Genomic DNA, 82,923 nt, shown 5'->3' with positions numbered 1-82,923 from the left:
GAGGCCGTGCCGAGTGACCTCGATCGCCTTCTCGAGTTTGTGCTGGAGCGACGGATAGTCGCCCGGGTCCTCGCCCTCGCCGTCCGCGTAGTCGACCGCTACCGAGTTCGGGAAGTCTGCTGGCATGTATATCGGGGACTCTCGACGGCAACGAAAGTTAGTCCCTCGTTATCGGTTTCGAGCGCACGACAGCCCGGCAGATGCCCGTCACGAGCCGTCCGCGACGCTGGCGACGAGGGTTCATATACGATACCGGAACCAGAATCCCCACGACACGTCGACGGCTCACGGCAGGCCTGAGCGGACGTGCGGTCGACCGCCGTGAGGAGGAGAGGACCGCCTGTTCGCCACTCGACTTCCGCTCCGGTCTCGGCTCCTCTCGTTCGATCCGCTCCGAACTACTCGCGGAGTTCGGTCATGTGTTCGATCCGCTCCTCGAGCAGTTCCGGCTTCCCGATGTCGTGACGGATCCGGACGCGGTCGCCGGCCGCCGACAGCGCCGCGTCCGCCTCGGCCTCCGCGGCCGCGATGGAGTCGCCGAGACCGACGACCGCGAACGCCCGCGACGTGGTCGTGTAGAGTCCGTCCTCGCGCTCGTCGACGCTCGCGTAATAGAGCAGCGCGTCGCCGACGCTCCCCTCGTCGACCGCGATCCGTGCCCCGCTGTCCGGCTCGACCGGGTAGCCGTCGGGCACGGCGTACTTACACACCGTCGCCTCGCCCGAGAACTCGAGTTCGGGAAGCGACGTGTCGTCTCGAGCGGCGGTCAGCACGTCGATAAAGGGCGTATCGAGCACCGGAAGCGTGTTCATCGCCTCGGGGTCGCCGAAGCGCGCGTTGAACTCGACGACCTTCGGTCCGTCCGCGGTCAGCATGAACTGCCCGTAGAGGACGCCCTTGTAGTCCGGGAGCGCGTCGACGACGGCGTCGAGCACGTCGAGGGCGGCCTCGTAGTCGCCCGACCGCATGAACGGGAGCGAGGGCCCGGTGTCCGAGTACGATCCCATCCCGCCCGTGTTCGGCCCCTCGTCGCCCTCGTAGGCCCGTTTGTGGTCCTGAACGGCGGGCGTCGCGCGGAACTCCCCGTCGGCGACGAACGCCTGGACCGTGAACTCCTCGCCGACTAGCCGCTCCTCGAGGACGACCCGGTCGTAGTCGGCGTCGCGGAGGTACGCCTTCGCCTCCTCGGCGGTGACCTGATCGCCGATCACCTTCACGCCCTTGCCGCCGGTGAGACCGGCGGGCTTCACGGCGAGGTCGCCGTCGTACTCGTCGATGTACGTACAGGCGGCGTCCATGTCGTCGAACACCTCGAAGTCCGGACAGCCGGGTACGTCGGCCTCGCGCATGAACCGTCGCTGGTACGCCTTGTCCGTCTCCAGGCGTGCCTCCGCCTCCCGCGGACCGAACGCGTACACGCCGGCGTCGTCGAGCGCGTCCGCGACGCCGGCCGCCAACGCCGACTCGGGGCCGATGACCGCGAGGTCCGCGCCGATCTCGGTCGCGAACGCGACGATCGCGTCGGCGTCGGTCTCCTCGATCGTCTCGAACCCGTCGGCGAGTCGGCGGATGCCGGGGTTTCGGTTGCTGGCGCAGGCGTACAGCGAACAGTCGTCGGCGAGCGCGCGGGCGATGGCGTGCTCGCGACCGCCGCCGCCGACGAGGAGTACGGTCTCGGTCATGCGCGACGGATATCCGCATAGTAGTGTAAGCCTTACCCTCTCTGTTCGTCGTTCGATCCACACCGATGGATCGACTCGAAACAAACCGGGTACCACGCCGTTCGATCGGGTTCCGTGTAGCGGGGTTTTTCCGACACGCGGGCCAATCCGGCCCATGTCACAGCCGACCGACCGAAACCGGCTCGCCGACGAGGCGAGCCCGTACCTCCAGCAGCACGCCGACAACCCGGTCAACTGGCAGCCGTGGGGCGAGGAGGCGTTCGAGCGCGCCCGCGAGCACGACGTGCCGGTGTTCGTCTCCATCGGTTATTCCGCGTGTCACTGGTGTCACGTCATGGAGGAGGAGAGCTTCGCCGACGAGGAGACCGCGGCGCTGCTCAACGAGTCGTTCGTCCCGATCAAGGTCGACCGTGAGGAGCGTCCCGACGTCGACAGCACGTTCATGACGGTCTCACAGCTCGTCACGGGCGGCGGGGGCTGGCCGCTCTCGGCGTGGTGTACGCCGGACGGAAAGCCCTTCTACGTCGGGACGTACTTCCCGCCGGAGCCGCGCGGGAACCATCCCTCCTTCCCGGGGTTGTGTCGACGGATCGCCGACTCCTGGAGCGATCCCGAACAGCGCACGGAGATGGAACGTCGCGCCGAGCAGTGGACCGCGAGCGCACGGGACGAGCTCGAGTCCGTCCCGGAACCCGACGAGACGTCCAGGAACTCCGAGCCGCCCGGTTCGGGACTCCTCGACGATGCGGCCGCGACCGCGATGCGGAGCGTCGACGAGGAACACGGCGGGTTCGGCGCGAGCGGCCCGAAGTTCCCGATGCCGGGGCGGGTGGACCTCCTGTTGCGGGCGGCCGCCCGGAGCGGTCGCGAGGAGCTCCTGCGGGCGGCCACGCGGACCCTCGACGGGATGTCCACGGGCGGGATGTACGACCAGATCGGCGGCGGATTTCACCGCTACGCGGTCGACCGCGAGTGGACGATCCCCCACTTCGAGAAGATGCTGTACGACAACGCCGAGCTGCCGATGGTCTACATGGACGCCTCCCGGCTCACCGGCGACGCCGGATACGACCGGGTGGCCGCCGAGTCGTTGACGTTTCTCGAACGCGAACTGCGCCATCCCGACGGCGGGTTCTTCAGCACCCTCGACGCGCGGAGCCCCCCGCCCGCGACCCGGGGCGGAGACGACCCCGAGGGTTCCTCCGAACGGATCGAGGGGGCGTTCTACGCGTGGACGCCCGAGGAGGTCGACGCCGTCCTCGAGGAGCCCGCTGCGTCGATCGCTCGGTCCCGATACGGGATCGAACCCGGCGGGAACTTCGAGCGCGGGACGACGGTCCCGACGCTCGCGACCTCGGTGGCGGAACTCGCCGACGAGTACGATCGGTCCGAGGCGGGGATCGAGGAGGTCCTCCTCGAGTCCCGGACCGCCCTCTTCGAGGCCCGCGAGGAGCGCCCCCGGCCCGCCCGAGACGAGAAGGTGTTGGCCTCGTGGAACGGACGGGCGATATCGGCGTTCGCGGCCGCGGGAACCGTACTCGGCGAGTCGTACGCCGATCTGGCAGCTGACGCGCTCGAGTTCTGTCGGGAGCGTCTGTACGACGCCGAGGAGGACCGACTGGATCGGCGGTGGCTCGACGGCGACGTGGCCGGGTCTGGATACCTCGACGACTACGCGTTCCTCGCGCGCGGCGCGTTCGACGTGTACTCCGCCACGGGAGACGTCGACGCGCTCGCGTTCGCGCTGGAGCTGTCGGAGGCGCTCTTAGCGGAGTTCTACGATCCGGACGCGGGGACGATCTACTTCACCCGCGATCCCGACACGAACGCTGACGGGACGGCGGGCGACGGAACGCTCTTCGCCCGACCACAGGAGTTCACGGACCGCTCGACCCCGTCGAGTCTGGGGATCGCCGCGGAGACGCTCGCGGTCCTCGACGGGTTCCGAACCGACGACCGGTTCCGGTCGGTCGCCGAGGCGGTCGTGGGGACCCACGCCGACCGGATCCGCGCGAGCCCGCTCGAGCACGTGTCCCTGGTCCGCGCGGCCGAGCGTGTCGCGAGCGGCGGGATCGAGGTGACGATCGCGGCGGACGAGACGCCCGCCGAGTGGCGGCAAACGCTCGGTGATCGATACCTTCCGGGCGCGATCGTCACGCGTCGGCCGACGACGGAATCCGGACTCGACGAGTGGCTCGACCGACTGGGTCTCGAGGACGCGCCGCCGGTCTGGAAGGGACGCGACGCCGAGGGCGACGAACCGACCGTCTACGTCTGTGAGGGGTTCGTCTGCTCGCCGCCCGAGACCGACCTCGACGCGGCGCTCGAGTGGCTCGCGAACCGCGAGTGACCGATGTCGGTAACCTCGGTCGATCGTCGCCAACGTCGATCGAGCGCCGGCGACGTCGGCCACCGATCGAACGCCCTTAGCGGGTCGAGCGCCTTGAGGGGAACATGAAGCGGTACGACCTCCTCTATCGGCTGTACGACGAGTTCGACGCCGCGGCGCTCCGGGAGCAACAGTCGTTCGTCGACCTGTTCCCGCCGGTCGATTCCCGCGTCGCGCTCGACCACTGGGAGGACGCGAGCGAGGAGTTGACGCGGCGACGGACGGCTATCGCCGACGCGATGCCGCACGGGGAGGCGTTCGCGGAGGTGGCGTCGTACGCCGACCGCGAGACCGCGTTCACGGCGCTCGACCTCCTGAACCGGTACGGTCGCGCAGTCAACGCGCTCGTGCTCGACGTCGACGAGACGCTGCGATCCGCGGGCGGGACGGACAACGATATCCCCCGCGAGACGCTCCACATGCTGGGAAAGCTCCATGAGTCCGGCGTCCCGATCGTCGTCTGTACCGGACAAACTCTCGAGAACGTCAAGGGGTTCACGATCCAGGGGCTCGGAAACGAGCTCGTTCACTCCGGGACGCTGTCCATCGTCTACGAGTCCGGAAACGGCGTGTTCACGCCCGGTCACGGCTCGCGCACGAAGCAGTTGCTCTACGAGGACCTCGACGAGGACGTTCGGACGGCCTTCGACGAGGTGCGGTCGCGCGTGTTGCCGGCGGCTCCGCGAAACGTGCGTCGGGGGTGTCACCTCCAGGGAAACGAGTTCAACGTCACCCTGAAGCCGAACTTCGAGACCGGCAGCGACGCCGCCGAGCGCGTGATCGACGACGCGGTCGTCCACCTGATCGACCTCCTCGGGACGGTCGTGGTCGAGACGAGCGACCGCGGACGGGACAGCGACTGCGGACGGGATGACGACCGTGGGCAAGGTAGCGAGTCCGTCGGAGACGGATACACGTGGGCGCGCGCCCACTACGCGGCGGCCGACCCGGAGATACGCGAGGTGTTGACGGCGAAAGACGCCGATCCGAGCGTCGACGTCGAGTCGATCCCCGAGGCGGTCCGGTCGCTTTTCGACGGGATCGACGTCGGGTATTACGAGGGTGACGCGGCCGAGATCGGCTCGCTGGAGTTGAACAAGGCCGCCGGCGTGGAGGCGGCGCTCGACGTGCTCGGCGTCGAGGACCCGTTCGTGTTCGTGATGGGCGACAGCAAGTCGGACCTGCGGGTCATGGAGTGGGCCGCCGAGAAGCGGGCGGGGATCGCGGCCGCGCCCGAACACGCCTCCGCGGACGTCCTCGCTCACGTCCGCGGAGGCGACGAACTCGTCTACGGACGCGGACGGGCGGCCGAGATGCTTCGAACCGTCCACGCGCTGAATCGGCTCGCGTTTCTCGGCGGCGATCGGTCGGTCGGGAGCGCACGGGACGAGGGAGTGCCGACCGCGACGCGCGATCGGTGACCGCCTAATTAAATACGCGGGCGACGTGCCCACGGACATGTACGACTTCGTCGTCGTCGGTGCGGGCCCGCCGGGGTCGCGGTTCGCCCGCCGGGCGGCCGAGAACGGGTACGACGTGGTCGCCTTCGAGAAGGGCGAGGTCGGCGCGCCGCTGGCCTGCTCCGGGCACGTCTCGACCGACATCTGGGAGTACGTCCCCGAGGACGCGCGAAACGACCTGTTCCAGAACCGGGTCTTCGGCGCGCGCTTCCACGTCGGCGGCCCGGGATCGCGGCCGTATCGGTTCTACAAGCGCGAGGCTGTCTCGAACGTCATCGATCGCGTCGGGCTCGACCGCGCGCTCGCCGAGTGCGCCCGCGACGCGGGCGCGGACGTCCGGGAGGACCACACCGTCACCGGAATCGAGGAGCGCGCGGACCGCGTCGTCGTCGAGGTCAGCGTCGCCGGCGGCGGAACCGAGACGGTCGAGGCGCGGATGGTCGCGGGCTGTGACGGGCCCACCTCGCGCGTCCGCCGCGAGGTCGGGATCGACGAGCCCGACGAGATCCTCCACGGCGTGCTCGCGTTCGATCCCGAGCCGGACGACCGCGACTACGTCGACGTCCACCTCACCGCACCGCGCTTCTTCGCGTGGCGGATCCCGCGCGGCGACGCCGGCGTCGAGTACGGGCTCGCCGCGCCGCCCGGCGACGACGTGTCGGCACGGTTCGACCGGTTGACCGACGCCTACGAGGTCGACACCGAGGACTTCTGTTCGGGGGCGATCCCGATCGGGCCGCCCGACTCCGTGACGACCGATCGGGTCTTCCTGATCGGCGACGCCGCGGCCCAGACGAAGCCGTTCACCGGGGGCGGGATCCTCTACGGGATGACCGCGGCGGACGTCGCCGTCCGGCGGATCGACCCGACCGACCCGTCGACGCTCGCCGACTACGAGGCGGGCTGGCGCGAGGAGCTGGCGACCGAGATCCGGCTCGGGAAGCTCGTCCGGGCGTGTTACTCGCTTCCCGAGCCGGTCCAACACCTCGGTCTGCGGGCGCTCTCTGGCGAGATCGGCGTCCACATGGACCGGCCGTCGTCGTTCTTCTCCCGCGATCACCTCCGCCAGCTGTTGTCCTAGCGTGTCGTCACCCCTTAGCGTGTCGTCATTCCCGACGTCGAGGAGACGTTACTCCGCGAGGACGGACGCGAACGAGACGTTCTCGCGGACGCTCGTGATCTCCACGGTGACCTCGTCGCCGAGCTCGGCGTCGGGGACGATGACGACGTAGCCACGCTCGATCTTGGCGATGCCGTCGCCCTTGTCGCCGAGCGTCTCGATGGTCACCTCGCGGACCTCCCCCTCCTCGACGGGTGGGCCGGAGGCGGCGTGGTTCGTTCCGGATCCGGCGTTTCCGTCGGCGGATCGAGCGGGACCGCTCGATCCCTTCGAAGTCCGCGTTCGAGTCCCATCGTCGGCTTCCCGCCCGTCGCGATCGATCATCGCGATCCGGTACGTCCCGCCGACGGCCACGGACTCGTGTTCGACCTCGCGTTTCGGCACCGAGATCACGTATCGGTCCTCGTCGTCGGTCTCCAGTTCGGCGGTGAACAGACAGGTGAGCGAATCGGTTACTTCGACCATGCCACCCCGTTCGAGGGGGGTCAAGGAAAACGCTCGCATCGGATCCGAGCATAAACGCTTACTGTGATCCGAATTAACGTCTCGGTATGAGCAGGAACTACGAGTCGCTTCACGACCCGAACGCGGAGTACACGATGCGTGAGCTCTCCGCCGAGACGATGGACGCAACCCGGTCACGCGGCGGCGGCCGCGACCTCGAGATCACGGACGTCCAGACGACGATGGTCGACGGCAACTTCCCGTGGACGCTCGTGCGCGTCTACACCGACGCGGGCGTGGTCGGCACCGGCGAGGCGTACTGGGGCGCGGGCGTTCCCGAGCTGATCGAGCGGATGAAGCCGTTCGTCGTCGGCGAGAACCCGCTCGACATCGACCGGCTGTACGAACACCTGATCCAGAAGATGTCCGGCGAGGGCTCCGTCGAGGGCGTCACCGTCACCGCCATCTCGGGGATCGAAGTCGCGCTCCACGACCTCGCGGGCAAGGTCCTCGAGGTGCCCGCCTACCAGCTGCTCGGCGGGAAGTACCGCGACCGGATGCGCGTCTACTGCGACTGTCACACCGAGGAGGAGGCCGACCCCGAGGCGTGTGCCGACGAGGCCGAACGCGTCGTCGACGAACTGGGCTACGACGCGCTCAAGTTCGACCTCGACGTTCCGTCGGGTCTCGAGAAGGACCGCGCGAACCGCCACCTCCGTCCCGGCGAGATCCGCCACAAGGCGGAGATCGTCGAGCGAGTCACGGAACGCGTGAAGGACGAGGCGGACGTCTCCTTCGACTGTCACTGGACGTTCTCGGGCGGCTCCGCGAAGCGACTGGCGGACGCCATCGAGGAGTACGACGTCTGGTGGCTCGAGGATCCCGTGCCGCCGGAGAACCTGGAGGTTCAAGAGGAGGTCACGAAGAACACGACCACGCCGATCGCGGTGGGCGAGAACCGGTACCGCGTCACCGAACTTCGCCGGCTGATCGAGAACCAGGCGGTCGACATCGTCGCGCCCGACCTGCCGAAGGTCGGCGGGATGCGCGAGACGCGGAAGATCGCGGACGTGGCGAACCAGTACTACGTGCCGGTCGCGATGCACAACGTCGCCTCCCCGGTCGCGACGATGGCGGCCGCCCACGTCGGGGCGTCCATCCCGAACTCGCTGGCCGTCGAGTACCACTCCTACGAGCTCGGCTGGTGGAGCGACCTCGTCGAGGAGGAGGTCATCGAGGACGGCTACATCGAGGTGCCCGAGGAGCCCGGCCTCGGCGTCACCCTCGACATGGACGCCGTCGAGGAACACATGGTCGAAGGCGAGGAGTTGTTCGACGAGGCTTAGCCTCGTCGAGCTCGGAAATCTCTGATTTCCGGCGTTCGACTGAGCGGTAGCGAAGTCGGGCTAGCGAATCTCCGATTCGCGCTGTTCGACTGAGCGGTAGCGAAGTCGGGCTAGCGAATCTCCGATTCGCGCTGTTCGACTGAGCGGTAGCGAAGTCAGTCCGGCCGCGTCCCCGGCGTCGGGACATCGATCTCGACCGACTCGAGCCCGCGCTCCGCGAGTTCCTCGCGGATCCCGGCCGCCCGCGGCTCGATCTCCGCCGGGTCGTGGCTGTCCGTTCCGACGGTCACTTCCACGCCGTGATCGACGAGCGCGTCGAGGAACGTCGGCGCGGGGTGGAACTCGCCGTAGTCGTCGAGCAGCCGACCGGCGTTGATCTCCGGGACCGTCCGAGACCGCTCGAACGCCGCCGCGGTCCGTTCGTAGTGCTCGCTCGTCGCGAACCCGCGGAGGTGCGGGTTCCGCTCGACCAGGTCCGGATGCGCGGCGATCGCGAACAGCTCGGAGTCGATCAGCGCGACCAACTTCTCGAAGTAGCGGTCGACGAGGTCGCGACGTTCCCCCTCCGAGCGCTCCGAGAAGTACGACCGCGCGTGGACGTTGACTCCTTCGAGGTCGTGGACGCTGCCGACCGCGTAGTCGAAGCTGGCCTCGGAGAGGAACGCCTCGATCGTCGCCTCGTGGTCGGGATGGTAATCCATCTCGATCGCGTCGAAGACGGAGATGTCGGCGCGCTCGCGGGCGACCCCGATCGCCTCCCGGCGTCGCTCGTAGGTCGCATCGAGGTTGAACCCGAGGAGTCGCTTCCGCCGTTCCGCGCTCTCGTCCGGGATCACGGAGCAGTGGTCGGCGATACCGACCCCGTCGAGGCCGGCGGTCTCCGCCGCCCCGACCATCGCTTCGAGGAACGACCCGTCCGAGTACGTCGAGTGGACGTGGTAGTCGTACACGTCGGGGATGGGCGCGCCGGGAACACGTACCTTGCGGTGACTCCGTCGTCGGACGGAGAACCGCGCGAGGAGTGCGGAGTCGGTCGATTTTAAGTCGGTCGGCGACTACCCGGTAGTGTATGACACGCACGGACGGTGGCGACGACGGGAGTGACGAACTACGGACCGACGGCGGAAGCGGCAAACGCGAGTACACGGTCGATCATCACCTCTCGGACGCGGAGCGGAACGTCCACCGCGCCTGGGACAACTCGCTCGACCCGATCCTGACGGTTGACGACGGCGACGTGGTCAGGTTCGAGTGCCGGGACGCGGTCGACCGCCAGCTCGACGCGGAGTCGACCGCCGAGGACTTCGCGAACGTGAGCTTCGACCCGGTTCACCCCCTCACCGGCCCCGTCGCCGTCGAGGGCGCGGAGCCGGGCGACACCATCCAGGTCGACCTCCTCGACTTCCAGCACAAGGGGTGGGGATACACCGGGTTCATGCCGGGCGAGATGGGGCTCGGTCTGCTGCCGGAGGACTTCCCCGAGGCCGACGTCCACGTCTGGGACCTCCAGGGCGACGTGGGCCGCTTCGTGAACGGGATCGAGGTGCCGCTCGACCCCTTCCCGGGCGTGATCGGGCTCGCACCGGGCGAGGACGGCGAACACGACACGCTCCCGCCGCGGTCAGTGGGCGGGAACATGGACGTGAAACACATGACCGCGGGGTCGACGGTGTACCTCCCCGTCGAGGTCGCCGGCGGGCTCTTCTCGACGGCGGACTGTCACGCCGCGCAGGGGGACGGCGAGGTGTGCGTCACCGGGATCGAGGCGCCGATGTTCGTCACCGCCCGCCTCTCCCTCCGGACGGACATGTCGATCGAACAGCCGCAGTTCGAGACGACCGGCCCGTTCACTCCGACCGGCCGCGACGAGCCGATGTACGGCACGACCGGGATCAGCGACGACCTGATGGAGGCGACGAAGAAGGCGACCCGACACATGATCGACCACCTGGCGGAGAACCGCGGGCTCACCCGCGGGGAGGCGTACATTCTCTGTTCGGCCGCGATGGACCTGAAGGTGAGCGAGGTGGTGGACGCGCCGAACTGGACCGTCTCGGCGTACATCCCGGAGAGCATCTTCCCGGAGGAGTAGTCGGGACGCCGCGCGGACAGAACCTCAGTAGCCGGTGCCGAGCGCCGCGTTGCCGGCGAGGACGAGGAACGCGACGCCGAAGAGGCCGGCGAGGACGGCGAAGGAGACGCCCCAGCCGAACAGGTCGGCGATGAGGCCGGCTCCGACCGATCCGGCCGAGCCGATGACGGTGTAGACGGTCCGGACGAGCCCGAAGCCGGCGCCGCGCTCGGACTCGCTCATCGCGTCCATGAACCGCGGATCGATGGCCGAAAAGAAGCTGGATCCGACGCCGGCGAGGAGCACCGCGACCGCGAGTCCGGCGAGACCGGGGAGGACGACGACGCCGGCGAGCCCGAGCGCCCCCGAGAGCATCGCTCCCCCGATCACGGCGTCGCGGCCGATCCGATCGGAGAGCCGGCCGATCCCGATCTGTGCGCCCGCGCGGACGACGAAGAACGCGGAGAAGACGCCGCCCGCGAACGACGGCGAGTAGCCACGGAAGTCGACGAGGAACGTCGGGAGAAACGAGATGACGCCCTGTGCGACGTAGGTTCCTATCGTCGCGATCGCGAGCGGGAGGAGGACGCTCGGACGCGAGAGGAGCTCGACGAGCGGCCCGAGCCGCAGCCGATCGCGCATCGGCTGGTCGGGGCGACGCGGCTCGGTGGGACGGATCCGCCACGCGAACAGCGCGAATATCGGGATCCCGACGACCGCGGCGAGCGCCACGCCCGGCCGCCAGCCGTACCGGACGCCGACCCACGCGGCGGCGACCGGGGCGACGAGCCCCGCCAGCGGGCCGCCGATCGAGTGGAGTCCGACGGCGGTCCCGAGGTCGTCGAACGTCCGCGAGAGCAGCGTCGTCGCCACCGCGTAGTGGAGCCCGGCGACGAGTCCGAGGAGGAACGCGATCAGGACGAACGCGGGGAACACCGGCGCGAACGCGAGCAGAAGGCTCGCCGCCGACGTGCCGCCGACCGCGACGAGGATCACCCGTCGTTCGCCGTATCGGTCGGCCAGGATCCCGCTCGGGAACTGCGAGACGCCGTACGCGAGCCACATTCCCGAGAGCGCCACCCCGACCGCGGTGTTCGAGACGGCGAAGTCCGCGGTGATGAACGGGACGACCGGACTGATCGCCAGCCGGGCGAAGTACGTCACGAAGAAGGCGAGCATACACAGCGTCAGGACCGTGTAACGGTACCGCCAGTTCACGTCGACCACCGCCCCCGGTGCGCTCCGTTCCGTCGGTCCGTGCGGCTCCGCCCGTTCGGTCGTCGTCGCCGATCCATCGGTCGATCGCGGTCGGGGAGGCGTCGGTTCGACGGTTCGAGTGTACGGTTCACGCTCTACGTTGGTCGTACCGAGACCCGGTAATAAACCGTCGTCTACCGGCCGAACCGACCGTCGCCTACTGGACAAACCGGCCGTCGCCTATCGGATCGTTTCGGGGTCGACACGGCTTCCGACCCACAACAGCGTGACGAGGAGGCCCGCCACCGCCAGCGGGAGGAACCACTGAAGGACCGCGAGCAGCCCCGCCGACGCCTGGACCCCGATCACGAGCAGTATCGTCGGTCCGCAGCAGACGAACCCCGAGACGAGACCGGGGATCCCGGCGGCCGCGCCCGCACCGGCGCCGATCCGGCACGCCGACGGACCGCGCCAGGCGACGACCGAGACCGCGAGGGTCACGCCGACGAGCGCCGCGAGACCGAGACCGATCGCGGCGTTGACGGGAGCGAACAGGTACTCGACCGGGCCGAGCGTGAGCAGCGCGACCGGTTCGTACTGGAACGGCGCGACCCGACGGATCGCGGTCGCGAACGGGTCGCTCACGACGAACAGGTCCACGGCCGGTTCGGCATCGCCCGCCCCGCTCCGGCCGGCCCCACCGCCGACCCGTCCGAGGTGTCCGAGGCCGACGACGTAGAGGACGAAGTAGGTCGCCGAGACGACCGAGAGGGTCGCCTGCCCGTCCCGACGCGAGACCGAGACGCGGGCGGCGAAGGCGGTCCGCCGGACGAGTCCGGACAGCCACGTCACCGGGTTCACGGTCGGCGGAGCGGTCTCAGCGGCCATACCCGGCCTCGGTGTGCGCGCCGACGAAGCCGGTCCCGGGGTAGAACCCCGCCCACGCGAACCACATCGCGTCGAACGCGAGCACCCGCTCGAGCGGCAGGTCGTCGGCGGGGAGTTCGTCCTCGGAACCGGCTTCGCCTCCCTCCACTCGGTAGCCGCTCCCGTCCGGTTCCACGGTCGCGTCCCGGGGGTTCCGGTACACGTATCCCGTCGAGAGGGCGGAGTCCGCGACGGCGACCACCCCGTCGCCGGACGGCTCGACGCTCCCTTCGAGGACCCGTTCCGCGAGCAGCGTCTCCTTGTCGAACGCGACCGCGCCGTCGGCGGTTCGCGCCCCGATCACCACGGACTTCGCGTGGCCCTCATCGGGAGTCGAGAGCGCGGGGAACATCGTCTCGTCGGTGGCGTAGTAGCCGCCGAGCGGCGCGTAGAGTCCGTACGGGTCGTTCTCGTATCGGCGCGCGTATCCCGTGTCGTCGGTCAGCAGTCCGGAGTTCGGATGTGCCGTACGCCACTCGCCGAGGGTCGTCCAGACGACGCGGAACTCCCGGAGGGGTTCGCCGCGCATCCGCCCGTCGATCCCCGTCGCGAGCATCTGCGGCCACCGGCTCTCCGTCTCCCGGTCGTACATGATCAGGTTCGAGTTGACCAGCTGCCCGGAGACGCCGAACGTCGTGTCACCGCGCTCGAACCCCTGTGCCGTGCCGGTCAGCGGACAGTACGTCACCGCGACCGGGTCGCCCCCGATCGTGTCGTTGACGATCTCGTGGTGGACGAGCACGTGTTGGGGGTACGCTTTCGCCTCGCCGCCGCGGACGACGCCGAAGACGGGTGCGTCGTCGACGAGCCCCGACTCGCCGATCGGGGCGAACGTCGGGTCGTCGATCGAGGGGATCCCGTCGACCCCGACGCCGCCGCTCAACGACTCCTCCCGGAGGCGTTCGAGTCCGTACGCCAGATACGGTGAACCGTCCGCGGTCGGCGGGGCGTTGTCGGCGATCGAGTCGTCGTCCCCGTCGGTCGAGGTGTCTTCCCCGTCGGTCGACGCCTCGGCGTTCTTGGTCTTCTCGCTCTCCCGGACGGAGCCGACGACCCCTCCGTCGAGACAGCCGCCGAGTCCGGCGATCCCGAGGACTGTGAGGGATCCGACGGTCGATCGTCGCGTGCGTTTCATGGCCTCCACTCGGGCCCCGACCGGGTAAAGGGCGAAGCGGCTATGCGAGGACTTCACACACCCGAGTCGGTCGAGCGGTCCCGCAGCCGCTCCGCGATCGCTTCCCCCGCCCGTCTCGGATCCGCGCGTTCGATCGTGACCGCGTCGCCGACGGCGACCGCTCCCGGTTCGAGCACGTCACAGCAGAGTCCGCCGCGGTTCCGCAGCGCGGTCGCGAGTCCCGCCTCGCCGGCGACGGCCTCGACGTGCGCACACGGCGGCCGCCGTCGGGTCGGCCGGAGGAGCGCGTCGCCGACGCGGACGCTCGCGTCGAGGAGGCCGTCCATGCCCGTCCCGAAGCCGCGGACGACGACGTTCCGCCGGTGGCGACCGTCCGAGACGTCGATCCCGGTCTCCCCGCGGACCGCGTCGATCGCCTCGTCGGCGACGAGCGTGACAGCGCAGGCGTCGAGTTGGAAGTGGCCCGACCCACGTCGGTAGCGGTCGCCTTCGATCCCGCCGTCGACGACCTCGACCGTCTCCCGCTCGATCGGCGGCGCGCCGCTCTCGGGGGCGGTGAACAGTGCCGCTACGACCCCCTCGCGGGTATCGTTCTCCGATCGGGCGTCCATACCGGCGAATCGTCGGAAGCGAGGTTAAAACCGACCCGACCGAATGGCCCGTAGCGATCGCCCCGGTCGACGCCTTCGAGCCCGTCGATCAATCGAACGTTCCGGCCGTGAGGTACCGCTCGCCGCTGTCCCAGAACACGGTGACGACGAGCGGCTCCTCGCCGACGTACTCCCCGGCGTCGCGGAGTTCGGCCGCGACCGCCTTCGCGGCGAGGTTCGACCCGCCGGAGGACTGCCCGACGAGGATCCCCTCCTCGCGCGCCAGCCGGCGACACTCCGCCTCGGCCTCGTCGAGGTCGACCACGTGGACGTCGTCGATCAGCTCGCGGTCGAGGTTCTCCGCGACGAATCCGGGGCCCATTCCCTGGAACTCGTCGCCGGTGACGTCCTCGCCCGAGAGGACGGCGCTGCCGGCGGGCTCGACCGCGTCGATCCGCACGTCGGGGAACGCCTCGCGGAGTCGGCGGCCGGTGCCGGAGAGCGTCCCGCCCGTGCCGACGCCGGCGACGAGCGCGTCGACGGTCCGGTCGCCGACCTGGTCGAGCACCTCCGGTCCGGTCGTCTCGTAGTGGGCCCGCGGGTTCGACGGATTCTCGAACTGGCGGAGCTGGACCATCCCCGCCTCGTGTTCGAGTTCGTCCGCACGCGCCTTCGCGTCGGAGATGTCGCCGTCTACCAGTTCGACGGTCGCGCCGTACGCCCTCGCGAGCCGACGGCGCTCGACGGACTTCCCCTCGGGGATCACGAGCGTCACGTCGTACCCCTTCACCGCGCCGACCATCGCCATGCCGATTCCCGTGTTTCCCGACGTGGGCTCGACGATTCCGTCCCCCGGGTCGAGTTCGCCGTCGCGCTCCGCGGCCTCGATCATGTACAGCGCCGGACGGTCCTTCGCGGACCCGCCCGGGTTGCGCGACTCGACCTTCGCGGCGACCGTCGTCCCCGGCGGCGAATCGACTCGGACCAACGGCGATCCGAGTCCCTCCAGGATGTCGTCTTCCATCGGTTCACAGGTGGCACCGGCGATTCAAATGCTCGGCGGACTCCGGCAAGGCCCGCGGGTCGTCGGGGACGGCCGTCCTCGCCGCCGCCGCGCCGTTCATTACCCTTGCCGCCCAAGACGCGGGCATGACGCTCGAAACGCTCTCGCCCGACCCGTCGTTCGACCCGGACTCGCTCGACCAGGCCGTCCTCGACGCGCTCGCCGGAGACTACCGATACAAGGTGTGGGGCGGCGACTGGTGTGTCGACTGCCAGCGACAGCTCCCGGCGTTCGGGGCCGCACTCGCCGCCGCGGGGGTCCCCGACGACCGGATCGAGTCGTTCCCCGTGACGAAGGGCCCGGACGGAAAGGAGGGTCCCGGCGTCGAGGCGTACGGGATCGAACTGATCCCCACGGTCGTCGTCGAGGACGCCGACGGCGAGGAGGTCGCCCGGTTCGTCGAGGACGCGGACGTCTCCCTCGCCGAGGCGCTCGCACGCCAGCTCGCGGACGTCGAAGCGACCGCGTAGGGAAGGGGTTCACCCGTCCGTGAGGCGGGACGAAACCTCTCTCACCGTGTCGGGGTCGTTGGTCCAGAACCCTTGATATCCGTCGGATCGCTCCCGCGCGACGAGCGCGCAGTTCTGGCTCCCGTCGTCGCCGTCCTCGAACGCGAGCACCCAGTACCGGTCGTCGGTCCGCCGATGGGAGGTGATCCCTTCGAGTTCCGGATCGATCCGTCCTCCGACGCCGTAGAGGTGGATACTGAGGTCGGTTTCGGCGGCCAACCGCCGGTAGCCGTCCGCCTGCGGGTCGAACGTCGAGGGGGTCTGGAACGCCACGCGGAGCGTCCCCCTCCCGACGCGGTGCGCCCGGTCCTCTATCTCCCGGGTGACGGCGAGGAGTCGACGGCGATCCATCGAGACGAACATCGTGTCGTCGAGCACCTCGAGGAGCACGCGGTATCCCCGGGAGACGTCCGCCCGCTCCACCGGCGGAAACGCCGGGGGATCGAGGAGTTCCTCGACGGCCTCGAGCCCGAGCACTCCGGCGAACTCTTCGTTCTCCCGGATCACCACGAACGGCTCCGGGCCCCCGGCCGGGATCGTCCGGCGGTCGAAGGTGACGTTGCGGGTCGTGAACACTCCCTCGGAACCGTCATCGTCCTCGGTTCGATACACTATCAGGCGGCGCCCACGGCCCGCGATCCGGGCGAACAGGTCGTCGAACACGGCTACGGGGACGGCTCTGACGCGGTCACGGTCGCGCCGACGGCTCGGATCCGACGCTCCGCCGGATCAGCTCCTCGACCGGCGGGTCGAGGGTCTCGAGTTCGACGATACCGTCCGTCCGGTCGTAGGAGACGATCCCCGAGTCCTCGAGGATCGGGAGGTGGACGTGGACGAGTTCGATGACGAGTCGTCGGCGATCGTCCGGGGTCCTCATCGTGTCGGCCTCGGCCGCGGCCCACCCGAGGAGGACGTTCACGGACTCCTCGACCGTACATCGTCCCTCCTCGAGCAGGAACCACGACAGCCGTCGCCGCCGCGTCGAGGCGAGCGCGCGGTAGAGACGGTCGTCGGACAGCCGCACCGCTCCCGCGGGCTTCGAACCGACGTCGAATTCCCTCGAGACGTCCCGCCCGTCGTTCATTCGAGCCCATTCGTACGTGTTGGATATTAAATCATTTTGTCAGCGATCGACTCTTTCTCACGTCACGGAACGTCACGACGATCGATACGAGCGGCGTTCGCGGTCGGGGTCGATCACCCGTCCAACTCGGCCACGATCCGCTCGCGGATCGGAGCGGCGTCGACCGAGGCCCACGCCTCGACGTCGTAGGTCACGTCCGCGAGGACCTCCAGCCGCTCCGCGTCGCTCTCGGTGATCGCGTCGACGGCGTCCGCGGAGAGCCGTTCGAGGACCGCTCCGGAGAGGACCTCCCGGTCGACGTCGCGGTCCGGCACGTCGAGGATGTGCGGGAGGTCCGCCGCGCCCTCCGGAAGGGAGGGGAACGCCGCCGGACCGACGGCGAGGAAGTCGTCGTCCTCTCCGAGTTCGTCACCCGCCCCCCCGGTCGAGACCGCCTCCACGGGGGCCGGGACCAGCGCGTACTCCGCGACCGCGACGTCGATGGCGTCGTCGATCGCGGCGGCATCCGCCTCGGCCCGCCGCTTGAACGCGAGTTCGGAGACCGCCCGCGAGAGTTCCTCACGGGTGAGCCAGCCGAAGAGGTCGACCACGCCCGCGAGGTCGTCGCGGGCGGCGACGCTCGGTCCGGCCCCCTCGGTCATCGGTCGCCACCGCCGGTTCGCGAGCCGTCGCGTCGCGGAGGAGTCGTGCCCAGCGTCGCGTCGGGGGGCGAATCCGTGACCCCCTCCGGATCCGTGCCTCCCTCGGAGTCCGCGACCGCCTCGAGGTCCGCACCGGCCGCCGTCGCCACCGCCGCGGGCGAGAGCGGGGCGTCGTCCCACGCCGGGAGACGGTCGTCCGGCCCGGGCTCCGAGACGGCGTCGGCGTAGGTTTCCACCTGGTCGCGCTCGTCGGCACGGTCGTACTCGAGTCCGTTGAACGCGGCGTCGGTCGCGTACCGGCGGATCAGCTCCTCCGCGGCCTCGCGGTAGCGCCCGACGAGCGCGTCGTACTCGACGTCGACGCCGGCGTCGTCGACGACGCGAAGCGTCGCCGCGCCGACCGCGCGGCTCATGTCGGCGAGCCCGGTCGGGCCGTCCACGGAGCGGTGGTCGTGTTCGTATCGACCGAGGTCGACCTGTGCGCTTCCCGCGAAGCCGGCGTGGTCGAACGCCTCGCCGAGCGTCCCGATCTCGAGGCCCCAGCCCCGCTGGATCCGGAGCCTCGAGACGAGGTCCGTCGTCGCCGCGAACTCGCCGGCGAGCGCGTAGCGGAAGGCTTCCAGGAACTGGACGACTGGCGCGTCGTGGGCGTCCGCGAGCGCGCGGACGAGCGGCCGGAAGAAGAGCCGGAACAGTCGACCGTACAGCGCGCCGTCCTCGACGCGGGCGTAGTACCCCTTCGCGAACTCGTGGCCGTGGGCGATCGGGAACAGGAGGCGGTTCACGAACGCGGGCGAGTACGTCGCCGTGTCGGCGTCGTGGACGACGACGAACTCCTCGCCGAGCGCCCTCCCGAGACCGAGCCACACGTCCCGGCCCTTGCCGCGGTCGCCGTCGAGGTCGTGTGCGGCGAGGAGGTCGGCGAGCCGCGGACCGTCACACCACAGCGTCTCCACGTCGAGGTCGAACCCGTCGAGCCAGGACGCGAACGACCCCGCCCGGTCCGGCGTGGCACGCAGGGGGACGATCACTCTCGCGGGATCGACGCTCTCGAGGGTGGAGAGGACCCGCTCGGCCGCGAGCGTCCCGTACTCGCGTTCCGTCATCGGCACCACGACGGCCGCACGCCCGGTCGGCGCGTCCGGGCGGTGGTCCGTCAGCGCGTGGAGCGTGGTCACGCGCTCTTGTACGTACTCCATTAGCCGATCAAAAGGGAACGAGCCCCTAAAGACGTACGATACCCGGGATCCGCGGCGACGACGTTCGGACCCGTTCGACGACCGCGTTCGGGCCCTCGAGCGTCAGGCGTGTGCGGTCCCGCCGGGAACCCTTCCGAACGCGTTCAGGACGGCGTAGACGACCACGAGGACGGCGACCCCGGCCGTCGAGACGAGGAAGACGGCGTCGTAGCTCGCGCCGGCCTCGATCGCCTCGCCGACGACCCACGACCCCGCCGCCTGCGTCGTCATCATGCCGGCGGAGTAGACGGCGTACGCCGACGCCCGCGACTCGTCCGGGAGCGACGCGAGCAGGTACGTGTCGCTGGCCGGAAACAGCATGTGAACCGAGAACCCCACGAGCAGGCTGGCGAGGACGATCGCGACGGTTCCCGACGCGAGGACCGCGAGGACGACGCTGACGAGGAAGGCGGTCACGATCCCGAGGAGGTACGGGACGTTCGGGAGCCGGTCCGCGATCTCGCCGGAGACGAGGAAGGCGGGAACGCCGGCCGCGAAGATCACGGTTAGCAGGTTGCGGGCGGTCGTCGGCGGGAGACCCTTGTCGATCATGTACAGCTCGTAGAAGTTGAACAGTCCCTGCCAAACGAAGGCCGTCGCCCCGACGAGCACGACGCCGGAGAGGATGATCTTCCACTCCGAGCGCGCGCCGCCGAAGAAGTCGGTGTCGCCGCGTCCGGCCTCGGGGAGGTCGGTCCGGCGGGCCAGAACGACGATCAGGACCGTCGTGAGCGCGGCCGCGACCGCGAGGCCGTAGAACGCGTAGCGCCAGTCGTACCACAGGGTGACGGTGACCACCGGCGCGGCGATGACGGCCGACAGCTGGCTCGCCATCCCGTGGATCCCCATGACGCGGCCGACTCGCTCGGGGAACAGCTCCGAGACGAACGGGTTGGCGGCGACGAAGTAGACGCCCGAGGCGCTCCCGACGACGAACGCGGCGAGCATCAGCGTCGGAACGCCGGGCGCGAGCGCGACGCCGAGCGCGCCGACGACGAGGGTCACGCCCGAGACGAGCACGACGCCCACGCGGGAGGTACGGGTGAGAACCCAGCCGGTCGGGATCCGTGGGGAGGCAGACCCGAGCCACGCGAGCGTGACGACGAGTCCGGCGGTCCCCTCGCGGATCGTGAACTCGTCGATGAACTCGCCGACGAGCGGCGCGAACACCACCCGCGCGAAGTTCGCGAGGAAGACCATCGCACACAGCGATCCGAACAGCCGGTTCCGAGACACGGTGACCGTTTCCGGGGGGCGAGTACAAACGTTGCGGAAGCGGCCGCTTGCTCCCGGTTCGGTCGCTATCCTCCCGACACGGTCCCTCACGGTGCGCCCGCCAGGGCGGAACCTCTCGAACGTCTGACGCCCGTCGGCCGCCGTGCGGGGTTTTTATACCCTCCGGCGACGAACGCCACCACATGAAATCCACGCGCAAGGCGCTACGCGACGGTGACCTGTTCAAGGACACCTACGAGCGGCTCAACTGCGCGACCTGTGAGAAGGTGTTGAAGAAGAAGAACGACCCCGACGAGGTGTTCTCGGTCCGGACCTGTCCGGAGTGCGGCGCCGAGTTCAAGGAACTGCGATAAACGCCGGTCGGGGACCGCCCTCCCGCCGTCTCTCGACCTTCTCCCGACCTCGCTCACTCGAAGACGGCGTCGAACGCCGACGCGCCGAGCGGGTCGAACGTCCCCGCGGCGACGTTCTCCCGCAGGTGGTCGGGATCCGTCGTGCCGACGAGCGAGCAGGTCACGGCCGGCGCGCTTCTGGCGAAGTTGAGCGCGCGCTGGGCCGGCGTGTCGCCGGAGAGCTTCGCGTCGATGCCCGCCGGGATCGACCCCGCCGCCGCCAGTTCGCCCTGTCCGATGCTCGCGCTCGTGACCACCGACAGGCCGGCCTCGTGGGCGAACGCCAGCGTCGAGACCGGCTCGCCGTCCGGATCATCGGGTGGACGCTGGTTCGCCCGGGTGAACGCGTCGGCCATGTGGACGTTGAAGGGGAGCTGGATCGCCGCGAAGCCGTGATCGTCGTCCGGACCGACCGCCTCGCCGGCCGCCTCCGCGCGTGAGAGGACCTCGCGGAGCGAGAGGAACGCGTCCGCGTCCTCGGCGACGCGAAACGCGTCCCACGTCGCGACCCCGTACGCCCCGAGGTCGCCCGCGGCCCGCCGGCGCTCGAGCGTCTCGAAGGCGGCCTCCAGGGCGTCGTAGACCGCCCCGTGCGACCGCTCCATGAGCTGCGTCTCCGGGTTGTGGACGTGGTAGCAGTCGATCGAACCGACGTCGAGCCGGTCGAGCGAGCGGTCGAGCGACCACTCGAGGAACGCCGGCGCGAGACAGTGTGCGCCGACGAGGTCGGCCGGGTCGACGATCCCCGGCTCGACGAACCGTTCACGGAGGTAGGCGGCCGGGTCGTCGGGGCGTTCCCCGTCGAACGGGAGGAACCCCCCCTTCGTCGACACCACGACCGCCTCGCGGTCGACGCTCGCGTCCCGGATCGCCTCGCCGACGACCCGCTCCGACCGCCCGCATCGATAGTTGGCGGCGGTGTCGATCTGGTTCGTTCCCGACTCGATCCCGAGCCGGACGGCCCTCCGGAGGGCGTCGTCGACGGCGTCGGTCGGCTCCCCGAGGTACGTCCCCAGCCCGACGCTGGAGGCGACACCCGGCCCGAACCGCCTGAAGTAGGTCCGCCCGAAGGCGTCGCCGAACGCGTCGCGGTAGCCCCAGAGGGCGTCGCGGGTGGCCATGGTCGTCCGGATCGACGACCGTGGCACCTAAAACGTGTGCGACCGCCGGCGGTGGCACCGACCCCGAGGAGTTCGTCGGCGCTTCGAGCGTCAGACGCCCGTACGACGCCGTCAAAACGATTTTACGTCCTCCCGGAGTCGTGACAGGACGATGGCGTCACTCACCGACCACCTGTCCGAACTCGTCGAGGACGCCGACGCGGTGCTCCTGTTCTCGCCGACCGCCTCGTTTCACGACCGCTTCACCGGAGACGAGGCGGGCGGTCGGAGCGACGAACGGACCGATATCGTCGTCGTCGCGCCCGACAACGACGTCGACGCGGACCCGTTCGTCGAGCTGCCGATCCCCTTCCGTGACGTTCGCGACCGGATCCGGTTCGGGGTCGAGGGGTCGATGGAGGCCGACCTCGTGGCCGAGGGCGACGAGGTCGTCTGCGTCGTCTCCGTCTTCGAGGGCGAGTCCGACGCGGTGATCCGCGTCACCGTCGACGAGACCGTCCACACCGGCATCTACGACCTCTTCGTCGAGTCCCGGGCCGACCCGGGCGTCATCCGCGACGTCCTCGAGGTCGCCATCGAGCTCGGCAAGAAGGGCCAGAAGGGCAAGCCGGTCGGCGCGCTGTTCGTCGTCGGCGACGCGGGCAAGGTGATGAACAAGTCCCGCTCGCTGTCGTACAACCCCTTCGAGAAGTCCCACGTCCACGTCGGCGACCCCATCGTGAACGTCATGTTGAAGGAGTTCTCCCGGCTCGACGGCGCGTTCGTGATCTCCGATTCGGGGAAGATCGTCTCCGCGTACCGCTACCTCGAGCCCGCCGCGGAGGGAGTCGACATTCCGAAGGGTCTCGGGGCCCGGCACATGGCCGGCGGCGCGATCACCCAGGACACCAACGCGACCGCGATCGTCCTCTCGGAGTCCGACGGCCTCGTTCGGGCGTTCAAGGGCGGGAGGCTCGTCCTGGAGATCGATCCGGAGGAGTACTGATGTCGTCGTCGACGACTCCCGCAGGGACCGTAAGCGGACTGATCGACGCGGTCCCCGATCGCGTCTGGCTCGCGCTGTTCGTGCTCGTGCTCGGACTCGTGCTGGCCGTCATCGTCGGGATCGTCAACCGCCGGCTGCTGATCCGGGCGGGCGTTCCGGAGGCGATAGAGGGGACGACCTTCGAGCGCACCGCACGCGAGTTCGACACCTCGACCGTCCGGATCGTCGCGAAGCTGTCGACGTACTTCATCGTCGCCGTCACCGTCCTCGTCGCGCTCACGGTCGCCGAGGTGCGGTACGTCGACCTCTTCTGGTCGGACGTGGCGGCGTTCGTCCCCCGCCTGTTCGTCGCGGTCCTCGTGCTCATCGTCGGCGTCGTGATCGGGGACAAGGCCGAACTGCTCGTCGCCGAGCGGCTCCGCGGAGTCAAGCTCCCCGAGGTGGGCGTGCTCCCGACGCTCGTGAAGTACAGCGTCGTCTACGTCGCCGCGCTCATCGCGCTCGGACAGGTGGGCGTCCAGACGCTCGCGCTCGTCGTGTTGCTCGCGGCGTACTCCTTCGCGGTCGTTCTCCTGACCGCGCTGGCGACGAAGGACCTCCTCGCGGCGGGCGCGGCCGGTATCTTCCTCCTGTTGCGCCAGCCGTACGGCATCGGCGACGAGGTTCGCGTCGCCGGCCGGCGCGGGATCGTCCAGGAGGTCGACCTGTTCGTCACCCACGTCGAGACCGACGACGGCGAACACGTCCTCCCGAACCACGCGGTCTTTCGCGACGGGATCGTGTTGATCCGGGAGTGACGCGCCCGTACGTCCGGATTCTCATGGCGTGAAAGTCGTTGTCACGCTTATGCGGGCGGGGAGTCGAGGGGAACGTATGAGCGCCGACGCCGACGACATCGACGACGTTCGAAACGTCGCCTGCGGGGGGTGGGACGGCAGCGAGTGTGAGGGGACGGTCCACTGCCCCCCGCGCTGTCCGCGCTTCGTCGACAAGCTCGGGGACCGGTGGACGGTCCGCTCGGTCGAGCCGGGCGACGCCGATCGGCTCGTCGAGATGTACGACGCGTTCACGATCGAGCACCGCGCACAGGGGCTCCCGCCGGCTGCTCGCGCGCGACGCGTCGAGTGGATCGAGTCGCTGTTCGACGGCGGCAACAACGTCGTGGCCGAACTCGGCGGCCGCCTGCTCGGTCACGCAGTGTACACCCCGACCGACGTCGCCCGCCCCGAGATCGCCGTCTTCGTCCACCCGGACGCGCAGGGTCGCGGGGTCGGAACGGAGCTCTGTCGACGCCTCATCGCGGACGCCGCCGCCGCCGGGCGCGAGGCGCTCGATCTGTACGTGACGGCCGGCAACAAGGCTGCCCGGCACGTCTATGGTACGCTCGGGTTCGAGACCGTCGAGCGCGACGGCGACCTTCACATGGTGCTCCCGCTCGACGATCCGATCGCGACCGAGGTCCGGTGGCCCCCGGTCGTCCGCGAGGGGCCGACCGATCTCCCGGAGGTGGATTCGAGACGGAGGGACTCCCCGCTTCACCCCGACCACAACGGTTAGGCCCGGCCGCGCCCACGGATCCGTATCCGTGGACGACGCCGTCGAGTGGCTCCGGAGCCGACCCTACTACGCGGGACAGATCGCCGAACACCGCCGGCTGCCGGCCCGCGAGCCCGAGTATCGCGACGTCGATCTCGAGCCGCGGCTCGCGGACGCGCTCGCCGATCGGGGAATCGACCGGCTCTACCGCCACCAGGCCGAGGCGATCGAGGCGGTCCGGGACGGCGACGACGTCGTCCTGGCGACCGAGACCGCGAGCGGGAAGTCGCTCGCGTACACCGTCCCGGCGTTCGAGACCGCGATGGAGGGAAGGGGACGGACCCTCTACGTCGGCCCGCAGAACGCGCTGATCGCGGACCAGGAGGAGTCGCTCTCGGAACTCGCACGCGGGCTCGGATTCGGCAGCCGGGTCTCCGTCGCGTCGTACACCGGACGGCTCTCGCGGGCGGAGAAACGCGAGGTGCGGGACGCCCGTCCGACGGTGTTGCTATCGAACCCCGACATGCTCCACTACGCGCTGTTGCCGCACGCCGGGCGGCTCTGGGAGTGGTTCCTCTCCTCGCTCGAGTACGTCGTGGTCGACGAGGTCCACGGCTACCGCGGCGTCTTCGGCACCGGGGTCGCGCTCGCGATGCGTCGACTCGTACGGACGTGCGAGCGCTTCGGATCGAGCCCGACGTTCGTCTGCTGTTCGGCGACGATCGGCAACCCGGTCGAACACGCCGCGACGGTGACCGGCCGCGACCCCTCGGGGATCACGCTCGTCGACGAGGACACCTCCGGGCGCGGCCCCCGCGACTGGGTCCTGTGGAACCCGCCGGAGTACGACGACGACTGGGCGGAGCGCGGGAGCGGTCGCCGGAAGTCGAGCCACACGGAAAGCAAACGCCTGTTCGTCGACCTGGTCGCGAGCGGCCGCCAGACGCTGGCGTTCACGCGGGCGAGACAGACCGCAGAGCAGTACGCCACGGACAGCGCGAGCGACCTCCGCGAGCGGGGCGAACACGACCTCGCCGCGAAGGTCGGCGCGTACCAGGCCGCACTGAAGGACGACCGGCGTCGCGAGATCGAGGCCGACCTCCACGCGGGCGACCTCCGCGGCGTCTGGTCGACGAACGCGCTCGAACTCGGCGTCGACGTCGGCGGGCTCGACGCCGTGGTCCTGGACGGCTACCCCGGAACGCGGATGTCGGCCCACCAGCGAGCCGGCCGCGCGGGCCGGGGGTCGGACCCCGCCCTCGTCGTCATGGTCGGCGGCGAGGACCAGCTGGACCAGTATCTGATGAATCACCCCGCGGACTTCTTCGAGGCCCCGCCGGAGGACGCGATCTGCGACCCCGAGAACGACCGGCTCCTCCCGCGACACGTCGCCTGTGCGGCCGACGAGGGCTGGCTCTCGCCCGCCGACGAGGCGTACTTCGGCGGGTCGTTCCCGGGAGTCGTCGCCGACCTCACGGCGGACGGAACGCTGGCCCGCCGCGAGGCCGCGGCCGGGACCCGCTGGACGTACGCGGGCTCGGAGAGCCCCCAACACGCGATGAACCTCCGAACCGCCGAGGAACGCGAGATCGAACTGGTCGACGGCTCGAACGGCGACTCGATCGCGTCGCTGGGGTTCGCCGACGCGCTCCGGGACGCTCACCCCGGCGCGATCTACCACCAGCAGGGACGCACCTACGAGGTCGCCGACCTCGACCTCGACCGGAACGTCGCGGAGCTTCGGTCGTCGTGGGCGGACTACTACACCCGGCCGCTCACCGAGAAGTCGATCGTCGTCGAGGAGGACCTCGCGGAGCGGACGCCGTCCGCGCGCCCGGACGTCCCGATCCGGTTCGCCGACGTGACCGTCACCGAGCGAGTCACCGGGTTCCTCAGGCGGGACGCGGCGACCGGCGACTCGCTCGGCGAGTCCGCACTCGACCTGCCGGAGACGACGCTCCGGACGCGAGCGCTGTACTTCCCGGTACCCGAGGACGTCGAGTCGGAGATGCGCACGATCGGGGCGGCCGACGACGCCGACGGTTCCGACGAAGCCGACGAGTCCGACGACGCCGCGGTACCGGGCGGCGAGTACGCGTTCAACGGCGGGATCCACGCGGCCGAACACGGGATCATCTCGCTCTTCCCGTTCCACCTGCTGTGTGACCGCGGCGACATCGGCGGCATCTCGACCCCGTATCACCCCCACGTCGAGGGTCCGGCGGTGTTCGTCTACGACGGCTACCCCGGCGGGGTCGGACTTGCCCGCCGAGGACACGCCCGGATCGAGGAGCTGATGGAGCGGACTGCGCGGCTCATCGACGGCTGTGGCTGCGCGGACGGCTGTCCCTCCTGCGTCCAGTCGCCCCACTGTGGCAACGCCAACGAGCCGCTCGCGAAGGCCCCGGCGATCCATCTATTGGAGTCGCTGACGGGCACGACGGCGGCGGACGCGAGCGAGGCCGAACCCGCGGAGTGAGGGACGGAGCACTTTCCTCCCACTTCCGGCGTTGCGACGTACCCTTTTGTGCTCTCGGCGGGAAGCGAACGTCATGGACCTGAAACTCGACGGCAACGCGGCGCTGGTGACGGCATCGAGCAGCGGCCTGGGAAAGGCCTCGGCGAAGGCGCTCGCCCGCGAGGGTGCGGACGTGCTCGTCAACGGCCGCGACCCCGAGCGGCTGGAGGAGGCCGTGAACGAGATCGGATCCGTCGCGAGCGGAGAGGTCGTCGGCCACGCTGCGGACGTCACCGAGAAAGCCGAGGTCGAGGGGCTCGTCGCGCGGGCCGTCGAGGAGTTCGACCGCCTCGATCACCTCGTGACGAGCGCGGGCGGTCCGGCGCCGTATCGACCCCTGGAGGCCGACGACGGGGAGTGGTACGACACGTACGACCTGCTGGTGATGAGCGTCGTCCGGGCGGTACGGGCCGCGGCCCCCCACCTCCGGGCGGACGGCGGCGGCACGATCGTCAACGTCACGTCCAGAACCGTCAAGGAGGCCTCGCCGAGCAACGTCCTCTCGAGTTCCGTCCGCATGGGCGTCATCGGTCTCGAGAAGACGCTCTCGAAGGAGCTGGCACCGGCGGTGCGGGCGAACGCCGTCCTCCCCGGCTCACACGAGACGCCCCGGATAGAGGACCTGATCGAGTACGCCGTCGACCGCGGCGAGATCGAGAGCTACGAGGCCGGCCTCGAGGAACGGGCGGAAGACGTTCCGCTCGGTCGGCTGGGCGACCCGATGGAACTCGGAAACCTCGTGGCGTACCTCTCCTCGCCCCTCTCGGGCTACGTCAACGGACAGGCCGTGACGATCGACGGTGGTTCGGGGTCCTCAACGCTCTGAACTCGGAGGAACCGCCGCGATCGTCGTACGTGCGACGCCGGGCGTTCGACGCGCTCGGAGCGGCCGGCTACGCCTCGGCGGCGCGTTCGAGCGCCGCGGGGTCGACGTCGGCCTCGAAGAGCCGCGCGCCGCAGGCGTCACACGTCGCGGCGAGCACGTCGTAGGTCCGGCAACACGACTCGACGACGGTCGTATCGAGCGTCACGGTCCCGTCGCAGGTCGGACACGTCTCGATGAACAGCCGGAGGCTACCGAGCAACTCGCTGCGCCGCGCGGTCGAGAGCTCGCTCCACCCGTCCCAGCGGTCGTCGAGGACGGCGGCGGCGGCGAGGTCCGCGAGGAACGCCTGTCTCGACTCCCATCGGCCCGCGGGTTCGTCCTCGATGTACGCGGCGTAGGCGCGGCCGCGGTCGACCAGGGCGACGGATTCGGGGTCGTCGACCTCGAGAAAGTCGGCGAGCACCTCCTCGTCGGCGTTGGCGTCGGCGAGAGTTCTCGCCTCCCGCCGCCACGCGTCGTGGAACCGTTCCTCGAGGACGAAGTCGTCGACCGCCGGGTCCTCGAGGAGGACCCCCGCCTCGACGAGGGCGGTCGCGGGGTCGAACGGCTCCCCGTCGTCGGCCACGATCCCGTGATCGGCCGCGCCGTTCGCGGCAGCCCCGCCGCTCGCGACTCCCCCGCGTTCCGGCCCCTTGTCGAACCGGGCAAGCACCCGATCCGGGAGGTATCGTTTCGTCAGCGTCGGCGTCCCGGGAACGAGGTAGCCCCGGACGCCGATCGTCACCGCGGCGGCGGCGAACGTCGCGATCGCCCAGCCGATCGAGACGGTCGCGACGACGAGCGCAAGCGCGGCGGCGATGACGAGGTTGACGATCGTACACGGAAGACAGCGGTTCGACCCCGTGTAACGCGGATCTCTGAGCCAGACGGGAAGTCGCGATAGCGCGTCCATACCCCCTGGGAGGCGCCGACGAGACATAGGTATGACATCCTTACCGTCCAGGATCCGTCCCCGATCGGGTCGACGGGTCGATCCCGACGACCGCTCCGCCGTCACCGAAAGTCGCCGATCCGGATCGAGGCTAACGGGTGATTGATCCGGAGAATCGCCCCGTCTCTCGGTCGACGTCGTCCGGTGATACGTCCCCGGCGTCGCGGCTGGGGCACACGACACGACCGACACGACGCCGGAGAAGGGATCGGCGGATCCGACTCACCCGAACAGCGCGTTGAGGTACACCCAGCGGTCCGTCCACAGCTGGTAGCCGAGCGAGGCCGCGAAGACGGCCAGGAAGACGGTAACCCAGAGGATCGGTTCGAGCGCGGAGACGAGCGGGACGTCGATGAGTGCCGCGAGAACGACGAACAACGAGAGCGTGCCGAGCATGCTGTAGTACTCGCTCCAGGTGATCCCGTAGGGAGTGACGACCTCCATGTAGACGTCGACCGAGCGGGCCTCCTCGGTGAGCCGGATGGTCTTCCGGTCGGACTCGTACTCGACTATTCCCCGTCTGTCGAGCTTCGGGAGGTGCGTCTGGTGGAGCGAGTTGTAGACGCTGTTGCGGATGTTCTTCGGCGGCGGCGACTGACCGGTCTCCGCCTCGGCGATGCTCTCCGCGAGGTCCCGCAGGGTGGTCGTCCCGACGGTGTCCTGTAAGTGTTTGAGTGTTTGGCGTCTGCGTTCGTTTCGAAGCAGGTCGTGTATCTCCGTTTCGGGGATTCCCCCGTATCGATCGGTTATCGCCATGTGTCGTGATCTCTCCCCCCACGTCCGAGGTCGTCGATACCCACACATCCCCCCCAGGTAAGTAATCACAGCCTGCAAACGGCCGGATCGCGTCAGGCACCCCTTGACAGACTACAAGCAAAGCTTGTCGCTTGATCGCGGTTCGAGTGCGATACCCGCGGCAGGCTTCCGTAGACGTTGCAGGTCACGGATCGATCCGTAACCGCCCGTTATGGCTGGATCCCGTGGAAGGACGAACGAATATCGGGGACGACGTTCCGCTCCGAAAACCGGCGTCTTCACGGAGTTTTCGCGATCGGACTCGGTTTCCGTCGGGGCCGTACTGTCACTCGTCCGAACGGAGGCTCAAACGCGGTTTTCACTTTACGAAACGATCCGTTTTCGAGATCGAATCCGGGGTTAGCGGCGTCAACGGCCACGTTTCGAGAGAAATGGTGTGATTGGCTAAGGGGGTGGCTGTTGTGGGCATCTACCACGCCCGACGGAAGCGTCGGGGACGATCCACGATGTCAGACAAGAGATTCGAACTGTCACGGCGGAACGCACTGATCGGGCTCGGGACCGTGGGGGCCGCCTCCGCGGGTGCGGGCCTCGGAACGAGCGCGTACTTCAGCGACGAGGAGGGCTTCGAGGACAACACGCTCGAGGCGGGCGAGTTGGACCTCTTCGTCGACTACTGGACGGACGCCAACTCCGAGGCGATCGCCGGAGGAACGACTGGAAGCGGCCAGAACGACGGCGGCGTGTCGGCGCAGTACGTCCTCAACGACGTCAAGCCCGGCGACTCGGGCAAGCTGGTGTTCTGTCCGAAGATCGTCGATAACCCCGCGTGGCTGTGGGCGGGGAGTACCGGGTTCACCCAGTACGAGAACGGCCTGACCGAGCCCGAGGAGGACGTCGACGACACGGGCGGTGACCCCGGCCCGGGCAACGGTGAACTCGCGGATAACATCCAAGTCACGGTCGCGTACTGTGAACCGACCGTTGACGAACCGAGCGCCCCCGACGATTTCGAGACGGTCCGCGAACTCAACAATCCGGAAGACTACACGCTCGCGGACCTCCTCCTGGAACTTCAGACGGGCTATCTGTTGGATGGGCTGGAGGAGGATGACGACCAGTGGGTGCCGACGGACGACGGCGCGTATCCGGCTAGTCCCGATTCTGACACCCAGACGGGACCGTGTCTCTGTATCGACTGGAACGTGCCGACCACCGTCGGCAACGTGATCCAGTCCGACTCGGTCGAGTTCGACATCGGATTCACGGCTCAGCAGTCCCGTCACAACGACGACCCGAACAACCCCTACGTCGATGCGGTCGCCACCGCGGATTACTACAATCCCAGTGGGCACGGTAACCCGACCAATGGGACTCTTGTGGCGAACGTTAGCTGGAGCGACGATACAGTGGCCCTCAGGTTCGACTTCCAAGACGACGACGACGGCGTCGATTTCGCCGACACGTCGGACTATTCGAGCACGAATCTCCCTGTGATGATCGATGCCGACGAGAACGGGTTCACTGATTTCCAACTCATCTGGAATACGAACTCTCCACAGAACGTCGATCCACTCGATAGCGCACCGTTTGCGAAGCGGGAGCACGACAACAGTGACGGCTCGCCCGGCGCGTACGTGGAGCTCCCGAATAACTGGAATGCTGTCAAAACCGGTGACAGTATAACGTGGGGAGTTCCGAGGAGCGAACTCGGATCGTCGTTCAAGCTATCCACTTGGGGTTCAACCGGAGGAGAAGGCCCCGTCGTGGAGATCTCGACCGATTCGGACAATAGTCCAAACTTCACGGAGAGCACCGAATACGTCGAAGTTAGCGAATCGTAGAGTCGGAATTTAACCCACTTGGAGCACGGCGGTTCGACTCCGCCGGTGGGTTTCCCCCTTGGGGGGTGACAAGCATGAGCGACAAAAACGGACTCGAAATATCACGGCGGAAGGCACTCGCCGGGATCGGCGGGATCGGCGTCGCGAGCGCCGGTGCCGGCCTCGGCACGAGCGCCTACTTCAGCGACGAGGAATCGTTCGAGGACAACTCGCTGACGGCTGGCGAGCTCGACCTAAAACTCGACTACAAGGCGACGTACGCGGGCGGTCCCGGGCGGCTCGACGAGATAGACGGCTGGTACAGCGACGAAGGACCCGGCGAGCCGTTCAATGTCACGGAGGTCGATGGTGAGGAAGGAACCTACCTTATCGGTGAAGTTCCGGACGCAACGGACGACATCTGGGAAGACGAGGTCCAAGAGACGGACCTCTGTGCGCCCGATCTCGGCCTGATCAACGGCGACGAGATCCCCGTCTTCACGCTAGACGACGTCAAACCCGGTGATTCCGGCGAAGTCACCGTCAGTCTCCACATCTGTGACAATCCCGCGTGGATGTACATGAACGGGGAGTTGACGGCCAACGATGAGAACACGGTGACGGAACCGGAGGCGGAATCGGACGAGGAGAATAACGACGAGACAGATACCTCGATCGACGGTGACGGCGAGCTCGCCGACAAGATCGAGACCACGCTCTGGTACGACGAGAACTGTAACAACGTCCTGGATGGCGGTGAGGAGTCGGGAGGAAACCCGCTCTGTGTACAGATGGTTCTCGATGAGTCCGGATCACTCGTGGTCGGTGGAAGTGACGCTGAAGACGACGTTGAAACTGGAGCCGATCAGTTAGCGAACACAGTACTGAACAATAACGACGATAGCAGCGTGGGTTACACTACGTTCCAAAGTACGGGTGAAGCAAACGTTGCCAACAGTGTCACTGACCCATATACGTCTGCTGATATTAGCCCAGTGAGTGGACAGCAGACGTACGCAGGTGAGGGCATCGAGCTTGCGAGGCAGGATCTTGAGAACTGTCCGGAAGGACATGACCGTATAATGGTCGTCTTCACTGATGGAGGGTTTGACGATCCGAGTGTAGCTGAATCACAAGCACAGACCGCAAAAGACAACGATATTGAGGTGTTCGCGATCGGGGTTGCTGGTGCTAATCAGAGTCAACTTGAAAATATTGCAAGTGAGCCTGTGGACTCTCACGTCTTCTCGGGTACTTCAACAGGTAATATTGAGTCGCTCTTCAGTCAGGTCAGTGAGACGATTACCGAAGGTGAAGAAGTGATCGAGTCGGGATCGCTCGCGGAGGTCATGGCTGAACTCGAGGAGGGGATCGCACTCGATGGGAATCGTTCCACCGAAGAAGACGAACCGTTCGCGGGCGGGATGACCCACTGTCTCGGCTTCGAGTGGGAGCTTCCGGCCGACGTCGGCAACGAGGTCCAGACGGACTCCGTCGCCTTCGATCTCGGGTTCTACGCGCTCCAGAGCCGGCACAACGACGACCCGCCGGCGGAGCCGTTCAACGGGACGTACCAGGACGACAACGGACTCCCGTCCAACGGGACCGCAAACGCATCCGACTGAACAGTGTATGCGACCTTCGGGTTTCGGCAGAGCCGGAACCCGAAACGCGGTCTCGACCCACATGGTGTACGGCGGTTCGACTCCGCCGGTGGGTTTCCCCGGACGGGGATGACAATCATGGAACGCAACGACGGATTTCAACTCTCGCGTCGGAAGGCGCTGGCGGCCCTCGGTGGGGTCGGCGTCGCGAGCGCCGGTGCCGGCCTCGGCACGAGCGCCTACTTCAGCGACGAGGAATCGTTCGAGAACAACTCGCTGTCCGCGGGGGAGTTGGACCTGAAGGTCGACTGGCAACAGACCTACAACGGGCCGATCCCGAACGGTGACGGCGAGGTCGGCGAACACCCGGTGAACGCCTACCCGGATACCGCGGTCGACGGCCAGAGCTACGGCGACGGACTCCAGGACCTCGACGGCGTCCGGTACTCCGGTGCCGGCGAGTTGGATCCCGTGTTCGACGCGGCCGACGTCCCCGCCTGCTGTGACTGTGCGGAGGACGAGTACTACGTCACGTACGGCGGCGAGTCGTACTGTGTCAGCGCTATCTCGGGGGACGAAAGCACGGATGAATTCTACGATTACGATACGGGGGAGTGGTCGTCACTGAATGATGACATTCAGCGACGGAACACGACCGTTCTCTTCCTGTATGAAGACGATGAGGGTGATATACACCTATTCATAATCAACAATGAACTCGACAACACCAGGAGCTCCGATAACGGATTCGTCGCTTCAGTCACTGTCGAAGGTGCTGAGGGTAGCCAGTGGTTAAACGCGGCGTGGATAGATCAGGACGAACCTGGTACCGACATCGACGCATATCAGGACGCCAATGGAAGCAACGTCGCGACGGCTGACTGGGCTTGGCAGAATAGGAAAACCGACGGCGGCGTTCTCGGTACATTAGATGAAGATTTCGCTCTACGGGTTACTCCGGCGTTGAACAACGCGGCTACGTATGATGGAAACTCGGTCTTCCAGGATCAGACCGATATCGAACGATTGGTGCTCCTTGATGGAGATACATCCACAGAGGTAGTCCTCGAGGATACTGTCGGAACAGACGGTGATCTCGACCCGATCGTCATCCACAGCTCCTGCGGCATCGACAGCGGTGCGGAACTTGACACGCCCGCCGTCTTCCGGAGTCAGAACTACCCGGATCAGGAACACCTGGTCGAGCTCGACGACGTCAAACCGGGAGACACGGGCGAGATAACGTTCTCGCTTCACCTGTGTGACAACCCCGGCTACGTCTGGTTCATGGCGGGCAACTTCTCGCAGGACGGTGGAACGCTGACCGAGCCGGAGCGCGTCGCGATGAACGAATCGGATCCGGGCTCGGTCACGGAGAGCGACGACACCGGAACCCTCGCCGACTACGTCGACGTGACGCTCTGGTACGACGACGACTGTGACAACACCTACGACGAGGAGATGGAGACGCCGATCTTCGAGGGCACGCTCGCCGGATTGATGGACGAACTCGGTGTCGCGGAGGGTGCCGACGAGGAATCCGACGACTTCTCGGGGATGCTCGGGTTGGACGCCGATCCGAACGACGGCGACGATGTCGAGTGTTTCCCCGCCCAGGAGGGCTTCTGTATCGGCTTCGAGTGGGAGGTCTCGACGGAAGTCGGGAACGTCATCCAGGGAGATTCCGTCGGGTTCGACCTCGGGTTCTACACCGAACAGTGCCGCCACAACGACGGAAGCGGCCCGGACGGCAACGGTACGAACTAGACGTCAGTGTAGCGGAGCGTTGACGACCCGCACCGGTACGGGGGCGGTCGATTCGCCCCTCCCTCGCCGAGCTAACCGGTGGATCCGGACGGGACGAAACACGGGAACGCATACGACATGACGAACACGCGGATATCGCGGCGACGACTGCTCGCGGCGGTCGGCGGCGGAGCGGCGACCTCCGTGGCCGGCCTCGCGCTGTCGACCGGGCGGAGCCGCGCGTACACCGACACGATACGGCTCCAGACGGAGACGGTCGAGGAACTCGTCGTCGACTGGCGGGAGACGTACAACGGCGCGGTGCTCGAGGACACGACCGGGACCGCGACGCCCACGCCGTCCGGACCGGCGATCTCGCTCGGCAACGTGCTTCCCGGCGACGCCGGATCGCTTAGCGTCCGTCTCCGCATCGAGACCGGCGGGTCGGACGGGTCGAGCGAGTCGGACACGCCGACCGTCGAGCCCACCCTCACGCTCTCGCTCGCCGACGGCGTGGACTCGAGCGCGATGCGGGAGTTCGTCGACGCCGCGGTGTGGTACGATACGGGGCTCCTCGACGTCGACGCGCTGGGATCGGACAACGCCGAGCGCGACCCGGGCGAGGGGCTCGTCCATCCAGACGCGGACGGGACGTTCGGGGAGGTCGCCGACGCGCTCGGGGACGGCGTCACTCTCGACGCCGCCCCGAACACCCCCGGAACGAGCTGTCTCGGGGGCGACGGCGCGGTGACGGTCACGTTCGGCTGGTCGTTCCCGCCGAACCGAGCGGGTATCAACGCGGCACAGGGCGAGACGATCGAGTTCGATCTGGAGTTCGATGTCGCCCAGTGTTAGCGCGGTCGGACGGAACGCGACCACGCTAGCGCCGCATAACGATCCGTTACACGTCGATAACGACCGATTCAACGCGATCGTCGATCGACGGGAGCTCCGGAGCGTCGAACAGCCGGCTCATACACAAGTGGGTGCTCGAGCGATCGGGAACCGACGACCCGACGGGGGGATCACGCATGTCCGATGACGAGGAGTACTCGCGCCGACGGCTGCTCCGGGCGGTCACGGGGACCGCCGCGGTCGGCACGGTCGGCGCGGTCGGGGGTGCCGCGACCGGCGCGTACCTCTCCGACTGGGAGCCGATCGGCGACGCACTCCTGCGAACGGGGTCGTTCGGCCTCGAGATCGCGGCCGTGCCGCGCGACGGTCGCGGAGATCCCCCCTCGGTCGCGGACGACGACTTCCGAACCGTCACCACGGTCCCGGTCGAGTTCCCCGAGGTCGAACCCGGGGACTCGGGCGTGCTCAGGGTCGGAACTCGGCTCTGTGAGAGCCCGGGATGGGTTCGGTTTCGGGCCGAGTCGTCGAACCAAACCGGACTCGGGTCGTGGCTCGACGTCAGGCTCATGCACCGCCCGACCTGTGACGGGGGCGGGATCGAGCTGTTCGCCGGAACGCTCGCCGGGCTGCTCGATCGATTCGACGAGGCGACGGTGCTCGGCGAGGACTGTCTCGGCTGTGAGCCGCCGTCGTGTCTCGACCTCGAGTGGGAACTCGATCCGGAAGTTCCCGCCGCGTACGCCGGAGAGGAGCTGTCCTGTCGGTTCGAGTTCACCGCCGTACAGTGTCGACACATCGAGAAACCCGACGAGCCATGAGACCGAACCCGACCACACCGAAACGACGTCGAGACCGCGTCGAGACGACGAGCAGAGGGGCGACGAGCAGAGGGGCGACGAGCAGAGGGGCGACGAGCAGAGGGACGACGATCGGAATGACGACGACTCGGGGAATGAGGAGCGGGAAGGCGGACGAGGTTTCCGGCCGACGTCCGGAGTCGAAGGGAGGTGAACGTCCGTCATGACGGTGGATCTTCCCGACCGCGGACGAATGCTCGACTGGGCCGGACTGCTGTTGCTGATCGCCCTCGTAGCTCCGTTCGTCGTCTACGCGGTCCCCGGAGTCGTCGGCGCGCAGGGGGGATACGTGGTGTTGTCCGGTAGCATGGAGCCGTCGATCGGCGTGGGTGACGTCGTCATCGTCGACGACGTGACCCCGGCCGAGATCGAGGAGGGTGACGTCATCACGTACCTCCGTACCGACGCGGAGACGCCCACGACCCACCGCGTCATCGACGTCACGGAACGGAGCGGGGAACGCGCCTTCATCACCCAGGGCGACGCCAACGACGATCCGGACTCCGCGCCCGTTCCGGAATCACAGGTCCTCGGCGAGGTCGCCGTCGTGATCCCGTACATGGGCTACGTGATCGAGTTCGTGAACACGCCGACGGGCTTCCTCGCGCTCGTCGTGGTCCCGTTCGTCCTGCTCGCGCTCTCGGAGGTTCGATCCGTGCTCGGGAACGACGGAGGTACCGGAGCGGCCGGAGCAGCCGAGGAGACCGATTCCGACCGCACGGCAGGGGACGGGGAGTCGGATCCGGACGCCGGTTCCACGGAGGCTCCACCGATGGGACCGTTCGAGGCCGCATCGGTCGACGACGAGGGGACCGACGATCGATCGAGTGCGAGGACGCCCGTCGACGCGAGCGAGGACGCGGAGCCGAGCGGAGAGCCGATCGCGATCACGCGAACGGACCTCCGCCTTTCGGGTCTCGTCCTCGTGGGAACCACCGCATACGCCGGCTGGGTCGTGTACCACGTCCAGACCGCGTGGTCGTTCGCGGTCGCGTTCGGATCCGGCTTCGGACTCCTGCTCGTGGGCGGGATGTACTACGCCGCGGGAGAAACTGATCCCGGCGACGACGACCGGACCACGGGACGGGAGACGGCCGCTCGCGTCGACGATCGACCGCAGGACGGCGACGACGGGGTTTCACGTGAGACGGGACGCCCGAAGCACATCGCCCGGGCCGACGGCGAGGGCGGATCGATCCCGGCGCCTGACGATCTGGGTATCGAGGAGGCACGGGGTCCGTCACTGAGCAGCGAGACGGAGGGAAACGAGGCACGGGGGGCTGACGATGAGTGACGACACCTCCTCGAAGTTCCTGGCGCTCGCCTCCGCGGCCGCGTTGGTGTTCGCCACGGTCTCGGGTGGAGCCGTGACGCACGCCACGTTCACGGACGCCGGAAACGTCGCCGTGACGGTCTCCGTCGGGAACGTTCCGGAAGACCCGGATCCGGACTTCGCGGGGGATGGAACGCCGACCGTGGAGACGACCGCGACCGGAACCGAGGTCGAAGGGGACGAGGGACCGGCCTCGGAGGCGGAGCGGAAAAACGGGGGGACACCCGACGACAGCGACCCCCACGACGGCGAAGTGACGGACGACGAAGCGGGCGACGACAAGGGGACGGACGACGAAGCGCCGACCGATCCGACGCCGGACGACACGGCACGGGAGACGCCAACGAACGAGACGGACGGAAACGACACGTCAACAAACGACACGTCGACACACGATCCATCAGTGAACGACGGATCGACCACCGGCCCGTCGGTGAGCGACGGATCGACCGTCGATCGAACCTCGGCCCGCGTTCGATCGGACTCGACGAGCCGACGTAGCGGTCACGTGGCTACGGTCCTCTCCGTCTCGAGGACCGCACGGGACGACGTCTCGGGTGAGGATCAACGATGACGCCGAAGGACCCGCCCGACGATCCGCGCCGCGCGGAGATCGGCCGTGCTCGAGTCGACGGCGGCCGGATCGGTCGACGGTTCGTGACGAAACGAAACGTGCTCCGGCTGTTGATCCTGCTCTTGATCCTCGTTCCCGTCGTCGATTACCTACTAAGTCTTTGAGTTCGACGCGGAGCCGACCGTCCCGTGTCGAACCGGATCGATGTGGATCGGAGAGGCGTCGCCGCTATCACTCCTCACCGAGGTCGGCACCCAGCCGGTTTCGGTTGGTTTCCCGGACGTAGACGGCCGACGATATCAGGAACGCTAAGACGACGAGCCCCAGGAAGGCGGCCACCGGGATCGAGTCGAAGGGCGGGAACGCGAGCGCCTCCATCACGAGGGCGGCGACACAGACGAGCGAGAGTCCGAGGAAGTAGTAACTCCAGGGGATCCGGCTCTCGGGAACGGGCTCGAGATAGAACTCCACCCGTCGGGCCATCGCCGTGAGTTCGATCCGTCGGCTCTCGTGATCGTGGTGGATCACGCCGCGCTCTTCGAGCATGGGGAGGTGGGTCTGCGTCAGTCCAGCGTACGCGCGTTTGCGTTGCGTCGCGGTGAGTTCCTCGACGTCCACGCCGTTCTCGCTCGCGGCCACGTACTCCACGAGGTCCTCGAACGCGACCGGGCCGCCGTCGTGCGCCTTCAGGTACCGGAGGACGTGTCGACGACGCTCGTTACGAAGGATCTCGAAGACCGTCTCGCGGGGCAACGTCCCCTCCGCAGCCGGGGACCGGTTCGGGCGGCGGAAGGTGCGCATCGTCGATCACTCAGGTCTCCCGAGGCGTTCCGTGGACGTCGTTTCGGCGGGTTCGATACGTGTGGATGCTCGAGGAGACGAGAAACGCCGCGACGACGACCGCCGCGGTAGACAAGGAGACGACGCCGAAGGTCGTCCCGACCAGTACCGACCCGAAAAAGAGCAGCGCCGCGAGCAGCGAGAGCCCGAGATAGTACTGTCCCCACGGGATCTCGTGTTCGGGGACGTAATCGAGATAGAGCCGGACGTCGTCCATGCGTTCGGTCGGTCGCAGTTCGCCGCGTCGACGGTCGTACTCGATCACCCCGGCCTCGTGGAGCTTCGGGAGGTGTGTCTGCCGGAGCGCCGTGTACACGCGCTTTCGGTCCGCGTACTCGGTCTCGACGAGTTCCTTGTCGTTCTCCCAGGCGGCGATCGTGTCGACCATCTCGCCGAGGTGGAGCGGTTCGTCCGTCGATTCCCGGAGATACTGGATCACGTATCGTCTCCGCTCGTTACAGAGGACGTCGAATATCTCGTCGCGCGTCGGCCCCTCCGGTTCGGTGGAATCGGCGTCTGAGGGGCCCGTCGTCTCCTCGATCGCGGTGAGTTCGGCAGATCCCCTCATCACGTCGAGGACTACAGAAGGCGGTTACAAAAACTTAATTAATTTCACATTTGTCTGACCATAAATAGTGTTAACGAGCCTCAATCGATGGCGAACCTCATGGATGACCGGCCATGAAAACGCCTCAAAGCACCGAAAACAGGCGATTGAGTCGATCGGGACGTCGAACGTCCATGAGCCGAACGCGAGGCGTCCCGTCTCCCGCCACCGTCCATCACATAAGAAAACAGGAATATAGGAAATGTTAATATGTCACGAGATGTCTGTCGGTACAACGACACTGCGTCGGATCCCGTGGACAGTGAGTGTCCGCGGATCCGTCGCCGAGTCATGCGGGGACGGAGACGCACCCGCCGACCGACGCTTTCCACAGCGAGCGATACCGAACGGCCGCGATGAAACGGGCTTTCCGCCTACCGGACGCAACCGATCCGACGTGCCGGACCGATCGATCCGACGGGCGAAAGGGAGACGAGTACCCCAAAATGGACCAGATATCCGCGAAACGGGAGGACGTACCGGAGGGTGATCACGACGGATCAACGGACTCGACGACGGACGGCGAGTCGAACCACATCTCGACCGACGAGGTGTTCGCGCTTTTGAGCAACGGACGGCGCAGACACGTCCTCCGGTTCCTCTCGGAGAACGGTGGCGAGATCAAGCTCCGCGAGCTGGCGACGACCATCGCCGCCGAGGAGAACGGGATCGAGCCGGTCGAGGTGACCTACACGCAGCGGAAGCGGCTCTACACCTCGTTGTACCAGTCACATCTCCCCCGAATGGAACGTAGCGGCGTGATCGAGTACGACCGGAACAGCGGGCTGGTGACGCTCGCGCCGGCCGCGGACGACTTCGACGCGTACCTGGAGGTGGTCGGCGAGAACGAGTTCACCTGGTCGGAGTTCTACCTCGGCCTGACGGGACTCTTCGCCGCCGTCACGCTCGCGTATGCCACGGGAACGCCTCCGTTCAGCGCGTTCGGTCCGGCCGTCGTGATGGCCACGATGACGCTCCTCCTGCTCGTCGCGGCGGTCGCTCACATCCGATACACGCGCGGCCGGCGGCTCTGACCGGCTGACGGTGACGGACGCCGAGTTCCGGGCGGGGGGAGCCGATCGGCGAGTAACGTGACGGTGGTTTCACGGTCCCGGCCGCCGTGGGATCTCCATGGAACTGTTCTGGCATCGACGGGACCTGCGGGTCGCCGACAACGTCGGGCTCGCCGCCGCGACCGATCGCGGCCCGGTCACGCCGATCTTCGTCCTCGATCCGGACGTGCTCGCGCACGCGAGCGACGTTCGCGTGCGACGCCTGCTCGACGGGCTGGCGGCGATTCGTGACGCCTACCGTGACCACGGGAGCGACCTCCTCGTCGCTCACGGCGACCCGGCGGCCGTCCTCCCGACCGTCGCGGACGGCCTCGACGCCGAGCGCGTGGTCTGGAACCGTGACTACTCGGGACTAGCCCGCGAGCGCGACGCAGCCGTGCGGCGCGCGCTCGCCGAGGCCGGGATCGCCCGTGAGGCTCACCACGACCGGGTGCTACACACGCCGGACTCGATCCGAACGAACGCGGGCGACCCCTACTCCGTGTACTCCTACTACTGGAAGAAGTGGCGGGATCGCGAGAAGGACCCGCCGGTCGGGACGCCCGACGAGGGGGATCTCGTCGACTCCTCGGTTCTCGCCGACTCCGCGATCCCTCTCGAATCCACGGAGTCCGATGAGACGGCAGGTCCCATCGACGTCGCCGTCGGCGACCTCCCGTCGCCCGACTCCCTCGGGTTCGCCGAGCCCGACGCCGCGGTCGGTCCCGCAGGCACCGAGGCGGCGAGAGAGCGGCTCGACGGCTTCCTCGGCGACGACGTGTTCGGCTATGAGGCGGACCGCGACTACCCTGCCCGACGGGCGACCTCCCGGCTCTCGACGTTCCTGAAGTACGGCGAGATCGGGATCCGGGAGGTGTACGCCGCCACGGAGGAGGCGATGGCGGCCGCGGCGGACCGGGCCGAGGACGACGCCGAGGGGAGCGTCGAGGAGTTCCAGGCGCAGCTCGCGTGGGGGGAGTTCTACACGCAGGTGCTGTTTCACAACCCCGAGGTCGTCACCGAGAACTACAAGGAGTACGAGGAGGGGATCGATTGGCGCGACGATCCCGAGGAGATCGAGGCCTGGAAGCGCGGCGAGACGGGGTACCCGATCGTCGACGCCGGGATGCGCCAGCTCCGGGAGGAGGCGTACGTGCACAACCGCGTTCGGATGATCGTCGCCTCCTTCCTCACGAAGGACCTCCTCGCGGACTGGCGACACGGCTACGACCACTTCCGCGAGAAACTGGCCGACCACGAGACCGGAAACGACAACGGCGGGTGGCAGTGGGCGGCCTCGACCGGGACCGACGCACAGCCGTACTTCCGGATCTTCAACCCGATGACGCAGGGCGAACGCTACGACCCGGACGCCGAGTACGTCGCCGAGTACGTCCCCGAACTGCGCGGGGTCGAACCGGAGGTCGTCCACGGCTGGCACGAGCTCTCGCCGACCCAGCGAGCGAACGCGGCACCCGACTACCCCGACCCGATCGTCGACCACTCGACGCGACGCGAGCAAGCACTGGCGATGTACAAGCGCGCCCGCGGCGAGGACCCCGACGAGTAGGGCGAGAGAGAAGGTCGACGGGGAGTGCCGCCGATTCGAACCGGGCGAACTCGAGTCCTCCCGCCGGTCGCCGGAGTTTATGGCGGCCGGGCGACAGTCGTAGTCATGAGCGACGAGCGACGATCCGAACCGAGTCGTGATCGACGGTTCGAGACGAGGGAGGTCCACGCGAGCGCGAGAACCGACCAGTACGGCGCGCTCGCGACGCCGATATACGCCAACTCGACCTACGAGTACGACACGATGGACGGGCCGCGCGGCGGCCACCGCTACTCGCGGATCTCGGGGCCGACGAGGGGCGAGTTGGAGCGGGCGTTCGCCGACCTGGAGGCCGCCGACCACGCGAGCGCGTTCGCCAGCGGCATGGCCGCCATCGACGCGGTGTGTTCGCTTCTGACCGCCGACGATCACGTCGTCGTGGGCGAGAGCGTCTACGCCGAGACCCACGAACTGCTGACGCGGATATACGCCGGCTACGGGATCGAGACGACCGTCGTCGACTCGACCGACCCCGACGCGATCGCCGACGCCATGCGGCCGGAGACCGCGATGGTCTACGCCGAGACGCCGACGAACCCGACGCTCCGGATCGTCGACGTCGAGGCGACCGCGGCCGTCGTCGACGACCACCCAGACGATCCCCTCCTCGTCGTCGACAACACCTTCGCGTCGCCGTACCTCCAGCGGCCGCTCGAGTGCGGGGCCGACCTGGTCGTCGAGTCGCTCACCAAGTACGTCGGCGGCCACTCGGATCTCGTCGCCGGCGCGGTCGCGACGCGCGACGACGACCTCGCCGAGGAGATCGCCTACTACGCGTACGCCCGCGGCGGGACGCCGGGACCCTTCGCGTGCTTCCTGGCGCTCCGCGGGATCAAGACGCTCTCGGCGCGGATGGAGCGACACTGCCGGAACGCGACGGCGATCGCGGCGCTTCTCGACGGCCACGACGCGGTCGAGCGGACCTACTATCCGGGCCTGGAGTCGCACCCGAACCACGCCGTCGCCCGCAGGCAGATGGCCGACTTCGGCGGGATGGTGAGCGTCGAACTCGCCGGCGGACGGGAGGCGGCGGCCACCTTCGCCGCCGACCTCGACGTGTTCGTCCTCGCGGAGAGCCTCGGCGGAGTCGAGAGCCTGGCCGAACACCCGGCGACGATGACCCACCAGGACTTCTCGCGGGAGCAGTTGGAGCGGGCGGGGATCCCGCCGGGACTCGTGCGGCTCAGTGTCGGCACCGAACACCGCGACGACCTGCTCCGTGACGTCGAGGACTCGCTCGCCGAGATCGACGGGTGAGGAGGTCACTGCGGGATCGGCCGGTCGCGGCTGCTCCCGTCGATCACAACCCCTCGAGCGTCCCGCGATCGACCGCCTCGGCGTCCAGCGGCTCGCCGCCGTGCTCGGTGACGAACGTCTCGACGTCGGCCGCCTCGCCGAACGGGATCAGGTCCGGACCCATCGACCCGACCACGTCGCTGCCGGCGACCACCGTCAGCTCGGTCGTCCGCGCGAACGCCGACGACTCGACGTGCGAGGAGAACGTGACGTCGGAGCCCTCCTCGAAGACCTCCTGGTCGACGCTCGAGTAGTCCGTGAGGAAGGTCGCAAGCGCGTCTCGACCCCCGTCCTCGGCGTCGAAGCGGTAGGTGTACGTACAGACGCTGCTACAGAACTGCGCCGGCCTGCCGCCCTCGGGTTCGTCGTCCGCGAAGTGGATCTGACCGACCGGTCCGGGATGGTCCCGGACGATCATCCCGCACTGGTCACAGGCCCGTTCCCCGTCGAGCGAGATCGGCGCGATCGATCCCTCGCCGCCGCCCGCACCGCCGCCCAGACACCCCGCGAGCGTGAGCAGGGCCCCGCCCGCGATCCCGTCCAGCACCCGTCGCCGCGACGCCGTCGATCCGGTACGTTCTTTCATCGGCTGAGCGTTCGAATCCGGCCGCCTTAGCCCCTGGGAACGGATCCACTCGCCCGTTCGAGGAACGAACCAGATCGGCTATACCCCGGCCGATCGAATCGACGACGTGGCGATCCTCGATCCCTTCGGCGACCGGTTCGGGCGGGTACTCGCCGCGGTCGCGGTCCTCGTGGTCGTCGCCGGGATCGCGACCGCCGGCGCGTTCGCGGCGGACCCCTCCGTGGCGACCCCCGACCCCGTCGCCTACGACGACACCGTCGAACTCGGGCTCTCCTCGGAGACGGACGAGCTGATGGCGGGATCGGCACGGGTTCCCCGCGTCCAGGTCTTCTACTCGCAGCTCCAGTACGTGGTCGGCTACAACGGGATCGAGTCGTTCGTGGCGAGCGTCGACGACGGCCGGACCGAACGCCAGTTCGGCTACCCGCTCGTCGTCCACGTCGAGACGTTCGACGGCGGCAACCCCGGAGTGACGGAGGACGGCCTCCTCGAAGCGGAGCGGTCGACCGACTGGGTCCCCGCCGACGAGGCGGCCTACGTCGTCGGAAGCACGGCCCGGAGCCCCGCTGGCGAGACGGTCGTGCCGTTCTCGGAGCGGACGAACGCCGAGACGTTCGCGGCGGAGCACGGGGGACACGTCCGCGACTGGACGGCCGCCCGGAACCGGTCGTTCGACGTCGACTCCGCGGCGACCGTGCGCTCGATGGCGCCGGCACGGTGGGCGGCGGCCGACCGGCGAGTGGCCGATGCGGAGGCATCCGCGGCCGAGCGCGCCGGCGAGGTGGTCGTCGTCGGCCGGGACGCGCCGACGATCGACGCGACGGTCGCGGCCGCGCCGCCGAACGGGACCGTCGTCGTCCCCTCGGGGACCTACGAGGAGACGGTCACGGTGAACGAGTCGGTCACGATCGCGGGGGACGACGCGCGCGTCCGCGGCGACGGGAACGGCTCGGTGGTCACGGTCCGCGCGCCGAACGTGACCGTCTCCGGACTAACCGTCGACGGGGTCGGCAACGAGACGCGCGATCCCGAGGCCGCACGCGAGTCGGCCGGCGGAGACGCCGAGGAGGGCTGGGACACGAACGTCCAGCTCGGGTACGGCCACGGCGACGCGGGGATCCGCGCTATCGGCGCACCGGGCCTCCTCGTCGACGACGTCACGGTGGAGACGAACGCGAGCGGCGTCCTCCTCCGGGAGGGATCCGACGCGGTGATCCGTGACCTGCGCGTCGACGGCAGCGACGACTGGCGCGACGGCTTCATGGGCGTGATCGGAATGGAATCACGGGTGACGATCACTGAGGGCCGGTTCGAGGGGGGACGCGACGGGGTCTACCTCCACCGCGCCGACGGGTCGACGATCCGGAACTCGACGTTCGTCGGCAACCGGTACGGAACCCACCTCATGTACACCGGGGACGCCCTGATCGCGGACAACCGCTTTCGGGACGCCGAGTTCGGCGGGATAACCGTGATGACCCGTCCGTCCGGGAACGCGATCGTCGGCAACGACGTGCGCGACTCCAGTGCGGGGATCCAGGCGTCCGGCACGCGGTCGTACGTCGGCTACAACACCCTCGCGGACAACCGACTCGGCTTCTCGACCAGCTCCCGCGGCTCGCTGTACGAGCACAACGTCGCCGTCGACAACGAGGTGGGCGCGCACGCGACGACGGTGGTTCCCTCGAGCCGAGTGGTCGCGAACGACTTCGTCGGCAACGACCGCCACGCGAAGGCCGGCGCCGGCGCGCTGCGTATCTGGGCCGACGGCGACCGCGGGAACCACTGGGAGGGCGCGGACGTCGGGCTTCACGAGCCCGGCGAGCGAGCCTACCGGCCGACCGCTCCGGTCGACGCGGTGCTTCACCACGAAACCGCCGCGGCGGTGGTCCGGGAGTCGCCGGGTGCCGTCCTCCTCGACCGGCTCCACGGGACCGTTCCCGGGGCCCGGTCCGGGAGCATCGTCGACCCGTCGCCGGCCCCGGAACCGTACGCCCCCGACCGCGTCGCCGCGGCGAGGGAGCCGGATCCGTCACCGGTCCACCCGGAATGGCGAGTCGAGTCCGGCCTCGCCGGCGACGACTCGACCACCGCATCCACCGACACGATGAACACACACGATCTGAACGCGACGGACGGGACGAACGTGAGGAACGGGATGGAAGCTCGGAGACCGACCGAACGCCCCCGGACGTCGGCCGAACCGGAGGACCGCCGATGAGCGACGATCGGATCGCCGAACTGTCCGGCGTCACGCGGACCTACGGCGGCGTCGCGGTCCTCGAGGACGTCTCGTTCGACGTTCGTCCCGGCGTGACGGCCGTTATCGGGCCGAACGGGTCGGGAAAGTCGACCCTGCTCGGCGTCCTTTCCGGGGCGGTCGAGCCGACCGACGGGCACTCGCGGTACGTCGGACCCGACGCTTCCAGGCCGATCGGCTACCTCCCGCAACGGGTCCCGTTCCGCGAGGAGTTCACCGCGAGTGAGACGCTCGCGTTCTACGTCCGCCTCGCCGCAGTCGACGCCACGAGCCCCGAGGACGTGGCCGACCCCGAGGAGGCGCTCGAGCGGGTCGGTCTCGCGGACGCGGCCGACAGACGAGTCGGGGCGCTCTCCGGCGGGATGCGTCGGCTGCTCGGGATCGCACAGGCCACCGTCGGCGACCCTCCCCTCGTCGTGCTCGACGAGCCGGCGAGCGGGCTCGATCCGGGAACGCGCGAACGGGCGTTCCGGACCGCGGCCGACGCGTCCGGAACCGACACCGCCGTCGTCGTGAGTTCGCACGACCTCGAACTCGTGGACGAGCACGCGGACCGCGTCGTACTCCTCGACCGGGGTCGGGTCGTCGCGGCGGGTCCCCTGGATCGACTGTGTTCGGAACGCGGCGTCGACGACGTCTCCGGCCTCTATCGGGCGATCGTCGCCGGCGACGCGGCCGAAGATGACGGCGGGGACGGCCGAGACGGCGGGGAACCGACCGCGGTTCACGTAACGGGGGTCTCGGAGTGATGGACGCGGTCGGAGGGACGGGTCGTCCCGGAGTGATGGGCGGTCTCGGAGCGGTTCGAGGTCGCGTCCTCGTCGTCGCCACGGTGTTCCGTCGCGAACTTGCGACCGTTCTCCGAACGCCGGGGTACGGGGCCCTGGCGGTCGGACTCCTCGCCGTCCTCGGGGGAGTCGTCGCCGTCGGAGGCGGCGCGGCGACCGGATTCGTGCCCACGGTCGTCGATCTGCTTCTCGTGACGGAGGTCGTGGTCCCGCTCGTCGCGTTCGTGATCGGATACCGTGCGCTACTCACCGACGCCGAAACCGGCGAGCTCGCGGTGATCCGGACGTATCCCGTGAGCGTCGCCGGCTACGTCGTCGGGATCGTTCTCGCGCGCGGCCTCGCGTTCCTGGCGATCGTCGTCGTCCCGTACGCGACGATCGGCGTCGCCGTCTGGGCCACGGCCGCCCCCGACACGACGATCTTCGCGACGCACTCCGGGATCGACTCGCCGCTCCTGTACCTCCGGTTCCTCGGCCTGCTCGTCCCGTTCGGCGCGGCGTACCTCTCGCTCGCGACCGCCGTCTCGGCGGTCGCTTCGAGCCGGCGCGGCGCGGTCGCGGTCGGCGTCCTCGTGCTCGTCGTCGCCGTTCTCGGCGGCGATCTCGCGATCCTGCGGTCGCTTGCGACCGGCACCGCTCCCTCGACGGTCCCCGGACTGCTCCCGCTCACTCCAAACGGCGCGTTCCGCGGGCTCGTCTTCGAGGGGGTGGTCGGGGTGGCGTTCGCGCCGGAGGGCGGCTTCGTCGACGTCGGCCGGGCGGTCGGGTCGCTCCTCGTCTGGACCCTCGGCGGCGTCGCCGTCTCGTCAGCGACGCTGGCGTACGGCGACCGGCTGGAGGTCCTCCTCGAGGGCGCTCGGGCACGGACTGCCGAGTGAGTCGATCCACCCCGACGCGCTCGACGCCCTTGACGAGATCGGTCAGTCCGGCGCGCTCGAGAACGATCCGGGCGCGTACGCGTACACCGCGTAGAGCACGGTTGCCGCGATCAGGAAGTCGAGACTGTGAGCGAGGAAGTGGTGGATCGGCATCGGCACGTAACCGAGGACGGTTCCCGCGCCGACGACCGAGCGCGCCAGTAGCGCCCCCACGGCGACGCTTATCAGCAGGTGTCGCCCGGTTCGGCGGCGGCCGTACGCGACCAGGCTCACGAGGAAGAGGAGCCCCGTCCCGATCCCCGCCACGACGACGACGGCCAGTATCGGGAGCGAGCCCTCGACGCCCCACGCGGCGGTCAAGGGGGACGCGGTCGAGGGGGACGCGGTCGAGGGGGACGCGGTCGGCGGAACCATGTGTTCACGGTTGGGCGCGATCGGTTATAAAAAGCGAGGAGGTGACGGCTCGAGCTCGACCCCACGGCGACGGTCGGTCCCTCACAACTCGAGAACGTCGCCGCGCTCGGCGACGCGAAACCCCGCCGACTCCAGCTCCTCGCGTGCGTCCGATGCCGGATCACAGAGCGGATTCGTGTGGTTCAGGTGGGTGAACAGGACCTCGGTGTCGGCGTCGTCGAGGACCCGCATCGAGGACCGGACCGTCGGATGCGGGACGTCCTCGATGCGATCGATCTCGGTTCGACTCCAGAAGGTCCCGTCGACGAGGGCGACGTCGACGTCCCGAACGAGCGACTCGGCGCGCGGGGTCAACGCGTCGACGTCGCTCATGTACAGGAGCGACCGGTCCGGGCCGTCGATGCGATACGCCAGCGTTCCGGTCGGGAGCGATTCGCGGTGGTCGACGCGGATCGAGGTGACCGTGGTCGTCTCGAGGGAGATCGCGGAGCCGTCGGCGACCGAACGCAGGTCGACGTTCCGATCCGAAACGAGCGAGCGCAACGGGTCGTTGTCCCCGATCACGTCCCCGAGTCCGGGCGTGGCGTACGTCGGCAGTTCGTCCGTGTCGGCCGACTCGCGTCCGAAGTATAGGAGTCCGGTCAGATGTCCGAGATGGGCGTGGGTCAGGAACGCTCCGTCGGGGATCTCGGGTATCTGAAGGCGAACGTCGGGCGTCGCGTCGAACAGATACCGGCCGGCGTCCTCGAGCAGGACGGCGCTCGCGTAACGCGTCGGGCGAGTGCCTTCGCGTGCGGCCTCACAGTTCTCACACCGGCACCCGAGGTGGGGAACGCCGGCGTCCTGAGCGGTTCCGAGGATCTCGACGGTGCTCACGGTTCCGGTGTGCGAGCCGTCGGCGTATCAATGTGATGGCGGCGCCGCCGCGGCGGGGTAGTTCCCTCCGTTGAACGTGATCGGCATCCCGTTTCGGGTCCGGACCGTGTCCAGAATCCAGTGTCCCATATTGTCTGCTACCCAACAATTATCGCGCTCGGACCGCTTGAACCGGACATGTTCCGTCGTGATGCGCTCCGGGTAGGGGCAGGAGCAGCGATCGGCGTCGCCGGCATCGCCGGTTGTCTCGGGCGGAGCGAGAGTCCGAACTTCGCCGAGGGGTTCGAAGGGGGCCTCGGCGAATGGGGGCCCGAGGCGACCATCGGCCCGGAGGTCGATATTGCGGACTTCGAATGGGAGGTCGACGTCTCCGGGACGGAAGCGGCCGAAGGGGAACGGTCGCTCCGGGTGTGGAACGAGGGCGATCACGACGACGGGGTGACGTGGGTCTCCCATCCGATCTCGGTCGAGTCCGGACGGGCGTACGGGATCGAGGCCACGGGCCGGTTCTGGAGCGAATCGGAATCGTTCAACACGATCCGTCACGCGGTGATGCGACTCGGCCCCGAACCCGCCGAGGTCGAGGACGACTTCCCACAGCTCGGCGTCAACTCCACCGAGTTCGGAGAGACGCCCATCGGCGGGCTGCGCGAGCCGCTGTGGCTCGCCGACGGCTGGCGGGAGTACTCCTTCGAGTGGACGACGCCGGAACTGTCGACCGACACGCTCCACTTCGCGGTCGGAACCGCGGTCATCTGGGAGGCAGACGCCACGCACTACGTCGACGACCTGACGGTTACCGTCGAACCACGGTGAGCGCCGACACTCTCGGAGGCCACCGACGGTAGGGCCTCTCGTTACGTGGACGCCGATCGCGTGTTCACCGACGGGACGACACGCAGGCCCGAGCAATTAATTATTGGACGTGAGACACGACCGTATGGCATCGATCGGCGACAGTGACGCGGAGATGGTGCTCGCCGAGCTCGAACTGACGCGGGGGCTCACGGTCCAGATGGCGGCGCTGAGTACGTTGGGCGTCTTCGTCGCCGCGGCCGCGCTCGGCGGTCTCTTCCAAGTCGTCACCGGTCAGCCGGCCACGTTCCGGTTCGCGCCCGGCGTCGCTTGGTGGACGACCGCCCTGGACGGCCTCGTCATCCTCCTGTTAGTGACCGTGATCCTCGTCCCCCACGAGTGGCTCCACGGCCTCGCCATTCGGTATTACGGCGGCGAACCGAAGTACGGAGTCGGTGTCGCCCACTTCATCCTCCCGTACGCGTACGCCACGACCAACCACGAGTTCACCCGCGACCAGTTCGTCGTCGTGCTCGTGACGCCGCTGGTCGTGATGACCGGCGTCGGCGTGCCAGTAATGTTAGCCTTCGAGTGGGGCTGGCTGGTCATCCCGCTGGCTGCGAACGCCGCAGGGGCGATCGCCGACCTCTGGATGACGATGACGCTGCTCGCGTTCCCTGCGGACGTCCGTATCGAGGACCATCGGAACGGCGTCCGGATCGTGGGTCGGGAGAGCGACCGCCGTGGGACGCTCTCGATGACCGCCGTCGTCTGGGACGCGCTCGCTGGGGCGGCCGTCGCCGCGATCGGCGTGTTCGTCGTACTGGCGGTCGGCGGCCCGCTCGTCCTTGACGTCCTCGCGGTTGACTCCCTCACGATCGGGACGCCGGACACGCTCGGCTTCCTGTTCTCGTTCTCGTCGACGCCGGACGAGATCTCGATGAGCGTTGGTCCCGGCGTGCTCGGCATTGGTGCGGCCGTCGGATCGCTCTACGCGTTTCTCCGGAGCTACCGACGTGCTCGTTCTCGATCGGACGAGAAGCGAGCGGGAAGGGAATGAGCGGTTCGAGGGATGGACGGTGCGTCCCTCCAACGAGAGCGTCATCGATCGTCGGCGGTTTCGTTCGGGTAGGACGTGGGTTCAAGTGTCACTTCCGGGAATACACAGTATGAACCGTCGTCGTTTCCTCGCCGTCGCGGGCGCTACGTCGTTAGCCGGTTGTACGGGATCCTTCGGTCCCGAAGAGAGCAGCCGTCTCGATCTCACCGTTCGAAACGACCTACGAGGACGGATCCGATCGGATCGACGGCGGAGTGGCTCGTGCCTTCGAGGTGATCGGCGGCCAGGAGGGACGTCATGAAGTGACCGTCTCCGGTGACGGTTTTCGCGGACAGCTCGCGTGGAACGCCGCCACGTGCCGGCTGTTCGACGGACGGGTCGGGGTGACCGACGACCTCGTCGAGGTGGCCGGCGAGTGTGTCGATCAACGGTAGGCGCATCGGGAGTGTGAACGGGACGGCGTCTCAGGCGTCCTCGTCGCCCTGCGCCGCCTCGACGCGGTCCGCCGCCGACTCCAGCGCCTCGGCGAGCGTCCGTGCCTGCGCCGGCGAGAGCTCGATCTCGTCGGCGTGCGCCGGGATCGGGATCGCGGTGTCGTCGAGTTCGACCTGGAGATCGACGTGGTCCGGGTCCTCTCGTGAGGTGGTGACGTTCACCACGCTAGGCGCGTCCGCCTCGAAGTCGTGTCCCCTCGCCCGGGCGTCGACGAGGTCCAGTGTCGTGTACGCGTTCACGCGCAGCAGCCGGTCGCTCACGTCCCTCCCTCCGTGGTCGGGGCCCGCATCTCAGTCGTCCGCCGGCGCGGGCGGGGCGTCGTCCAACCCGTCGTCCTCGGCGTACGGGTACCAGGTACGCTTCGTGTTGTGCATCATCGGGTCCTCGTAGTCGGTCTCCTCGGGGTCGACGAACGCGTCGAGTTCCTCGTCGTCGTGGCGCGCGACGAACGCGCGGAACGACTCGCCCTCCTCGCGCTCGGCGGCGAAGCTCCCGATCAGGTTCGCGATCGCCCCCGGGATCTCGTCGGCCGGCACGCGCTGGGTGACCCAGCGGGCGAACCCCGGATCGTCGCCGAGGCCGCCGCCGAGCCCCACGTCGAGCGCCTCCACCGGCTCCCCGTCCTTCCGCGTCTTCATGCCCCGGAGGCTCACGTCCGCGATCTGCGGCTGTGCACAGGAGGCGGTACAGCCGGAGAGGTGGATATGGAACTCCTCGACGCCCTCGGGAAGCTCGACGTTCTCCTTCAGCCACCGGGCGAACCGCACCTGCCGGTTCTTGGTCTCGACGATGGAGAGCGAGCAGAACTCGGTGCCCGTACACGCGACGGACCCGCGCATGAACGGCGACGGGTCCGGCGAGTAGTGCTCCAAGAGGGGCTCGGCGAGGAAGTCGTCGAGCACGTCGTCGGGCACGTCGGTGACGATGACGTTCTGCCGCTGGGAGAGCCGCACCTCGCCGGAGCCGTACTCGTCGGCGAGGTCGGCGAGGTCGAGCACGTCGGCCGCGCCCATCCGGCCGACGAGCACGTTCAGGCCGACGAAGTTGGTCCCGTCCTTCTGGTCGTGGACGCCGACGAGGTCGTTGCGCTCGCCCTCGCCGGTGTTGTAGGTGTACTCCTCGCGGACGTCGCGGCCGGCGGTCTCGAGTTCGAAGTCGACGTACTCGGCCTGGAGCGTCTCGCGGACCTGCTCGGGCCCCCACTCGTCGACGAGGAACTTGATCCGGGCGTTGTAGCGGTCCTCGCGGTCGCCGTTGTCGCGGAACAGCGCGGAGAGGCCGCCGGCGACGTCGGAGACCCGCTCCGGGGGGACCCAGACGTCGATGTCACGGGCGAAGCGCGGCTCGTTGCGCGCGAGCCCGCCGCCGACCCGGACGTTGAAGCCGACGACGTCCTCACCCTCGACCTCCTTGTACGCGGGCTCGAACGCGAGGTCGTTGATGTCGCCCTGCCCGGAGCCGTCCGCGGAGCCGGTCACGGACACCTTCCACTTCCGCGGGAGGTTCGAGTGGTCGTCGTCGCCCTTGAACGTCTCGTTGAGCTCGCGGATGACGGGCCAGGCGTCGATCACCTCCTGGCCGTCCTTGCCCGCGACGGGGTTCCCGACGATGTTCCGCCAGGAGTCGCCACACGCCTGCTGGGTGGAGAGCCCGTTCGCCTCCAGCTTCTCGAAGATCGCGGGGACGTCCGACAGCTCGATCCAGTGGAGCTGGATCGACTGGCGGGTGGTGAAGTCGGCGTAGGCGTCGCCGAAGATCGGGTTCGTCCCCGGGCCGCGGGCGTACTCGTCGGCGATCTCGCCGACGACGCGGAGCTGTCCCGGCTCCAGGACGCCGTTCGGCGTCCCGATCCGCATCATGAAGTAGCCCTCCTGGCCGTTCCGCTGGTGGTACAGTCCCCACCACTTGAACCGCTCGAACCAGGCGTCCCGCTCGTCGTCCGGGATCGAGTCGAACCCCTCCTCGGCGAACCTGAAGAGGTGGTCTCGGATCTCGTTCCCGTAGACCTCGGACTTCCAGTTTTCGACGTCCGTTGGCATCGTGTCCCGATACACGCCCTCCGACCACATAGGGGACCCCGTGGAGTCAACGTTGCCCGGTGCCCCCTCGAACGGGTAACTTCTGCCGGTTTATTCGCGTCGCTCCCGACGAACGCAGGAACGGTCGAGTTCGACGAACTCGTCGGCCCGAACCCGGCCGACCGGGAGCCACCCCGTGATCCCGCTAGCGCCGCATTCGATACACTGGCCGTAGACGCGGACCTCGACCCGGGACCCGTCGACGCCGACCTCCTGGAAGTTCTCGACGACGAGATCGGCCAGATCACAGCCGCAGAAATCGGGCGCGTCGAGCCGCCAGAGTTCGCTCACGCGGACCTCGCGGTGGTCGTCGACCGATATCCATGCGCCGTCGTCGAGCACGCGCAGACGGGTCGTCACGCTCCCCGGTTGGGCGGCCACGACCCAATGGGTGACGCCCCCCGCAAACCGCGTCGGCTCCGGGGACGCCCCGATCCGCGACGATCGCCAGACTGAGGCCGGATCGAGGGCCGAAGGCGCGTCACTGGTACCGGAGGTCGGTTCCGGTACCCGGGAGTAGTGGTTCGATTTACTCGTGTGGCGTCCCTTATGATCGGCGCGACGGTAGGACGCGTCGATGACCGAGACGACACCCGAAACCGCGATCGATCGCCGCGGCGGCGGAGACGACGACCGACCGCATCGCCAGCACGCGTCCGCCGACGTCGCGCCCGAACTGTTCGAGTCCGTCCGGGGTCGGGAACCGACCCGGAGTCACGAACCGGTCCGGGACCGCGAACCGATCCGGAGCCAGCCATGACGGGAACGAGCGAGTCGCGATCGTTGGTCGCCGAGGACGACCGAGAGAACGAGTCGACCGCGGAGGGAACCGACTACGAGAACGGGGAGACCGATCCCAGGCCGAGCGAAGCTCCGACGGAGGAGTCCGACCATCTCGAGGACCTGAAGGACGGTGCCGGCTGTACGGAGATCTGGGAACACCTCTCCGAGAACCGCGACGGATGACGCCGCGGCGATCGAAACGGGACGAGGGGGGCGGTCGGGACGCCGATCCTCTCCCGATGTCGTCTACGAGAGGTGCGCGGCGATGTCGGCCTCGGTGATGATCCCGACGGTCTCGCCGCCGTCGGTCACCATCACCGCCTTGTAGTGGTCGAGCAGGTTCCGGATCTCGTCGACGGTTGCGGTCGGCGCGACGGTGGGGAACGACTCGCTCATCACCTCGCTGACCGGGTGGTCCCCGACGTTCTCGCCCGCGTGGACCACGTCTCCCTGGCTGATCGAGCCGACGGGGACGCCGTTCTGGAGGACCGGTAGCTGGGAGTACGCCTCCCGCTCCATCAGCTCGACCGCGTCGCTCACGGCGTCGTCGGGGGCGACGCTGATCACGGTCTCGTTCATGAGGTCGGTCGCGCGCACCACCTCCCCTTCGGCCTCCTGGAGGGCGTTCACGATCCGTCGCAGCGTCGAGAGCCGCGGGTCGACGTCGCCGCCCTCGATGCGGGCGATGAGCGGCTGTGAGACGCCCGCGGCGTCCGCGAGCGCGCTCTGGGTCAGCTCGAGCGACGTCCGTCGTTCGCGCAGGTCCTGTGGCGTCGGAAGCTCCATACGTCTAATAACCTCTGGTTATTAGAAAAGGTTTCGGCCCTTCGGTCGTTCAGCGCTCGTCGCCGTCCGTCTCCTCGTCGTCGGCCTCGGTCTCCATCACGTCGATGACCTCGAGCGGGACGTCCCGGAGCGCGCCGCCGACCTCGCTCTTCGCGATCCGCTCCGCGTGCTCCTCGCTGTCGGCGTTGAAGACGTCGATCTCCAGGAGGAGCCCGACGAGCGCCGTGTTCGCCGCGAGGAAGGCCGCGTCGAAGGGCTCCCCGCAGGCGGGACAGCCGGTGACGCCGGGTTCGACCTCGACGTACTGCTTGTCCGTCTCGTTGAGTCGCTTTCCTGCCTCGCTGACCGCGACGCCGATGGCGTCGTCGGTCTCCTCGACGTCACGAACCAACCAGGCCGCTTCCATCGCGACCGCGTAGTTGCTCATATCCGTTCGAGGGGCCGCAGGGTTTCGTCTCTTGTGGTTCGTCGGCCACGAGAGTCGGTCGGGAAGCGAGGCCTACAGCCGGTCGACGATCGCCGCGGTGACCTCCTCGGTCGTCGCGTCGCCGCCGAGGTCGCCCGTCCGCGGGCCGTCGGACAACACCGACTCGACTGCGGTCCGGACGCGCCCGCCCTCCTCGACGTGGCCGAGGTGCTCGAGAAGCATGGCCGCGGAGAGGACCGCGGCCGTCGGGTTCGCGATCCCCTCGCCGGCGATGTCGGGCGCGGTCCCGTGGACCGGCTCGAACAGGCCGTTCTCGTGGCCGACGTTCGCCGAGGGGAGCAGGCCGAGCCCGCCCACGAGTCCGGCGGCCAGGTCGGAGAGCACGTCGCCCGCGAGGTTCGGACAGACGACCACGCCGTACTGCGAGGGGTCCAGCGGGAGCTTCGTCGCGAACGCGTCCATCAGCTCCTCGTCCGCGTCGACGCCGCGCTCCTCGGCGACGGCGAGCACCTCCCGCCGGAAGCGTCCGTCCGTCTCGCGCATCACGTTCGACTTGTGCGCGACCGTGAACCCGTCGCGGCCGTCGGGGCCGCGGCCGTCCCCGACGAACTCGCAGGCGTACTCGGCGAGCTCGCGGGAGGCCGAGGCGGTGACGACGCGCGTCAGCGTGGAGAGGTCCTCGCTGAGCCGGTCCTCGTGGCCGGCGTAGACGCCCTCGGTGTTCTCACGGAGGAACACCACGTCCGTCTCCGGCCGCAGCGCGTCGACGCCGGGGTACGCCTTCGCGGGCCGGACGTTCACGAACGAGTCGACCGCGTCCCGTAACGGGAGGATGACGTCGGCGGCGGTCTCGCCGGCCGCACCGAACAGCGTCGCGTCGGCGTCCGCCACCGTTTCGTACGTCTCCGTCGGGAGCGCCTCGCCCGTCGCCTCCTTCACCGCGTCGCCGGCCTCGGCCTCGACGAACTCGAAGTCGATGTCGAACGCCTCGAGGACCTCCACGGCCGCGGGAACGACCTCCCGGCCGATACCGTCGCCCTCGATGACGACGACCTCGTCGGCCATTCAGTCGTCCCCCGCGGCGCCCTCGGCGGCGTCGTCGGCCGGCACGTGTTCGTCGGGAACGTACGGCAGCGAGCGCGCCGTCGCCTTCACCGCGTCGCCGTTCGCGCCCATCAGCGCGGTCGTGTCCCAGACGCCCTCGACGAGCGCCTTCCGCTGGGCCTCGCTGACGTCGGCGTCTATCGTCTCGTCGCCGTAGGTCACCGTCTCGGCCTCGACGTCGATGTCGATCTCGGCGTCGGGGTTCTCCTCGACGAAGTCCTGTAACGCCTCGATGGACTCGGTGCCGGCGGTGACCGTCGGGATCCCCAGCGCGAGGCAGTTGCCCGCGAAGATCTCCGCGAACGACTCGCCGACGACCGCGTCGATCCCCCAGCGCATCAGCGCCTGCGGGGCGTGTTCACGCGAGGACCCACAGCCGAAGTTGGCGTTGGCCACGAGGACGTTCGCCCCCTTGTACTTCTGCTCGTTGAACGGGTGGTCCTTCTCGTTGTCCTCGTCGTCGAACCGCTGGTCGAAGAAGGCGAACTGTCCGAGCCCGTCGAAGGTGACGACCTTCATGAACCGCGCCGGAATGATCTGGTCCGTGTCGATGTCGTTCCCGCGGACCGGGATCCCGGTTCCGGACACCTCCGTCACCCGCTCCGCCGGCGCCTCGCCGTCCGCGAAGCCGTCGTGGTCGACGTCGGCGTCGCTCACGCGACGGTCACCTCCTTCAGTTCACGGACGTCGGTGACCTCCCCGGTCACCGCCGCGGCCGCGACCATGATCGGACTCATCAGCACGGTCCGCCCGTCCTTCGACCCCTGGCGGCCGACGAAGTTCCGGTTCGAGGAGGAGGCGCTCGCCTCGTCGCCCTGGAGCTGGTCGTCGTTCATCCCGAGGCACATCGAGCAACCGGGGTCACGCCAGTCGAACCCGGCGTCCGTGAACACCTCGTCGAGCCCCTCGGCCTCCGCGGCCCGTTGGACGCGCTGGCTACCGGGGACGACCATCGCTCGGACGTCGTCGTCGACCTCTCGGCCCTTGACGAAGGCCGCGGCCTCCCGCAGGTCCTTCAGACGGGCGTTCGTACACGACCCGAGGAAGGCGACGTCGATCTCGTACCCCTCCATCGTGTCGCCGGGCTCGACGCGCATGTGCTCCTGTGCTCTACGCGCGGTGTCCGCCTTGTCGGCGGGCAGGTCGTCGGGATGCGGGATCGCCTCGGTGATGCCGATCCCCTGGCCGGGCGTGGTGCCCCAGGTGACGACCGGCTCGATCTCGGAGCCGTCGATCGTGACGACGTCGTCGTACTCGGCGTCGTTGTCGGAGGCGATGGACTCCCAGTAGGGCTTCAGTTCCTCGAACTTCTCGGGGTCGTCGGCGAAGGCGTCCGTCCCCTTCAGCCACTCGTAGGTCGTCTCGTCCGGGTTGACGTAGCCCGCGCGCGCGCCGCCCTCGATGGACATGTTACAGATGGACATCCGACCCTCCATGCCGAGGTTCTCGATCGCCTCGCCGGCGTACTCGTACACGTAGCCGACGCCCCCGTCGGTGCCGAGCTTCCGGATGATCGTGAGGATCACGTCCTTCGCGGTGACGCCCTCGCCGAGCTCGCCCGTGACCTCGATCTTCCGGACCTTCTGTTTCTCCATGGCGACGCAGCCGGTCGCCAGCACGTCGCGGATCTGGGAGGTGCCGATCCCGAACGCCAACGCGCCGAACGCGCCGTGCGTCGAGGTGTGTGAATCGCCACAGACGATCGTCATGCCGGGCTGGGTGAGCCCCTGCTCCGGACCGATGACGTGGACGATACCCTGGTTGCCGGAGTCGGGATCGGAGAAATCGATCCCGGACCCCCGGACGTTCTCCTCGAGTTCCGCCATCATGTTCTCCGCGGCCTCGTCCGCGTACGGTCGGTCGCGGTTCCCGGTCGGGACGATGTGATCCACCGTCGCGTGCGTCCGCTTCGGGAAGGCGACCTCGCGGCCGCGCTCCTGCAGCATGCCGAACGCCTGCGGACTCGTCACCTCGTGAACGAGGTGGAGCCCGACGAACAGCTGGTCCTGGCCGGTGGGCAGCTCCGTCACCTTGTGACGGTCCCAGACCTTGTCGTACAGCGTCCCCTCTCCCATCAGGCCTTCACCTCGGCCGACTCCTCTTCGTCCTCCTCCTCCTGCCAGGCGAACAGCCCGCGGAGCTCCTCGCCGACCTCCTCGATCTCGTGGTTCTTCTCGGCGGTCCGCAGCTGGGTGTACGACGGCCGACCCGCCTGGTTCTCCGCGATCCACTCGCGGGCGAACTGGCCGTTCTGGACCTTCTCGAGGATCTCCTCCATGTTCTCGCGGGCGTGTTCGTCGACGACGACGTCACCCTGCGTGAGCCCGCCGTACTCGGCGGTGTCGGAGACCGAGTCCCACATGCCGCCGAGCCCGTCCTCGTACATCAGGTCGACGATGAGCTTCAGCTCGTTGAGACACTCGAAGTACGCCATCTCGGGGGAGTAGCCGGCGTCGACGAGCGTCTCGTACCCCTGCTTCACGAGCGAGGTGACGCCGCCGCACAGCACCGCCTGCTCGCCGAACAGGTCCGTCTCCGTCTCCTCGCGGAAGGACGTCTCGACGACGCCGGCACGGGTACAGCCGATGGCGGCCGCGTACGCGAGCCCCTCGTCGTGCGCCTCGCCGGTGGCGTCCTGATAGACCGCCAGCAGGCCGGGCGTCCCCTGGTCGTTCTCGTAGTTCCGACGCACGAGGTGGCCCGGCGACTTCGGCGCGACCATCGTCACGTCGACGTCCTCGGGCGGCTGGATCTGGTTGTAGTGGATGTTGAACCCGTGCGCGAACTGGAGCGTGTCTCCGGCCTCCAGGTTCGGCTCGATCGCGTTCTCGTAGACGTCCGGCTGGACCGTGTCGGGGACGAGCACGCTCACGACGTCCGCCTCCGCGACCGCGTCCGCGGGGGTCGCCACGCGGAGCCCGTCGCCCTCCGCGGCCTCGCGGGAGGAACTGCCCTCGCGGAGGCCGACGACCACGTCGACCCCGCTGTCCGCGAGGTTCTGTGCGTGGGCGTGGCCCTGCGAACCGTAGCCGAGCACGGCGACCGTCTTGTGGGCGATCGCCTCGCTGTCGGCGTCGTCGTCGTAGTATACTGTCGAATCGAACGTCTGAGTGTCGTCTTCCGTCATTGTAGGTTACTGGGTGTTGGGTGTGGTCGGTTCGCCGGCCGTTCCGGGTTTCTCTCCTGGCGCGGTGGGGATGTTCCCCCGCGCGAGCGCGGTCTGACCGGTCCGGGCGATCTCGATGATCCCGAACTGGTCGAACGCATCGATCGCGTCGTCGATCTTCGACTCGTCGCCGGTGAGCTGCACGGTGATCGTTTCCGGCCCGGCGTCGAGCGCCTCGCCGTCGTACATCTCCGCGATCGCGTGGACTTTGTCCGGCTCCTCGCCGTGAACCTTCAGCAGGACGAGTTCGGACGTGACGGCGCTCCCGGAGACTTCGCCCACGGAGATAACGGGCTTCAGCTTCGCCATCTGTTTTTCGATCTGGTCGATCCCCGGATCGGTCTCCTCGACCACCATCGTGATCCGCGAGTGACCCTCGACCGTCGTCGGGCCGACGGTCAGGCTCTCGATGTTGAACTGTCGCCGGGAGACGAGCCCGGAGACGCGCGCGAGCACGCCCGGCTCGTCCTCGACCAGCGCGGAGATGACCGCGCGTCGCGAGTCGTGTTCCGCCTCCACGACGGGGTCGATCCGGTGGCCCTCCAGGTTCCGTCGCCCCTCCGGCTGCGGGCGCTCGTCCGGGGCCGGTCCCGGCATGCCGGCCGCGTCCTCGCCGCTCATAGCTGGTCCTCCGCGAGCGCGAACCGGCCGTTCGCTCCGCCGCTCGGCACCATCGGCAGCACGTTCTCCTCGGGGTCGACGTGGAAGTCGATCACGGCGGGACCGTCGTACGCGAGCGCCTCCTCGACCGCCGGGGCGACCTCGTCGTAGCCGTCGACGCGGATCCCGAGCGCGCCGAACGCCTCGGCGAGCTTGTCGAACTCGGGCATCCAGTTGTAGTCGGACGCCATGTGTCGTCCCTCGAAGAACGCGTCCTGCCACTGGCGGACCATCCCGATGTACTCGTTGTTGAGCACCGCGATGGTGATGTCGAGGTCCTCACGGACCGCGACCGACAGCTCCTGCATCGTCATCAGGAAGGAGCCGTCGCCGTCGAAACAGACCACGTCGCGGTCGGGCTCGCCCATCGCGTCGGCGGCGACGCGCGCGCCGACCGCGGCCGGAACGCCGTATCCCATCGTGCCCAGTCCGTGCGAGGAGACCCACGTCCGGGGCTCCGTGTACGTCCAGAACTGGGAGGCCCACATCTGGTGTTGGCCGACGCCCGTCGTGACGATGGTGTCGTCGTCGGTCGCCTCGTCGAACGCCTCGACGACGAACTGCGGTTTGAGCGGCTCGTCGTCGGGCGTCGCGTACGTCATCGGGTACGTCTCCTTCCACTCTTGACACCGCTCGCGCCACTCGTCCGCGTCGGGCGCGCGGTGAATCGCCTCGTGGAGCTGTTCGAGGACGGTCCCGGCGTCGCCGATGAGCGGATAGTCGGCGTACACGTTCTTCGAGATCTCCGCCGGGTCGATGTCGACGTGGACGACCTCGGCCTCCGGCGCGAACGTGTCGATCCCGCCGGTCAGCCGGTCGTCGAACCGGGTCCCGACCGCGATGAGACAGTCGGTGTGCGTGATCGCCATGTTGGCGTAGCCGGTTCCGTGCATGCCCGCCCACGACAGCGACAGCTCGTCGTCCTCCGGGAACGACCCGATCCCGGGCATGGTCGTCGTCACGGGGATCCCGTAGGCGCGCGCGAACTCCCGTGCGGCCTCGCTCGCCTCCCCCTTGATCACGCCGCCGCCGAACAGACACAGCGGCCGGTCGGCGTCCTCGATCGCACGGGCGGCCGCCTCGACCGCGTCCTGGCGGGCGCGCGGATCGGGGTCGGTCCCGGCGGGTGCCTCGGCCTCCCCCGGCGCCTCCTCGGTGTCGCTGAGGGTGACGTCCTTGGGGAGGTCGACGAGGGTCGGTCCCGGCCGACCGACCCTCGAGAGCTCGAACGCCTCGCCGACCACGTCGCCGACGGCGTCCGCGTCGCCCGCGAAGTAGTTGTGTTTCGTGATCGGGCGGGTGACGCCGACCGTGTCGGTCTCCTGGAACGCGTCGTTGCCGACGAACTCGGTCGGCACTTGGCCGGTCAGCGCCAACATCGCGTCGCTGTCCATGTCGGCGTCGGCGATGCCGGTGACGAGGTTCGTCGCGCCGGGGCCGGACGTGGCCAGACAGAGGCCCGGCTCGCCGGTGACGACGCCGTAGGCGTCGGCCGCGTGCGCGGCTCCCTGCTCGTGCGCCATCGTCAGGTGGCGGATCGACGAGCCGTACAGCGCGTCGTACACCGGCATGATCGCTCCGCCCTGCACGCCGAAGGCGGTCTCCGCGCCGGCGGCCTCGAGGGCGGCGACGACCGACTCCGCGCCGGTCGACACCTCGGTCGGCTCGCCGTCTGGTCGGTTCTCCTCGCCGGCCGGGTCCGCCGCGTCCGGGCCGTCCGCGTCGGCCGGACCTGACGCCGGCTCGGCGTCGGGGTCGTCCTCTCGTTGGTGTGCTGCTGAATCGCTCATCGTGTGTGGTGTGTGGGTGTCTCTCGGATGCGAGCGTCGATCGATCGGGACGCGGGTCGCGCCGTCGGGCCGCCGTCGGTGGTCGGCGGTTCGGGATCGGCGGCGCGCCGGCGTCCGTCGATACGTCGGGTCGGTGAGGAAGTAGTACTGTAGGGGATCAAACCCCTACGATCGCTACGGCGACGGCTCCCGTCCGACCGTCCTCCGCGACCGTGGGACGTGAGCGTCGCATTCGATCCGAACCCACGCGACCCGCCTATAAATTCCTGTCGACGCGAGCGATCGACGTGGCGACCCGTCGGCCCGTACCCCGCTTCCGGCGTGGATCCGTCAGACACCGGCCGGTCCTCGATGGGCCCGTCGGGTGAGGATCCTCCGAACGCCGGGGCGCCGAAACGCCGTCCGACGGTCGATCCCGTCGGCTCGATCGACGCGTTCGGCAGTCGCTGGCGGGTCTCGACGACCACGGAGGGGGCCATCAGATCCGGACCTCCTCCTCGCGCTCGATGCCGGCCTCGCGGGCGAACCGCTCGACGTCGCCGGCGGTAACCTGCCGCTTGCCGGCGCCGTACTCCTTGACCCGCTTCGTGATCTCGCGGACCTCCCCGTCGCTGGGGTCGAAGCCGGCCTCGACCAGGTGCTTCCGCACGCTGTGGGTGCCCGTGTGCTTGCCGAGCACGAACTCGCGTTCCGCACCGACCATCTCGGGCGTCATCACGCCCGTCTCGAACGTGTCCGCGTTCTCGATCACGCCCGCGGCGTGGATGCCCGACTCGTGGGCGAACGCGTTCCGGCCGGTGACGGGCTTGTTCGCCGGCACCGGGATGTCCGAGGCGTCCTCGACGATCCGGGCCAGCTTCGTGATCTGGGTCGTGTCGATGCCGGTGTCGACGCCGTACACCGACTCGACCGCCATCACGACCTCCTCGTAGGCCGCGTTGCCGGCGCGCTCGCCGATCCCGTTGACCGACACCTGCGCCTGCTCCGCGCCGTTCTCGAAGCCCATGACCGCGTTCGCCGCGGCCATCCCGAAGTCGTCGTGGGTGTGGACGTCGACGCGGGCGTCCGTCGCCTCGACGACCGCCTTCACGGTCTTCCCGAAGCTCGTCGGCATCGCGACGCCGCACGTGTCCGGGATGTTGATCCAGTCGGTGCCGGCATCGCTGACCGCCTCGACGATCTCCGTCAGGTAGTCGGGGTCGGTCCGCGTGGCGTCCATCGGGGAGAACATGCACTCGACGCCGGCGTCTTTCACCTGCTCGACGGCGTCGACCGCGCGTTCCTTCGCCTCCATGCGCGTCGCGTGCATGGAGTCCTCGAGTTGGACGTCGCTCGTCGAGACGAACACGTGGACCATCTCCACGCCCGAGTCGATGGCGGCGTCGATGTCGCCCTCGACGACGCGGGCGAGCCCACAGACGGTCGTGTCCGTCGCGGCGGCGATATCGCTCACGGCCTCGAACTCCGCCTCGGAGTTCACCGGGAACCCTGCCTCGATGACGTGGGTCCCCATGTCGTCCAGCGTCGCCGCTATCTCTCGTTTCTCGTCGTAGCTGAACGAAGTACGTGGTGACTGTTCGCCGTCTCGTAACGTCGTGTCGAAGATCCGTACAGGACCGATTTCGATGTTAGAAGCTATCGTGCCCTGGAAGAACTCGATCCGCCGGGGTGTCCGACGAAGCCTCCGTGATGTCTGTCATCGACTGACAGCAGAACGTTTGTCTACTTAAGGGTTACGTCCCGATCGGGATCCGATCGTTCGATCACTCACGCTCGCGTTCGGAGCGAATGGCGGGAGAATCCCGGCGAGAGGTGGTCGGTGCCGAAAACATCGAAGAGGGAGAAGGATCGACGAGGGAGGAGGATCGAAAGAGCGTGGTGTCGAGTTGCGGGCGAGTCACATGCCCATGTCGGCCGCGGCCTCCGGCACGGGGAGGTCGTGAACCGCGACGCCGAGCAGCTCGGCGGCGTGGTCGAGCGCCATGTCGAACCCGTAGTACCGCTCCAGTTCGTCGCCGTCCGGCCCGGTTCGGACCTTGAGCATGGCGTAGCCCTCGCGGTTCTGTGCCACGGTCGCCGTCCGCCCGTCCGCGGAGAACGTGAGCAGCCGCTCGGCCTCGGTCTCCTCGTAGCGGGCGGCGATCCCCGCCGACTCGGCGGTCGCCGTCGTGTCCGTCATACGCGACGTTGGACCCGAACCCTGTCGTATCTGTCGGTCCTCGATACGGACCGGGAACTCACCGCGGATCCCACCCGTGGAACGTCGTCCCCGACTCCAGCTCGAGGTCGAACGCGCGGATGAGCCCGCCGAGCGCGGCGTACCCCTGCGCGGTGGCGGCGATCCCGACGACCTCGTCGTCGTCGTACAGCGCCGCGATCGACTCGTGGGTGACGGCGTCGACGTCCGCCTCGACGACGGCGCGGACGTACTCGACGAGCGTCCGCTCGTCGCCGTCGAGCGCGGCCAGGTCGTCGGTCCCGATCCCGGCGATGGCCGCGTCGTCGATGCCGACGTCGCGCGCGATGTTGACGTGCTGGTGCCACTCGTAGCGGTTGTCGATCGCCGCCGCCGTCGTGAGGATCGTGAGCTCCCGCTCGCGGTCGGAGAGCCCGCTGTCGTGCCACAGCGAGCGCAGGAACGCCCGCATCCCCGCGAGCACCGCCGGGTTGTTGCCGAGCGAGCGGTACACGTTGAGCGGCTTTCCCTGAAGCACCGACTCCAGCAGCTCCTCGTGTTCGTCCGGGACGTCCGACGCCTCGACGTACGGAACGCGTGCCATGTCTCCGACGCCAGCTCCCGGCGAGTTAGCTGTACGTGATTCGGCCGCGTTGGCCGCGACCGTCGGCTCGTCGTTTCGGCGGAGAGAGATCGGCGGAGAGAGATCGGCCGCCGATGGGAAGCTTAAGGGGCGGCACGCTCCAAGCGTCGGCAATGGCTACGGAGGTGTCGCGTCGGCGGGCGTGGGTGATCGCCGCGCGACCACAGACGCTGCCCGCGGCGGCCGCCCCGGTGATCGTCGGCGTCGGGCTCGCGATCGGGGCCGGGACGTTCGCCCCGCTCCCGGCGCTCGCGGCGTTCGTCGGCGCGGCGCTGATCCAGATCGGGACCAACTTCGCGAACGACTACTACGACGCGATCCAGGGCGCGGACACCGACGATCGCGAGGGGTTCACCCGCGTCGTCGCCAGCGGCCTCATCGAGCCGACGGAGGTCAAACGCGCGATGTGGCTGACGTTCGCGGCCGCGATCGGCGTCGGCACGTACCTCGTCTACGTCGGCGGCGTTCCGATCCTCGTCATCGGGCTGGCGTCCGTCGCCGCGGGCATCGCCTACACCGGCGGCCCCTACCCGCTGGGGTATCACGGCCTCGGCGACGTCTTCGTCTTCGTCTTCTTCGGGCTGATCGCGGTCACGGGGACCTACTACGTCCAGGCGGCCTCGCTGGTGGGTGGAGCGTTCCCGCTGTGGGTCCCCGACGGAACCGTCACGCTCGCGGCCGCGGTCGCCAGCCTCCCGGTGGCCGCGCTCTCGACGAACATCCTCGTCGTCAACAACGTCCGCGACCGCGAGGAGGACGGCGAGACCGGCAAGCGGACCCTCGCCGTCCGGTTCGGCTACCGGTTCTCGCGGGCCCAGTACGTCGGCCTCCTCTCGCTCGCGTACGCGACCCCGTTCTGGTTCTACGCGAACGGGGACGGCCTCGCTTCGCTCCTCCCGCTCGTCACCCTCCCGCTCGCGGTCGCCGTCGCCCGAACCGTCCTGACCGAGACCTCCGGCGACGCGCTCAACCCGGCGCTGGAGTCGACGGGGAAACTGCTCGCGGCGTACGCGGTCGCGTTCGCCGTCGGCCTCGCGGTCTGATGCGGCTCCGCCCCTTCTCCCTCGCGCTCGCGAGTCCCCTGCGAACCGCCCGCGAGGAACTGACCGAACGGGAGGGGTTCCTCGTCGCGGTCGGGGGTCCCAAGGCCGACGGAGAGGCGTTCGGAGACGCACGCACGACCGGGATCGGCGAGGCGACGCCGCTGCCCGGCTGGACCGAGTCGCTCCCGGCGTGTGAGGCCGCCCTCCGCGAGGCGGCCGCGGAGCCGACCCGTCAGGGAGCCGTCCTCGCCGATCTCGATGCCCGCGAGACGCCCGCCGCCCGCCACGGACTCGCGCTCGCGCTCGACGACGCGGCCGCCCGCGACGCCGGCCGGTCGCTGGCCGCCCACCTCGCGGAGCGCGTTCGCCGCGTCGACCGATCGGAACTCCCGGAACCGGCCGGCTCCGTCCCGGTGAACGCCACGGTCGGAGACGGCGCTCCGGAGTCGACGGCGGCGGCCGCGGAGCGCGCGGTCGAGGACGGCTACCGCTGTCTGAAGGTGAAAGCGGGCGCACGCACGCTGGAGGAGGACCTCGACCGGCTTCGGTCCGTGCGGCAGGCGGTCGGTCCGGCGATCGCCCTCCGCGTGGACGCGAACGGCGCGTGGAACCGGTCGAGCGCCCGGCGCGCGCTCGACCGGCTGGAGCCGCTCGATCCCGCGTACGTCGAACAACCGCTGCCGGCGGCGGACCTCGCCGGGACCGCCGACCTTCGCGCGGCGAGCGACGTGCCGATCGCGCTCGACGAGTCGCTCGCGGAGCGGTCCGTCGAGGCCGTCCTCGATTCGGACGCCGCTGACGTGCTCGTTATCAAGCCGATGGCGCTCGGCGGGCCGGACCGCGCGCTCGACGCGGCGCTTCGGGCGCGAGAGAACGGGGTCGATCCGGTGGTCACGACGACGATCGACGCCGTCGTCGCGCGGACCGCGGCCGTCCACGTCGCGAGCGCGGTTCCGGACGTCCTCCCCTGTGGACTCGCGACCGCCGAGCTGCTCTCTTCGGACCTTGCGGCCGACCCCTGCGCGATCGACGGCGGCCGGATAGAGGTACCCGACGGTCCGGGACTCGCGGACGGCACGTTCGACGGGCTGCTCTGAGAGATGACCCGCCGTCGGGACCGGCGGGCGCTAGTGGAACCCGCGGTCCACGTCGTCCTCGTCGATCAGGTCGTCGAGCTCCACCGAGAGCAGCTCCTCGGCCTCCTCGAAGGTGTCGCCGAGCTCGTCGAGCTCCTCCGGACGCCCGTCGAACTCGTAGTCCATGGGGCCGAACGCGGGCGAGTCGATCGCCTCCATCACGTCCTCGAAGAGGTGGTCGGGCTTCGTGGGGGCCTCGGCGTGGACCTTCAGCGTCTCCTCCAGGCGGGTGGCCACGTCCTTCGCTTCGTCCTCGTCCTCGGGTGGCGACCGCACCGCGAACCGCCCCGGCGACCCCTCGTCGGGGAGCAGCGGGTCGAGGTCGTCGTCGACCTTCCGGGCGACACGGGCCCCCACTCCGCGGAGGTCGCGCGGGTTCTTCGCGTACGTCTTCAGGTGGTAGACGCCGACGCTCGGGTGGCCGAAGTAGAGGTCCTCGCCGAGCCCCCCGCGTCGGGAGCCGGCGACGGCGCGCCAGCCGTCCGGGTCGGTCGAGTCGCTCGCGACGTCCGCGAGGATCTCCTGCCAGTCGCGTACGCGCATGTCGGCGTCAGCTTGCGCCGGAGCCCGCATGAGCGTGTCGGTCGCGGCGACCGGGCCGGGGGGACGCGTCCGACCGTCCGGCCCGATATCGTCGCTCGTATCCGACCCGCTTCACCGCTCGTACACCGGCTTTCGACGCTCGCGCGTGTAGGAGTACGACTCCCAGGCGATCAACAGCGAACCGCCGATCAGGAAGAGGTACGCGAGCGGCGCGTCGGCCCCGGCGATCAGGTCGGCCGAGCCCCAGAGGACGAGGACGCCGTAGAGCGCGATCCGGAATCGGGGGGTGTCGTACCCCTCGCGGAACGTCCCCCAGAGCACGACCGCCGCGATGTAGAGGCTGACGATAGCGTCGCCGACGGCCGCGGTTCCCGCGGTCTCGACCCGGAGGTAGGCGCTCGCGACGGACAGCGCGGCCAGCACGACGACGAACCCGACGACGAGCGGTCGTCCGTATCGGTCGTACAACGAATCGCTCATGTCCGCCTCCACGCGGCGGGGGCTAAGGAACCCTCGGGTTCGGCTCGAGGGGCGTCGGTCGATCCCCCACACCGACAGCGTTTTTCGCCGCCGCCGAGGAGGGGTGTCGTGAACGTTCGGGGACCGATCGTCTCCGTCGGGGAGGCGCGGACGGTGTCGACGTCGTACGGCGAGCGCGAACTTCGCGAGCTTCGAGTCCGCCCGGAACGCGGTGCGGGCGACCCGGTCGACGTGACCCTGTGGGGCGACTGGACGGAGACGGCCGAGCACGCCGAGCCCGGCATGGACTTGCTCGTGGTCGACGCCGAGGAGGACGACTACGGCGGGGAGACGGGGTACGCGACCACGGGCGACTCGTGGGTCGTGCTCGAGCCGGACTTCCTCGTCGACGTGACCGGGATCCGGTCGTGGGTCCAGTGTCCGCGGATGTACTACCTCAACAAGCTCTCCGGGATCCCGCTCAACTACCCCGTCGTCAAGGGAACGGTCGTCCACGAGGTGTTCGGCGACCTGCTCCGCGGGATGGACCTCGAGGAGTCCGTGCGCGACCGCGTCGAGGAGGCGGGGCTCGAACTCGGCCTGCTCGGCTACGAGACCGCGGAGGTCGAGGACGAGGTCCGGCGCAACGCGGCCGCCATCGAGGGCTGGCTCGCGCAGGGCACGCTGACCGACGAGGACACCTGGCGGTCGGAGTTCACGCTCCTCTCGCCGAGGTTCGGGCTGAAGGGGCGCGCCGACGCGCTCCGACGCGGGACTCCCGTGGAGCTCAAGACGGGCAAGAACACGAACCGGGAGCCGCGGTTCCAGGACAAGATCCAGGCGGCCTGTTACGCCCTCATGCTCGACGAGCGCGGCGTCGACCCCGACATCGGAACCCTGCTGTACACCAAGAACACCGCCCTCGACCGCAACGAGGCGTCGGGCGATCTCGCGCCGGCAAAGGAGTTCACCGTCGGCGACGGACTGCTGAAGTTCGTCGTGCGCGAGCGCAACGCCCTCGCCGCGATGGAGTGGCGTGCGCTCAACGACCCCGGCGAGCGTCCGACCGTCCCGACCGGACACGAGGCCGACGCGAACTGCAACTACTGTTTCGAACAGGACACCTGTATGGTCGTCTCCGGTCGCCTCGACCAGGAGTCGAAGGCGGGGCAGGTCGGGTCGCCCGTCCCCGAGGAGGAACGCGGCTACTTCGACCGGTTCTACACCGCCATCGAGGAGGAACGTCGCGAGACCCACGCCGAGTACCGGAAGCTCTGGGAACAGTCCCCCGAGGAACGCGCGGCCGACGACCGCGCCCTGATCGACCTGGAGCCCGTCTCGCGGACCGAGATCGACGACAACCGCTGGGAGCTTCGGGCCCGGAAGCCGGACGACGCGGTCTCGAAGCTCCGCGAGGGCGACGTGGCGCTCGCGAGCGACGGCGACCCCGTGACCGGCCACGCGGAGCTCGGCCGGATCCGCGAGCTGGGGGACGAGGTCGTCGTCGAGACGGACGAGCCGGTCGACCTCCGGCGGCTCGACGTCTACCCCTCGGAGATATCGGTGGACCGAATGCTCACCGCCCTCCACGACGCGGTCCTCAAGGGCGACGAGCGACGGAAGGACGTGATCTTCGGGCGGAGGGAGCCGACGTTTGGAGGCCCGTCGGACCGTCCGGCTGAAGATTCCGGGTCCGATGATTCCGACGTTCCCGACGCCTACATCGACAACAACGCCGCCCAGAACGACGCGGTCGAGCTCGCCGTCGACGCCGAGGACTGTGCGCTGATCCACGGCCCGCCGGGGACGGGAAAGACGTACACCATCGCGCGGACGATCCGCGCGCTCGTCGCCGACGGCAACCGCGTGTTGCTCGCGGCGTTCACGAACCGCGCCGTCGACAACGCCCTCGAGGCGCTTCGTGACCAGGGATTCGGAGACGTCCTCCGCGTCGGCTCGGAGACCGGCGTTCGCGCCGACATGCAGGACGTGCGGCTGATCGAGCGCGGCGATCCGAACCGGAAGGCGGCGGAGCTTCGGGACGCGTCCGTCGTGGCGGCCACGACCGCGGCCTGCGGCTCCCGCGTCATGCGCGAGTGCGAGTTCGACGTGGCGCTCGTCGACGAGGCCTCACAGCTCACGGAGCCGAGCACGCACGCCGCGATCAACCTGGCCGACAGGTTCGTGCTCGTCGGGGACCACGAGCAGCTCCCGCCGGTCGTGCGGGCGGAGAACGACCTACGGACCTCGCTCTTTCAGCGGCTCATCGAGACGTACCCGAACGCGAGCGTCATGCTCGACCGCCAGTACCGGATGAGCCAGCGGATCCAGGCGTTCGCCTCGGCGGAGTTCTACGACGGCGCGTTGCGTCCGGCGACCCCGGCGGTGGCCGGCCAGCGGCTGAGCGATCTCGGCGTGGACCCGGACGCGCTCGCGCCCGAGTTGACCGGCGGCGTGGGATTCGTCGACCCCGACGGCGAGCGCGACGGCAACCGCAACGTCCGGGAGGCCGAGCGGGTCGCCGGGATCGTCGACGCCTACCTCGCCGCCGGCGTCGACCCGGACGAGATCGGCGTCATCGCCCCGTTCCGCGCGCAGGTCGCGGAGATCGGCCGGCGGACCGACGTGACCGTCGACACCGTCGACCGGTTTCAGGGCTCCTCGAAGGAGGTGATCGTGGTCTCGTTCGTCGCGACCGGCGACCTCGACGGCCCGATATTCGAGGACCACCGCCGGGTGAACGTCGCACTCACCCGCGCGAAAAAGCAGCTGACGCTCGTCGGCGACGCCGCGGCCCTCGCCTCCGATCCCTTCTACGGACGGATGCTCGAGTGGGCGCGGCGATAGGGTCGACCGCTGGAAGTGATGGCTGCCACGGTGTCGACCGTCACAACACCGCTTCGAGCGCGTCCATCGTCTCGTCCACGCGCTCGACGCGTGCGGCGTGGCCCATGTGCCCGACGCGCAACACGTCGTCGGCGAGCTCGCCGAGGCCGGTCGCGACGAGCACGTCGTGGTCCTCGCGGAGCCGACGCTGGAGCACCCCCGCCCGACCCGGGACCTCGAAGGCCGTCACCGTCGGCGACGCTCGCTCGGGGTCGGGAAACGGCTCGAGCCCGAGCTCCGCGCCGCGCTCGCGACAGCGCGCCGCGGCCGCCTCGTGACGGGCGTGGACGTCGTCGATCTCCTCCTCGAGCAGCAGCGAGAGGGCCTCCGACAGCGCCACGACGTTCGTCGTGAGGTGGGTGTAGGGAAATCCATCGTCCGTGTCGCGCCACGGGAGGAAGTTCGTGTACAGCGAGTGCGGGTCGCGGGCCTCCATCGCCGTCCACGCGCGGTCGCTGATCGCGGCGGTCGTGAGCCCCGGCGGCGCGCTGAAACACTTCTGTGAGGCCCCCAGACAGACGTCGATCCGCTCCGTGGGAACGGGCGTCCCGCCGAGCGAGGAGACGGCGTCGACGACGGTGAGTATCTCCCGATCGGCCGCCTCGAGCCGGTCGAGCACGGGTCCGAGGTCGTTGAGCGTCCCCGTGGGCGTCTCGCAGTGGACCATCGTCGCGACGTCGAACGCGGCGTCGTCGTCCGCGAGCGCGTCCTCGAGAGCCGCGATCGGGAGCGGCTCGTCGTAGGGGGCGTCGACCACGGTCGCCTCGCCGCCGTACGACTCGACGAAGTCGGCGAAGCCGTCGCCGTAGAGCCCGTTCGACAGACACAAGACCTCGGTTCCGGGCTCGACCAGGGAGGCGATCGCGGCCTCCAACCCCAGGATCCCCTCGCCGCCGGGGACGACGACGTCGTGTGAGTCAGTCCCGTCGACTCCGTACACCGCCGCCAATCGATCGACGAGGTCGGTGTAGATCCCCCGAAACGCGGGGTCCACGTCGGGGTTGATCAGCTCGCGGCTCATCGCGTCGCGGACGGACTCTGGGACCGCGGTCGGTCCCGGCGTCATGAGCATACGTCGTCACTCGTCGCCGCCGGGATAAACGCCCCGGCGGAAACGAGATCGAACGGACTCGGGGGTAGCGCCGCTCTCACGGCGTGGGTCCCGCCGAAAGCCAAAAGCCGGTCGCTCACGGAGGGAACCCATGAACGAGCCCGGAACCGAGGGCGTGCTGTTGGACCAGGCGGCGCTCCACGATCGGCTCGAGGACGCCCCTGCCTGGCTCGCGGAACACTACCGCACGTTCCGCGATTCGATGCTGGGGGAGCGCGACGGGTCGCCGTTCCCGTGTTACTTCGGGATCGAGGTCGAACGCGAGGGTGACCTGCTGTACGCGGCGTGTGAGTCCACGACCGATCCCGCCGCACTCCTCCGGCTCCGCGACGTCCTCTACGAGTACCTCGAGACGTATCCGGACCACGCGGATCGGGCACCGCTCGCGGTGTTCTTCGCTCCCCACGAGGACGACGCCACGGAGGCCGACTACCACGAGGCGCTCTGGCACGTCCTCGAGTTCCTCCACGTCCACGATCCGGACCCCTGGCCCGAGGAGATCCCGACCGATCCCGACGACCCGTACTGGGAGTTCTGTTTCGGCGGCGAACCGCTGTTCCCGACCTCCCGGGCCCCCTTCTACGACGAGCGAAGGAGCCGCTACTCGCCGGTCGGCCTGGAGATCACCTTCCAGCCGCGGGCGGTCTTCGATGGGATCACGGCGGACACCGAGGCCGGCGAGCGCGCCCGCGACGCGATCCGCTCCCGGATGGAGGCGTACGACGGGGTCTGTCCGCACGCCGACCTCGGCGACTGGGGCACGGAGGGCGACCGCGAGTGGAGACAGTACCTCTTCCGCGAGGACGACGCGGAGAGCCCCGACGAGTGCCCGCTCCGACCGACCCGCGAGCATCCGAAGGCCCCCGCGGAGCTGCTCGAACGCGGCGCTTGGCGTCGCTTTTCGGGTTCGAACGCCGGTTCCGACGAGGCCGGAGGGTCGCCGGCGACCGTCCTGGGGGTCGGCGATGACTGATGCGGTCGGCTCGGAGGGAGCCACCTCACCCCCCGACGATGCCGTCCTACTCCTCATCGATTTCCAGACGGGATTCGACGAACCCGGGTGGGGCGAGCGAAACAATCCGGACGCCGAGGCGGTCGCGGCCGGCCTGCTCTCGCGCTGGCGCGCCGGCGACCGCCCGGTCGCACACGTCCGACACGCCTCGACCGAGCCGGAGTCCCCGCTTCAGCGCGACGCGCCGGGGTTCGCCTGGAAGGCCGAGACCGCCCCGGCCGACGGCGAGGCGACCTTCGAGAAGTCGGTCAACGGCGCGTTCCTCGGGACCGACCTCGACGACTGGCTACGTGAACACGGTCACGACACCCTCGTCGTCTGCGGACTCACCACCGACCACTGCGTCTCGACGACCGTCCGGATGGCGGAGAACCGCGGGTACGACGTGTACCTCGTCGCCGACGCGACCGCGACTCACGAACGCGAGGGACACGACGGGGAACGGATAGACCCGGAGACCTCCCACCGGGTCGCGCTCGCGCACCTCTCCGACGAGTTCGCGACGGTTATCGACGCAGCCGATCTCGGGTGAACGCGGCCGGCGTCGCTCGACCGCCACCGGGTCCGGAGGCGTCTCGACTTCAGAGGTGTCGTAACCCCTGCTCCAGGTCGGCGATCAGGTCGTCGGCGTTCTCGGTACCGATCGGTGCCCGGATCAGCGAGTCCGTGATACCGGACGCCAGCCGCTCCTCCTCCGGCACGTACGAGGCCGACATGCTGGCCGGGTGTTCGATCAGCGACTCGACGCTACCCAGACTGACGGCCAGGGTGAAGAGGTCGAGCGACTCGACGAACGCCCTCGCCTCCGCGGCCCCGCCGGCGATCTCGAAGGAGACGACGCCGCCGAAGCCGTCCATCTGGCGTGCGGCGAGCTCGTGTTGGGGATGGGCGTCGAGACCCGGGTAGTGGACCGCGGTGACGTTCCCGTGTTCCGAGAGGTATCCCGCGACGCGCTTCGCGTTCGCCTCGTGTTGACGCATCCGGAGCGGGAGGGTCTTGCTCCCGCGGAGGACGAGGTAACAGTCGAACGGCGGCATCGTCGCGCCGAGGGCGTACTCCTGGACGAACCGAACCCGTTCGGCGAGGGCGTCGTCGTTCGTCACGACCGCGCCGCCGATCGAGTCGGTGTGGCCGTTGAGATACTTCGTCGTGCTGTGGACCGAGACGTCCGCACCCAGCGAGAGCGGCCGCTGGAAGTACGGCGTGGCGAAGGTGTTGTCCACGGCCAGGAGGACGTCGTGTCGGTCGGCGATCCCGGCGATGGCCCCGATGTCGCACAGCTTTAGAAGTGGATTCGTCGGCGACTCCATCCAGAACAGCGTCGTCTCGGGGGTGACCGCGGCGGCGACGGCGTCCGCGTCGGTCGCGTCGACGTACTCGACGCTCACGTCGAAGTGCTCGGCGAGGTAGTCGTCGAAGAACACCTTCGTTCCGCCGTAGACCCCGTCGAACGCCACGACGTGGTCGCCCGAGTCCAGCACGCTCAGACACGTCGTCGAGATGGCGGCCATGCCGGAGGCGAACGTCATCGCGTGGTCAGCATCGCTCAGCGTCGCCACGCGACGCTCGAGCGCCGCACGGGTCGGGTTCCCCAGCCGGGAGTACTTGTACCCGTGGCTCGGGTCGCCGGCCTCGTCCATCGCGAACGTCGACGACAGGTGGATCGGAGACACGAGGTCCCCGGTCCCGCCGGGGCCGAGGTCGGGTTCCTCGCCGGCGTGGATCGCTTTCGTCTCGAAGGCGTCGTTCGAACGCTCCGGAGGATCGTTCATACGTCCCAACCGTGGAGAGGTCGCATATAGGTTCTCCCGCTGTCGCCGGAGGGGCGTTCGGACGGACGGTCCCCGTCCGAGACGAACTCGTTTTCGGGGACGGGATCGTCGTCCGCTTTTTCGGGACGGGATCGCCGGCGGCGACGGACGCGCCGCGCGCGTCACGGTGTGGCGGTTCGATAGCTCCGACCCCGGTCGACCCGCACGTTTTTCTCCCTACCCTCCCGAGGGATCGGTATGCAACGCGGCCGGCGGAAACCGGACTGGCTGAAGTCGCGTCCCCCCTCCGGCAGCCGGTTCACGGAGATCAAGAAGACGCTCCGCGACCGTGACCTCCACACCGTCTGTGAGGAGGCCAACTGCCCGAACATGGGCGAGTGTTGGTCCGGGGGCGCGAACGCCGCCGAGGGTGGCGCGAACGGACCGGGCACGGCGACGTTCATGCTCATGGGCGACCGCTGCTCGCGCGGGTGTAACTTCTGTGACGTCGAGACCGGCGGGATGGAGCCGCTGGATCCCGAGGAACCCGAGAACGTCGCCGACGCGGTCGCTGAGATCGGACTCGGCTACGTCGTCCTCACGTCCGTCGACCGCGACGACCTCGCGGACGGGGGATCCGCGCACTTCGCCGAGACGATCCGCGCGATCAAGCGTCGCGACCCCGGGATCCTCGTCGAGACGCTGATCCCCGACTTCGGGGGCGACCCGGACGCCGTCGACCGGATCATCGACGCCGGCCCCGACGTGATCGCCCACAACGTCGAGACGGTCGAGCGGCTCCAGTGGCCCGTTCGCGACCGGCGGGCGAACTACGAGCAGTCGCTCTCCGTGCTCGACCGGGTCGACCGCGAGTCCGAGGTTCACACGAAGACGAGCCTCATGCTCGGCGTCGGCGAGTACGACCACGAAGTGTATCGGACGCTCGGCGACCTCCGGGAGGTCGGCGTCGACGTCGTCACCTTCGGACAGTACCTCCAGCCGTCGCGCTCGCACCTCGACGTCTTCGAGTACGTCCATCCGGACGTCTTCGAGACGTGGCGCGAGGTGGCCGAGACGGAGTTCGACTTCCTCTACTGTGCGTCCGGGCCCATGGTCCGCTCGTCGTACAAGGCCGGCGAGCTGTTCGTCGACGCGCTCGTGCGCGAGGGGCGGTCCGCCGAGGACGCCAGGCGACGAGCGCGGGCGGCCGGCGGAGACTGAGCCGGAGCGGCCCGGCTCGGATCCGGTCCCGGATCAGATCCAATCCGGATCCGGCCCCGGCAGGCCGAGAACCGGCCTAGTACCCCTGTGCGTTCCCGTCCTTTCGCGGCTCGGTGGCGGCCGAGAGGACGCCGTCGCGGTTGCGGGTGATCTGTGCGCCACCGAACATGACCGGCGAGAGCGTCCGCACGTCGTGGTCCTTCCGGACGAGTTTCGCCGCGACGTCGTCGTCGAAGTGCGGCTCCAGCGCCAGCTCGCCGCTCTCGCGGTACCGCCACCGCGGCTCGTCGAGCGCGCGCTGGAGCGGCATCCCGTAGTCGACCAGGTTCGAGATGACCTGGACGTGCCCCTGCGGCTGCATGTACCCGCCCATCACGCCGAAGGCGGCCCAGTCGTCCTCGTCGAATCGGACGAGCCCCGGGATGAGGGTGTGGAACGGCCGCTTGCCCGGCTCGATGTGGTTCGGGTGATCGGGGTCGAGCGAGAACGACGACCCGCGATTCTGGAGGGCGATCCCGGTGTCCCCGGCGACGAGTCCGGAGCCGAACCCGGCGAACCGCGAGTTGATGTACGAGACCACGTTCCCCGCCTCGTCGGCCACGGTGAGGAGCACGGTGTCCGCGTCCTCGGCGTTCGCGTCGGGCACGCCGAAGCTCACGTCGTGGTTCGCGGTCTCGCCCACTTCGGCAGCGCGCTTGGCCGCCCAGTCCTTGGACCCGAGCGGCGGGTGGTCCTCGTACTCGGGGTCGGTGATGTAGCGGTGGCCGTCGTGGAAGGCGACCTTCAGCGCCTCCGAGAGGTAGTGGACGCGCTCGGCGGAGTCGTAGTCGTACTCGCCGGCACCGAGCTCCTCAGCGACGTTGAGCGCTTCGAGCGCGATGAGCCCCTGGTTGTTCGGCGGCAGCTCGTACACCTCCGCGCCGTTGTAGGTGGTCGAGACCGGCTCGGGCCACTCGACCTCGAAGCCCGCGAGGTCGTCGACGGTCATGAATCCACCGTGTGACTGGACCTCCGCCGAGATCGCCTCCGCGATCTCCCCTTCATAGACCACGTCGGCACCCTCCTCGGCGATCAGCTTCATCGACTCGCCGAGCTTCGGGAGAGTCACCGTTTGGCCGGTCGAGGGCGACTCCCCGTCGAACAGGAAGGCCTCGCGGGCGTTTCCGTCGGTGAACAGCTCCTCGGCGCTCTCCCAGTAAGAGGCGATGACCTCGCTGACCGGATACCCTTCCGTCGCGTACCGGATCGCCGGGGCGAGCGCGTCGGCGAGAGTGAGGCGTCCAAGCTCCTCAACCGTCGCCTCCCATCCACGCGCCGTGCCGGGAACGGTGACCGCGTGCGGGCCGTAGAAGGGCATCCCGGCCTCCTCGGTGTCGTCGACGGCATACCCCCCGTCGTCGGGGTAGTACGCGGAGATGTCGTCGGTCTCCCGAAGAGAGGCTTGAACGTTCTCGATCGTCGCGTCAGCGGGCGCGCCGCCGCAGGCACGCATCGCGCCCACGTCGCCGTCGGCGGTCCGGTACAGCGCGAACACGTCGCCACCCAGGCCGGTCGAGGTCGGCTCCACGACGTTGAGCGCGGCGGCCGTCGCTACCGCAGCGTCGAAGGCGTTGCCGCCGTTTCGCAGCGTCTCTATCCCTGCCTCGCTCGCGAGCGGCTGGCTCGTGGCGACGACGCCCCGTTGGCCGTGGACGGTCGATCGACGCGAGGTGAACCGGTCAAGGTCTGGCTCCATACCAGCCGTTGGCGGACGACTGGGTTAAATACCCCCCCGAATTGTTCCCGGCGGCTCCGACCGGATAGTTTCGGAGTGACGGTTATACCGACGGCCGTCACAGAGGTTCGTATGACGTTTTCCATTTGCGTTCAAGAGGAGACCGACGCCGGCACGGTGTACGGGGTCGCCGTAACGACCGACGCACCCGCCGTGGGCGCGCTCGCCCCGTACGTTAGTCGTCGCGGTGCCGTCAGTACGCAGGCGTTCGTCAACGTGCGCCTGGGTCGCCGCGGCATCGCGCTCCTCGAGGACGTGCCGCTCGAGCAGGCACTTTCGGGCGTCCTCGTCCGTGACGAGCACGACGGACTCCGCCAGCTCCACGGCGTCGCCGACGACGATGTCTTCGCGTACACCGGCGACGAGACCGACCCGTGGTCGGGCGATGAGACGTATCCTGAGGAGGGCGTCTCCGTTGCCGGCAACATGCTCGCCGGTCCCGAGGCGCTGCCCGCCGCCGCCGACGCATTTCTCGCGACGGATCCAGCTAACACGGTCGACGCCGGGCTCGTCCCCCGGCTGATCGATGCGCTCGCGGCCGGCGTCGAAGTCGGCGGCGACAAGCGCGGGCACAGCTCCGCCGCGGTGTGTGTGTCCGCGCCGAAGACGACCGCGTACCACGATCTCCGCGTCGACCACGCCGACGACCCGATAGCCGAGATCCGACGGGTGTACGAGGCCGCATACGACGCCAGCGACGGATTCAGCGAGGACTCGAAGGAGCGGATCTTCGATTAGCCGAGATCGGTTGTTATCGGGAGTCTCGGACGTTGCGTCCCGCCGTGTTCCGCGAGGGGCAACTATATGCTTCGTCGCCCCTGTCGATTCACTCGAGCGATCCATGTCGACACATGACTATCTACGGAACCCGCACGCGGAGGGCTACCTCTCCGTCGATCACAAGGAACTGTACTTTCGCCGGTTCGGCGACGGCGACGATGTCATGCTCGCACTCCACGGGGGGCCCGGCATGCCGCACGATTACCTCCTCCCGCTCTCTCGACATGAGTCGGACGACCTGAGCGTCGTACTGTACGATCAGTTCGGTGTCGGACGGTCGAGCCGTCCTGCCCCGGGCGACTTCGACGGATACACGATCGAAGCGTACCGTGAGGAAGTGGAGGCGGTCCGTCGCGAACTCGATCCGGACCGGTTCCTGGTGTACGGACAGTCGTGGGGTGGGATGCTTGCGCTCGAGTACGCGATCAAGTACGGCGAGAAACTGTCGGGACTGGTCCTCGCTAACACGCTCGCGGACACCGCGTCCGCGTACCGATCGATGCGGAACCACGCCGAGGACCTCCCGTCGGAACGGCTCGACGTGATCGAGGAACACGAGGCGGATCGGGCCTACGACGCGCCCGCGTACCTCGACGCGCTCGACGACGTCTACCGGTCCCACGTCTGTCGCCTCGAGGAGTACCCGCGCGCGGTCGAACACACCCTGGAGAACGTCAACACCGACGTGTACGGGCTGATGTGGGGGCCGAACGAGTACGTCCTGACCGAGACGGCCCGGCTCCGCGGCTGGGACGTGCGGGACGAGCTCGGGAGGATCGACGTGCCGACGCTCGTGCTCACCGGGACACACGACGAGATCGATCCGGAGATCGCAGTAGGGATCGACGACCGACTCCCCGACTCGCGGTTGGTCGAGTTCGACTCGAGCAGCCACATGCCGTTCTGGGAGCAGCCGGAGGAACACTACGGGACGGTCGAGACGTACCTCACGGAACGGCTCGAGTGAGGTGCGTTTATATCGGATGTCATGCTCCGTGTTCGTATGGACCACCCGGACGAACCGGAGACGGAGTACGGCTTCCTGGCCGAGGTGCTGACCGACGCGGACGCCGCGGCGTTCGTTCACGTCGCCGACCGCTTCGACGACGACCTCAGGTACCTCACGCGCTTCTCGGGCCCCGACCGAGCGTACGCGTTCGCGTATCACGACGGCGACGCCCTGCTCTTCCCGCCGTCCCTCTTCGACGAGCAGGCGGAACGGGAGTTCCCGGGGACGGCCGTCGTCGGCTACGGCGACCGGGCTGAACCGGATCCGGTCGATGCCGTGCTCGCCGTCCTCGCGGACCGCGACGTCGACGGGGCGGTCGCGGTTCCCCCCGCGATCCGCCACGACGTGTACGCCCGGCTCTCGACGGCGGGACACGAGGTCGTCACCACGGGTGCGGTCGAGAGCGCGCGCGAGCGCAAGACCGAACGGGAGCAACGTTGCTTGGAATCGGTCGAGCACGCGGCACAACGAGGGCTGGAACGTGCCGAGGCCGTCCTCGCCGAAGCGACCGTCGACGGCGACGTGACCCGCTGGGACGGCAACGTGTTGACGACGGAGGTCCTGCGTCGCGAGATCAACGCCGAACTCTCCCGACGGGGCGTGGACCCGTCCGGGAACTCCGTCATCGGCGCGGGGTCGACCTGCGCCGATCTTCACTTCACGGGAACCGACGGGATCCGACCCGGTGAGTCCGTACTGATAGACCTCTCGCCGCGCGGTCCACACGGGTACTACGGGGACGTCACGCGGACGTTCACGGTCGGCTCACCCGACCCGTGGGTCGAGACCGCCTACGACGCGGTCCTCGAGGCCAGAGAGACAGCGATGTCCGTCCTCGATGCGGGGGCCGGCGTCCGCGCGGCCGCGGTTCACGAGGCCGCCTCGGACGTGCTCTCGGAGGCCGGATACGGCGTCGGAGACGTCTCGACCGGGTTCTATCACGGTGTCGGCCACGGGATAGGGGTCAGCCTCCACGAGGGGCCGGGACTGACCGACGACCGCGAGCTACGGCCAGGCCACGTGGTGACGGTCGAACCGGGCGTGTACGACCCCGACCGGGGCGGCGTTCGCCTCGAGGACCTCGTCGTCGTCACCCGTGACGGGTTCGAGAACCTGGTCGACTACCCGCTCTCGCTGACCCCGCGAGCCGCCGACCCGTCCTGACCGTCGTCCGGTCCTTCCCGACTGTCGTCCGATCTCTCTCAATCGTCGTCCGCGCCGATCCGCCGTGGCTGTCCCGGCGCCGACGGGTCGAGCCGATGACAGCGCACGGCGTGATCGCTCGCGTGCCGGTGTTCCGTCGGCGTCCGACGTTCACACGGGGAGGGGAACGCCTCGGAGACGATCGACGCTGCTTCCTCGTCGTCCCCTTTCGCGAGCGCGGTCGCCGCGGACTCGATCGCCTCTCGTTTCCCTCCGGGAAGGTCCTCCGGCGATCCGGGGTAGGTATCCGCGATCACCTCCTCCGCGACCGCTTCGGTCGTAGCGCGGCCGCTTCTCGCCTCGAGATGCGTCTCGATGTTTTCGATGTCGATATCCTCCGAGAGCAGTTGGTTCCGGAACCGGAAGGCGGATCGAAACGCCTCTTTGGTTCCGGACCAGCCCTCGGGCGGAATGACGACCGGGCACCGCGTGTGGAACCGACACCCGCTGGGCGGATCCATCGGCGACGGCACCACGCCACGAAGCGTGATCCGGTCGGACCGTTCCTCCGGGTCGATCCGCGGCACCGACGAGAGGAGCGACTGTGTGTAGGGATGTTGCGGGCTCTCGAACAGCTCGTCGACCGGCGCGGACTCGACGATCTCGCCTAAGTACATCACCAGGACCCGGTCCGCGATGTACCGGACCACGCTGAGGTCGTGGGTGATGAACAGGATCGACAGCCCGAACTCCTCCTGGAACGTGCTGAGGAGGTTGAGTATCTGCGCCTGGACCGAGACGTCCAGGGCGCTCACCGGTTCGTCGGCGATGAGGACCCGCGGTTCCAACGCGAGCGCTCGAGCGATCCCGATCCGCTGTTGTTGCCCGCCGCTGAACTGGTGCGGGTATCGTTCCAAGTAGTCGGGGGAGAGCCCGACCCGGTCGAGCAGCGACCGCACGCGTTCCGTCCGGTCCGCGTCGTCCTCGCCGATACCGTGGACCTCCAACGGCGCCTTGATGATGTCGCCGACGGTCTGTCGCGGGTTCAACGACGCGAGCGGGTCCTGGAAGATCATCTGGATCTCCTTGCGGTACGGGAGCATCTCCTTGTCGGAGAGGCCGCCGATCTCGGTCCCACCCAGTCGGACTTCCCCGCCCGTCGGGTCATGGAGGTTGAGGAGCGTTTTCCCGAGCGTACTTTTTCCACAGCCGGACTCGCCGACGACCGCGACCGTTTCCTGCCGGCCGAGTTCGAAATCGACGCCGTCGACGGCCTTGACTTTCGAGGCGGGGCCGAGAAGCCGGTCAAGCATCCCGTCGGACTGATCGAAGTACTTCTTCAGTCCGTCCGCTTGGAGCAGCGGACCCTCGCTCGAGTTCCGGTCAGTATCCTCCACTCCGACGTCCGTCATATCGGTTTCACTCATTCTCGATCACCTCGCCGTCCACCGGCTCACGGCGGATACACGCCGCCTCGTGATCCTCGCTGCCGACACGTCTGAACGCCGGATCGACCTCGAAACACTCCTCTTTCGCCTCCGGGCAGCGCGGCGCGAAGTGACACGCGTACGGGATGTCTATCGGTTCGGGAACGGTCCCCGGGATGGGTTCCAACTCCTCTACCGCCGTCTCGACCTGCGGAGTGCTCGCGAGAAGCGCCTGCGTGTAGGGGTGCTGGGGGTTCGAGAACAGCTCCCGGGTGGTCGCCCGTTCGACCATCTCCCCGGCATACATGACGTTCACCCGGTCGCACGTCTCAGCGACCACCGCCAAGTCGTGCGTGATGAGTAGGATGGACGTATCGAACACCTCGAGAATGCTATGTAATTCCTCGAGG

Annotated in this window: 82 protein-coding genes and 2 pseudogenes (1 of these 84 only partly in view); 40 read left to right on the top strand and 44 right to left on the bottom strand. The window is 68.7% G+C overall.

The window, feature by feature from the left end; genetic code table 11:
- Together EAO78_RS18465 and purD are read right to left on the bottom strand one after the other, a co-directional pair.
- Positions 1 to 126, bottom strand: a pseudogene (locus EAO78_RS18465) (phosphoadenosine phosphosulfate reductase family protein); the annotation flags it as partial.
- A gap of 272 nt (positions 127 to 398) precedes the next feature.
- Positions 399 to 1,682, bottom strand: coding sequence for a phosphoribosylamine--glycine ligase (gene purD, locus EAO78_RS11175; protein ID WP_122105908.1), 1,284 nt, complete (start codon positions 1,680 to 1,682; stop codon positions 399 to 401).
- Positions 1,683 to 1,836: 154 nt separating this feature from the next.
- On the opposite strand from purD, the gene EAO78_RS11170 reads away from it, so the two are divergent.
- From EAO78_RS11170 to EAO78_RS11160, 3 genes are all read left to right on the top strand, one after another.
- The gene (locus EAO78_RS11170; RefSeq protein WP_122105907.1) at positions 1,837 to 4,032 is read left to right on the top strand and encodes a thioredoxin domain-containing protein; all 2,196 of its coding nucleotides are present in this window, start codon (positions 1,837 to 1,839) and stop codon (positions 4,030 to 4,032) included.
- Positions 4,033 to 4,136: 104 nt separating this feature from the next.
- Positions 4,137 to 5,492 (top strand): HAD family hydrolase, encoded by a 1,356-nt coding sequence (locus EAO78_RS11165; protein ID WP_238987674.1) that lies wholly within the window; start codon positions 4,137 to 4,139, stop codon positions 5,490 to 5,492.
- A gap of 37 nt (positions 5,493 to 5,529) precedes the next feature.
- A complete protein-coding gene (locus EAO78_RS11160; protein WP_122105906.1) occupies positions 5,530 to 6,612 on the top strand; it encodes a geranylgeranyl reductase family protein in 1,083 nt (360 codons plus the stop codon).
- A 48-nt stretch (positions 6,613 to 6,660) separates the two neighbouring features.
- Here the strand turns inward: EAO78_RS11160 and EAO78_RS11155 are convergent, their stop codons facing one another.
- Complete coding sequence (locus EAO78_RS11155; RefSeq protein ID WP_122105905.1) at positions 6,661 to 7,116, bottom strand: TRAM domain-containing protein; 456 nt, start codon at positions 7,114 to 7,116, stop codon at positions 6,661 to 6,663.
- An 86-nt stretch (positions 7,117 to 7,202) separates the two neighbouring features.
- On the opposite strand from EAO78_RS11155, the gene EAO78_RS11150 reads away from it, so the two are divergent.
- Complete coding sequence (locus tag EAO78_RS11150) at positions 7,203 to 8,441, top strand: mandelate racemase/muconate lactonizing enzyme family protein (protein ID WP_122105904.1); 1,239 nt, start codon at positions 7,203 to 7,205, stop codon at positions 8,439 to 8,441.
- A gap of 155 nt (positions 8,442 to 8,596) precedes the next feature.
- On the opposite strand, the gene EAO78_RS11145 is transcribed toward EAO78_RS11150, so the two are convergent.
- Positions 8,597 to 9,391 (bottom strand): PHP domain-containing protein, encoded by a 795-nt coding sequence (locus EAO78_RS11145; protein ID WP_122105903.1) that lies wholly within the window; start codon positions 9,389 to 9,391, stop codon positions 8,597 to 8,599.
- Positions 9,392 to 9,510: 119 nt separating this feature from the next.
- Here EAO78_RS11145 and EAO78_RS11140 point away from each other — a divergent pair, with 119 nt between their 5' ends.
- On the top strand, positions 9,511 to 10,533 hold the full coding sequence (locus EAO78_RS11140; RefSeq protein ID WP_122105902.1) for an acetamidase/formamidase family protein: 1,023 nt from the start codon (positions 9,511 to 9,513) through the stop codon (positions 10,531 to 10,533).
- Between the two features lie 24 nt (positions 10,534 to 10,557).
- Here the strand turns inward: EAO78_RS11140 and EAO78_RS11135 are convergent, their stop codons facing one another.
- From EAO78_RS11135 to EAO78_RS11115, 5 genes are all read right to left on the bottom strand, one after another.
- Positions 10,558 to 11,730 carry an MFS transporter gene (locus EAO78_RS11135; RefSeq protein WP_122105923.1) on the bottom strand — a complete coding sequence of 391 codons (1,173 nt, stop codon included), beginning with the start codon at positions 11,728 to 11,730 and terminating at the stop codon, positions 10,558 to 10,560.
- 219 nt (positions 11,731 to 11,949) lie between these two features.
- On the bottom strand, positions 11,950 to 12,597 hold the full coding sequence (locus EAO78_RS11130) for a hypothetical protein (RefSeq protein ID WP_122105901.1): 648 nt from the start codon (positions 12,595 to 12,597) through the stop codon (positions 11,950 to 11,952).
- Positions 12,587 to 13,771: a DUF3179 domain-containing protein gene (locus EAO78_RS11125; RefSeq protein ID WP_122105900.1), complete on the bottom strand. Its 1,185-nt coding sequence runs from the start codon at positions 13,769 to 13,771 to the stop codon at positions 12,587 to 12,589. The genes EAO78_RS11130 and EAO78_RS11125 overlap by 11 nt, the downstream gene beginning before the upstream one ends.
- Before the next feature lie 53 nt (positions 13,772 to 13,824).
- Positions 13,825 to 14,382: an MOSC domain-containing protein gene (locus EAO78_RS11120; protein WP_122105899.1), complete on the bottom strand. Its 558-nt coding sequence runs from the start codon at positions 14,380 to 14,382 to the stop codon at positions 13,825 to 13,827.
- An 88-nt stretch (positions 14,383 to 14,470) separates the two neighbouring features.
- A complete protein-coding gene (locus EAO78_RS11115; RefSeq protein ID WP_122105898.1) occupies positions 14,471 to 15,385 on the bottom strand; it encodes a PLP-dependent cysteine synthase family protein in 915 nt (304 codons plus the stop codon).
- A 125-nt stretch (positions 15,386 to 15,510) separates the two neighbouring features.
- Between EAO78_RS11115 and EAO78_RS11110 the strand changes: the two genes are divergently transcribed.
- The gene (locus EAO78_RS11110) at positions 15,511 to 15,894 is read left to right on the top strand and encodes a TlpA family protein disulfide reductase (protein ID WP_122105897.1); all 384 of its coding nucleotides are present in this window, start codon (positions 15,511 to 15,513) and stop codon (positions 15,892 to 15,894) included.
- Between the two features lie 9 nt (positions 15,895 to 15,903).
- On the opposite strand, the gene EAO78_RS11105 is transcribed toward EAO78_RS11110, so the two are convergent.
- The 5 genes from EAO78_RS11105 to EAO78_RS11085 all read right to left on the bottom strand — a co-directional run bounded on the left by EAO78_RS11105 (position 15,904) and on the right by EAO78_RS11085 (position 20,132).
- Complete coding sequence (locus EAO78_RS11105) at positions 15,904 to 16,545, bottom strand: DICT sensory domain-containing protein (RefSeq protein ID WP_136516507.1); 642 nt, start codon at positions 16,543 to 16,545, stop codon at positions 15,904 to 15,906.
- Positions 16,546 to 16,621: 76 nt separating this feature from the next.
- A complete protein-coding gene (locus EAO78_RS11100) occupies positions 16,622 to 17,017 on the bottom strand; it encodes a DUF7344 domain-containing protein (RefSeq protein WP_122105895.1) in 396 nt (131 codons plus the stop codon).
- Between the two features lie 113 nt (positions 17,018 to 17,130).
- Complete coding sequence (locus tag EAO78_RS11095; protein ID WP_122105894.1) at positions 17,131 to 17,658, bottom strand: DUF7109 family protein; 528 nt, start codon at positions 17,656 to 17,658, stop codon at positions 17,131 to 17,133.
- Entirely contained in the window at positions 17,655 to 18,857 is a 1,203-nt protein-coding gene (locus EAO78_RS11090; RefSeq protein WP_238987673.1) for a glycosyltransferase family protein, read from the bottom strand. Before EAO78_RS11090 ends, EAO78_RS11095 begins: the two co-directional genes overlap by 4 nt.
- A gap of 102 nt (positions 18,858 to 18,959) precedes the next feature.
- Positions 18,960 to 20,132: an MFS transporter gene (locus tag EAO78_RS11085; protein WP_122105893.1), complete on the bottom strand. Its 1,173-nt coding sequence runs from the start codon at positions 20,130 to 20,132 to the stop codon at positions 18,960 to 18,962.
- 182 nt (positions 20,133 to 20,314) lie between these two features.
- Here EAO78_RS11085 and EAO78_RS18180 point away from each other — a divergent pair, with 182 nt between their 5' ends.
- Positions 20,315 to 20,485 (top strand): HVO_0758 family zinc finger protein, encoded by a 171-nt coding sequence (locus tag EAO78_RS18180; RefSeq protein ID WP_203227868.1) that lies wholly within the window; start codon positions 20,315 to 20,317, stop codon positions 20,483 to 20,485.
- A 53-nt stretch (positions 20,486 to 20,538) separates the two neighbouring features.
- Here EAO78_RS18180 and EAO78_RS11080 read toward each other — a convergent pair whose 3' ends face one another.
- A complete protein-coding gene (locus tag EAO78_RS11080; protein ID WP_122105892.1) occupies positions 20,539 to 21,645 on the bottom strand; it encodes an aldo/keto reductase in 1,107 nt (368 codons plus the stop codon).
- Positions 21,646 to 21,796: 151 nt separating this feature from the next.
- On the opposite strand from EAO78_RS11080, the gene dacZ reads away from it, so the two are divergent.
- The 5 genes from dacZ (at position 21,797) to EAO78_RS11055 (ending at position 27,510) form a co-directional block, all read left to right on the top strand.
- The gene (gene dacZ / locus EAO78_RS11075; RefSeq protein WP_122105891.1) at positions 21,797 to 22,630 is read left to right on the top strand and encodes a diadenylate cyclase DacZ; all 834 of its coding nucleotides are present in this window, start codon (positions 21,797 to 21,799) and stop codon (positions 22,628 to 22,630) included.
- Positions 22,630 to 23,427 (top strand): mechanosensitive ion channel domain-containing protein, encoded by a 798-nt coding sequence (locus tag EAO78_RS11070; RefSeq protein WP_122105890.1) that lies wholly within the window; start codon positions 22,630 to 22,632, stop codon positions 23,425 to 23,427. Before dacZ ends, EAO78_RS11070 begins: the two co-directional genes overlap by 1 nt.
- A 76-nt stretch (positions 23,428 to 23,503) precedes the next feature.
- Entirely contained in the window at positions 23,504 to 24,187 is a 684-nt protein-coding gene (locus EAO78_RS11065) for a GNAT family N-acetyltransferase (RefSeq protein WP_122105889.1), read from the top strand.
- A gap of 28 nt (positions 24,188 to 24,215) precedes the next feature.
- On the top strand, positions 24,216 to 26,645 hold the full coding sequence (locus tag EAO78_RS11060; RefSeq protein ID WP_122105888.1) for a DEAD/DEAH box helicase: 2,430 nt from the start codon (positions 24,216 to 24,218) through the stop codon (positions 26,643 to 26,645).
- 73 nt (positions 26,646 to 26,718) lie between these two features.
- Positions 26,719 to 27,510 carry an SDR family NAD(P)-dependent oxidoreductase gene (locus EAO78_RS11055; RefSeq protein WP_122105887.1) on the top strand — a complete coding sequence of 264 codons (792 nt, stop codon included), beginning with the start codon at positions 26,719 to 26,721 and terminating at the stop codon, positions 27,508 to 27,510.
- Positions 27,511 to 27,577: 67 nt separating this feature from the next.
- Here the strand turns inward: EAO78_RS11055 and EAO78_RS11050 are convergent, their stop codons facing one another.
- On the bottom strand, positions 27,578 to 28,462 hold the full coding sequence (locus EAO78_RS11050) for a hypothetical protein (protein ID WP_122105886.1): 885 nt from the start codon (positions 28,460 to 28,462) through the stop codon (positions 27,578 to 27,580).
- A 261-nt stretch (positions 28,463 to 28,723) separates the two neighbouring features.
- Positions 28,724 to 29,257 (bottom strand): DUF7344 domain-containing protein, encoded by a 534-nt coding sequence (locus EAO78_RS11045; protein WP_122105885.1) that lies wholly within the window; start codon positions 29,255 to 29,257, stop codon positions 28,724 to 28,726.
- Positions 29,258 to 29,763: 506 nt separating this feature from the next.
- On the opposite strand from EAO78_RS11045, the pseudogene EAO78_RS18680 reads away from it, so the two are divergent.
- The 9 genes and pseudogenes from EAO78_RS18680 to EAO78_RS17915 form a co-directional block, all read left to right on the top strand.
- A pseudogene (locus EAO78_RS18680) lies at positions 29,764 to 29,904 on the top strand (SipW-dependent-type signal peptide-containing protein); the annotation flags it as partial.
- Between the two features lie 96 nt (positions 29,905 to 30,000).
- The gene (locus EAO78_RS11040) at positions 30,001 to 31,101 is read left to right on the top strand and encodes a hypothetical protein (RefSeq protein WP_238987672.1); all 1,101 of its coding nucleotides are present in this window, start codon (positions 30,001 to 30,003) and stop codon (positions 31,099 to 31,101) included.
- Between the two features lie 74 nt (positions 31,102 to 31,175).
- Positions 31,176 to 32,705: a vWA domain-containing protein gene (locus tag EAO78_RS11035; RefSeq protein ID WP_122105883.1), complete on the top strand. Its 1,530-nt coding sequence runs from the start codon at positions 31,176 to 31,178 to the stop codon at positions 32,703 to 32,705.
- A gap of 108 nt (positions 32,706 to 32,813) precedes the next feature.
- Positions 32,814 to 34,451: a SipW-dependent-type signal peptide-containing protein gene (locus EAO78_RS18460; RefSeq protein ID WP_417446944.1), complete on the top strand. Its 1,638-nt coding sequence runs from the start codon at positions 32,814 to 32,816 to the stop codon at positions 34,449 to 34,451.
- 117 nt (positions 34,452 to 34,568) lie between these two features.
- On the top strand, positions 34,569 to 35,285 hold the full coding sequence (locus tag EAO78_RS11020) for a hypothetical protein (protein ID WP_136516506.1): 717 nt from the start codon (positions 34,569 to 34,571) through the stop codon (positions 35,283 to 35,285).
- A gap of 176 nt (positions 35,286 to 35,461) precedes the next feature.
- Positions 35,462 to 36,103, top strand: coding sequence for a hypothetical protein (locus tag EAO78_RS11015; RefSeq protein ID WP_122105881.1), 642 nt, complete (start codon positions 35,462 to 35,464; stop codon positions 36,101 to 36,103).
- A 202-nt stretch (positions 36,104 to 36,305) separates the two neighbouring features.
- Entirely contained in the window at positions 36,306 to 37,436 is a 1,131-nt protein-coding gene (locus EAO78_RS11010; protein WP_122105880.1) for a signal peptidase I, read from the top strand.
- A complete protein-coding gene (locus EAO78_RS11005) occupies positions 37,429 to 38,049 on the top strand; it encodes a hypothetical protein (protein ID WP_122105879.1) in 621 nt (206 codons plus the stop codon). The genes EAO78_RS11010 and EAO78_RS11005 overlap by 8 nt, the downstream gene beginning before the upstream one ends.
- Positions 38,046 to 38,213 carry a hypothetical protein gene (locus tag EAO78_RS17915; RefSeq protein ID WP_162498068.1) on the top strand — a complete coding sequence of 56 codons (168 nt, stop codon included), beginning with the start codon at positions 38,046 to 38,048 and terminating at the stop codon, positions 38,211 to 38,213. Before EAO78_RS11005 ends, EAO78_RS17915 begins: the two co-directional genes overlap by 4 nt.
- Before the next feature lie 67 nt (positions 38,214 to 38,280).
- Here the strand turns inward: EAO78_RS17915 and EAO78_RS11000 are convergent, their stop codons facing one another.
- Together EAO78_RS11000 and EAO78_RS10995 are read right to left on the bottom strand one after the other, a co-directional pair.
- Positions 38,281 to 38,850, bottom strand: a complete 570-nt coding sequence (locus tag EAO78_RS11000; RefSeq protein ID WP_122105878.1) for a DUF7344 domain-containing protein — start codon at positions 38,848 to 38,850, stop codon at positions 38,281 to 38,283.
- A 10-nt stretch (positions 38,851 to 38,860) separates the two neighbouring features.
- Complete coding sequence (locus tag EAO78_RS10995; protein ID WP_238987670.1) at positions 38,861 to 39,457, bottom strand: DUF7344 domain-containing protein; 597 nt, start codon at positions 39,455 to 39,457, stop codon at positions 38,861 to 38,863.
- A gap of 485 nt (positions 39,458 to 39,942) precedes the next feature.
- Between EAO78_RS10995 and EAO78_RS10990 the strand changes: the two genes are divergently transcribed.
- The 3 genes from EAO78_RS10990 to EAO78_RS10980 all read left to right on the top strand — a co-directional run bounded on the left by EAO78_RS10990 (position 39,943) and on the right by EAO78_RS10980 (position 43,414).
- On the top strand, positions 39,943 to 40,530 hold the full coding sequence (locus EAO78_RS10990; RefSeq protein ID WP_122105877.1) for a DUF7344 domain-containing protein: 588 nt from the start codon (positions 39,943 to 39,945) through the stop codon (positions 40,528 to 40,530).
- Positions 40,531 to 40,627: 97 nt separating this feature from the next.
- Entirely contained in the window at positions 40,628 to 42,118 is a 1,491-nt protein-coding gene (locus tag EAO78_RS10985; protein WP_122105876.1) for a cryptochrome/photolyase family protein, read from the top strand.
- Between the two features lie 105 nt (positions 42,119 to 42,223).
- Positions 42,224 to 43,414 carry a trans-sulfuration enzyme family protein gene (locus EAO78_RS10980; RefSeq protein ID WP_122105875.1) on the top strand — a complete coding sequence of 397 codons (1,191 nt, stop codon included), beginning with the start codon at positions 42,224 to 42,226 and terminating at the stop codon, positions 43,412 to 43,414.
- A gap of 43 nt (positions 43,415 to 43,457) precedes the next feature.
- On the opposite strand, the gene EAO78_RS10975 is transcribed toward EAO78_RS10980, so the two are convergent.
- The gene (locus EAO78_RS10975) at positions 43,458 to 44,039 is read right to left on the bottom strand and encodes a nitrous oxide reductase accessory protein NosL (RefSeq protein ID WP_122105874.1); all 582 of its coding nucleotides are present in this window, start codon (positions 44,037 to 44,039) and stop codon (positions 43,458 to 43,460) included.
- A gap of 106 nt (positions 44,040 to 44,145) precedes the next feature.
- Between EAO78_RS10975 and EAO78_RS10970 the strand changes: the two genes are divergently transcribed.
- From EAO78_RS10970 to EAO78_RS10960, 3 genes are read left to right on the top strand one after another with little or no spacing between them, the layout of a single operon-like run.
- A complete protein-coding gene (locus EAO78_RS10970; RefSeq protein ID WP_122105873.1) occupies positions 44,146 to 46,260 on the top strand; it encodes a NosD domain-containing protein in 2,115 nt (704 codons plus the stop codon).
- Positions 46,257 to 47,048 carry an ABC transporter ATP-binding protein gene (locus EAO78_RS10965; RefSeq protein WP_122105872.1) on the top strand — a complete coding sequence of 264 codons (792 nt, stop codon included), beginning with the start codon at positions 46,257 to 46,259 and terminating at the stop codon, positions 47,046 to 47,048. The genes EAO78_RS10970 and EAO78_RS10965 overlap by 4 nt, the downstream gene beginning before the upstream one ends.
- Before the next feature lie 35 nt (positions 47,049 to 47,083).
- Positions 47,084 to 47,965, top strand: coding sequence for a copper ABC transporter permease (locus EAO78_RS10960; RefSeq protein ID WP_122105921.1), 882 nt, complete (start codon positions 47,084 to 47,086; stop codon positions 47,963 to 47,965).
- A gap of 42 nt (positions 47,966 to 48,007) precedes the next feature.
- Here EAO78_RS10960 and EAO78_RS10955 read toward each other — a convergent pair whose 3' ends face one another.
- A complete protein-coding gene (locus tag EAO78_RS10955) occupies positions 48,008 to 48,379 on the bottom strand; it encodes a DUF7471 family protein (protein ID WP_122105871.1) in 372 nt (123 codons plus the stop codon).
- An 81-nt stretch (positions 48,380 to 48,460) separates the two neighbouring features.
- A complete protein-coding gene (locus tag EAO78_RS10950) occupies positions 48,461 to 49,255 on the bottom strand; it encodes an MBL fold metallo-hydrolase (RefSeq protein ID WP_122105870.1) in 795 nt (264 codons plus the stop codon).
- A gap of 177 nt (positions 49,256 to 49,432) precedes the next feature.
- Here EAO78_RS10950 and EAO78_RS10945 point away from each other — a divergent pair, with 177 nt between their 5' ends.
- Together EAO78_RS10945 and EAO78_RS10940 are read left to right on the top strand one after the other, a co-directional pair.
- Positions 49,433 to 50,071 carry a hypothetical protein gene (locus tag EAO78_RS10945; protein WP_122105869.1) on the top strand — a complete coding sequence of 213 codons (639 nt, stop codon included), beginning with the start codon at positions 49,433 to 49,435 and terminating at the stop codon, positions 50,069 to 50,071.
- Between the two features lie 124 nt (positions 50,072 to 50,195).
- Positions 50,196 to 51,110 (top strand): DUF3267 domain-containing protein, encoded by a 915-nt coding sequence (locus EAO78_RS10940; protein ID WP_122105868.1) that lies wholly within the window; start codon positions 50,196 to 50,198, stop codon positions 51,108 to 51,110.
- A 203-nt stretch (positions 51,111 to 51,313) separates the two neighbouring features.
- Here the strand turns inward: EAO78_RS10940 and EAO78_RS18675 are convergent, their stop codons facing one another.
- The 4 genes from EAO78_RS18675 to EAO78_RS10920 all read right to left on the bottom strand — a co-directional run bounded on the left by EAO78_RS18675 (position 51,314) and on the right by EAO78_RS10920 (position 54,043).
- A complete protein-coding gene (locus EAO78_RS18675) occupies positions 51,314 to 51,550 on the bottom strand; it encodes a hypothetical protein (RefSeq protein ID WP_162498067.1) in 237 nt (78 codons plus the stop codon).
- 24 nt (positions 51,551 to 51,574) lie between these two features.
- Complete coding sequence (locus EAO78_RS10930) at positions 51,575 to 51,865, bottom strand: DUF6360 family protein (protein ID WP_122105867.1); 291 nt, start codon at positions 51,863 to 51,865, stop codon at positions 51,575 to 51,577.
- Positions 51,866 to 51,895: 30 nt separating this feature from the next.
- Complete coding sequence (locus tag EAO78_RS10925) at positions 51,896 to 53,644, bottom strand: nitrite/sulfite reductase (RefSeq protein ID WP_122105920.1); 1,749 nt, start codon at positions 53,642 to 53,644, stop codon at positions 51,896 to 51,898.
- A gap of 90 nt (positions 53,645 to 53,734) precedes the next feature.
- Positions 53,735 to 54,043 (bottom strand): hypothetical protein, encoded by a 309-nt coding sequence (locus tag EAO78_RS10920; RefSeq protein WP_203227870.1) that lies wholly within the window; start codon positions 54,041 to 54,043, stop codon positions 53,735 to 53,737.
- 217 nt (positions 54,044 to 54,260) lie between these two features.
- Between EAO78_RS10920 and EAO78_RS10915 the strand changes: the two genes are divergently transcribed.
- Together EAO78_RS10915 and EAO78_RS10910 are read left to right on the top strand one after the other, a co-directional pair.
- Complete coding sequence (locus EAO78_RS10915) at positions 54,261 to 54,443, top strand: hypothetical protein (protein ID WP_122105866.1); 183 nt, start codon at positions 54,261 to 54,263, stop codon at positions 54,441 to 54,443.
- Entirely contained in the window at positions 54,440 to 54,649 is a 210-nt protein-coding gene (locus EAO78_RS10910) for a hypothetical protein (RefSeq protein WP_122105865.1), read from the top strand. The genes EAO78_RS10915 and EAO78_RS10910 overlap by 4 nt, the downstream gene beginning before the upstream one ends.
- Before the next feature lie 63 nt (positions 54,650 to 54,712).
- Here EAO78_RS10910 and EAO78_RS10905 read toward each other — a convergent pair whose 3' ends face one another.
- The 11 genes from EAO78_RS10905 to EAO78_RS10855 all read right to left on the bottom strand — a co-directional run bounded on the left by EAO78_RS10905 (position 54,713) and on the right by EAO78_RS10855 (position 65,179).
- Positions 54,713 to 55,252, bottom strand: a complete 540-nt coding sequence (locus EAO78_RS10905) for a CBS domain-containing protein (RefSeq protein ID WP_122105864.1) — start codon at positions 55,250 to 55,252, stop codon at positions 54,713 to 54,715.
- 49 nt (positions 55,253 to 55,301) lie between these two features.
- Positions 55,302 to 55,679, bottom strand: coding sequence for a DUF555 domain-containing protein (locus EAO78_RS10900; protein WP_122105863.1), 378 nt, complete (start codon positions 55,677 to 55,679; stop codon positions 55,302 to 55,304).
- 72 nt (positions 55,680 to 55,751) lie between these two features.
- On the bottom strand, positions 55,752 to 56,744 hold the full coding sequence (locus EAO78_RS10895; protein WP_122105862.1) for an isocitrate/isopropylmalate family dehydrogenase: 993 nt from the start codon (positions 56,742 to 56,744) through the stop codon (positions 55,752 to 55,754).
- Complete coding sequence (leuD, locus tag EAO78_RS10890; protein WP_122105861.1) at positions 56,745 to 57,440, bottom strand: 3-isopropylmalate dehydratase small subunit; 696 nt, start codon at positions 57,438 to 57,440, stop codon at positions 56,745 to 56,747.
- Positions 57,437 to 58,858 carry a 3-isopropylmalate dehydratase large subunit gene (gene leuC, locus EAO78_RS10885; protein WP_122105860.1) on the bottom strand — a complete coding sequence of 474 codons (1,422 nt, stop codon included), beginning with the start codon at positions 58,856 to 58,858 and terminating at the stop codon, positions 57,437 to 57,439. The genes leuD and leuC overlap by 4 nt, the downstream gene beginning before the upstream one ends.
- Entirely contained in the window at positions 58,858 to 59,910 is a 1,053-nt protein-coding gene (gene ilvC / locus EAO78_RS10880; protein ID WP_122105859.1) for a ketol-acid reductoisomerase, read from the bottom strand. Before ilvC ends, leuC begins: the two co-directional genes overlap by 1 nt.
- Positions 59,911 to 59,916: 6 nt before the next feature.
- Positions 59,917 to 60,570 (bottom strand): acetolactate synthase small subunit, encoded by a 654-nt coding sequence (ilvN, locus tag EAO78_RS10875; RefSeq protein WP_122105858.1) that lies wholly within the window; start codon positions 60,568 to 60,570, stop codon positions 59,917 to 59,919.
- Positions 60,567 to 62,399, bottom strand: a complete 1,833-nt coding sequence (gene ilvB, locus EAO78_RS10870) for a biosynthetic-type acetolactate synthase large subunit (protein ID WP_122105857.1) — start codon at positions 62,397 to 62,399, stop codon at positions 60,567 to 60,569. Before ilvB ends, ilvN begins: the two co-directional genes overlap by 4 nt.
- Before the next feature lie 478 nt (positions 62,400 to 62,877).
- The gene (locus tag EAO78_RS10865; RefSeq protein WP_122105856.1) at positions 62,878 to 64,059 is read right to left on the bottom strand and encodes a homocitrate synthase/isopropylmalate synthase family protein; all 1,182 of its coding nucleotides are present in this window, start codon (positions 64,057 to 64,059) and stop codon (positions 62,878 to 62,880) included.
- 237 nt (positions 64,060 to 64,296) lie between these two features.
- On the bottom strand, positions 64,297 to 64,578 hold the full coding sequence (locus tag EAO78_RS10860; RefSeq protein WP_122105855.1) for a DUF7111 family protein: 282 nt from the start codon (positions 64,576 to 64,578) through the stop codon (positions 64,297 to 64,299).
- Positions 64,579 to 64,636: 58 nt separating this feature from the next.
- Positions 64,637 to 65,179 carry a carboxymuconolactone decarboxylase family protein gene (locus EAO78_RS10855; RefSeq protein ID WP_122105854.1) on the bottom strand — a complete coding sequence of 181 codons (543 nt, stop codon included), beginning with the start codon at positions 65,177 to 65,179 and terminating at the stop codon, positions 64,637 to 64,639.
- 152 nt (positions 65,180 to 65,331) lie between these two features.
- Between EAO78_RS10855 and EAO78_RS10850 the strand changes: the two genes are divergently transcribed.
- Positions 65,332 to 66,261 carry a 1,4-dihydroxy-2-naphthoate polyprenyltransferase gene (locus EAO78_RS10850; RefSeq protein WP_122105853.1) on the top strand — a complete coding sequence of 310 codons (930 nt, stop codon included), beginning with the start codon at positions 65,332 to 65,334 and terminating at the stop codon, positions 66,259 to 66,261.
- Complete coding sequence (locus EAO78_RS10845; RefSeq protein WP_122105852.1) at positions 66,261 to 67,358, top strand: mandelate racemase/muconate lactonizing enzyme family protein; 1,098 nt, start codon at positions 66,261 to 66,263, stop codon at positions 67,356 to 67,358. Before EAO78_RS10850 ends, EAO78_RS10845 begins: the two co-directional genes overlap by 1 nt.
- 30 nt (positions 67,359 to 67,388) lie before the next feature.
- Here the strand turns inward: EAO78_RS10845 and EAO78_RS10840 are convergent, their stop codons facing one another.
- Together EAO78_RS10840 and EAO78_RS10835 are read right to left on the bottom strand one after the other, a co-directional pair.
- Positions 67,389 to 67,940, bottom strand: coding sequence for a hypothetical protein (locus EAO78_RS10840; RefSeq protein WP_122105851.1), 552 nt, complete (start codon positions 67,938 to 67,940; stop codon positions 67,389 to 67,391).
- A gap of 111 nt (positions 67,941 to 68,051) precedes the next feature.
- The gene (locus EAO78_RS10835) at positions 68,052 to 68,420 is read right to left on the bottom strand and encodes a hypothetical protein (RefSeq protein ID WP_122105918.1); all 369 of its coding nucleotides are present in this window, start codon (positions 68,418 to 68,420) and stop codon (positions 68,052 to 68,054) included.
- A 108-nt stretch (positions 68,421 to 68,528) separates the two neighbouring features.
- On the opposite strand from EAO78_RS10835, the gene EAO78_RS10830 reads away from it, so the two are divergent.
- Positions 68,529 to 71,246, top strand: a complete 2,718-nt coding sequence (locus EAO78_RS10830; RefSeq protein WP_122105850.1) for an AAA domain-containing protein — start codon at positions 68,529 to 68,531, stop codon at positions 71,244 to 71,246.
- 40 nt (positions 71,247 to 71,286) lie between these two features.
- Here the strand turns inward: EAO78_RS10830 and EAO78_RS10825 are convergent, their stop codons facing one another.
- Entirely contained in the window at positions 71,287 to 72,357 is a 1,071-nt protein-coding gene (locus EAO78_RS10825; RefSeq protein WP_122105849.1) for a pyridoxal-phosphate-dependent aminotransferase family protein, read from the bottom strand.
- Positions 72,358 to 72,487: 130 nt separating this feature from the next.
- Between EAO78_RS10825 and EAO78_RS10820 the strand changes: the two genes are divergently transcribed.
- Together EAO78_RS10820 and EAO78_RS10815 are read left to right on the top strand one after the other, a co-directional pair.
- A complete protein-coding gene (locus EAO78_RS10820; RefSeq protein ID WP_122105848.1) occupies positions 72,488 to 73,369 on the top strand; it encodes a YqcI/YcgG family protein in 882 nt (293 codons plus the stop codon).
- Positions 73,362 to 73,940, top strand: a complete 579-nt coding sequence (locus EAO78_RS10815; RefSeq protein ID WP_122105847.1) for a cysteine hydrolase family protein — start codon at positions 73,362 to 73,364, stop codon at positions 73,938 to 73,940. Before EAO78_RS10820 ends, EAO78_RS10815 begins: the two co-directional genes overlap by 8 nt.
- A gap of 49 nt (positions 73,941 to 73,989) precedes the next feature.
- Here EAO78_RS10815 and EAO78_RS10810 read toward each other — a convergent pair whose 3' ends face one another.
- Positions 73,990 to 75,180 (bottom strand): trans-sulfuration enzyme family protein, encoded by a 1,191-nt coding sequence (locus EAO78_RS10810; RefSeq protein WP_122105846.1) that lies wholly within the window; start codon positions 75,178 to 75,180, stop codon positions 73,990 to 73,992.
- A 237-nt stretch (positions 75,181 to 75,417) separates the two neighbouring features.
- On the opposite strand from EAO78_RS10810, the gene lipA reads away from it, so the two are divergent.
- Entirely contained in the window at positions 75,418 to 76,380 is a 963-nt protein-coding gene (lipA, locus tag EAO78_RS10805) for a lipoyl synthase (protein ID WP_122105845.1), read from the top strand.
- Between the two features lie 76 nt (positions 76,381 to 76,456).
- On the opposite strand, the gene ggt is transcribed toward lipA, so the two are convergent.
- Complete coding sequence (gene ggt / locus EAO78_RS10800; RefSeq protein ID WP_122105844.1) at positions 76,457 to 78,115, bottom strand: gamma-glutamyltransferase; 1,659 nt, start codon at positions 78,113 to 78,115, stop codon at positions 76,457 to 76,459.
- Positions 78,116 to 78,226: 111 nt separating this feature from the next.
- Here ggt and EAO78_RS10795 point away from each other — a divergent pair, with 111 nt between their 5' ends.
- The 3 genes from EAO78_RS10795 to EAO78_RS10785 all read left to right on the top strand — a co-directional run bounded on the left by EAO78_RS10795 (position 78,227) and on the right by EAO78_RS10785 (position 81,107).
- On the top strand, positions 78,227 to 78,892 hold the full coding sequence (locus tag EAO78_RS10795; RefSeq protein ID WP_122105843.1) for a DUF1028 domain-containing protein: 666 nt from the start codon (positions 78,227 to 78,229) through the stop codon (positions 78,890 to 78,892).
- A 103-nt stretch (positions 78,893 to 78,995) separates the two neighbouring features.
- Positions 78,996 to 79,901, top strand: coding sequence for a proline iminopeptidase-family hydrolase (locus EAO78_RS10790; protein WP_122105842.1), 906 nt, complete (start codon positions 78,996 to 78,998; stop codon positions 79,899 to 79,901).
- A gap of 36 nt (positions 79,902 to 79,937) precedes the next feature.
- On the top strand, positions 79,938 to 81,107 hold the full coding sequence (locus EAO78_RS10785; RefSeq protein WP_122105841.1) for a M24 family metallopeptidase: 1,170 nt from the start codon (positions 79,938 to 79,940) through the stop codon (positions 81,105 to 81,107).
- A gap of 38 nt (positions 81,108 to 81,145) precedes the next feature.
- On the opposite strand, the gene EAO78_RS10780 is transcribed toward EAO78_RS10785, so the two are convergent.
- Positions 81,146 to 82,513, bottom strand: coding sequence for an ABC transporter ATP-binding protein (locus EAO78_RS10780; protein ID WP_238987669.1), 1,368 nt, complete (start codon positions 82,511 to 82,513; stop codon positions 81,146 to 81,148).
- On the bottom strand, positions 82,506 to 82,923 hold the end of the coding sequence (locus EAO78_RS10775; protein ID WP_238987668.1) for an ABC transporter ATP-binding protein. Its footprint extends 623 nt past the window's final position; 418 of the gene's 1,041 nt are visible here — the last part of the coding sequence; the start codon falls outside the window, past its right edge — the gene reads right to left on this strand; the stop codon is at positions 82,506 to 82,508. The genes EAO78_RS10780 and EAO78_RS10775 overlap by 8 nt, the downstream gene beginning before the upstream one ends.

Origin of the sequence: Halobellus captivus (assembly GCF_003697845.1) — an archaeon.
In the GTDB taxonomy this organism is placed as follows: Archaea; Halobacteriota; Halobacteria; order Halobacteriales; family Haloferacaceae; genus Halorubrum; species Halorubrum glutamatedens.
This window is presented reverse-complemented; position numbering and strand designations above follow the sequence as displayed.

Bases quoted from the DNA above. Each gene is read 5' to 3' on its own strand.
- purD (WP_122105908.1), bottom strand. From the start codon at position 1,682: ATGACCGAGACCGTACTCCTCGTCGGCGGCGGCGGTCGCGAGCACGCC.
- EAO78_RS11170 (WP_122105907.1), top strand. From the start codon at position 1,837: ATGTCACAGCCGACCGACCGAAACCGGCTCGCCGACGAGGCGAGCCCG.
- EAO78_RS11165 (WP_238987674.1), top strand. From the start codon at position 4,137: ATGAAGCGGTACGACCTCCTCTATCGGCTGTACGACGAGTTCGACGCC.
- EAO78_RS11160 (WP_122105906.1), top strand. From the start codon at position 5,530: ATGTACGACTTCGTCGTCGTCGGTGCGGGCCCGCCGGGGTCGCGGTTC.
- EAO78_RS11155 (WP_122105905.1), bottom strand. From the start codon at position 7,116: ATGGTCGAAGTAACCGATTCGCTCACCTGTCTGTTCACCGCCGAACTG.
- EAO78_RS11150 (WP_122105904.1), top strand. From the start codon at position 7,203: ATGAGCAGGAACTACGAGTCGCTTCACGACCCGAACGCGGAGTACACG.
- EAO78_RS11140 (WP_122105902.1), top strand. From the start codon at position 9,511: ATGACACGCACGGACGGTGGCGACGACGGGAGTGACGAACTACGGACC.
- EAO78_RS11130 (WP_122105901.1), bottom strand. From the start codon at position 12,597: ATGGCCGCTGAGACCGCTCCGCCGACCGTGAACCCGGTGACGTGGCTG.
- EAO78_RS11125 (WP_122105900.1), bottom strand. From the start codon at position 13,771: ATGAAACGCACGCGACGATCGACCGTCGGATCCCTCACAGTCCTCGGG.
- EAO78_RS11120 (WP_122105899.1), bottom strand. From the start codon at position 14,382: ATGGACGCCCGATCGGAGAACGATACCCGCGAGGGGGTCGTAGCGGCA.
- EAO78_RS11115 (WP_122105898.1), bottom strand. From the start codon at position 15,385: ATGGAAGACGACATCCTGGAGGGACTCGGATCGCCGTTGGTCCGAGTC.
- EAO78_RS11110 (WP_122105897.1), top strand. From the start codon at position 15,511: ATGACGCTCGAAACGCTCTCGCCCGACCCGTCGTTCGACCCGGACTCG.
- EAO78_RS11100 (WP_122105895.1), bottom strand. From the start codon at position 17,017: ATGAACGACGGGCGGGACGTCTCGAGGGAATTCGACGTCGGTTCGAAG.
- EAO78_RS11095 (WP_122105894.1), bottom strand. From the start codon at position 17,658: ATGACCGAGGGGGCCGGACCGAGCGTCGCCGCCCGCGACGACCTCGCG.
- EAO78_RS11090 (WP_238987673.1), bottom strand. From the start codon at position 18,857: ATGGAGTACGTACAAGAGCGCGTGACCACGCTCCACGCGCTGACGGAC.
- EAO78_RS18180 (WP_203227868.1), top strand. From the start codon at position 20,315: ATGAAATCCACGCGCAAGGCGCTACGCGACGGTGACCTGTTCAAGGAC.
- EAO78_RS11080 (WP_122105892.1), bottom strand. From the start codon at position 21,645: ATGGCCACCCGCGACGCCCTCTGGGGCTACCGCGACGCGTTCGGCGAC.
- dacZ (WP_122105891.1), top strand. From the start codon at position 21,797: ATGGCGTCACTCACCGACCACCTGTCCGAACTCGTCGAGGACGCCGAC.
- EAO78_RS11070 (WP_122105890.1), top strand. From the start codon at position 22,630: ATGTCGTCGTCGACGACTCCCGCAGGGACCGTAAGCGGACTGATCGAC.
- EAO78_RS11065 (WP_122105889.1), top strand. From the start codon at position 23,504: ATGAGCGCCGACGCCGACGACATCGACGACGTTCGAAACGTCGCCTGC.
- EAO78_RS11055 (WP_122105887.1), top strand. From the start codon at position 26,719: ATGGACCTGAAACTCGACGGCAACGCGGCGCTGGTGACGGCATCGAGC.
- EAO78_RS11050 (WP_122105886.1), bottom strand. From the start codon at position 28,462: ATGGACGCGCTATCGCGACTTCCCGTCTGGCTCAGAGATCCGCGTTAC.
- EAO78_RS11045 (WP_122105885.1), bottom strand. From the start codon at position 29,257: ATGGCGATAACCGATCGATACGGGGGAATCCCCGAAACGGAGATACAC.
- EAO78_RS11035 (WP_122105883.1), top strand. From the start codon at position 31,176: ATGAGCGACAAAAACGGACTCGAAATATCACGGCGGAAGGCACTCGCC.
- EAO78_RS18460 (WP_417446944.1), top strand. From the start codon at position 32,814: ATGACAATCATGGAACGCAACGACGGATTTCAACTCTCGCGTCGGAAG.
- EAO78_RS11020 (WP_136516506.1), top strand. From the start codon at position 34,569: ATGACGAACACGCGGATATCGCGGCGACGACTGCTCGCGGCGGTCGGC.
- EAO78_RS11015 (WP_122105881.1), top strand. From the start codon at position 35,462: ATGTCCGATGACGAGGAGTACTCGCGCCGACGGCTGCTCCGGGCGGTC.
- EAO78_RS11010 (WP_122105880.1), top strand. From the start codon at position 36,306: ATGACGGTGGATCTTCCCGACCGCGGACGAATGCTCGACTGGGCCGGA.
- EAO78_RS11005 (WP_122105879.1), top strand. From the start codon at position 37,429: ATGAGTGACGACACCTCCTCGAAGTTCCTGGCGCTCGCCTCCGCGGCC.
- EAO78_RS17915 (WP_162498068.1), top strand. From the start codon at position 38,046: ATGACGCCGAAGGACCCGCCCGACGATCCGCGCCGCGCGGAGATCGGC.
- EAO78_RS11000 (WP_122105878.1), bottom strand. From the start codon at position 38,850: ATGCGCACCTTCCGCCGCCCGAACCGGTCCCCGGCTGCGGAGGGGACG.
- EAO78_RS10995 (WP_238987670.1), bottom strand. From the start codon at position 39,457: ATGAGGGGATCTGCCGAACTCACCGCGATCGAGGAGACGACGGGCCCC.
- EAO78_RS10990 (WP_122105877.1), top strand. From the start codon at position 39,943: ATGGACCAGATATCCGCGAAACGGGAGGACGTACCGGAGGGTGATCAC.
- EAO78_RS10985 (WP_122105876.1), top strand. From the start codon at position 40,628: ATGGAACTGTTCTGGCATCGACGGGACCTGCGGGTCGCCGACAACGTC.
- EAO78_RS10980 (WP_122105875.1), top strand. From the start codon at position 42,224: ATGAGCGACGAGCGACGATCCGAACCGAGTCGTGATCGACGGTTCGAG.
- EAO78_RS10975 (WP_122105874.1), bottom strand. From the start codon at position 44,039: ATGAAAGAACGTACCGGATCGACGGCGTCGCGGCGACGGGTGCTGGAC.
- EAO78_RS10965 (WP_122105872.1), top strand. From the start codon at position 46,257: ATGAGCGACGATCGGATCGCCGAACTGTCCGGCGTCACGCGGACCTAC.
- EAO78_RS10960 (WP_122105921.1), top strand. From the start codon at position 47,084: ATGGGCGGTCTCGGAGCGGTTCGAGGTCGCGTCCTCGTCGTCGCCACG.
- EAO78_RS10955 (WP_122105871.1), bottom strand. From the start codon at position 48,379: ATGGTTCCGCCGACCGCGTCCCCCTCGACCGCGTCCCCCTCGACCGCG.
- EAO78_RS10945 (WP_122105869.1), top strand. From the start codon at position 49,433: ATGTTCCGTCGTGATGCGCTCCGGGTAGGGGCAGGAGCAGCGATCGGC.
- EAO78_RS10940 (WP_122105868.1), top strand. From the start codon at position 50,196: ATGGCATCGATCGGCGACAGTGACGCGGAGATGGTGCTCGCCGAGCTC.
- EAO78_RS18675 (WP_162498067.1), bottom strand. From the start codon at position 51,550: ATGCGCCTACCGTTGATCGACACACTCGCCGGCCACCTCGACGAGGTC.
- EAO78_RS10925 (WP_122105920.1), bottom strand. From the start codon at position 53,644: ATGCCAACGGACGTCGAAAACTGGAAGTCCGAGGTCTACGGGAACGAG.
- EAO78_RS10915 (WP_122105866.1), top strand. From the start codon at position 54,261: ATGACCGAGACGACACCCGAAACCGCGATCGATCGCCGCGGCGGCGGA.
- EAO78_RS10910 (WP_122105865.1), top strand. From the start codon at position 54,440: ATGACGGGAACGAGCGAGTCGCGATCGTTGGTCGCCGAGGACGACCGA.
- EAO78_RS10905 (WP_122105864.1), bottom strand. From the start codon at position 55,252: ATGGAGCTTCCGACGCCACAGGACCTGCGCGAACGACGGACGTCGCTC.
- EAO78_RS10900 (WP_122105863.1), bottom strand. From the start codon at position 55,679: ATGAGCAACTACGCGGTCGCGATGGAAGCGGCCTGGTTGGTTCGTGAC.
- EAO78_RS10895 (WP_122105862.1), bottom strand. From the start codon at position 56,744: ATGGCCGACGAGGTCGTCGTCATCGAGGGCGACGGTATCGGCCGGGAG.
- leuC (WP_122105860.1), bottom strand. From the start codon at position 58,858: ATGGGAGAGGGGACGCTGTACGACAAGGTCTGGGACCGTCACAAGGTG.
- ilvC (WP_122105859.1), bottom strand. From the start codon at position 59,910: ATGACGGAAGACGACACTCAGACGTTCGATTCGACAGTATACTACGAC.
- ilvN (WP_122105858.1), bottom strand. From the start codon at position 60,570: ATGAGCGGCGAGGACGCGGCCGGCATGCCGGGACCGGCCCCGGACGAG.
- ilvB (WP_122105857.1), bottom strand. From the start codon at position 62,399: ATGAGCGATTCAGCAGCACACCAACGAGAGGACGACCCCGACGCCGAG.
- EAO78_RS10860 (WP_122105855.1), bottom strand. From the start codon at position 64,578: ATGACGGACACGACGGCGACCGCCGAGTCGGCGGGGATCGCCGCCCGC.
- EAO78_RS10855 (WP_122105854.1), bottom strand. From the start codon at position 65,179: ATGGCACGCGTTCCGTACGTCGAGGCGTCGGACGTCCCGGACGAACAC.
- EAO78_RS10850 (WP_122105853.1), top strand. From the start codon at position 65,332: ATGGCTACGGAGGTGTCGCGTCGGCGGGCGTGGGTGATCGCCGCGCGA.
- EAO78_RS10845 (WP_122105852.1), top strand. From the start codon at position 66,261: ATGCGGCTCCGCCCCTTCTCCCTCGCGCTCGCGAGTCCCCTGCGAACC.
- EAO78_RS10840 (WP_122105851.1), bottom strand. From the start codon at position 67,940: ATGCGCGTACGCGACTGGCAGGAGATCCTCGCGGACGTCGCGAGCGAC.
- EAO78_RS10835 (WP_122105918.1), bottom strand. From the start codon at position 68,420: ATGAGCGATTCGTTGTACGACCGATACGGACGACCGCTCGTCGTCGGG.
- EAO78_RS10825 (WP_122105849.1), bottom strand. From the start codon at position 72,357: ATGCTCATGACGCCGGGACCGACCGCGGTCCCAGAGTCCGTCCGCGAC.
- EAO78_RS10820 (WP_122105848.1), top strand. From the start codon at position 72,488: ATGAACGAGCCCGGAACCGAGGGCGTGCTGTTGGACCAGGCGGCGCTC.
- EAO78_RS10815 (WP_122105847.1), top strand. From the start codon at position 73,362: ATGACTGATGCGGTCGGCTCGGAGGGAGCCACCTCACCCCCCGACGAT.
- EAO78_RS10810 (WP_122105846.1), bottom strand. From the start codon at position 75,180: ATGAACGATCCTCCGGAGCGTTCGAACGACGCCTTCGAGACGAAAGCG.
- lipA (WP_122105845.1), top strand. From the start codon at position 75,418: ATGCAACGCGGCCGGCGGAAACCGGACTGGCTGAAGTCGCGTCCCCCC.
- ggt (WP_122105844.1), bottom strand. From the start codon at position 78,115: ATGGAGCCAGACCTTGACCGGTTCACCTCGCGTCGATCGACCGTCCAC.
- EAO78_RS10795 (WP_122105843.1), top strand. From the start codon at position 78,227: ATGACGTTTTCCATTTGCGTTCAAGAGGAGACCGACGCCGGCACGGTG.
- EAO78_RS10790 (WP_122105842.1), top strand. From the start codon at position 78,996: ATGTCGACACATGACTATCTACGGAACCCGCACGCGGAGGGCTACCTC.
- EAO78_RS10785 (WP_122105841.1), top strand. From the start codon at position 79,938: ATGGACCACCCGGACGAACCGGAGACGGAGTACGGCTTCCTGGCCGAG.
- EAO78_RS10780 (WP_238987669.1), bottom strand. From the start codon at position 82,513: ATGAGTGAAACCGATATGACGGACGTCGGAGTGGAGGATACTGACCGG.